Origin of the sequence: Burkholderia sp. 4M9327F10, assembly GCF_005503145.1 — a bacterium.
GTDB lineage: Bacteria > Pseudomonadota > Gammaproteobacteria > Burkholderiales > Burkholderiaceae > Paraburkholderia.
Window position 1 is genome coordinate 1 of sequence record NZ_SCNV01000008.1, and the last position, 114,028, is coordinate 114,028.

A 114,028-nucleotide genomic window follows, 5' to 3' on the forward strand; every position below is an offset into this window, starting at 1 on the left:
CCGGATCGATAGCGAGAAGAAACATATCGGGGGTCCCGCTGCTCTGGCGATTTCGTGACGCTGGAACAAAAGCGGACAATCGAGGCAGAGACTGGTGTGGCCGATGAGGGTCGTCTACGGAAATTCACCGTTCGGTGTCCCAGACCATTTGATGCCACTCGCCAATAGCCGCCAAACATTTGCGCGTTCAACGGCTGCTGAAGATGAAGTCGAGCATTCTCGATACGGCGAAATCATAAGCAGCCCTATACATGGACTCTTTTCGCTCAACCATCACCGCTCGCCTTCACTTTCTGGCAGTCAGCAAGCGGAGGCATGAAGGGCAGGAAAGCCGTTCCTTTCGATACGATCGTAAAAGAAGTGATCTGACGCTACTAATAGCGACTCCGAGGAAGATGCACGGCCATCCGGTGTCGATAGCACCAGCGGCGAACGCTGCGGCAAAGAAAACGACGACGAGTGGTATCCACGTCCAGTAGGAAAGAAACCAGGGAACTTTCCGGGAGGTGATCGCGCCCATCAATCCGCTGTACCCACATTCGAGACAGGTCATGTTTGAGTGTCGCTCGAATTTCTTCAGTTCGGCTCGGATAGCTGGTGACAAAGGCCCATGCGTGTTGGACAAGCCGTCCGCCGCGCTTTGCGTTGCCTGGGTTTGATCTTCTGCGGCGAGTTCGATTCCGCAACCGCTACAGAATTTTGAACGCGCAGCAATTGCGCACCCACATGAACTACAGAACATCTGCACTCCCCGATCTATTGTTTTCGACTTTCGGCATTAGCCCGGTCCAACGTAACGCAAGCGACGCGCCGGTCGCGGGCTATGGATCGATGCCGAGACTTCGGAGCATGTCGTCCAACGTCATCGCCTTCGACCATGAACCATGCTTTGCGGCCAAAATCGCCAGCACGGTTTTGTCGGAAAAATCCGTATCGTTCGTACCCCACATGCTATCGAGCAGCGCCCGATAGTGAGTGCGCCTTCTGTCGGCAAGCCGCTTGATCCGCGCCTCAACTCCCAACGTTACCCCCTTCATCCAGCCTCTGCATGCACACTGCAATTTTTTCTGCGGGCTGTTTATCTTGAATTCCCAAGGCATTGTTTTTTTGCTTGCCTGACGTTTCCGAGAGCCACGTACACAGAGCTCTCGATCCATTTATCCGAGGCCTCCAGTTCCCCAGCGAGCATTCGCTGTCGAGTTTCGGGATCTTGCAGAGTGCCGTAGGTTTGCACCGCTTGGTCTTGATGTTGTCGGATTTGCCGCAAAGCTGCCCGCACTGAACCGAGTGAGTAGGCCGCGAACTGTTTCGCTTCCCTGCAAGTCTCGTTATTGACCGGTGGAAAGGTCGCCCATTCCTGATCCAATTGACGTATTTCGTCGACCTCGCGCTGGCTAAATGTCTGGGCTTGACTCGATCCGCCGAGAAGCATAAGGACTACCCCGGATACCAGCATCGTGTTGATTTTCATTTTGGCTTTTTTTGCGTTGCGTTTGGTCTATCGCTGAATTCAATATCAGCAAGATATCCTTGCCGACGATCTGTGTGAGGTCGAACAGTCCTTCCCGTCAGTGCCAGGATTCACCCGGCAACCGGTCAAACCAACCGCCGACCATCCCGTCCTGCGTCACATCCCGCACGCAATGAACAACGGGCTGTTTGACGGCTACCGGTTTCGGACTGCCGTCGTCTCCTTCCAGAACTTTCTCAATAATGATGTCGCCGGTCGGGTCATCCTGTTCGTACAGAAATACTTGTACTTGACGCAGTTGAATCAGTCGAGCAGGTTTCCGGTCGATGACAATTTTGCTTTGCACGTGCAGGAAGAGACCATGCGCCTGCCCGTTATCTTGAATATCCCATTTACCCATCGTCGGCTCAGTGATCTCCGGTTTGCCATCAGAACCCGTTGAGACGGGCGACGTGAAGAATCGATGATCTGCGTTAATTGCCAATAGCTGGTAGCTGTTCCCCTTCACTCCACAGTCATAGGCGATGCTTCGAGTGGTGGTCGCGGCGTGGGCGGTGGCGGTGGCGAACGCAATCGAACCCAAGATCTGTAAGAGAAGCGTTTTCCGAAATATTTGACTTTTCATTGAAAGCTAATTTGAAGATTGGAGAGTGCACGGGCCGCCGCCGAGTCGCGCCAGCAGCCCACGACGCGTCCTGATCAATTTTCGACAAGCCGACAAGCCGAAGGGATTGTCGGGCTACCCGATGACCTTCGGCGTACCCGATACCATCCATCCCGGATGCTGGGCTACGGCTTTGCTCATCGCGCCAGCCTCCGTGTTGGCTTGGACTGTGACGGTCTTTACTTCCGACGATTTGGTAGTGCGCAGCGTGACGACGTAAACGTTCATGGAATTCCTCGTTGTTGATCGGGCAGCTTTGCCAGCGTCATACCGGCTCGGCACAAGGTGGTTCGCACTTGCTGGTAGTCCAAACATGACTATAGTCGGCTACAATACTTCCCTACCTGATGACCGACACGTATATGACGAAGCCAACGGCCTACTCGTACATCCGCTTCTCGACACCCGAGCAACGCAAGGGCCACTCTTTTCAACGCCAATACGAGTTGACCCAAAAATATGCGAAAGAGCATGGCCTTGAACTCAACGAGAAGCTGACATTTAATGATTTTGGAGTTTCAGCCTATGACAAGTCCAACCTTGATATAGATCGCGGGTTAGGGAGCTTTATCGCAGCAGTGAATCAAGGAATTATCGCTCGCGGCTCGTATCTTCTGGTCGAGTCTTTGGATCGGATTACGCGCGCAAGCATTCTCGACGCACTGACTTTGTTCCTCAGTTTGCTGAAAGCTGGAATTACCATTGTCACGATGTGCGACGGAACAACGTACAACGAAAAGGATGCAAACGACAAGCCCTTTCAGTTGATCATCTCAATCACGATATTGACCCGCGGCCACGAAGAAAGCCTGATTAAAAGCCAGCGACTAAAATCGAAATGGGAATACAAGAGAAACAATATAGACAACAAAAAACTTACAGGGATTTGCCCAGCGTGGCTTCGCCTGAACAAAGAAGAAAATAAGTATGAAATCGTAGAGGAAAAGGCCACGATAGTCAGAAGAATTATTGCGCTTACTCTCTCAGGGATTGGGCGAAGAAAAATTACCCAAACACTGAACGAGGAAGGAATACCTTCAATCGTAATTAAAAGCAAAAGCAGAACATGGTTTGATTCTTATATTGTAAAAATCATAAACAACCGCGCCCTGATTGGTGAATTTCAGGCGCACAGCAAAATTGACAAAAAATCCGTTCCGGTTGGCGAACCTGTCAAGGACTATTTCCCCCGACTTATTTCCGACGAGGAATTTTCTCTGGTTCAAGCGACACTGGAGGCAAGAGGCAGACAGCTTGGGGGACGTAGAGGGGCCAGCTTCGCGAACATCTTCACCCATCTGCTCTTCTGTGGCTATTGCGGAAGCCGTATGACTTATGTCACCAAGGGCATGAGTAGAGATAGAACTAGTCCGTGGAAATATGTGCGTTGCAGTGCGGCAGCACGCAGTACAGGATGTAAAAAGAAAATCACGTGGAATTACGACGACCTGGAAGAATTTGTACTCAAATTCGTGCGCGGCGTCGATTTTCGTCAATTTGCTCACGAACTAAATGGGCAACAATCCATACTGGAAAGCTGCCGGGCGAATGTCGAAAAAAGCAAGACATCGATAAAAATAACTGAAGAGCAGATTGATCGCCTCATCAAAGCCATAGAGGATGAGGAAACGCCGCCGAAATCAGTCATGAGCAGAATTTCGGACCTTGAAAATTCGCTGGAAATGGAAAAGAGACTGATGTCGATCAATGAAAAGAAAGCGATGGCCTTGGAGGTCTATTCCAGAAACATCGATTCTCAATCGAATGGCATGCCGGAATTGATGGAGTCCATGCGCGCAGCGACTGGTGAAGAACTTTTTAAAATACGCGCCAGAATCAACGAGCAGATTCGACGAGTAGTTGGCGAAATTGTCCTGTTTCCGGGAGGAGTCCCTGAAAGTCCGGAAGAAATTGAGGAAAAACGAAGGGACCTTATCGCGTCCGGATACTCTGAAGCCGATGTAGACGCACAGCTTCAGATTTCAACCTACTCGGATTTTGATCGAGAAAAGCGAATGCTCGTCATCAGAAATAAAGCCGGATTTTCTCAGCCGCTAATTCCGGGGAACAAAATCCCGGATATCGCCAGTCACAGGAACTTGAAATTCAGCATTGTCATGAAAAATTCACGGTTGAAAGCGCTTCAGGGGGGCGGTGATGAAAGCTCGACCGCTTGAGATTACTTTAAAGCATGTGGCACACTACCATCCTACCGGGCATCATTCAATTGTCATGTTCGGTCACATTACATCCAGCCAAGTGTAGACCGACGTGGATTTTATGTGACCGAATATCCTGATGGTCGGGCCGCCCGGCGCCGGCAAGTCGATGCTGGCCGCGCGCCTGCCCAGCCTGCTGCCGCCTATGACCGACGACGAAGCGCTCACCTCCGCAGCGCTGCTGTCGGCCAGCATGTCGGGCTTCTCGCCGGCGCAATGGCGGCAGCGGCCGTTCCGCGCGCCGCATCATTCGTCGAGCGCGGCGGCGCTGGTGGGCGGGCGCAATCCACCGCAGCCAGGCGAAATCACGCTTGCGCACCTGGGGGTGCTCTTTCTCGATGAAATTCCTGAATTCGATCGTCATGTACTGGAGACCCTGCGCGAACCGCTGGAAGCCGGCCGGATCACGATTTCCCGAGCTGCCCTGCAGGCGGATTTCCCGGCGGCCTGCCAGTTGATCGCGGCAATGAACCCCTGCCCGTGCGGCTGGCGCGGCGATCCGAACGGGCGCTGCCGCTGCACGCCGGAAGTCGCCGGGCGCTATCTGCGCAAGCTGTCAGGACCGCTGCTGGACCGTATCGATATCCAGATCGAGATCCCCGCACTCACCTCGGCCGAACTCGCCGCGCGCGCTAACGCCGCCGGCGAACCAAGCGCAGCCATCGCCGTGCGGGTCAGCGCGGCGCGGGCCCGGCAACTGGCGAGGCAGGGCAAAACCAATCGTGAGCTGAGCGGACGTGAGGTCGATGAGGTGTGCCGGCCCGACGCCGCCGGCGAAGCGCTGCTGCGCGAAGCGGGCGATCGCTTCGGCTGGTCGGCGCGCGCCTACTACCGGGTGCTCAAGGTTGCCCGGACGATTGCCGACCTGGCGGGCACCCAGGTGCCAAGCGGCAGCCAGATCGCCGAAGCGGTTCAATACCGGCGCGCGTTCGCGGTTGGATAAAGCAAAAAAATAGCTGTCAAGACTTGACTTATGCACACAACAGCATTCCTGACAAATTTATGGCTAATTGAAAGGCGGGTTCGAGGTGTTTCGTAGAGATCCTTGATTTTATTGATCTTTTTTATTTCCCCCGAGACGGAGAAAAGCGACCGGAGGCCCACCGGACGGGCATTTGCGGCGTTCCGCACAAGGTTCTCCACAAAGTTATCCACAGGCGCTGTGAGCAACGGAAAAATCCCCATAAAATCCGGCTATTAGCGCGATAACCTGCGAAGGAACTTTCACTGAGAGCAGTGATCTACGTCACCCCGCTCATGCGATCGCAACACCTCAATAAAGCTGGAAAGACCGGAAAAACTGATCCACCTGCTCCTGGGGCAGCGGCTGGCTGGCAATGATCGCCGCCTGGTAGACATGCCGGCCGTGAGCCACGAGCCGTGCGTAAACCGTGCGGTTTTCCTGTTCTTCACCGGCCTTGCCGTTCAGCGTCATTTCGAGGCCGGGCACCTCGCCGCCCGCTGCGAGCGGAATCTGTACCGCGTGCGCATCGGGCGCGACGTTGACATTGCGGGCGAGTCCGTCGCGCAGGAAGTCCAGCGCTGTGCGCTGCGTTTGCGGGTCGTCGGAAGGCAGCATCACGGTGCCGACAGCGAACACCGCCTTGCCGGCCTCGGCGGTTTGCATCGCCATTTGCATCGAGGCGCTGCCAATCTGGATCTGGCGGGCATCATTGCTCGGCTTGGCCGGCAGGTCGACGGTGTAGCCGTTGTCGCTGTTCATGACCGTGCGCCAGTCGTAGGTCGGCGAACAGGCGGCCAGCAGGCCGCCTAAAGCCATGACGCAGACGCCCATGCCGAGCACGGCGCGCGCCGTCGCCAGCCCGGAAGACAGACAGCGCAAGCCGCCAGCACGGACTACGGCAAAACTGGCAAGAAAATTCGCAGGAAAGCGCGGGGACAAAAGACGAACAGCGGCAAATACGGGTCGGAGCATGAGGACGAAGCCGGCAAAAGGCGAGCCATAAAACCCCATTATCCGCCGATCGCCCAGGCACGGACAGCGCACCGGCCACATCCTGCCTCTGCGCAGGATTGCGGCTACAATACTGACGCAACGTTGCGCGCGTGCTGCGCGAAATTTCGAGGTCCCGTTCATGAGCCCTACCCCGTCTACCCCCGTATCGAAGCGCGCCAGCCCGGTCCGCTACATTGCGATGGCGGTTGTCGCCGGTGCAATCGCGATTGCCGGTTATTTCGCCTTCAACGGCCAGCAGCACGTTCCGGACGCCACTTTCACGCTGCTGTCGGGCCAGAAAGTCTCCACGGCCGATCTGAAGGGCAAGGTCTACCTTGTCAACTTCTGGGCAACCAACTGCGACACCTGCATGAAGGAAATGCCGCAGATGGTCGACACGTATAACCGCTTCAAGGGCAAGGGTCTGGAATTCGTCGCGGTCGCGATGAATTACGACGCGCCCATGTACGTGACCAACTACAGCGAGACGCGCCGCCTGCCGTTCAAGGTAGCCATGGATGACGGCTCGGCTGCCAAGCAGTTCGGCAACGTGCAGTTGACGCCGACCACCTTTGTGGTCGACAAGGACGGCAAGATTCTCAAGCGCTATGTGGGTGAGCCTCAGTTCGCCGAGCTCGACCAGTTGCTGGAAAAGGCGCTGAACGCCGCTTGAAGTCATGCGGGGCACCAGATAAAAACGCGCCGGTAGCGGGCTTGTCCGCTACCGGCGCGTTGCTTTTGGCCTTTGGCTTTTGACGCTTGCCGATCACAGGCCCGCAGACCTCTGGGCCCCGGCGGCGATCAACGCTCTCCCTCCCCCTTCACCGCGATCCCATAGCGCTTGATCTTCTCGTAAAGCGTCGCCTTGCCCAGTTGCAGGCGGTCCGCCGCCACCGCCACCGCTCCGCCCGTCTGCTCCAGCGCCTGGGCAATCACCGCCCGTTCGAATTGCTCGACGCGCTCCTTGAGCGACTGCGCGTCCTGCGCCTCATCGACCGAAGCCGCCATCGGGTCTTCTGCCACGCCGAGCACCAGGCGGTCGGCGGCATTGCGCAGTTCCCGCACGTTGCCCGGCCAGTCGCGCTGCATCAGGCCGGCGCGCTGACGGTCGGTCAGCATTGGCGCGGGACGCTGGTAACGCACCGCCGCGTCGAGCAGGAAATGCTCGAAGAGCGGCACGATGTCTTCGCGCCGCTCCGCGAGCGGCGGCAGCGCGATCGTCACCACATTCAGCCGGTACAGCAGGTCGCGCCGGAAGGTGCCGGCCGCGACATGCTCGCTCATGTCGCCCTTGGCGGCCGCCACGACGCGGCAATTCACGCGGATCGGCTGGTTCGAGCCGAGGCGTTCCAGCACGCCGTCCTGCAGCACCCGCAGCAACTTGACCTGCAGCCCGAGCGGCATGCTCTCGATTTCATCGAGAAACAACGTGCCGCCCGACGCGTGCTCAAGCTTGCCGATGCGCCGCTTCGCCGCGCCGGTGAACGCGCCCGGCTCGTAGCCGAACATCTCCGACTCGAACATCGGTTCAGGCAACGCGCCGCAATTGACCGCGATAAACGGCTTGTCACGCCGTGGCGACAGCTCGTGCAGGCTGCGTGCAATCAGTTCCTTGCCTGCACCGGTATCGCCGTTGATCAGCACCGACGCATCGGTGGGCGCGACATTCGCTATCAGCCGCCGCACCTGTTCGATCACCGGACTGCGGCCGATGATGCGCGGCGCCACCGCGTTCTGCCCCGCCAGTTCGCGGCGCAGCGCGTGATTCTCGAGCACCAGCGTGCGGCGCTCGAGCGCGCGCCGCACCGTTTCGATCAGGCGCTCCGACGCAAACGGCTTCTCGATGAAGTCGTACGCGCCGTCGCGCATCGCCTGGACCGCCATCGAAATATCGCCATGACCGGTGACGAGAATCACCGGCACATCGGGTGCACGCTCGTGGCATTGCGCGAGCAGATCGAGGCCGCTCGCGCCCGGCAAGCGGATGTCGCTGACAATCACGCCCGCAAACTCCGCGCTGATCGCGCGCGACGCCGCTTCCACCGACGCATAGCCGGTGACATCGAACCCGGCGAGCTGCAGGCTTTGCACGCTTGCGCGACGCACCAGTTCGTCGTCCTCGATATACAGCACCGGCAAACTATTGTTGACCATTGTCTTTAACACCTTAAAGCGCCCGAGCGCATCTGGAGCCGCCTGAATTCAGGAGCCCGTAACGAGTGGATCGGCTGCCTGCACGCGCGCCCGGCGCAGCGTCAGCACGAACAGCGCACCGCCGTCCGGCGCGTTGCGCGCCACCAGCGAACCACCGGCGTCACGCGCGATCGATGACGAGATCGCGAGGCCAAGCCCCAGCCCCTGGCCCATTTCCTTTGTCGTAAAGAACGGTTCGAAGAGCCGCGGCAAGACGTCGTCCGGAATGCCGGGGCCGTTGTCGTGGACCGAGATGGATAGCGTCGCCGGAGATGTTTCTATCTCGATCTCGATGCGGGGCGCAACGGTGGTGGACTCCGGGAGGCCAGCCTCCGGATGGCCGACCCCCGGCTCCCCAACCGCGTCCAACGCGTTACCCAGCAGATTGATCAGCACCTGCTCAAGCCGCAAGTCATCGCAATTCGCGACCAGTTCCAGATGTTCATCAGACGGATCAAAACGTGCGCGCGTACCGGATTCGGCATCTACCACCGTCAGCACCACCACCACGCCTTGCAGCCGCTTTTGCAACAGCGCCAGCACATTGCGCAGCGCTTTTGCGAGCGGCGCCCGCGCGCTGCGCGGCCGAGCCCGCCCAACAAACAGCTTCAACTGATTGGTAATCTTGCCCATGCGCTCAGTAAGCGCCGCAATCGCTTCGAGGTTCTCACGCGCCGAGGCCTGATCGCCGCGCTCCAGCAATACCCGCGTGTTATCCGAGAACCCGCGCAGCGCAGCCAGCGGCTGATTCAACTCATGCGTGATACCCGCCGCCATCTGACCGAGCGCGGCCAGCTTGCTCGCCTGGATCAGTTCATCGTGCGCCGCGCGCAACCCCTGTTCGGCGCGCGTGCGCTCGCTCACTTCCTTCTTGAGCTGCTCGTTCGCCTGCGACAGATCCGCGGTCCGCTCCGCCACCCGTTGATTCAGCTCCGCATAAGCGCGCTGCAGCAGCTCACGGCTGCGCATCACCTCGCGCACGCGCGCCCGCCGGGTTCTCCAGTAGAACGCCAGCAGGCACAGCGTCACGTAGCCGAAGCCCGTGACAATGGCGGCGTTGCGCGCGTCGGTGTCGACCGGGTCGACGCTCGCCATGGTGATCAGTTGCCACTCGGGCTCGCCGATTGCCCGCCGCGACGCCAGATAGCGCGGCGCATAGCGGCCGCCGCCGATGCGCACGATCTGCGCGTCGCCTTCGAGCGTGCGCTCGATCGTCACCGGCAAGGGCGGAATCTCCTGCTGCGCATACTGTCGTGTCTGATAGATCGAGTCGGCCACCGCTCCCGACAACGGCCGCACCGTGTGGTATTTCCAGGCCGGCACCGACGACAGGAAAATCACGCCGTGGTCGTCGGTGACGATCAGCGGCTCGGACGCATCCGCGCCCTGAAACCATTCCAGATTGAGCTTGACGACCGCCACACCGACGATCTTGCCCTCGCGCCGCACCGGTTGCGAAATGTAGTAGCCCGGATCGTGCGAGATCGTGCCGATCCCGAAGAATCGGCCCACGCCGCCCTTCACTGCGTCCATGAAATACGGCCGGAACTGATATTCGACGCCGACAAAGCTCTCCGGCTCCTGCCAGTTGCTCGCTGCAACACAGAGCCCGTCGGCCTGAATAATGTAGGTGGCCGTGGCTCGCGCGTGACGGTTCAGGTCTTCCAGATAGCGATTGGCGCGCTCGACATTCGGCGCGGTAGGCGTGACCAGCACGTCCTGCACGAACGGATGCTCGGCCAGCAGGTAAGGCAGGGATTCGTAGCGCTCCAGCGTACTCTTGAGCGCATTGGTGGTGCGATCGACGCGCACCGCGGCGTTGCGCCGCAAGCTGTCGATGCCGCGCTGCCACGTGATGCTCCACGTGAGCCCGCACGCTGCCACGAGCCCGGCAACGAGCGCGAAGAGGATCAGCAGGCGGCGCGTCACGTTAGCGGATTCCGGTCAGTGGGGTGCAGTTATTGTGGCATAACCCGGTGGCATAACCCGGTGCCATAACCAGTCGGAGCGGACAGCGGGGCGGACGGCGTGACGGCCGGGCGGTGGGCACCCGGACCGTCAGCGCCCGCTCTCCGTCCAGCAAGGCAGGCGCGGCCCTCGTGGGCAGCGCCGCCACACGACGCTTGCTTACGCGCCCGCCGTTTCCTTCACCGCCACGACTTCGCCACGCAGTGCCGCGCGCAGCTTGCTGCGATCCAGTTCCTTCTCCCACGCCGACACCACCACGGTAGCCACACCATTGCCGACGATATTCGTCAGCGCACGGCACTCGCTCATGAAGCGGTCAATGCCGAGAATCAGCACCATGCCCGACAGCGGGATGGTCGGCACCACAGCCAGCGTCGCAGCGAGCGTGATGAAGCCCGCGCCCGTCACGCCGCTTGCGCCCTTCGAGGTCAGCATGGTGACGGCGAGCAGCGTGAGCTGCTGGGTGAGCGTGAGATCCGTATTGGTGGCCTGAGCAATGAACAGCACCGCCATCGTCATGTAGATATTGGTGCCGTCGAGGTTGAACGAGTAACCGGTCGGCACCACGAGGCCCACCACCGAGCGCGAGCAGCCGAGCTTTTCGAGCTTCAGCATCAGTTGCGGCAGCGCCGCTTCCGACGAACTCGTGCCGAGCACGATCAGCATTTCTTCCTTGATGTACGCCACAAAGCGCAGCACGCTGAAGCCGACCATCCGCGCAATGGCGCCGAGCACTACCACCACGAACACGATCGAAGTCAGATAGAAGGTGCCGATCAGCTTGAGCATGGGCAGCAGCGAACCGATGCCGTACTTGCCGATGGTGAAGGCCATCGCGCCGAACGCGCCGATCGGCGCGAGCTTCGTGATGATGCGCACCACGCCGAACAGCACGCTCGAAAGGCTTTCGACCAGATCCGTGACGACCTTGCCGCGCTCGCCGAGCGTCGCCAGCACGCTGCCGAACAGCATGGCGATCAGCAGGATCTGCAGGATTTCGCCTTGTGCGAAGGCATCCGTGATTGTGTTCGGAATGATGTGCATCAGGAAGTCGACCGTGCTTTGGCCGTGCGCCTTGGCGGCGTACGAAGCGACTTCCTTGCCGTCGAGCGTGGCCGGATCGACGTTGAAGCCCGCGCCCGGCTTGAGCAGATGCGTGGCGATCAGGCCGAGCACCAGCGCGAACGACGAAACGACTTCGAAGTACAGCAGCGCCTTGCCGCCGACCCGCCCAACCTTCTTCATATCCTGCATGCCGGCGATGCCGGTCACGACCGTACAGAAGATGATCGGCCCGATCACCATCTTGATCAGCTTGATGAAGGCGTCGCCGAACGGCTTCATGTCGATAGCGAGGGCCGGCGAGTAATGGCCGAGGAGAATGCCGACGATGATGGCGGCGATCACCTGGACATAGAGCACTTTATAGAAGGGTTTCTTCACGATGGTTCCTGCGATGTGGATGAGCCAATGGCCTGCCACGCTGCGCATCATGCGAACGAATAGACGTGTCGCCTGTGCACGGCATCGGGCCGCGACAAGACGACGAATTCAGAAATACCGGGAGGGAAAATCGGACATCGTTGTCTCCATGCTTTAGTTGTCGGGCCTTTGCGGCCGCGCTTCCACTTTGCAAGGTCGATGCCAGCTAGATTGCAAGTCTTTCTCTTTGATTTTTAAGGATTTTTTTGACGCGAAGCAAGCAGGCCGTCCAGCTTTCCGGAAATCCGGACGGCGGGCGTCGGAGATTCCGGACAAAAAAATGCCTTCCTCGCGGCAGGAAGGCATTTTCAATCAAATATCGGAGACTTTATTGTTCGTGGGCTTCGGTTAGGGGTACCGCTGCGAAGCTCACATCTCAATATTAGGAGCATTCTGGCGCGCTTACCGTTAAGCATTGTCAAATCGCGCGCCCTTGCGGGGATATGGCATGAAGCGCCGCCAGAAATCACACAGCGTCATGCGCCGTCGGCACGCCCACGACCGCGCCAGAACAGCAGTAACCAGGCCAGCGATATTCCCACCGCTATGCCCAGGAATTCGCATAGCACGCGTGTGCCGATACTGTCCGGATCGTGTACGCCTTCGAGTGCCGTACGCATCATCACCGGTGACTGCAGGTCGGTGTAGTTGAAATAGATCAGGTTCCACAGATCGCCGCTGGAACTGGGCAGCACAGAGAGCATATAAGCCACGCCGAGTTCGCGGCCATGGTTCCAGGGTTGCTTGCGGGTCAGCCAGTGCACCAGCAGCAGCATGAAGAATCCAATCACCGCGGCAATCGCACCCGCTTGTATGCCGCCGACGATGCCGTCACCCATCCACGATTGGTCGTAAAACATGCCTGTGTCACCCGGTCATCTATACCGAGGCATTATGCCCCAATGCAGGCCCCCCTGCGGCGGCTGGAAGGCCAGGCGCCTTACATGAACACGCCTGCCGTAACATTACCGCTAACGAGTTCAATCGAAATCGAACACATCGAAGAGCGAGCGTTTCTTCCTGTATCCCGCGTGTCCCGTGTGTCCCGACCGGCGATCGTCGTAACGATGATTTTCGTGCGGATGCTCGCGGTACCGGTCCCGATGATCTTCCCGATGGCGGCTTACGCCGCCTTGTGCGCCGATACGCTCCACGTCGTCTGCAATCAGCTTGTCGAGTTCACCGCGATCGAGCCATACGCCGCGGCAATCCGGGCAGTAGTCGATCTCGATCGAGCGGCGCTCGGTCATCAGAAGGTCAGTCGTCTTGCAAGCGGGGCATTTCATGGCGTTGCTCCTCAAAAAGGTTAGAGATGCCGTCCACGGCGTGCGTCAGTGAAGTGAGATGTACCGGACGACGCTGGCGTAGTGACATCATCGCCGCGCCATGACTTCGGATAAATCAGTGATAAGCTGAACAACGTATCGATTTTTCCGAAGTGATGCGGCCCATGCTGAACTATCGCCATCTCTACTATTTCTGGATCGTCGTCAAGGAAGGCGGTTTCGCGCGCGCAGCCGAGCGCCTCGACATGGCGGTCCAGACGATCAGCGCGCAGGTACGCGAGCTGGAAAAGTCGATCGGACGCCAGCTGCTGAAATCCGCGGGGCGCGGCGTCGCCATGACCGAAGCCGGCGAGACGGCTTTCAATCGCGCGGAGCAGATTTTTCAGATCGGCGAGGCGCTGCTCGGCGAGATCCGCGAGACGGACGGCCAGCGCACTGCGCGGCTCGCCGTGGGTCTTTCAGACGGTATTTCGAAGCTCGCCGCGCACGCGCTGCTTGCACCGGTGCTCAATACGCCGGCGCTCAGGCTGCTGTGCCACGAAGGGGAGCATGCGCAACTGTTGTCGGAGCTTGCGCTGCATCGGCTCGATCTGGTGCTGGCATGCCAGCCGGCACCGCACAATGCGGACCTGCGCGTGGTGAGCCAGCGCCTCGTCGGCTCGCCCGTCGACTGGTACGGCCCGGCGGCGCTCATCGGCAAGGCGTCTCGCGCCGGGTTCCCGCAATGCCTCGCCGATCTGCCGGTGCTCTTGCCCACCGGGCACGCCGCATTGCGTGCGCGCCTCGACCGGTGGTTCGAAGCGGTGGGAATCCGGCCGCGAATCGTTGGAGAATTCGAGGATAGTGCGCTGATGGCGGTGTTCGCCGCACGTGGGCTCGGCGTGTTTCCGCTCGCGGAACTGGGCGCCGAGGACCTCTCCTTGCTACGAGGGCTGCGCTGGCTCGGCCGCGCGGATGGCGTCATCGAAGAGATTCACGCCATCCGCTCGCGGCGCGGCCAGCATCATGCGCTCGCGTCTCAGGTGGTCGACGCCGCGCGTTCGTGACCGGGCAAGCGGCCGGGCGCGGCGCCGAGGCGGACCGGGACCGGTGCTGAGGCGGGCCCCCACGCACTAAAAATCGCTGCCAGCAGCGCGATCTCGCCATCCGCAAGGTGCTCGTCGGCGATCGCGACGGACATGCACAGGCGCATGACCTTGCGTCGCAACGGCGGGGAGTCGACCTCGCCAAGCAGCGTGGCAAGCATGGCCGCGTCTATCTGGTCGAGCGTTGGCGCAAGCGACGCGTGGGCGATGGAGTGATCCTCGCACAGCGCCTGCACGATCTGGGCAAACTGCTCCGGTACGAGACCAAGCTGGCCGGCGATATCGAGCTTGTCGAGCGCGCGCTCCTCGGAGCTGCAGACGTGGCCGTCGGAGATCAGCACCAGCGCGACAATACGTGCGGCAGCCTGAGGACTGTTACGGGGATAGCTTCGCATGACGGGGCTCCTTTTCGCGGACACTGTCCGCAGTGGTGATGGGCCTCAGTCTGCGTGAAGTTTTGAATCGGATAAATCTGTTAATTCCGGAGCGAGGGTTCGGAAAAACCGAAGGGTCAGCCAATCGAATCCGGCGCGCATCCCCTTCGGCGACCCAATACGTCAAGCAACGCCCTCTTCCAGCACCAGCAGGTTCTCATGCGAGAAACCCAGCGCCACCGGCTGGCCCCGCTCCGGCAAGCTGCGGTTCGGATCGTTGAAGACATCAAGCGAAATCACCGCATCTTTGACCCGCGTCCTGATGCGCACGATTGCGCCGAGGAAGCTCACCTCCTCCACTGTCGCCGCCAGCGTGTTACGCCCCGCCGCCGGCGCCTCCAGCACGATCGCCTCCGGGCGCAGCGCCAGCAGACGTTTCTTTCCGGCGTCATCAGGCGCCAGTTGCTGCGTGGTCACCAGCTCCTGGCCGTCCACCGCCATCTTTCCGCTCGCGGGATCCACCACGTGGCCGGAGAGAATATTGAGCGTGCCGACAAACGACGCCACGAAGCGCGTGCGCGGATAGTTGTAGATCTCCGAGGATGTGCCCACCTGCTCGACGCGCCCCTCGTTCATCACCACGATGCGGTCGGAGATCGAGAGCGCCTCTTCCTGGTCGTGGGTCACGAAGATCGAGGTGATGCCCAGATCGCGCTGCAGCGCACGAATGTCCTGGCGCAGCGAAATGCGGATCTTTGCATCCAGCGCAGAGAGCGGCTCGTCGAGCAGCAACACCTGCGGCTTGCCCGCCAGCGCGCGAGCCAGCGCCACGCGCTGCTGCTGGCCGCCTGAAAGCTGCCACGGGTAGCGCTCGCCGACGTGCGGCAGCTTGATCAGTTCCAGCATCTCGTCGACGCGCCGGCGAATCTCCTCCTGCGGACGACGCGCCACTTTCAGGCCGAAGCCGATGTTGTCGGCGACCGTCATGTTCGGAAACAGCGCATACGACTGGAACACCATGCCGACCTTGCGCTGGCGCGTGCGCAGATGCGTCACGTCGCGGCCGTCGAGGCGGATCACGCCGCGCGTCGGGTTCTCGAAGCCCGCAATCATGCGCAGCACCGTGGTCTTGCCGCAGCCCGACGGGCCGAGAAAGGTGATGAACTCGCCGCGCTCGATCTTCATGTCGAAATGATGCAGCGCCGTATTCGCCCCAAAGGACTTGTGCAGATTTTCGATCTCGAGGAATGCCATGCTTCGAAGCCTCAGTTCATCAGGGTTTGGATCCGGCCGCCGCGCTCGCCGGGCCGCCGGTCGGGCCGCTCGCCGCGTCGCGGGCTGAGCCACGGGCCGAACCGCGCGCCGAGCCGAATACCTGGATCAGCCCCATCGAGGCCCAGGTAATGACGAACGCGATGATCGCGAGCGCCGACGGTTCATAGGCGCGGTTCGCGCCGATCAGTTGCAGGTACGGTCCGAACGCCGGCCGGTCGAGCAGGCTCGCGAGCGTGAACTCGCCGATCACCACCGCAAAGGTGAGGAAGGCGCCAGAGAGAATCCCCGAGCGGATATTCGGAAAGATCACCTTGAACAGGATGGTCGGCCAGTTGGCGCCGAGGCATTCCGCGGCCTCGGTCAGCGAGCGCACGTCCACTGAAGCGAGGCCCGCATCGACCGAGCGGTACATGTACGGCAGCGACAGCGTCACGTAGCCGAACACCAGCAGCAGATCGGTGGCGCGCTCGTTGCCGGTGAGCGGCAGGATCGAGCTGCTGTTGTAGATGCGCAGATATCCGAACACGATCACAATGGCCGGAATCACCAGCGGCAGCAGCGTGATGAACTCCACCACCGGCCGCAGCTTCGGCAGGCGCAGACGGACCCAGTAGGCCGTCGGCACCACCAGCAGCACGCCCACCACAATCGTCAGGACTGCCATCAGCATCGAGTAACCGAACGAGGCCTGAAAACGCGGGTCGCCGAGCACGACACGGTAGGCGTCGAAGCTGTACGAATCGCGCCGCATGCGCAGGCTGAATTCGAAGGTGGCGGCGAGCGGAATCAGGAAATACAGCGAGCCCACGACCATCGCGGTCCATGCGCCCACACGCGACTGGCTTTTCATCGACGCCCCCTTTCGGCACGCGCACGCAACCAGATATAGCCGCCGTTCGACAGGCCGGTCACGAGGATCATGCCGAGCGCCAGTGCGTAGCCGAGGTTCTGGTTATGCAGCACGTCGCCGCGAATCTGCGCGTACAGCAGGATGGTCACGATGTTCAGCGAGCTGCCCGTCAGCGCATAAGCCGTCGCCACCGCACCGAACGAGTTCGCAAACAGCAGCAGCGTTGCGCCGAGCACGCTCGGCCACAGCACCGGCAGGGCGACATAGCGCCAGTACTGCAGCGAGGTGCCGCCCAGGCAATCGCAGGCCTCGCGCCATTCGCGCTTCAGGCCGTCGAGCGCGGGCGTGACGATCAGCACCATCAGTGGAATCTGGAAGTACAGATACGTCACCGTCAGGCCAGTAAAGCTCAGGATGCTGAAGCCCGTGGAATACAGGTTGAGGCCGACGTATTTCTTCAGCAAAACCGTGACGAGGCCGACACGCCCGAGCGTGCAGATAAAGGCGAAGGCGAGCGGCACGCCGGCGAAATTCGAGGCGACGCCGGAGAAAGTCATCAGCGTCGGGCGAATCCAGCCCGGCAGGCGTCCCTGCACGGCCGCCCAGGCAAGCAGCGAGCCGATCACGGCGCCGCCGATGGCCGAGGCCGCACTCACCTTGAAGCTGATCCAGTACGCTTCCAGCACGCCGGGCTGGAACAGGTCGCGGAAATTGGCGAGCGTGAAGTGGCCGTGGGAATCCTGAAACGCGCCCACCATCAGAAAGCCGGTCGGCAGAATCAGGAATAGCAGCGCGAACAGGAAGAACGGTGCGACGCCGAGCCAGGTCAGGAACTGGGACGACTCTTGCGGCCCCCTGACTTGGGGCGTCGGCGTGGGCACAGGCGGAACCAGCAGTTGCGGCTCCGCCGAGCCGATATCCGATGAAGCGGTCATAGGCCACCCTTGGGGCATTCAGGCTAACGCCGGGGCCGCGCGAGGCGACGCTTCAAAGCGGTCACGCGGGTTCCGGCACACAGCATGCGCGAGCAATAAAAAAATATCCAGATGGGGCGCCGCGGCCAACCTGCACGCCGCCTTGCCGCCATCCGGATTCGAGCACCTACCTACTGCTACTTTTGATTCACCTCTTTAAACCTGCATCCTGCCTGGTCTTACTTCACGTTCGCGCCGACCACTTCGTCCCAATGCTTGGTGATCGTGTCCTTATACGCGTCTTGCTGCTGCAGCGTCGGGAACACTGCGTTCTTGTAGGCCGATGCCGGCGGCAGCTTGTCGAGCAGCGTCTGCGGCACCTTCTTTGCGGCAACCAGCTGGCTATAGCGCATCGGGTGGCAATAACCGGCCAGCCAGCCGATCTGGCCTTCGTCCGAGTACAGGTATTCCATCCACAGCTTCGCGGCGTTCGGGTGCGGCGCGTAGGCGCTGATGGCCTGCACGTAGACGCCGGCTACCACGCCCGTCTTCGGCACCACCACCTGGACCTTCGGGTTGCCCTTGAGCGTGTCGCGATCGGCCAGCGCGTTGTAGTCCCAACGCACGATAATCGGCGTCGTGCCCTGTGCGAGCGAAGCGGCCTTGCCGATCACCGGCACGAAGTTGCCGTTCTTGTTCAGGTCGGCGAAGTACTTCAGACCAGCGTCGGCCGACTTGGCGGCATCGTTCTTGCTCGACGACAGGCCGGCCGCGTACACCGCCTGGATAGCCTGGTTGGCCGAGCGCGGATCGCCTGCGAGCGACACGGCGTTCTTGTAGTCGGACTTGAGCAGATCGCTCCAGTCAGCCGGCGCCTTGTCGATCATGTCGGCGTTCACCTCGAACGACAGCACGCCGTAATAGTCGCCGTACCAGTAGCCATCCGCGTCCTTGGCCGAGTCCGGAATTTCCTTCCACGTCGACACCTTGTACGGCTGCAGCAGGCCGTCGGCCTTCGCAGTCGGACCAAACGACAGACCCACGTCGATCACGTCCGGCGCTTGCGGACCCTTGTTGCCCTTGTTGGCCTTGATGGCTTCAACTTCGTCGCCGGAACCGGCATCCGGGTTCAGCTCGTTGACCTTGATGCCATATTTCTTTTCGAAAGCGGCGATCATCGGGCCATAGCCGCACCAGTCGTGCGGCAGGGCAATCACCGTCAGTTGTCCTTCCTGCTTGGCGGCGGCGACCAGCGCATCGAGCGATGCAGCGGACGCGCTGCCAGCGCCTGCTGCGGCGACGCCCGCAACCGCTGACATCGAGATAACACGGCTTAGCCACGTGCGGTTCATAGTAGTTCCCATCCTTTGCCCAAAGTTGCTACGTTAGGAAAACTGCATTTGACGGTTGTCTCCGGCACCCTCCCCGGGGCGCCTGCCATGCGCGATGTCCGACTATGTCCGGTCGCGAGGTGTGGACAGCATGTCGTGCGCGAGCATATCGATGCGATCGGTACAAATCATGTCAACGCCCCATTGCGCGAGCAACGTGGCGCGCTCGGGATCGTTCACCGTATAGACGAGCACCCGCAAACCCGCGGCGCGGATCTCGGCGACAAGCTCTGCGGTGAGATGCTTATGGCTTGCGTGCAGCGAGACACAATCGAGCTCACGCACAATGCGCAGCCAGTCGTCGGGCACGGCTTCGAACAGCATGCCGCGCGGCAGCGAGGGCGCCGCATCGCGGGCAGCAGCAAGCGCTTCGAATGAAAACGACGACAGCAGCGGCTGTGTCTGTGCCTGCCAGAGTTCGAGAGCGGCAGCAGCGGCGAGCCGGCCGGTGATCTCATCGCGGCCCGGACACGGCTTGATTTCGATGTTGGCGGCAATGCCGTCTCGCGCGCAGCGGGCAGCGGCCTCGGCGAGCGTGGGCAGGCGAGCGCCTGCGAACTCGGCGCCGCGCCACGAGCCGGCGTCGAGCTGCGCCAGTTCCTGCCAGCTATGTTCGGCGGCAGCGCCGTGGCCATTGGTGGTCCGCTCGAGCGTGTCGTCGTGCAGCAAAAAGATCTGATTGTCCGCGGAGAGCTTGGCGTCGAATTCGACCATCCCATAGCCATAGCGCTTGCAGGCGTCGAATCCCGCAAGTGTGTTTTCCGGCGCAAGCGTTCCGCCACAGCGATGCGCAACCAGCCGTGGATAAGGCCAGTCAGCGACACTACGATCAATCCCAGTTCCCACGTCTGTGCACCTTCGTAATAGACCGGATCAATGCATCCTACCCGCACACCTGCGGCCCCGGCAGGCCGCACCACCGGCGCGACTGGCCCCGCCGCGCCTTGCGCATTTCTTCGCATCAATGCGTCTGCGCTTCCGGTGCTGCTGGCACCTGCCAGCTCGGCCGGTTCAAATGGAGTTGCCGTTCGGCGATGGTCCGGTCATTGTTATGGTTTTGTCCTGCAGCGCGCTCTTCGCCCGCCTGTCATCGTCAGGATGACGAACCGAGCGGTGTTATTTTGTCAGTCAATTGTTATGTTTTAGGCACGGCATCGAAACAGGCGGCAAAATAGCCAACCAGGCCTAGTATGGGGCCCGCATGAGGCAGTCTACGTGCCAAATACGACAGCCAATTTTCGAAGCTGGACATTTCCATTCCTTTCCGAACATTCCGTGTTCGGATTGGTCACCCAGCGTCCAATGTGCGAAGGCTAAATTCAAATACACAAATTTGCAAGGGTCCAAAAAAATACAACACAAAACCGTGAAAGTCGCGCCGGTGACACGTGCGCGACACAAAATCGTGTCAGTGGTGTAATGGGCTAAAAGCGCTTCAGAACGACTCAACTTAAAAGGAAAATGCATGTGGCAGGAAGACCGTCACCAAAGAATTCGCGCGCTGCTATCGACACTGCAACGGGTGTCGACCGAACGGATCATGGCGGATCTCGGGGTATCGCGCGAAACGGTGCGGCGCGACCTGCTCGATCTGGAAGCGCTCGGTGAATTGCGGCGGGTGCACGGCGGCGCCATCAAGCCCGACGACGAAGCCCCCATCGCGGAGCGCGCCCATACCCGTGTCAAAGCCAAGACGGCCATCGCCAAGGCGGCAACCGGCGTGATCTCCAGCGGCCAGACGCTGTTTATCGATGCCGGCACCACCACCTCGGCGCTGGCCGAAGAGCTGGCGAAGCTCGCCAACCTGACCGTGGTGACCAACTCGATCGACGTGGCGCTGAAGTTGCGCGGAGCCGGCGAGCAGCAGACGGAGGCCCGCAACGAGGTCATCCTGCTGGGCGGCTCGATCAGTGACCGGGCCATGGCGACGGGCGGCAGCACGACGATCCTCGAGATTCATCGCTACCGTGCGGACGTGGCGTTGCTGTCGCCAGTCGGCATCGACTACCGGCACGGCGCCACCAACTACGATCACGAGGAGACGGAAGTGGCACGCGCCATGGTCGCCAACGCGCATCGTGTGGTGATCCTCGCCGATTACAGCAAGATCGGCCAGCGCAGCCGCATTTCCTACTGCCCGGCTGATCAGGTCGACGTGCTGATCACCAACAAAAAGGCAGCCGAGTCCGCTGAGTTTGCTCCGCTGAAGAAGAAAGTCGCGCGGATCATCCTGGCCTAGGACCATTCGAGGCGCGTCAGCGCCACCTCCCGGCGGCGCCCCATGGCGGGCGCGTGCCGCCTTTTCGTTTGCCCAGTTTGCCCAGTTTGCCCAGTTTGCCCAGTTTGCCCAGTTCGCCCAGTTCGCCCATCCCTTCCTTTGGAAATAGCCCTTGGCGGCAGCGTCGAGAGGCTAGAGACGCCATCGTCCAGCCGGGCCGGCTCGCCAGTCATTTTGCATAAATATGGCTTATTGTATTTTTGTGTATTTAACTATACGATCCGCCAGGATGCGGAAGCGTGCCTCGCCGGCAGCAAGCCGGTTTCAGAGAGTGGATGCAAGGAACCCTTAGATGAGTCGTAACCTCGCGCTGTTCGATCTGGACCACACATTGATCCCCCTCGACAGCGATCAGGCATGGGCCCACTTCATAGCGAAGCTGGGTGTGGAAGGCGCCGAGCGCCACGCAGAAGAAATCGACGCGTACTACCGCCAATACGTGGCCGGCACGCTCGACATGACCGATTACCTCAACTACACGCTGGCGCCGCTCGCTCGCCACTCACGCGAGCAACTCGACGCGTGGCACGCCGTGTTCATGCGCGAAGTGATTGTCCCGGCGATCCGCCCGGCCGCACGCGAACTGGTCCAACGGCACTTCGATGCGGGCGACCTGTGCTGCATCGTCACCGCCACGAACGTATTCGTGACGGCGCCGATCGGCAAGGCGCTTGGATTCGAGCATCTGCTCGGCATCGATCTGGGCACCGAAGGAGGCGATCCCCTCGCCCGCTTTACCGGCGCCGCGCTCGGCGTGCCGACGTTCCGCGAAGGCAAGATCGTACGCACCGAAAGCTGGCTGGCATCTTTGGGTTATGCGTTACAGGACTTTCCGAAGAGCTACTTCTATAGCGACTCGATCAACGACGTGCCTTTGCTCGAGCGTGTCACGAATCCGGTGGCGACCAATCCGGATGAGCGGCTGCGGGCGATTGCCCGCGAGCGGGGTTGGCCGGTTCTCGAGCTGTTTGCCTGAATGTTTGCCTGAGTGCTTGCCCCAGTGTTTGCCTGAATGTCTGTCAGACCGGACATTTTCCTGAGCCCACGGCGGCTGAAAAAGCCGCGCACGCCGCCTGAACCCAAGGGCAGTGCGCGGCGCCGCCCATACCGCTAAGCCCGCCCCTTCCACGGCACCAGGCGCCGCTCCAGCGCCCGCATTCCAAGGTCGAACGCCCACGCAATGAGGCCGATCAGCACGATCCCCATCACCACTACGTCGGTGCGCAGAAAGCTCGACGCGTTCAGCACCATTTGACCCAACCCAGCCGTGGCCGCAACCATCTCAGCCGCGACGAGCGTCGTCCAGCCGAAGCCGATTGCAATCCGCAGTCCCGTGAGGATCTCCGGCAAGGCCGCCGGCAACACGACATGGCGCACGATCTGCGTGAACGAGCCGCCCAGCGAATACGCCGCATGAATCTGCTCGACGGTCGCGCTGCGTGCGCCGGCACGCGCCGCCATGGCGATCGGCGCGAAGCAGGCAAGATAGATGACGACGATCTTTGCGGTCTCGTCGATGCCGAACCAGATCACCACCAGCGGCAGATAGGCAAGCGGCGGCAGCGGCCGGTAGAACTCCAGCGGCGGGTCGAGCAGGCCACGCGCCACGCGGCTCACCCCCATCAGAATGCCGACGGGCACACCCGTCACCACCGCTAGCGCAAAGGCGCCAAAGACGCGCAGCGCGCTCCAGGCGAGATGCTGCGACAAAGGCAGACCGCCCTGGATACGCCCGTGGCACGCATCGATAAAAGCAGCCCAGACGGCTTCCGGCGTCGGCAGAAAGAGCGGCGGCAGCCAGTGCAGATGCGTGGCGGCCCACCATAGCGCGGCCAGCCCAGCCACCGAGACGAAGCTCAGCGCAGCGGTCGGCCCTTCGCCCGGCATGCGCCACGCGCGCACCGCCCTCGGCCGCTTTTTGCGCGCTGGCGCCGCCGCAGCCAACGGGGCATCTACCCGGCTGGCCGCAGGCGGGGTCACCGCAGCCGGATCAAATGACTCATTGAGTGAACCACCGAGCGAATCATGCGAAACAGTCACGACAGCACCTCTTCCGGCGCACGCTGATGCAGACGCCGCACCAGCCGTTCACGCCACTCGATAAAGTCCGGCGCCGACTTCACCGCCCGTGCGTCGCGCGTCTCGAGAAAGCGCCGCGCGAACGGCAGATCGTAGCTCTCGGCAATACGCCCCGGTCCCGGTGTCATGACGACGAGGCGCGTCGCCAGAAACAGGGCTTCTTCGACGCTGTGGGTAATAAAGAACACCGTCTTGCCCGTGCGGCCCCAGACGTCGAGCACGAGCTCCTGCATCGACTCGCGCGTCATCGCATCGAGCGCGCCCATCGGCTCGTCCATCAGGAGTATTTGCGGATCGCTCGCCAATGCACGGGCAATCCCGACGCGTTGCTGCATCCCACCCGACAACGCATAGACGTGAGTATGCGCATGCGGCTCCAGGCCCACCAGGGCCAGCATTTGCAGCGCGATACGTTCGCGCTGCGCTTTCGGCACGCGCTGAAAGCGCAACCCGAGCGCGACGTTATCGAGCACGTCGAGCCACGGCATTAGCGCGTACTTCTGGAACACCACGCCACGATCCGCGCCAGGACCATTGACCGGCTCACCGTTGAGCAGGACTTCACCCCCGCTCGGCTGGATAAAACCGGCGATGCAATTGAGCAAGGTTGTCTTGCCGCAACCCGACGCGCCGAGCGCCACCACGAACTCGCCGGACTCGATGTTCAGATCGACATCGGCGAGCGCCACATGCGGGGCCGCGCCGCGCACGCCTTCATACGCGACGTGCAGCCGCCGGATCTCCAGGGCGCTCATAGCAAAGCCCGCCGGCTGCAGAAACGATGCACCACCTTATTCATGCGCCGCTTGCTGCACGAAGTGCGGATCGACGCCCGCCGAATAGTCCGGCAGCACGGTTTGAATCGTCCCTTGCGTCTTCAGGAACGCCGCCGTGGCAGCGAGCGATTTCGCCGCTCCCGATTGCGCACCGCCGCCTAGCCACGTGCTGGACGCCTGCTGGGCCAGTGACGGAAACGCATACAGCGCGAGACTGGCCGGCACATCCTCGGCATTTGCTCCGGACTCCTTGGCGACCGCCGCCACTTGCGGCGAATTCGCGGACCATGCCGCCGTGTGATCGCGATAGTTCGCATCGCTCGCGGCCAGCACCTTGACGAAGCGCGCGACGAACTCAGGATTTTGCTGGGCGAACTTGCGATCGACCACGAAGCCGTCGAAAGTCGCCTTGCCCGTCTCCTGCGCGACCTGGCCCGAGGTAATCAGCACCTTGCCGTTCTTCTTCACCTTGGCAAGGACCGGATCCCAGATGTAGGTGGCGTCGATGTCGCCGCGCTGCCATGCGGCGGCGACTTCCTGCGGCCGCAGGTTGACGATCTTCACGTCTGCCGGATTCACGCCGGCGTTTTGCAGCGCGACCAACGTATGGAAATGCGAGGTCGAAACAAACGGAACGCCGATTGTTTTACCCTTCAGGCCGGCAAGGCTCGTGACACCGGAGCCGTCGCGCGCGACGAGCGCCTCGGCATTGTTGATGTTGTCGAGAATCCAGAACAGCGAAATATCGACGCCTTGCGACAGGCCCGCAGCAATCGGACTGGAACCGGCCTCACCGAGCTGCACCGACCCCGAGGCCAGCGCCCGCACCACTTCCGCGCCGCTGGCAAGCTGGCGATACACCACCTTGTAACCGGTTTCCTTCTCGACTTCACCGGTGGCCTGCGCATAACGCCACGGCACGACCATGTCCTGATACGCGATGACGACTTCCTTGGTATCGGCATGAGCGGCGCTCGTAAAGGGAGCGGACACGGCAAGCAACGTCAGGAGCGCGGCGAGCGGGCGGAGGAATTGGTTCATCGAGAAGCCCCGTTGTAATAAGGTGTTTGGGAGGCTTTCGACTATAGGGAGTTTGTCCGCGGCCGGTTCTAACGAATTCTCGATTGCTAATCACGCTGTTTGAGCATTGCTTTTCACGCTCGGTTAGATGCGCCCGGGCACCCGCCCCGCCCTGCGGCCTCCCCTCGATGTCACCCCAGCGTCAAGTTCCGCAGCGATTATGCCGATAACCCGTCGGCGTGCCCGCATGGCGAAGGCTGTGGCTGTTGGCCCCGGCATGCTGCGCGGCAGCATCGCACATCTGAAGATGAAGTACGACGGCAATATGCGGGGTATGGGCGTTTCAGCACTGCATGACACAAGCAGGTCATGCCGCCCATGAACAACAAATGACCACATAAACGGACCAAGAAATGTCTTCATCGATTCGCACGCGGATTCTCGTCACGTGTGTCGCAATCCTCGTGACCGCGCTCGCGGTGACTGGCGGCCTGATCTACTACGTAGTGAAAACCGACAACGATCGAACCGTCGGAGAAAACCTCAAATCCATTTCCACGGGTCACGCACTAGCCATCGACGAATGGGTCGCCGGGCGCGCCGCGATCGTCCAGTCGCTCGCCGATACCTTGCCGGTCGGTGAAGGCGATCCTGTACCGGCCCTGCGCCTGCTCGCGAAGTCAGGTGGCTTCCAGGTCACGACGCTGGGTTTGCCTGATAAAACAGCGTATACCTCGGCTACGACGCCGCTCGCTCCCGGCTACGATCCCACAGGCCGTCCCTGGTACAAGCAGGCCGTTGCGGCAGGCAAACTGGTCGTGACAAAACCCTACGCCGACGTAGCGACCGGCAAACCGGTGGTTTCCTTCGCCGTACCGGTGCTGCGCGACGGCACGCTCAAGGGCGTGATCGCCGCGAGCGTGTTCCTGGACGGCGTAAGCTCGGTTGTGACCGCGGTCCACCCCACCCCCGCCAGCTTCGCCTTCCTCGTCGACCAGAGCGCGCACCTGGTGGCGGTTCCGAAGAGTGAGCTGATCCTCAAGCCGGCCACCGACCTCTCGCCCGACCTGACCAGCGACGCGCTCGGCGCCTTGCAGGACTCCGCTGAACCGATCCCGGCCAAGGTCGACGGCGCGACCAAGCTGCTGCACGCGGAGAAGATTCCGGGCACCGACTGGAGCCTCGTGATCGCGCTCGACAAGTCCGATGTGACCGCCGGTATGCGCGCCGTAGCCACGACCACGGTGATCGCGCTGATCCTCGTGGCGCTGATTGCCGGTGTGCTGGTCGGCGCGCTGACGAACACGGCGTTCCGCCGCGTGCTGGTGGTGCGCGATGCGCTGAACGACGTCAGTTCGGGCAGCGGCGATCTCTCGAAGCGGCTGCCCGCAACCGGCGACGACGAAGCGGCGCAGATTGCGCGGGCCTTCAATACGTTCACCGAAAAGATCAATGCGATCCTGATGCAGATTCGCGAGAGCAGCAAATCGGTGAACCATGCCAGCGCGGAAATCGCACAAGGCAATCTCGATCTGTCGAGCCGCACCGAACACGCCGCGTCGAGCCTGCAGGAAACGGCTGCCGCGCTCGAGGAGTTGACCGGCACCGCGCGCAACTCGGCGGACGCGGCCAGCCAGGTCAACCGTCTTGCCGAATCCGCTTCGACCGTGGCGGTGCGCGGCGGTCACGTGGTCACGGAAGTGGTGACGATGATGAACGAGATTACCCAGGCTTCGCGGGAAATCGCCAACATCATTGGCGTGATCGACGGCATTGCGTTCCAGACCAATATTCTTGCCCTCAACGCGGCGGTCGAAGCCGCGCGTGCCAACGAACACGGCCGCGGTTTCGCGGTGGTGGCCGGCGAAGTGCGCGCACTGGCGCAAAGCAGCGCGCAGGCCGCCAAGGAGATCAAGCAGTTGATCAACTCGTCGGTGGAAAAGATCGAGGCCGGCTCCGATCTCGTGCAGACCGCCGGCAAGACCATGGAGGAAATCGTCGAAGGCGTGCGCAACATCACGAGCGTGATCGGCGAGATCAGCGTCGCGACCTCCGAGCAGAGCACCGGGCTCGGTCAGGTCAATCAGGCGCTTTCGCAACTGGATAATGTGACGCAGCAGAACGCCGCGCTGGTCGAGCAATCCGCTGCGGCGGCGAATCTGCTGAAGGAAGAGGCCGCTACGCTGGCGCAAAGCGTGGGCACGTTCAGGTTGTCGGAGCAACGCGTGGCCGCATAGCAGCAGCCCGCTGCCGATTTCATCAAGCAAAAGCCCGCACAAGCGGGCTTTTGTCTTTCAGCGGAATACTGCGTTTCGAGTGGCTCAAGTGGCCACTTAAGGTGGCAACTTCAGGCAGCCACTTCAGGCAGCCCCTTAAAGCAGGCTCAAACCACACCGGCGCCGTGCGCCTGCAGATCGGCGTGATAGCTCGAGCGCACCATCGCACCCACAGCCGCGTGCGTGAAGCCCATCTTGTAGGCTTCTTCCTCGTACATCTTGAAGGTATCCGGATGCACGTACGAGCGAACCGGCAGGTGGTGCTCCGACGGTTGCAGGTACTGGCCGATCGTCAGCATGTCCACATCGTGCTCGCGCAGGTCGCGCATCACCTGCAGGATTTCTTCTTCCGTCTCGCCAAGACCGACCATCAGGCCCGACTTGGTAGCGACGTCCGGATGCAGCGCCTTGAAGTCCTTCAGCAGCTTCAGCGAATGCGCGTAGTCCGAACCCGGGCGCGCTTCCTTGTACAGACGCGGCACCGTTTCGAGGTTGTGGTTCATCACATCGGGCGGAGCGGCGTTCAGAATGCCGAGCGCGCGGTCCAGACGGCCGCGGAAATCCGGCGTCAGGATCTCGATGCGCGTTTCCGGCGACAGCTCGCGCGTCTGGCGAATGCACTCCACGAAGTGCGCGGCGCCGCCGTCGCGCAGATCGTCACGGTCCACGCTGGTGATCACCACGTACTTGAGCTTCAGCGCTGCGATCGTGCGGGCCAGATTGCCCGGCTCATCGACATCCAGCGGATCAGGACGGCCGTGGCCGACGTCGCAGAACGGGCAGCGGCGCGTGCACTTGTCGCCCATGATCATGAAAGTCGCGGTGCCCTTGCCGAAGCACTCGCCGATGTTCGGGCAGCTCGCTTCTTCACAGACGGTATGCAGGTTGTGCTCGCGCAGGATCTGCTTGATCTCGTAGAAACGCGAATTGCCAGTGGCCGCCTTCACGCGAATCCAGTCTGGCTTCTTCAGCTTTTCGATCGGGATGATCTTGATCGGAATGCGCGCGGTCTTGGCTTGCGCCTTCTGCTTGGCCGTAGCGTCATAGGCAGCGGGTGAGGCTTCAGGGGCGGCAGCGCCGGCGAGGTTCGCGGTAGCGTCAGTCATTCGTTCGATCCAGTCAGGCGGTCACGACACCGGCCTGCGGTTGGGCGACGGCCGCGGGCGTGCCGTCGATGTTTGCAGTGAGGCATGCAGCAAAGGTCCGGGCGACTTCGTCCCAGCCGGCGGCGACGCCGAGCGTCGCCATATCGACGGTTTCGAGTCCCGCGTACCCGCATGGGTTGATGGCCAGAAACGGCCGCAGATCCATCTTCACGTTCAGGCTGACACCGTGATAGCTGCAGCTGTTGCGGATTTTCAGGCCCAGTGCGCCGATCTTGGCGCCGGCATGCGGCCCCACATCCGGACCGGGCGCCACGTAGATGCCAGGGGCGCCCGCCTTGCGTTCTCCGGCGAGATTATACGCCGCGAGCGTGTCGATCACGGCCTGCTCGATCCGCGTGACCAGCTCGCGCACCATCAGCTTGCGGCGGCGCAGGTCGAGCAGCAGGTAGGCGACCACCTGTCCGGGCCCGTGGTAGGTGATCTGCCCGCCACGGTCCACCTTGACGAGCGGAATGCCGCTGTCGGCGGATAGCAGATGCGCCGGGTTGCCGGCCTGGCCAAGGGTGAAGACAGGGGGATGTTCGACCAGCCAGATTTCGTCGGCCGTATCGGCGCCGCGGGCGTCCGTGAAGACGCGCATGCCCTCGAAGCTGGTTTCGTAGGATTCGAGACCGCGCCAGCGCAACGTTAGCTGGGGGGAAGGTGAAGGCGGGGAAGCCGGCGTAGCACACATAATGCCCACAGTTTACCGAAATACCGGGATGCCCGCCCGCCCCCTTGCAACGCCGGGCATCCCGTTCCTAGCGACGGCGGCTCCGTTGCCGCTCAGTTTCAGCTCAGTTGACGCCCAACTACCGCTCAAGCAGCGCCTCAGACGGTGCGCCAGCCGTCCCGCAGGCGCAGGCCAAGCCTGTCGCCAAGCCGTACCAGCCAGTCGAGCGCGCGAACATGTGCACGTGCCGGGACGGCGAACGCCACCCGCGCCTCGGGGCCGCCTTCGACGCTCAGCCAGAGCCGCTCGCCACGCCGCAGGCGCAGCGTGTGGCCCGGCTCCAGCCAATAGTCCTCGGTGTCGTCGCTACGCGTGACCCACACGGCGCCGCAGCTCACCGTCAGCCGCGTGCTGCGCGCAATGTTCATCGGAACCGTCTCACCGGCCCTGATCTCGAAGGTAATGCTAGAGGAAATTTCTCGCATGATGACCTCGCCAAAAATCGTTTCATGGCTACAATCGTAGGCGTAGCAAGGGTTTACGCAAAACGATCAATTTTCACCGTTATGTGAGAAAAATTGCGATGGACCTTCGACAACTCCCGGCGCTCAACGCCATCAAGGCCTTCGAAGCCGCCGCCCGTCACGAAAGCTTCTCGCGGGCCGCGGACGAACTGTTTGTCACGCACGGCGCCGTCAGCCATCAGATCCGGGCGCTCGAGGCGGAATTGGGGGCAAAGCTCTTTGCCCGCGACGGCAAGCGGGTGCGCCTGACTGAGATCGGCCGCCGTTACGCCGCCCAGGTGCGCAGCGCCTTGACGGCGCTCGCGGAGGCCACCCGTGAGATCCGCGCCGGCGACCGCGAGCGGCGCCTCGTGGTGTCGATGCTGTCGTCGTTCGCGGCGCGCTGGGTGACGCCGCGTCTCGGCAGTTTTATCGAAGCCCATCCGCAATGGGATCTCGAGCTGCTGTCCACCAATTCGCTGACCGATTTCGCCCGCGACGACGTCGATGCGGCGATTCGCTTCGGCTACGGCAAATATCCGGGCCTGCACGCCGAGCTGCTGCTCGAAGAGATCTTCTTCCCGGCCTGCTCGCCCAATTTCAACGGCGGCAAGCTGCCGAAAGTCCCGGCCGACCTCGCCAAAGCGCCGCTCCTGCGCTCCGACGACGAACTGTGGCGCCCCTGGTTCGACGCCGCCGGCCTCGCCGACTGGCCCGAGCCCAAGCGCGGCGTGCTGTATCAGGATTCGTCGAACCTGCTGCAGGCGGCCATCGACGGCCAAGGGATTGCGCTGACGCGCCGCTCGCTCGCCATGCACGAGATCGCCGCCGGGCGCCTCGTGCGGCTATTCGACGTGGATGGCCCTAGCCCGTGGCAGTACTACTTCATCTGCCCGCCGCAAAGCATGCAGGCGGAAAGAGTGCGGGCGTTTCGGGATTGGGTGTTCGAGGAGGTGGGACAGTTCAAGCAGCTCTTTGACCAGGCTTGTGCGGCCGGGCCGCAGACCGCGGCGGACGCCTTGCAGGTCGCGCCGTAAACCGGTGACAGAGGAAAACTCAAACTCAAGGCAAACCGGGGCGCAAGACGCCCCGCCGCCGTTCACAGCACGACTTTCACCATCGGATGCCCGGTGAGGGCGCGATAGATGTCGTCAAGGTGCGCGCGGCTCGTCGCCCGCACCGTCACCGTCAGGCCGGTGTAATTGCCGCCGCTCGACGGCCGGGTCTCGACGCGTGAGGCGTCGACATTCGCGTCGAACTGCTTGACCACCGTCACGATGGTTTCGGCAAACTCGGGATGCGACTTGCCCATCACCTTGATCGGAAAATCGCAGGGAAACTCGAACAACGAGTCATTGTCGGGTTGCATCTTTCACTCCTTCGCAACGGCTCCCGCAACATCGCTGCCGGAGCCGTCAGCAGACGCCAGCGCACTTGCGCGCGCCCGCGCTTACTTCTTCTTGTTGAACATCAGCATCAGCGAATCCCACACGCGGCCCACCACGCCGGCCTGCGGCACGGCCTGCAGCGCGACGATCGGGAATTGCGAGATCACCTTGCCATCCGACACCAGTTTCACCGTACCGACCTGCTGGCCGTCGGCGATCGGCGCGATCAGCGGGTCGATGTGCTCGATCTGCGGCTTGGCCTTGTCGGCCACACCCTTCGGCACCGTGATGTACTGATCGGCCTTCACGCCGATCTTGACCGTGTCTTCCGCACCCTTGTAGACGCGCGGCGTCTCGATCACCTGGCCGGCCTTGTACAGGCGCACCGTGTCGTACGCGCTGTAGCCGTAGTTCAGCATCTTCAGACTGTCTTCGACACGGTCGTGCTCTTTCACTTCACCCATCATCACCGAGACGAGACGGCGCGACACGTCCGACGAGCCCGGCAGCGGGCGCTTGGCGCTCGCGATCAGGCAGTAGCCGGCCGCCTGCGTATGGCCGGTCTTCAGGCCGTCGACGGTCGGATCGATCCACAGCAGGCGGTTGCGGTTCGGCTGCTTGATCTTGTTGTAGGTGAAGTCCTTGACCGAGAAGATGTTGTAGTAGTCAGGGTAGTCGCGAATCAGGCGCGCCGACAGGATCGCGAGGTCGCCCGCGCTCGTGTAGTGCTGCGGGTCGGGCATGCCGTTCACGTCGGCAGAATGCGTATGGGTCATGCCGAGGCGCTGCGCCTCGCTGTTCATCATGTTGACGAACTGCGACTCGCTGCCGCCGACCAGTTCGGCCAGCGCGATTGCCGCGTCGTTGCCCGACTGGATGATCATGCCGTAGACGAGATCATGCACCGACACCGGCTTGTTGGCCTCGATGAACATGCGCGATTCGTCCGTCTTGACGCGGCGCACCGCTTCGCTCGGGTTGACGATCTGCTCCATCGTGATCTTCTTCGTCTGCAGCGCTTCGAAGACCAGATAGGCGGTCATCAGCTTGGTGAGCGACGCCGGTTCGACGCGCTCATCGGCGTTGCCGGAGGCGAGCACCTGATTGCTGGTCGCGTCGACCAGCACCCACGAGCGCGCGTTCACCGCCGGCGGCGGCACCTGCGCGAACGCGGCCGTGCTCGCCAGCAGCGAGGCCGGCAGCAGCACGCCGAGCGTCACCGCGCGGTTGATGGCGCGGTTGACGGTATGGGGAACGAAGGACGGGAGTGACGAAAAGCCGGTGGTGGAAAAACGCATAGGATCGATTCGGGCAGAAATATGCATGGCGCCCAAAGGCGCGCAGTTTGGAAGAGCCGGTCGGCGAGCGCTGGCCGCGTAAAAGCAGCGCGGCGCCCGTTGGACTTCCGGCCACACGATCGGTTCGCGCAACGCGTCCATCATCCGACGCTGCCTTCATGCAGCGGCGCGCAACCGTGCGCCATTCAGCCGGATGGGCCACGCTGCGCCCAAAAAAGAGCGCTCATTATACGCGCGCCGCCGAGGTAACTTTGCGGGTAGCGTGTCGATAAATTTTCATTTGACGCATACCTGTACCCCGGAAAACGCGCGCGGCCCCTTTGCTCAACGCCAGGCGTCGACGATGATGCGCTTGAGAACGTGCAGTTTGCGGTGCAGAAAATGCTCGGCGCCGGGGATCACGACCACCGGCAATTCCTGCGGCCGAGCCCAGTCGTAGACCGATTGAATGGGGACCGTATCGTCGGTTTCACCGTGAATGACAAGCGTGTTTTCCGCCACGGGCGCCACTTCCCAGCGGCTCGCCGCGGTGCCGACAAACACCATCCGCTCGATCGCCTGCCCTTCTTCGACCAGCCGCGCGGCCACGTGCGAGAGCACGAACGTGCCGAACGAAAAGCCCGCGAGTACAAGGGGCAGATCGGCCTGGCCCGGCTGCGCCCGCATGTAATCGAGCACGGCGCGCAGGTCGTCGCGCTCGCCGATACCGGCGTCGTGCTCCCCCTCGGTCTTGCCCACGCCGCGGAAATTCGACCGATAGGTCACGTAATTCAACTGCGTGAGCGTGCGGACCAAAGTCACCGCGACCTTGTTGTCCATCGTGCCGCCGAACAGCGGATGCGGGTGCGCCACCAGCGCAATGCCGCGCGGGGCCGCGCCGTTTTCGCGCATGTCGTCGGGCAGATCGAGCGCAACTTCGATCTTGCCGACCGGCCCGTCGATCAGGAACTGTTTTGTATGACTGTTCATGGCGCCGCTTACTGATCGATTTTCAGACGCTCGACCACCTTGCCGTTCGCAAGATGCGATTCGACGATCTCGTCGATGTCGCTCTCGTCGACATAGGTGTACCACGTGCCTTCCGGGTAAATGACGATGGTTGGGCCTTCCTCGCAGCGGTCGAGGCAACCCGCCTTATTGATACGCACCTGGCCCGGACCGGCGAGGCCCAGTTGCTTCACGCGCTTTTTCGCGTGCTCCTGCATGGCCTGTGCATTGCAGTTGGCGCAGCTCGGGCGCTCTGCCCCCGGATCGCGCTGATTGAGACAGAAAAAAACGTGGTACTTGTAGAAAGAGTCCATGGTGTCCGGGGCGAGACTGAAAGGGGGAGCGGGATGGGCGCCGGCGGTTTCAAGCACCGCGGCGCGCCTGTAGTGCGACGATTATAGCGATGGGGCCCCGCACCCGCTCATTGCCCCGCGACCAGCGCCTGCACGCCGAGCCATGCGGAAATCTGCGCGACCAGATCGTCGCTTGCCGCGGCAAGCGCTTGCGCGCCACCGGCCGCATCCGACGACCTGGCCGGCGCGCGGGAAATGAAGGTGCGTTGCGCGATCACCTTGCCGCCCTGCGTCAGCGTCGCGCGCGCCGTGACCGAGCCGTGGCTTTCCGTCTGGCTGTCGAAAATCTGCTCGAACTCGTTCAGATCCACCTTCAGCACCGGTGCTCTCACACCGTCCGCGCCGGTCAGCACCGTGCCGCGCTGCGACAGCGCGTTGCGCAGGCGCTGGGTCAGGAGCGCGGCCGGCGCCATGGTCCAGTGGCTGTTCGCATAGGAAGCGGTCTGCTGCGCGTCCGCGTAGCTGAGGCGGTAGATCAGCTTGTCGGAATCGAGCGTTTCGGGGGCGGTCACATCCAGCACCTTGACGGCGGGCATCGGGCCCGCGGTCGCGGTCTGCGGCGCTGGGCCCAGGTCGTAGCGGATATCGGAAAGCGCCGAGGGCGTGCCTGCGCAGCCAGTCAGCATGCCGAACGTCAGCACGACCGCGAGAGCCGCGCCGGCGCTACACAAGCCGCGAAGCGGGCTTTGCACCTGCCTTTGGAGCGGTCGATAAAGCGGGCGATCAAACAAGCGGGTCATGACAATCATCCTTTCAAATCATTTTGCCGTGCGGGCTGCGGGCCAGGTAAAGCCTGGCTCGCCCGGACCTGGCGAAGACGGCGGCACACCGAACAGGACGCTGCGCGGACTGTTGCTGAAGACGTCTGCTGCGCGGTCCACCGAACGCATGGCGGAACGCACGTCGTCGGCAAGCGAATTGACCCGCGGCAATGTGTCGTACCCCACGCGCGCCGACAACTCCTGCAGCGTGGCGTTCATCGAGGTCAGCGCGTCGCCTGCCTGCTGCGCCGCCGTGCCGACCTTGTTCAGGTTGCTCTCGAACGGACCGTCCGGCCGGTTCAGGCCGGTAATCATCTGGTTGGTCGACGCCAGTGTGCGGTCGAGCTGGTCAAGCGTCTGCGGCAGCTTGGCGACTGCCGGCGCCACCTGCTTCGTCAACGACGTGACGCCGTCGGCGGCGTGCTGCAGGCTTGCCGCAGTACCCAGCAACTGGTCGCGCATTTCCGGCGACAGCACGTCGTTCACGTCGTCCGCGATCCGCTCCAGCTTGCGCAGCAGGACGTCGCCGCGCTGCTGCAACTGATCGAGCAGGCCCGGGTGCATCGGCAGTTGGGCCACATCCTTGAGCGACGACGGCAACGGCGTCGTATCGCGCCCCGTGTCGTCGAGCTGGATGAAGGCGATGCCCGTTACGCCCTGAAAACCGAGACTGCCGAAGGTCGAATGCGTGATCGGTGCGTGCTGGTCCACCAGAATCCGGATCAGGATCTGCCCGGGGTGCTCGCGGTCGAACTTGATCGACTGCACCTTGCCCACGTCGAGGCCGCGATAGCGCACCGCGGCATCCGTATACAAGCCGGTGACATTGGTGCGGGCAATCAGGTCATACGGCACGCGCACCGACCGGTCGACGTTGAACAGGAAGGCCGCCGCCGCAATCGCCACCAGCAGCACCACCGTGAAGAGCCCAGCCCAGAAGGCATGTGATTTGTTTTCCATTGTCAGGTTCCCTGGTTCACAGCGGCAATTCCGACGACGCCGGTTCGAGCGCCGCGGGCGGCAGCTTGGCGCGGCGCTCCGGCGGCAGCGCCTGTAACGCGCGGCGGCCACGCAGGCCGAGGAAGTACTCGCGAATAAACGGGTGGTCCACGCCCGCGGCCTCCTCCACCGGAGCCGCGACCAGCACCTTGCGGTCGGCCAGCACGGCGACGCGCGTCGAAAGCGCAACCATGGTGTCGAGATCGTGCGTCACCATCACGACGGTCAGGCCCAGCGCGCGATGCAGCGTGCTCACCAGTTCGACGAACTCGTCGGACGCTTGCGGATCGAGCCCCGCGGTCGGTTCGTCGAGAAACAGCAGCTCGGGTTCAAGGGCGATGGCGCGGGCAATGCCGACCCGCTTGATCATGCCACCCGAAAGCGCCGACGGCATCTTCGATGCATGCTTGCACGGCAAGCCGACCATTTCGAGCTTCAGCATCACGATCTCGCGCAGCAGATCGGCGGGGATCTTGCCGAGCTCGCGCAACGGCTGCGCGACGTTGTCGAACACCGAGAGCGAGGAGAACAGCGCGCCGCGCTGGAACAGCATGCCGGAGCGGCTGCGCATCAGCAGTGCGGTTTCCGGCGAGATGGTCGAGAGGTCTTCGCCGAACAGCTTGATGGTGCCCGACGAGGGCCTTTCGAGACCGAGAATCTGGCGCACCAGCGTGGTCTTGCCCGAGCCGGAGCCGCCGACAATCGACACAATCTCGCCGCGCCGCACTTCGAAGTTCAGGTGCTGATGGACGATATTGCGGCCGTAGCGCTTGGTCAGGTCGCGCACTTCGATCACCGGCTCGGCGATTGAAGGCAGGGGCTGGCCGCGGACGGCTTGTGTGAGCGGCGCGATCATCCGAGCCCCACGTTCTGGAACAGGATGGCGAACACGGCGTCGGCGAGAATCACAATCGTGATCGACGACACCACCGAGGTGGTCGTGCCCTCGCCGAGGCTCTGCGAATTCGCCTTGATGCGAAAGCCGAAATGGCAGCCGACAATGGCGATCAGCATGCCGAAGGCAATGCCCTTGCCGAGACCGATCCACAGATTGGCGACCGGCACCACGCTCGGCAACGCGCGGAAGAAATAGCCCATGTCGATGCCGAGCACCAGTTTGGCGGCGAGCGCGCCGCCGGTGAGTGCGACGACGTTGGTCCACATGACGAGCAGCGGCATCGCCACGCCGAGCGCGACGACGCGCGGCAGGATCAGCCGCAGGCCGTGCGGAATGCCCATCACGCGCATTGCATCGAGTTCCTCGGTGACGCGCATCACACCGATCTGCGCGGTGATCGCCGAGCCGGAGCGGCCCGCCACGAGGATCGCCGACAGCACCGGCCCCAGCTCGCGAATCACCGAGAGGCCGAGAATGTTGACGATGTACTGGTTCGCGCCGAACAGACGCAACTGCTGCGCCGACAGATAGCTCAGCACGATGCCGATCAGGAACGCCACCAGCGCGGTGATCGGCAGCGCCTTGGTGCCGGCGTTGTAGACGTTCGCGGAGATCTCGGTCCACGGCGTGATCTTCGGATTGCGTACGATGGCAAGCAGATCGAGCACGACGCGCCCGAACATCGCGATGCCACCATAAAGATGCTCGAAGAACGAGAACAGGGAAAGGCCGAGGCGGGTGAACGGATCGAGGCGCACCACCGTCTCGGGCGCCTCGCGCACAGAATCGAGCAGGGCGATGCGCTCGAATATGTCGCGCTGCGTGGCGTTCAGCTCGACCAGTTGGGCCGGCAGCTTGTGGCCCCAGACGCGCCATAGCGCCTGGCCGCCAACGTGGTCCATCCGCTCGATGCGCGACAGATCCCACTGCATGCCCTCGGCGCCGGTCAGCGAGCGCAGACGGGGCACCACCTTGCCGGTGGCGCGGTCGCGCGCGAGCGCAAGCGCCGTCCACTGGCCGGAGAGCCGGACGATCTTGCCTTGGCTGCCTGCCGCGACTTCAAGGCCGGGCGGAGTGTCGTAGTTCAAGGATCGCTGGATTCTGGTTATCGGATCAGGGGCCATTGTAACGAACGCGGCGCGAAGCAAGCGCGCTGCTTGACGCCGGATGGCTCGGGCGCACGCCCTGTCGCTACAATAGGCGGCATGAACGCCTCCAAGACCCCACCCCAAGCCGGCCCAACGGGCGACTGGCGCATCGACCGCGAGCGCGCCGTCGCGCTGTTCGGCGCTCACGCGCACGACTGGCCGATCGAAATCGTCGAGGAAACCGGCTCCACCAACGCCGACCTGATGGCGCGCGTCAAGGCGCTGCCACGCCGCTCGAATGCGCTGCCGCGGCCGATCGTGCGCGTGGCCTATCTGCAGACCGCCGGGCGCGGGCGGCGCGGCCGTACGTGGTACGCGGAACCCGGCAACGCGCTGCTGTTTTCGGTGGCCTGCGTGCTGCCACGGCCGCTCGAAGAACTTGCCGGCCTGAGCCTCGCGGTGGGCGTGGCGCTGGTCGACGGCCTGCGCTCGCTGCCGGTCGCGGGACCCGGCCAGATTGCCTTGAAGTGGCCCAACGACGTGCTGCTGGAAGGCGACAAGCTGGCCGGCATCCTGATCGAAACGGCCTGGAGCACGGACTATGCGAGCGCGGTGGTGATCGGCATCGGCACCAACGTGAAGGGTGCGGACGAACTCGCCGCCAAAGTTGGCGCGCTGAACGCCGGGGTGCCGCCGCAGGCTCGCGGTACTGTGCCGACCGCACTGTCGGCGGCACTACCCAATGCCAATCTGACCGATACACTCGCCGCCGAACTGAACGCGCTCGAACCGGCGCTGAAACGCTTCGGCGAGGACGGCTTCGAGCCGTTCCAGGCCCGCTGGAACGCCTGTCACGCTTACGCGGGCCGCGAAGTGGTGCTGCTGGAACAAGGGGTCGAGGTCGCGCGCGGCGTGGCGGCAGGCGTGGACGAAACCGGGCAGTTGCTGCTCGACACGCCCACGGGCCGCCAGGCGATCGCCACCGGCGACGTCTCGCTGCGTCTGGCCGACGGCACGGCATGAGCGGCGCGCCTTTTCTGCTGATCGACGCCGGTAATAGCCGCATCAAATGGGCGCTGGTGCAGGCGGACGGCACGCAGAGCCATGCTGGCGCGTGTGGACACGAGGGCCTTGACGACCCCGACTGGTCCGCCTTGCCGCGCCCTGCCAGCGCGTGGATTTCCAATGTGGCCGGCGCAGCCGTTGCGCAACGCCTTGCAGGCCTGCTCGACGCCCGCTGGCCCGGTCTGCCCCGCACGACGATTCGCGCCTGCAAGCAGCAATGCGGCGTGACCAACGGCTATACGACCCCTGACGCGCTCGGCAGCGACCGTTGGGCCGGGCTGATCGGCGCGCGTGCGGCCTTTCCGGGGGAGCCGCTGCTGATCGCGACCTTCGGCACCGCGACCACGCTGGAGGCGCTGCGCGCCGACGGCATGTTTGTCGGCGGACTGATCGCGCCCGGCTGGTCGCTGATGATGCGCTCGCTCGGCGAACATACAGCGCAATTGCCCACGCTCGACGCCAACGGGGCACGCGGCCTGCTCGCATCGGAGGCGCCTGGTGCAGATGCCAATGCTGCAGGCACGGCAGGAAACGGCCAGGCATCAAACGAAGCCAAACCCCGCGGCCCGTTCTTCGCGACCGACACGCCACGCTCGCTCTCCGCAGGTTGCGCACTGGCGCAAGCCGGCCTGATCGAGCGGATGTGGGCCGATCTGCAGGAGGCGTGGGCCGTACCAGTACGGCTTGTGGTGGGCGGCGGCGCCGCGAACGAAGTGACAGGTGCACTCAAAGTGCCGCATACTCGCCACGATTCGCTCGTGCTGTCGGGTCTCGCGCTGATTGCCGCCGCCGACGCGCCGGCCGGCGGCCGCTGAGCATCGCTATTGACGCACGCCGCACCCTTTAGACGGAGACTCCAACGATGCTGCGCTGGCTGATCGCCATTCTGTTTCTTGCCAACATGCTCGCGTTCGTGACGGTACGCGGCGTGTTCGGGCCGACACCCCTCGCGGGCGCGCGCGAGCCCAATCACCTGAATCGCCAGATTCATCCGGAAACGTTGAAGGTGCAGCCGGTATCGGCGGCCGAGGCGGCCGACCTCGCGGTAGTGGGTGGGCCGGCTCCGGCGCCGGCCATTTCGGCGTCGGAACTGCCGCAGTAAGCGGCTGGCCGCGGTGGCTGAACGCGGTGACGGACCGCACGCCTTGCCGCTGACGTGCCGGGACACCAGGACACCGGGACGTTTAAGCGCTCACCCTTGAGCGCGAACCTTCTTCAGCAACGCGGTCGTCGAGCGGTCGTGCTCGAACGGGATAGCCAGCGCACGGCCGCCCCAGCCTCGCACCAGCGCCGATTCCGGCAGCTTGTCCATATCGTAGTCGCCGCCTTTGACCAGCACGTCGGGGTGCAGCGCCTCAATCAGCGACACCGGCGTCTGCTCCTCGAAGCACACCACCCAGTCGACGCTTTCCAGCGCAGCCAGCAAGGCCATGCGGTCGGCTTCGCTGTTGATTGGCCGGTCGTCGCCCTTGCCGAGCCGGCGCACCGACGCGTCGCTATTCACTCCAACAATCAGGCACGCGCCCAGGGCTTTGGCATCGGCCAGATACGTGACGTGACCGCGGTGCAGGATGTCGAACACCCCATTCGTGAATACCACCGGCCCGTCGAGCGACGGACGCAGTTGAGCAAGGGCATCGCGGGTCGTGAACTTGCGTTCAAAAATGGCTGACATGGGGAATCGAAAAAAGAAAAATGGGAAACGGCCCGGCAGGTTTACACCTGTCGGGCCGCTTTTCACATGCTATATCGCACCTGATCTGCTCAGCCAGCGCCGGTTGTGCTTTACCGCCCAGCGCATGCCGGCACCCAAAGCCGTCAGGCCGGCTGCTCAGCCGATTTCTGATCCGCCTGCAGACGCGCGACAACTTCCTTGCGATAGCGGTTCAGTTCCTGAGCCGTATTGAAGGTGCGCTCGAACAGGATGGACAGGTTGTGCAGGATACGTTCGACCACCTTCTTTTCCCAGCCGTCGTCGAAACGGATCTGCTCGTCGAGCCAGCGTTCGAGCCATTCCGGATCCGGCAGGCGCGACTGGATCGTGTCACGCGGGAACAGCGCCTGGTTCACGTGCAGGTTGGTCGGGTGCAGCGGCTTTTCCGTGCGGCGCGCCGACGCCATCAGCACGCCGATCTTGGCGAATGCGGCACGCGCCACATCGCCGCAGTTGTTCATGGCCTTCTTCATGTAGCGCAGGTACGCACCGCCATGACGCGCTTCGTCGCGCGAGATGGTTTCGTAAATGGCCTTGATGACCGGTTCCGTGTGCCATTCAGCCGCACGGCGATACCAGTGGTTCAGGCGAATTTCACCGCAGAAGTGCAGCATCAGCGTTTCAAGCGGCGGCGCCGGGTCGAATTCGAAGCGCACGGCGTGCAGCTCTTCCTCGGTCGGGCACATTTCCGGCTTGAAGCGGCGCAGATACTCCATCAGCACCAGCGAGTGCTTTTGTTCTTCGAAGAACCACACGCTCATGAAGGCGGAGAAATCGCTGTCATGATGATTGTCGCGCAGGAACATTTCCGTTGCGGGCAACGCGGACCATTCGGTGATCGCGTTCATCTTGATCGTCTTGGCCTGTTCGTCGGTCAAGAGCGATGCATCGAACTGGTCCCAGGGAATGTCTTTCTCCATGTCCCATCGAACGGATTCGAGCGATTTATAAAGTTCCGGATAAAGCATGGTGTTCATAGTCCCACCCCTGATCTGCACATTGCGACGTCTGTTTGTGTCTATTGCTACGGTTGCTACCGGCGAACGAAACACGCGCGTTCGCAGGCCAAGCATTCAATTTTACGCGGGAATCGGCCGCTCAGATGCACCTTACGGCAAAGAAGTCCTTCGGCATTCGTGAGTTCGCGACTACCGAACTTTCACACCGAGCCGCTCTAACCGGCGGCGCTGCCGACTGCAAAGGCGGCGGCAAACGCCCGCCCACCGGAGAACAACAGGCGGCGGACTGGTTGTTTTCAGGCACGCCCAAGAGCCAGATAAAGCTTTCATCATGATAGCACGCTGCCCTGACGGCCCTACCTTACATAGGGTCACAAGAGCACAGCCTGTTGATCGAACTCAACAAGATAGCGGTCCTTCATGTTTTGCCTGTGACGAATCGTTAAATGCAAGGCGCGTGCCTCCTACCGCGGGTGATGCTGCGGCCCGGCGCCGTGATTGTCCTGATTGCCGTTCCTGCCCCTGCCGCCGTCGTCATTCCCCGCCCGGCCGAGCCATGCGGCAATCTTCTCGCGCTGCGCCAGCGCGTCACGGCGGCCGAGTTCGATCAGCTCGCGCGTGAACTCGCTTTCGAACAGCAAATAGCTCGCAAACGACGCCCCGGATGCCCGGTTGCCGCCCACAGCGCCTAGCAGGCCGCGCACCGTCAGGGGCAGACGCTGCAGATGGCGGGCCGCAATCAGTTCGATGCGCTCGCTCGGCGCGATAGCCAGCACGTCGATATGGCGCCAGCCGCTCTCCGGCTCGACCGCGTGCGGCAGGTGCAGCACCATCCGGTTGACGTGCTCGATGCGCTCGATATCGGCGCCGAGCGCATCGAGAAACACACTCGCCATCACCTGCTGGCCGATCTGCGCGAGCGACGGATACGCGTTGTCGTGTCCCGCCGCCGGCACCTCCGGGCGGGGCGCGGCGGCGCCGATCACGACGATGCGCTCCGCGCCGAAATGAATCGCCGGGCTGAGGGGAGCGATCTGGCGGATCGAGCCGTCGCCGAAATACTCGTGACGGCCATCGAGTTCCAGCGGCACGGCGGGAAACACATAGGGAATCGCCGAGGACGCAAGCAGGTGCGCAGGGGTCAGCTCGACCATCCGTGCGGTGCGCTGCGCACGCCGCCACGCCTGGATCGGCTCGCTCGCCTGATAAAAAGTCAAATGCTGTCCTGACGAATAGCTGAGGGCCGTGATGGACAGCGCATGCAGCGCGCGCGTATCGAGCATCTGGTCGATGCGGTGAAAACTGAGCGATTCGCGCAGCAGCCGCGCGAGCGGCGCATTGTCGAGCAGCGCACGCGGCGAACGGCGCGCCGCCCAGCCGAAGCTCATCGCAGCCAGCCAGCGCGCGCCGGCTCCGATCATGCCGGGCCAGTCGGTACGGTAGACATGATGCGCGTGCATTGCCGACCAGATCTTCACCAGCCGCTCGGCGCCACGCAAGAAATCGTCGGAGTGGCTCGCAATGGAGGTGGCGTTGATGGCACCGGCGGAGGTGCCGCAGATCACGCTGAAGGGCGACGCGCGGGAGCCTGGCGCCGCCTCGCGGGCGATTTCGGCGAGCGCCTGCAGCGCGCCCGCCTGATACGCGGCGCGGGCGCCACCGCCCATTAGCACCAGCGCGAGCCGCATGCCCTGGATACGCGTTGCATCACACGGCTTTGCATCGCACTCGGCCGCTTCACTCGGGTTGCGAAGGCGTCTTTTTGGCCGGGCGCGGCCGGCTCGCCGAAGCGCCCGCTGATCCCCCCGGCGCAGTGTCCGGTGCAGTATCCGCGGACTTGGCCGCAGGCGCGCGCCTCGCCGCCGGCTCCTTGGCCGAAGGCTTGTCCGCGGCAGATTTACCGGCAGCAGCGCCGGCTGGTGCGGCAGCGCCCGCAGCGCCCGCAGCGCCCGCAGCGCCCGCAGCGTCGGCAGCGGCCGCTGCTGCCGCGGGTTGCGCCATGGCGAACTGCGCAATCTGGTTGAACTGCGATTGCAGCAGATTCCACCAGGCCGAGGCATCGAAACCGGGGGCGTCGGCGCTACCGCCTGCCTGCGGCTCAGCGGCGCCCGCCGCCTCCGGGCGCGGCGCAGCCGCCGGTTCGGGACGCGATTTTTCGGCTGCCGCAGTGGCCGCACTCGCTGCGGCAGCCGCAGCGGCCGGTTGCGCCATCGACTGCTGCGCGAAAGCGCCGAACGCACGCAGCGTCGCGAGCGTGGCCCGCTGCACTTCGAGCGCCTGAATGGCCGACTGCAGCATGTTCAGATTCAGCTTGAGCCATTGCTCGACCGCTCGCATATCGGTGATGCGCTTGTCGAGTTCTTCGACGTTCGTCAGCGGCGCCATCATGTCGGACATCATCGACAGCGACGGTCCGAGGCCGTGCGCCGCGCCCGTCTGGGCGGCAGGAAAAGCCGAGCCGAACGGCGTGAGACGCATCATGCTCCACATGCGGTCCATCATTTCTCCCGGCGGAAAACCCGGGAAGCCGGGAAAGGGCGGCGTGGAGCCAGGTGTATCGGTCATGTTGTTCTCCTCGCAGCAGACAGGAATGGAATGCGCGCAACGCTACGCGCGTTTCATCCGATCATACCGCGCACAAAGCGGTTCTTACGTGACGTTGTGACGTGAGGTTCCCATACGAAGCCAACGCGCATCAGGCGGAATGCCCGCCGGGTCCGCCACGGCCCGGTGGATTGCCCTTGGCCGCGTCGGCGCCGCGAAAATCCGGTGCACGCCGCTCGCGCAGCGAGGTCACGCCTTCGCGCACATCGGGGCCGGCGAAGCCCATGAACTCGAGCGCGAGCGAGGTATCGAAGGCCGGCCCTGCCGAGCGCAGCCAGTTGTTCAAGGCGTACTTGGTCCAGCGAATCGCCGTCTGCGATCCGTGCGCGAGCTTTTCGGCCACTTCGAATGCTTTGGGCAACAGATCATGTTCGTCGACGGCCAGCGACACCAGGCCGATCCGCTCGGCCTCTTCGCCGCTCACCGGCTCGCACAGCAGCAGGTAGTACTTGGCCTTCGCCATGCCGCACAAGAGCGGCCACACGATCGCCGCATGGTCGCCCGCGGCAACGCCCAGGCGCGTGTGACCGTCGATGATGCGCGCGCTTCTGGTCGCAATCGAGATGTCGGCGAGCAGCCCCGCCACCAGCCCTGCGCCCACAGCCGGTCCATGCATGGCGGAGACGATCGGCTTGCTGCAGTTGATCACGTTGTAGACCAGGTCGCGCGCCTCGCGCCAGACGCGCGTGCGGACCTCGAAGTCGGTCGCCATCTGCTCGACCAGTTGCAGATCGCCGCCCGCGGAAAAGCCCTTGCCTTCGCCGCGAATCACGGCGACCCGCGTGTCCGGATCGCGGTCGATATCGCGCCAGATTTCGGCGAGCTCGTAGTGCATGCGCTCATCGGCTGTCGCGAGTCCGCTTTTGTTCGCGCCCTCCCCGCTCATGATGACTTCGAGGATGCCGTGCGCATGCCGCCGCAGACGCAGCGAACGGTAATGCGAGTAGAAGGCGGGGTCGTTGATCGGTGATTCGTGAGACATGATGGTCAGTCCGGTAGCTCGGATCGCATGGGATCGAGGCGTCAAGGTTGAACGCGAGGCAGCGCAGGACATGCGCTTCCCCTCGTTCAGTCGGGTTGATAAAGCCACTTGCCGTTGCTGATTTCGACCATCACGCGAGCGCGCTGGTCGAGCCCGAGGTGATCGGCCGGGCTCATGTTGACGACACCGTTAGTGTCCGCCAGAGCGTGTGTCGATTCCAGCGCATCGCGCAAGGCATGACGGAATTCCGGGGTACCCGGTTGCGCGCTTTTCAGCGCGAGCGGCACGGCGTTCGAGAGCAGCATGCCCGCGTCCCAGGTGTACGAGCCGAACGCCGATACGCTGCCCGCCCCATGTACCGCCTCGAAGCGTGCAATGTAGTCGAGCGCGAGGCGCTTTGCGGGATGATCGGCCGGCAGTTGCGCCGCGACCAGCACCGGACTGGCCGGCAGGAAGGTGCCGTTGCAGTCCGCGCCGCACACGCGCAGGAAGTCGTTATTGCCGACGCCGTGGTTGTGATAGATCAAGCCCTTGTAGCCGCGCTCCTTGAGCGTGCGCGGCGGCAGAGCGGCGGGCGTGCCTGCTGCGCCCACCACGACCGCGTCGGGATGAGTCGCGAGGATCTTCAGCACTTGGCCCGTCACGCTCGGATCGGTACGGTTAAAGCGTTCGCTCGCAACCATGCTGATGTGATGCAGTTCGGCGAACTTCGCGACCTCGGCATAGAAGGTCTCGCCAAGCGCATCGGCCTGGCCGATATAGGCGATCGTCCTGACGCCGTGCGAACTGGCGTGCGCGGTGATCGCGGAGGCCATCATCGCGTCGGTTTGCGGCGTCTTGAACATCCAGTGACGCTTCGCGTCGACCGGTTCAATGATCTTCGCCGACGAGGCCAGCGAGATGGTCGGCGTCTCGCCTTGCGCGATGACGTCGATCATCGCCAGCGTATTGGGGGTGATCGAAGAACCGATGATCGCGTCGACGTGGTCCTCGGAGATCAGCTTCTTGGTGTCCTGCACGGCCTGAGTGGTGTCGGACGCATCGTCGAGCACGATGTACTCGACTTTTTGTCCGCCCATGGTCTTCGGCAGCATGGCGGCTGTGTCCCGGGCCGGAATGCCGAGCGAGGCAGCCGGGCCAGTCAGCGACAGCACCAGGCCGATCTTCACCTGCGCCAATGCGAATGCAGGAGAGGCGGTGCAAAGCGCGGCAACCAGCCGCATGACCCGTTGCGGGAGGGAGGTGGAGCGGACCGGCAGCGTCACCGCACAGGCGCGCCGGGCGGCCGGCGCAAACACAGATGCAAACGAACGCAGTCGCATGCATGTCTCCTCATCGTGGTTTTGTCGTTATGTTCCACTTCGTTGTTGCCAGCCTGCGGCGGCATCTGGCAAGCCGCCAGCAGGGGTGAGCCCTTGCCTCACCACGCCTGCGGCGACTGCGATTGTGGCTACGGCTACGGCCGCGCGCCAGCGCAGTCGGCGGCGGCCGCTGCGCGTCAGCCAGTGTAGCCGCGCGCGAGTTCACCGGTATCGGGCGAAACCCTCTCGGTTGTGTCGAACTGCGCCGAAGCCGCTTTAGCCTGCGCCGTCCAGCGGCGCAATGCCCTGCTCGATCGAACCGAATATCGACTTGCCGGCCTCGTCGAACATCTCGATCTTCACCGTATCGCCGTATTTCATGAACTCGGTCTGCGGCGCGCCATGCTCGATGGTTTCAAGGCAGCGCTTCTCAGCGATACAGCAGTAGCCGCGCTTGGCGTCCTTGTTCGACACCGTGCCCGAGCCGACAATCGACCCTGCACGCAGGTTGCGTGTCTTCGCCGCATGCGCGATCAACTGGCCGAAGTGGAACACCATGTCCGTGCCGGCGTCCGGCTGGCCGACTTTCCTGCCGTTCCAGTGGACGATCATCGGCCGGTGCACGCGGCCCTCGCGCCAATGCTCGCCGAGTTCATCCGGCGTCACGGCGACCGGTGCAAACGCGGTAGCGGGCTTGCTCTGGAAGAAACCGAAGCCCTTTGCCAGCTCGGCCGGGATCAGGTTGCGCAGCGAAACGTCGTTGACCAGCGTAATCAGGCGCACACCCTTGAGCGCCTGGTCGGGTGTCGCGCCCATCGGAACGTCGGTGGTGATCACCGCGACTTCGGCTTCGAAGTCGATGCCGAACGCCTCCGAGGCGCACACCACATCGTCCTTCGAGCCAATGAAGTCGTCGCTGCCGCCTTGATACATCAACGGATCGGTCCAGAACTCGGGCGGCATTTCGGCCCCGCGGGCGCGGCGCACCAGTTCGACGTGATTCACATACGAGGAGCCGTCCGCCCACTGGAACGCGCGCGGCAGCGGCGCCATGCACTCCCTCGCCTCGAACGCAAAGCTGTTGCGCGCCCGGCCCTGATTGAGCGAGTCGTACAGATCCTGCAGTTGCGGCGCGTAGAAGGTCCAGTCGTCGAGCACGCGCTGCAGCGTCGGCGCAATCGCGTCGGCGATAGCGGCGGTTTGCAGGTCGCGCGACACGACGATCAGTTGGCCGTCGCGCGTGCCGTCCTTCAGCGTGGCAAGTTTCATATGGGGAATGAGCCGTGTTAGTGACGATAGAGGGAATCTATTCTACGATGGTGAATCGCCGCAGCCCAGATAAGCTGGCCCAAACCGGCCGCAAACTGGCCGTAGATGGGCTGCAAACCAGGCTGCAAGCGGGCTGGTTCAGGCGCCGCCGCGGGATGTTCCGCGCTGCGCCGAGCCGCCCGCCACCGCATCCGATTCACTGTCCGCGCCCCGTGCGCCTTGCTTATGCCTCCAGCAGCCCGCTCCGGCGCGATTCCCAGCGACGCCGAAATGACCGCAGCGACCGACCCGACGGAGCCGCTCGACGCGGCCGAGGACGACAGCGCCGACGCCGGCGAGGAAAAGCTGCGCTCGGGCATCCAGTCGATCGAGGTCGGCTTTCGCCTGCTCGAAGTGCTGACCCACGAGCCGCGCGCCATGATGCTGCGCGATCTCGCGCAGCGGGCCGGCATGAGCCCGGCCAAGGCTCACCGCTACCTGGTGAGCTTCCTGCGTCTGGGCGTCGTCGCGCAGGATCCGCTCTCCGGGCGCTACGAGCTGGGCGGCTTCGCGCTGCAACTGGGACTCGCGCGGCTTGCACGCGTGGACGGCGTGAAGCTCGCGCGCGTCGCGCTCGCCGAACTGCGCGACCGCCTCGACCTGACCGTAGGCATCGCCGTATGGGGCAACCAGGGGCCAACCGTCGTGCACTGGATGGAATCGAGCCACCCCGCCAAAGCCGCGCTCAAGCTCGGCGATGTGATGCCGTTGCTCGGCTCGGCCACCGGCCTGCTGTTCGCGGCCTATCTGCCGGCGAGCAAGACCGCCGCGATGATCGAGCGCGAACTGGCCGACTCGCGCCGCTCGTCGCACACGGACGGTCCGCGTACGCCTGAAGACGTCGAGCGCGTGCTCGCGGACGTGCGCAGACATGAAGCCTCACGCGTCGAAGGCATGCTGCTGCCGACCATCCACGCGTTCTGCATGCCGGTCTTCGATTCGACCGGCGATCTCGCGCTCGGGCTGATTGCGCTCGGCCACGAAGGCGCGTTCGATATCCGCTGGGACGGCGAGATCGACACGGCACTACGCGAGTGCGCGCGCAAATTGTCATACGAACTGGGCTATAGTCCGACGCCGCGTTAGGATGTCCCGTTGGGCCCGATCTGCAAGCGCTCCGCTATCTCCCGTAAGATGGTTGCCCGGCTGCCGTGGCGCCGCAGCGGAACATCGGCTGCGGCGCCGCGGTCGAACCCGTTCGCCGCGTCCCGCGCCCACTTCAGGCTGGCTACGCGCCGCTTCATCCTTTAATCCGCCAGAACCGTTCCGTTCGATGTCGTATCCCTCCGCCGTCAGCCCTTCCGACCGCTCGCGAGCACACCCGGCGCCGCGCCGCCCGCGCGCGTGGCGTTGGGTCGTCGTGCTGGCAGTCGTGCTGGCGTTGCATTGGATCGCCGCGCAGTGGGTCGAACGCAATCGAGAGATCTTCACGTCCGAGAATACGGCTCATGTGCCCGTGCAGATTGCACTATTGACACCGGAGCGCATTGAACGCCAGCCGGCCGGCGCTGCAACGCCGCGCCCAGCAGCCGTTGCACCCGTGCACAAGCCGGCGGCCAGCAAGCCGCGTGAACATGTGTTGACTGCTACGCGCAGCGGGCCTTCGCCGGAGGCCGCGGCATCGGCCGCAGCAGCAGAGGCCGCCTCCGAGGCGGCGAGCGCGGCTGCGGCTGAGGCCGAAGCTGCCGCATCGGCGGCAAGTGCGGCAAGCGCCGCGGTCGCCGCAAGCGGTGCCGGCAACGCGCACGCTGCGGCCCCGGAAGCGGCTTCGGGTGTGAAGTTCTCGGTACCGCCGTCCGGTGACCTGCAATACGACACGTTCTACAACGGCGTGCGTAATCAGCCCGGCACGATTCACTGGTCGAGCGACGGCAAGACCTACGACATGGTCGTCTCAGTGCCGGTCCCGTTCATCGGCACCTTCAGCTATTCGAGTCACGGCCATATCGATGCCTTCGGCCTCGCACCCGATCAGTACATCGAAAAACGCGGACGCAGACCGGAAGATGTTTCGATCTTCAACCGCAACACCAGGCAGATCGTGTTCACCCGCACACCCGCGTCGCTACCGCTCACCGATGCGGCGCAAGACCGTTTCAGCATGGTGATGCAGCTCGCGAGTCTCGTGCGCGGCGACCCGAATGCCTATAAGCCAGGCGTCACGCGCCAGTTTTTCGTGGTCGACAACGATAGCGGTGAAACCTGGCCGATCGAAACCATCGGCGATGAAACGATCCGCACGGAGCAGGGCTTCGTCAGCGCGCGACATTTCATGCGCCTGCCCCGCCATGCGGGCGACCAGCGGCGTATCGACGTGTGGCTCGCTCCTTCGCTCGGCTGGCTACCCGCGCGGCTCCTGCAGACGGAGCCGAACGGCACGGAGGTCGAACTGGTGTGGCGAGGGGCGCTCAAGGAGCCGGGCAGTGCTTCAGGCAACAAGCCTGAAGGGCAATCAGGTAACGACGAAACGCAGGCTTCGCCGGGAGCCGCCAGCGGTAGTGGTAGCGGAACCGCGGCCACGGGAGCCGCCGGCAATTCGCAAGCCACTCCCGCGAGTGCGTCGAATGTAGCGCCCGCCATGCCCGCCACGCCCGCGACACCCGCCCAGCCTTCGGCGCTCGACACCGCACCGCCCGCGCCCGAGAAGCCCTGAAGTAGAGCGACTATTCAGAGCAATGCACGCAGCAACGCTGCGGCACGACGCGCGCCATACCGTGTGCCACAGCGTGCAGCACACACCTCAGCACATTGCACCCGATCATCGAAACTTCCTGAGCCGGCACGAATCGCACGAACAACGCGACAACTTTGCACAGCGGATGCACCTCACCAGGGAACACGGTTTGCTAAAAGTGCTGACAACGCGCAGCGCCTCGTATCACCATTTGTTACCGCCACGGCCGGCGCAGCAGCGCCGAGTGCGCCCTTTCACTGCTTCAACTCTGAAGGAGCCTGCATGCAAGTGAACATCAACGGTATCGACACACGCTATGTCCTCGACGACGAGGGCGGCGGCCCCTGGCTCACGTTTACCCATCAGCTGGGTGGCGACCTCTCCGTATGGGACCAGTTGGCCGGCTACTTCCGCGACGACTTCACGGTGCTGCGCTACGACGTGCGCGGTCACGGTGCAAGCGGCGTGCCGCGCAGCGGCTTCTGCATCAAGGACCTGGCCGGCGATCTGGCCGCGCTGCTCGATGCCCTGGGCGCCCCGCACACGCATCTGGTGGGTATGTCGATGGGTGGCATGATTGCGCAACAGTTCGCGCTCGATCATCCAGCGCGCATTGCCACGCTGACGCTCGCCGACACGACCGCGCTCACAGCGCCCGAGAGCCGCGCCGTGTGGGACCAGCGGGCCGCCGCCGTGCGCAGCGACGGCATGGCCGCCCTGGTGCCTGCGACCTTGAGCCGCTGGCTAACGCCCGATTTCCAGGCCGCGCACCCGGAAGCCGTCGAGCAGATTCGCGACGTGCTGCAACACACGGCGCCCGAGGGCTACGCGCTCGCCTGCGAGGCCTTGCGCGAGTTCGACGTGCACGAACGCTTAGGCGAGATTCGTCTACCTACGCTGACGGTGGCGGGCCGGCACGATACCGGCACACCGCCTTCTGCAACTCAGGCCATCGCAAATTCAATTCAGGGTGCACAATACGAACTGCTGGAGGCTGCACATCTGGCGCCTGTCGAAGAGTCTCACCGTTTTGCTGCGTTGCTTGAAACGTTTCTCGAAACACGGGTCTAACCAGAAGGTCCGGGAGTTTTCCCAGCGTCATTCCGGACCCACCCCTTGAATTCCACACCAAATGCTCCATGTATGGCGCAGGAACGGCCAGGAGCCAACGGAAATAAGGAGTGTCGCCATGCAAATGATCTACAACAGCCCCAACTATTGTGTCGTCGAGTTCCCGCCGCAGGACGGTCCCCTCGCCATGAAGTCAGGTGGTTATGAGATCGTCGACAAAAACATGCAACGCGAGATTTACATTGACGGCGCAATGGCAGCGCGCTTTCGCGAGCACGTCACAAAGCTGATCGAAGAAGAACCGTCGCTTGACGAAGTAGACGAATTCCTCGGCCAGTTCGACAGCCTGATGCACCAACCGGTGATCCTCCACTAAACACTCACGCAGCACTCACGCTTCGGCGACACGTACTAAAAACCCCGTCCGGCTTGCCGGGCGGGGTTTTTTATTGTTCATACGGCATGCGTACGGCATTTAACATTTCACCGCGAGTCGAGCAATCAGAAAGACGCACGGGGCGGCATCTTTTACCGGCCTGCCGTGAGACCGGCAGTGCACAAGGCTTTTATAAGCCTTATCAGCGCCCGGCCACGACCGGCGAGGCCGTCACGTAGCGGATACAATGACAGGTTTCCTGAAAAAACTGGCGCAAGCCCCCTTCTGCCATGAACCAGCCTGCCCCCACCGTCAGTCCAGTCCACACCGCCTACACGCGCGGTGCCGCATTACCCGCGCTGCTGCAGTCGCGCATCCTGATTCTGGACGGCGCGATGGGCACGATGATCCAGCAATACAAGCTCGACGAAGCCCGCTATCGCGGCGAGCGCTTCAAGGACTACGACCGCGACATCAAGGGCAACAACGAACTGTTGTCGATCACGCAACCGCAGGTCATCCGCGAGATTCATGAGCAGTACCTCGCGGCGGGCGCCGATATCATCGAAACCAACACGTTCGGCGCGACCACCGTTGCGCAGGCCGACTATGGCATGGAGAACCTCGCTGTCGAGATGAATCTCGAATCGGCGAAGCTGGCTCGCGAGGCCTGCGACAAGTATTCGACACCGGACAAGCCACGCTTCGTGGCCGGCGCCATCGGACCGACGCCGAAGACGGCCAGCATTTCGCCTGACGTGAATGACCCGGGCGCCCGCAACGTGACATTCGACGAACTGCGCGCGGCCTACTACGAGCAGGCCAAGGCGCTGCTCGACGGCGGCAGCGACCTGTTCCTCGTCGAAACGATTTTCGACACGCTCAACGCCAAGGCTGCGCTGTTTGCGCTCGACGAGCTGTTTGAAGACACCGGCGAGCGTTTGCCGATCATGATTTCGGGCACCGTCACCGATGCATCGGGCCGCATTCTGTCGGGGCAGACGGTGGAGGCGTTCTGGAACTCGCTGCGTCATGCAAAGCCGCTCACCTTCGGGCTCAACTGCGCGTTGGGCGCGGCGTTGATGCGCCCGTATATCGCGGAACTGGCCAAGCTGTGCGACACGTACGTATCCTGCTATCCGAACGCGGGCTTGCCGAATCCGATGAGCGACACCGGCTTTGATGAATTGCCGGCGGATACCTCGGGCCTCCTGAAGGAATTTGCGCAGGCTGGGCTTGTGAATATCGCCGGCGGATGCTGTGGGACGACGCCGGAACATATTGCAGCGATTGCCAAGGCGCTGACTGGCGTCAGGCCGCGAGTGTGGGCAAACTATCGGGAAACCGATACTAAAACGGCTTGATCGCAACGAATACCTCAACGGGAATCGATCGATGGCTGGCGTCTCCAAACTGACGATTGCAGGATTCAAATCAATACGTGAGTTGCGCGACTTCGAGTTGCGCAATCTGAATGTGTTGATTGGCGCCAATGGCGCGGGGAAGTCAAACTTTATCGGGCTGTTCCGGATGCTGGCGGAAATGTATGAAGGCCGGTTGCAGTTGTATGTGCAACAGCAAGGTGGGCCGGATGCGTTGATGCATTTTTCGCGGAAGGTGACTGAGGCGATTCGGGCCACGTTCTCCTTTACCGACGCTGACCGCTACAAGTTTGAGCTCGTCGCTACAAACGATAATCGGCTCATCTTTTCCGACGAGTCGTTCGACAGCAATGAGATAGACCCGACAGTGGGCATCATTGGTGTTTCAACCGGCGCGAAAAACGAGTCGGAACTGATGAGCGTTACCGAAACGGTTGGACTCTCCTACATTACATCCGTCCTCGAAGACATCCGCGTCTACCACTTCCACGACACGGGCGAAAAGGCCAAGGTCAAACAGCTGCACGCAACCAACGACACCTTGCGCCTCAAGGTCGACGGCGCGAATCTCGCCGCCTACCTGCACATGCTCAAAACAGAGCATTCGGACAGCTACCGCCAGATCGTCGACACAGTCCGCCTGGTCGCGCCGTTCTTCGACGACTTTGTATTCCGCGCCAACACAGCTTCGAAGATACAACTCGAATGGACCGAACGCGGCGACCCGGACACGCCCTTCACGGCCCACGCACTGTCCGACGGGACGCTGCGCTTCGTCTGCCTGAGCACGCTGCTGCTGCAGCCGTGGGATCTGATGCCCGCGACTATCCTGATCGATGAGCCTGAACTTGGCCTACACCCGTACGCCATCAACCTGCTCGCGGACCTCCTCAAGCGCGCATCTGAGCAAAAGCAGTTGATCGTGTCCACGCAGTCAGTCGAACTGCTGAATCGGATGGAGCCAGAAGACGTGATCGTGGTCGATCGCAAAGACAACGCATCTACCTTCCATCGCCTCGACGCAACCCAATTGCAGGACTGGCTCGATGACTACTCGCTTGGCGAGCTCTGGAAGCAGAACGTCCTCGGCGGGAGGCCAGCGTGATGGTTGAGTTAATCGTAGTCGGCGAGGGCCAGACCGAGGAAACGTTCGTCCGCGACGTACTGGCGCCCGCGCTCAGCGCGAACCGGATTTACGCAAGCGCACGGCTGATCAATACCTCGCATGAACAGCGCGGTGGCGCGCTCAGCCTCGAACGGGTCCGCAAGTTCATCGGCCACACCTTGCGCCAGCGCGCCGATACGTACGTCACGACCTTGATCGACCTGTACGGGCTCGACACGACGTTTCGCGGCCTGGCAGACAGCAAGGGTCAGGCGCCCGCCACCCGCGCCACACACATCGAACACCTGCTCCACGAGGATGTCGTTGCCTTCGCACAGTGCCGCCCGGAGCGTTTCATTCCCCACATACAGCCCCACGAGTTCGAGTCGCTGCTGTTTTCGGATGTGTCGAAGCTATGCGAGCTCGAACCCGGCTGGCAGCAACAGAGCCAGCCACTCGTCGCGGCGCGCTCCGCGGTCGGCGATCCTGAATGGATCAACGATTCGCCGCATACCGCGCCGTCGAAACGGCTTGAACAGTTGCATCCGCGCTACCGCAAGGTCCGTCATGGCCCGGTTGCCGCCGTGCGCATTGGCCTGGATAAGATTCGCGCACAATGCCCGCATTTCCGTCAGTGGTACGACCGCATCGCGGCGCTGACCGCCGTGCACGCGTAACGCCCTCACATCGAATACACGCTCTAACGCCATGACCGATCACACCATGCGCCTCTCCGGCCTCGAGCCGTTCAACGTCACATCCGGGACGCTCTTCATCAACGTAGGTGAACGTACCAACGTGACCGGCTCGAAGGCGTTCGCGCGAATGATCCTGAACGACCAGTTCGACGACGCCATCGCGGTCGCACGGCAGCAGGTGGAAAACGGCGCGCAGATCATCGACGTCAACATGGACGAGGCCATGCTCGATTCAAAAGCGGCGATGGTCCGCTTCATGAATCTGATCGCGTCGGAACCGGACATCGCCCGCGTGCCGATCATGATCGACTCGTCGAAGTGGGAAGTGATCGAAGCGGGCCTGAAGTGCGTGCAAGGCAAGGCGGTCGTCAACTCGATCTCGCTGAAAGAAGGCGAGGAAGCCTTCCGCCATCACGCGAACCTGATTCGCCGCTACGGCGCGGCAGCCGTCGTGATGGCCTTCGACGAAAAAGGCCAGGCCGACACCTACGAGCGCAAGACCGAAATCTGCAAGCGCTCGTATGACTTCCTCGTCAACGAAGTCGGCTTCCCGCCCGAAGACATCATCTTCGATCCGAACATCTTCGCGGTCGCCACCGGCATCGAAGAGCACAACAACTACGCCGTCGACTTCATCAACGCTACCCGCTGGATCAAGGAAAATCTTCCTCATGCGAAGATCAGCGGCGGCGTGTCGAACGTGTCGTTCTCGTTCCGCGGCAACGATCCGGTGCGCGAAGCGATCCACACCGTGTTCCTCTACTACGCGATCCAGGCGGGGATGGACATGGGCATCGTCAACGCCGGCCAGCTCGGCGTGTACGCAGACCTCGATCCCGAACTGCGCGAGCGCGTCGAAGACGTGGTGCTCAATCGCCGCGACGACGCCACCGACCGGCTCCTAGAAATCGCCGACAAGTTCAAGACCGGCGCGGCGAAGAAGGAAGAGAACCTCGAGTGGCGCAACCAGCCCGTCGAGAAACGCCTCTCGCATGCGCTGGTGCATGGCATCACCAACTTCATCGTCGAAGACACCGAAGAAGTGCGCGCGAAGATCGCCGCTGAAGGCGGCCGCCCGATCAACGTGATCGAAGGCCCACTGATGGACGGCATGAATATCGTCGGCGACCTGTTCGGCCAGGGGAAGATGTTCCTGCCGCAGGTGGTGAAGTCCGCGCGCGTGATGAAGCAGGCGGTCGCGCATCTGATCCCGTTCATCGAAGAAGAGAAAAAGCAGCTCGCGGCGGCCGGCGGCGACGTACGCGCCAAGGGCAAGATCGTCATCGCGACGGTGAAGGGCGACGTGCACGACATCGGCAAGAACATCGTGTCGGTGGTGCTTCAGTGCAATAACTTCGAAGTGGTCAACATGGGCGTGATGGTCCCGTGCAACGACATCCTCGCCAAGGCGAAGGTGGAAGGCGCGGACATCATCGGCCTGTCGGGTCTGATCACGCCGAGCCTCGAAGAAATGGCCTACGTCGCCTCGGAAATGCAGCGCGACGACTACTTCCGCATCAAGAAGATTCCGCTCCTGATCGGCGGCGCGACCACCTCGCGCGTGCATACGGCCGTGAAGATCGCGCCGCACTACGAAGGACCGGTGGTGTATGTGCCCGATGCGTCGCGCTCGGTCTCGGTGGCTTCGAGCCTGCTGTCCGACGAAGGCGCCGCGAAGTATCTGGAAGAGCTGAAATCCGACTACGATCGGATCCGCGACCAGCACGCCAACCGCAAAGCCCAGCCGATGGTCACGCTGGCCGACGCGCGCGCGAACAAGACCAAGGTGGATTGGGCCGGCTATCAGCCGGTCAAGCCGAAGTTCATCGGCCGCCGCGTGTTCAAGAACTTCGACCTCAACGAGCTGGCCAACTATATCGACTGGGGGCCGTTCTTCCAGACGTGGGACCTGGCCGGTCCGTACCCGGCGATTCTCAACGACGAGATCGTCGGCGAATCGGCGCGGCGCGTGTTTTCCGACGGCAAGTCGATGCTCGCGCGCCTGATCCAGGGCCGCTGGCTGCAGGCCAACGGCGTGATCGCGCTGATGCCGGCCAACACCGTGAACGACGACGACATTGAAATCTACACGGACGAATCGCGCTCGGAAGTCGCGCTGACGTGGCGCAATCTGCGCCAGCAAAGCGTGCGGCCCGTGGTGGACGGCGTGATGCGGCCAAACCGCTCGCTGGCCGACTTCATCGCGCCGAAGGATTCGGGCGTGGCGGACTACATCGGCATGTTCGCGGTGACGGCGGGCCTGGGCGTAGACGCGAAGGAAAAGCAGTTCGAAAAGGATCACGACGACTACAGCGCGATCATGCTGAAGGCGCTCGCCGACCGCTTCGCGGAAGCTTTTGCCGAAGCCATGCACGCCCGCGTGCGGCGCGACCTGTGGGGTTACGCTGCCGGCGAGACGCTCTCCAACGACGATCTGATTGGCGAAAAATACCGTGGCATCCGTCCCGCGCCGGGTTACCCGGCCTGCCCGGACCACCTCGTGAAGCGCGATATGTTCAATGTGCTTCATGCGGAGGAAATCGGCATGAGCGTGACCGAATCGCTCGCCATGCTCCCGGCGGCCAGCGTCTCGGGCTTCTACCTCGCGCACCCGGACAGCACCTATTTCTCGGTGGGCAAGATCGACCAGGACCAGCTGGAAGACTACGCGCAGCGGATGGCGCTCTCGAAGCAGGACGCCGAACGGGCCCTGGCGCCGCTGCTGTAAGCGGCATTGATGGCGCCCGGGCAATGCGCGAGGCGCCGCTGTGGCGGGCGTTCGAGCGCCACCCGGGTTCCTTCGCTCTGGGCGGCCCCGAGCCACCCCACTATATCGGGAACGTAAGGCTGAATATTTCCGGCAAGCGGGTTTTCGGCTTTGTAGACTGCAAGCGCCTTACCCGCCAGACGCGGCCAGAAAACGCGTCGGCTCAACTACTTGCAACCGTCACGGAGAAACTCGTATGAAGAAGCTGACGTTCGTCTTGGCCGGTCTTTCGCTTGCGCTCGGCACCTCGGTAGCATTCGCCCAGGCGTCCGCGCCGGTCGCGAGCAGCGCGGTCAGTTCGTACTCGCCGCCCACCCAGAAGCACGTCAAGAAACCCAAGAAGCAGAAGACGAAGAAGGGCGCATCGTCGGCGACAGCCGCACCGGCCGCCGCCAGCCAGTAAGCCGCCCCGGCTGGCGCAACTCCGAAAAGCCAAGAGCCCGCTGTCAGTTCAGTCAGCGGGCTCTTGGCTTTTATGGCTTGCAACGCTCAAGGGGTTTGGACATTTCGTCACACCGCGGCGCGCATCGCTCCCGCGCGCCGGCCGGCGCCGCCGCTGCGCCCGATCAGGCGCGGCAGCGCAGACGCCTGCTCAGATACCCCAAACGATATCCGCGTTCTCCTTCTGCGCCGCGCGCAGCATGTCGAGAAATGGAAACGCGCGTTGCGCGAGGCCAATCGGAATCTCGTGGTGTTCGTGGCCGTCTTCGCCTTCGTGGAAATGGCCTTCGTGCTCCGCGCGCTCCTGCTTGTCCGAACTGATCGCCGATTCCAGCTTGGTGATCGCTTCGCCCAGCTCGTCATGCATGATGACCCCGCGTTCACCAAGGCGCTTGCCGACGATACCGACCAGGTACTGCGCCAGATTCTCCAGCATCATCACATCCGGCGCCGCACGGCATTTGAAAGTAATCAACATGACTGTTCCCTTTTTGATTTTGTTGGACTTAAGCGCCGATAGCCGTACGACAACCGTCCGCGCGGGTTTCGCTGGCGCGCCGCAAACGAGTGGCGGCCACGGCCCTGGGTGGGCATCTCATTGGTGCATCTCATTGGACATATTAGCACCTGCTAAAATCCGTCTGGACGGAATAGCGCGCCGCGCGGCGCCAGGCAATGGGCCGCCGGACCTGGCGGCCTTGATCTGCCCCTCGGCTCGCACAGCGGCCGCCAGTCACGGCGCGCCCTTTCCGGGCCTTTAACCGAGCAGTTTCGCGGCCCTCTCAAGCCGCTCCCGTTTCACCGCACTGCCTCACTGGACTCGCAACAAGCATGCTGCCCGCACAAAAACAGACTCTCGAATCACTGCTCGCCGACACCGTGAAGCAGGTCGCCGAGGCGACCCAAGGCGGCACTGAAGCCTTCGCCGCCCCCACCATTACGCTGGAACGCCCGAAAGTCGCCGCGCACGGCGACGTCGCCTGCAACGTGGCCATGCAGCTCGCCAAGCCGCTGCGCGCCAATCCGCGCCAGCTCGCGCAGCAGATCGTCGATGCCGTGCTCGCCCACCCGCAGGCTCGCGGCCTCGTGGAAGCCGCCGAAGTGGCCGGCCCCGGCTTCATCAACCTGCGTCTCGCACCGGCGGCCAAGCAGGCGGTGATCGGCACGGCGTTCGCCGAGAAGGAAGCCTTCGGCCGCTCGCAGCGCGACGCCGGCAAGCACGTGCTGATCGAATTCGTCTCGGCCAACCCGACCGGCCCGCTGCACGTCGGCCACGGCCGCCAGGCGGCGCTTGGCGACGCGCTGTCGAACGTGCTCGCTTCGCAGGGCTGTGACGTGCATCGCGAGTTCTACTACAACGACGCGGGCGTGCAGATCCACACGCTCGCCGTCTCGACCCAGGCACGGGCGCGCGGCCTGAAGCCGGGCGACGCCGGCTGGCCGGAATCGGCCTACAACGGCGACTACATCGCCGACATTGCGCGCGACTACATGAACGGTGAAACGGTCGCCGCAAAGGATGTGGAGCCGGTCAAGGGCGAAGGCGACGTCGACAACCTCGACGCGATCCGCCGCTTTGCCGTCGCCTACCTGCGTCACGAGCAGGACATGGACCTGCAGGCCTTCGGCGTGAAGTTCGACCAGTACTACCTCGAATCGTCGCTGTACGCGGAAGGCCGCGTCGAGAAGACGGTGAACGCGCTGATCGCCGCCGGCAAGACCTATGAACAGGAAGGCGCGCTGTGGCTTCGCACCACCGAGGACGGTGACGACAAAGACCGCGTGATGCGCAAGACCGACGGCACCTACACATACTTCGTGCCGGACGTCGCCTACCACGTCGCCAAGTGGGAGCGCGGCTTCACCAAGGTCATCAACGTGCAGGGCTCGGATCACCACGGCACCATCGCACGGGTGCGCGCCGGTCTGCAGGGTCTGGGCATCGGCATTCCGAAGGGCTATCCCGACTACATCCTGCACAAGATGGTGACGGTGATGCGCGACGGCCAGGAAGTGAAGATTTCGAAGCGCGCGGGCAGCTACGTGACGGTGCGCGATCTGATCGAATGGTCGGGCGGCGCGACGCCGGGCCAGGAAACCTCGCCGGACCTGCTCGACGAAGCAACGATTCGCCGCGGCCGCGACGCCGTGCGCTTTTTCCTGATCTCGCGCAAGGCCGATACGGAATTCGTGTTCGATATCGACCTCGCGCTCAAGCAGAACGACGAAAATCCGGTCCACTACGTGCAGTACGCGCACGCCCGGATCTGCTCGGTCATCAACGAATGGAAGACGCGCTACAACGCCGACGAGGCAACGCTGCCGGCGGTCGACGTCGCACCGCTCACCAGCGAACGCGCAATGGCGCTGTTGCAAAAGCTCGCGGAATTCCCCGACATGCTGCAACACGCCGCCGACGAACTCGCACCGCACGCGGTCGCGTTCTATCTGCGCGACCTCGCGGGCGAATTCCACTCGTTCTACAATGACAAGGCTGAACGCGTCCTCGTCGACGACGAAGCCGCACGTAACGCGCGCGTCGCATTGCTCGCCGCCACGCGTCAGGTGCTGGCAAACGGCCTTGCGACAATCGGCGTCTCTGCTCCCGAAAAGATGTAAGTCCTCCGGCACGACACGCATGCGGCCGTCGCTATAATCGACGGCCGTTCCAGGATTCCTTTTGCAGGTGATTTATACGATGGCAAAACCACGCCGCACAACGAAGCAGTCGAAGCAAACCGGGGGCACTTTTCTCGGTATCGTACTGGGCCTGATTGTCGGCCTGGCAATCGCGGTGGTGGTGGCGCTGTATATCACCCGGGCGCCTACGCCATTTGTCGCCAAGGTGGCGCCGCCCGCGGCGTCCGACACCAGCGCGAGCGAGGCGCAATACGATCCGAACCGTCCGCTGCAAGGCAAGACACCGGGCCAGCCGGTGCCGCAGGCCGCCCAACCCGCGCCGCAGAACACCGCGCCGGGCCAGGCTAACGGCCAGGGCCAAGGCCAGTCGAACGGCATGCTGCAGGAACCGGAGATCGTCGAAGTACCGCCGGCGGCCAGCTCGGCCAATGCGAACGGCGTCGCGGTCGCACCGAATCCGGCGCAGGATAACGGCACGAGCGCCGCGGTGAAGAAGCCGCAGCAAGCCACCAGCGCGCCCACCAGCACGGCGGCGGCTCCGAATGCGGCCAAGCCCGGCTCGAACGCCGCGCCGTCCGCCGCCGACGCGAACAACGGCTACTTCCTGCAGGTTGGCGCCTACAAGACCTCGGCGGATGCCGAGCAGCAGCGCGCGCGCCTCGCCTTCCAGGGCTTCGAATCGAAGGTCACGCAGCGCGACGCCGGCGGGGTCACCTACTTCCGCGTGCGCATCGGGCCGTTCTCGAAGTTCGACGACATGAATTCGGCCCGCCAGCGCCTGTCCGACGCCGGGGTCGATACCGCCGTGATCCGCTTTACCAAGCAGTAATGTGCCGTCATGCGCCGCCGCTGAACCTCAGCGCGCGGCGCGAGTCTCAAGCACGGCAGAGGCCTGCCGCCACACTCTCGTAACGGTGACAGCCCCGCGTTTTGCCGCGCCGCCGCGCTACCGTTATTCCGCCTAATCTGGGTCCACAAGACATGAAAAAACTGCTGAGCATTCTCTTCCTTTCACTCGGCCTCGTCAGCGCGGCCGTTGAGGCATCGCCGGCTGCACCGGTCGCCGGCAAGGACTACACGGTCCTTTCGTCGCCCCAGCCGATCGACGTGCCGGCCGGCAAGATCGAAGTCACCGAATTCTTCTGGTACGGCTGCCCGCACTGCAATGAATTCAACCCGTACCTTGAAGCGTGGGTCAAGAAGCAAGGCCCGGATGTCGAGTTCAAGCGCGTACCGGTGGCCTTCCGCGACGATTTCATCCCGCATTCGAAGATGTACCACGCGCTCGACGCGCTGGGTCTCGCGCAAAAGCTCACGCCGGTCGTCTTCAACGAAATCCACGTCAACAAGGACTACCTCCTGACGCCGGAAGACCAGGCCAAGTTCCTCGCCAAAAACGGCGTGGACCCGAAGAAGTACCTGGACGCGTACAACTCGTTCTCGACGCAAAGCGAAATCCAGCGCGACAAGAAGCTGCTGGATGACTACAAGATCGACGGCGTGCCGACCCTGGCCGTGCAGGGCAAGTACGAAACCGGCCCGGCTGCGACGAACAGCCTGCCGGGCACGATCCAGGTGCTCGATTATTTGGTCGCCCAGGTCCGCGCCAAGAAGATGTAAAACGCGAGGCGCCGGGATGAATTCGACACTCAAGGTTTTCATTACCGGCGCCTCCAGTGGCATCGGACTCGCGATCGCCGCCGAATATGCGCGGCGCGGCGCGATTCTCGGCCTCGTAGCCCGCCGCGCCGACGCGCTGGCGAGCTTCCAGCAGGCTCATCCGCAGAATTCCATCTCCCTCTACCCGGCCGACGTGCGCGACGCCGACGCGCTCGCCGCCGCGGCCGAGCAGTTCATTGCGCAGCACGGCTGCCCCGACATCGTCATCGCCAATGCGGGCATCAGCCAGGGCGCCGTCACCGGCCGCGGCGACCTGCGCGCGTTCCGCGAAGTCATGGACGTCAACTACTTCGGCATGGTCGCCACCTTCGAGCCGTTCGCGGCGGCCATGATGGCCGCACGCAAAGGCACCCTGGTCGGGGTCGCGAGCGTAGCCGGCGTGCGCGGCTTGCCGGGCTCGGGCGCTTACAGCGCCTCCAAGGCCGCTGCGTTCAAGTACCTCGAAGCGCTACGCGTCGAGATGCGGCCGAAGGGGGTCAACGTCGTCACAATCGCCCCCGGCTATATCCGCACGCCGATGACGGCGCACAACCCGTATCCGATGCCGTTCCTGATGGACGCCGACCGCTTCGCCCTCAAGGTCGCGGATGCGATTGCGCGTAAGACGCGCTTCGCGATCTTCCCGTGGCAGATGCGCGTGGTGGCCATGTTGCTGCACGTGCTGCCGCGCTGGATCTACGACCGCGCCTTCGAAAAAGCCCCGCGCAAGCCGCGCGCCGCCGACTAGGCCATGACAGCGAGTGCGCTCGATGCGACCGGCATCGCGCACGAAACCTCCCACAGCGTCGCCTATTTGGCGCGGTATGCTTGCACTGGCTGCACGCGCTGAGCCGCCCTTGGTGTGTCCATATGGATATGCCGATTAGTTCGTTGTCGCCACAACCACCCTTCGATAAGCTTTCGCCCAGGCGGGATCGCGCAGCCACGCACTGCGCCTGTTAGGAGATCCAATGCGTATGCGCTTCAAACTGCCCGTCACCGTCATTGCCGCCCTGCTCGTCACAGCGCCTGCGCTGGCCCTCGCCAAGCCGCTGACCGTGTGTACGGAGGCGAGCCCGGACGGCTTCGATGTCGTCCAGTTCAATTCGCTCGTCACGACCAACGCGTCGGCCGATGTGATTTTCAACTCGCTGGTCTCGTACGACGAAGCCGAAAAGAAGGTGGTGCCGGCCCTCGCGCAAAGCTGGGACGTGAGCCCCGACGGCCTCACGTATACGTTCCATCTGCGCCCCAACGTGCAGTTCCAGACCACCGACTACTTCAAGCCCACCCGGCCGCTTAACGCCGACGATGTGGTGTTCACGTTCAGCCGGATGCTCGACGACAGCAATCCGTGGCACAAGGTGACGGGGGCGAGCGGATTCCCGCACGCACAGTCGATGGGCCTGCCGAAGCTGATCAAGTCGGTCTCGAAGGTCGACGACAACACGGTGAAGTTCGAGCTGAACCAGCCGGACGCGACCTTCGTCTCGATCCTGAGCATGGGCTTCGCGTCGATCTACTCGTCCGAATATGCTGACCAGTTGCTCAAGGCGGGCAAGCAGGTGGACCTGAACGCCAAGCCGATTGGCACTGGGCCGTTCGTGCTGAAGAGCTACACCAAGGACGCCGTGATCCGCTATGACGTGAATCCGTCGTACTGGGGGCCCAAGCCGAAGATCGACCGCCTGATCTACGCGATCACGCCGGACGCCACCGTGCGCGCGCAGAAGGTCAAGGCGGGCGAATGCCAGATCGCGCTGTCGCCGAAGCCCCAGGATGTGGCTGACGCCAAGACCGACAAGTCGCTCGCCGTGGTGCAGACACCGGCCTTCATGACCGCGTTCGTCGCGCTGAACACCGAGAAAAAGCCGTTCGACAACCAGAAGGTGCGCGCCGCGCTGAACATGGCGTTCGACCGCAGCACCTATCTGAAGACGGTGTTCGACAACACGGCGACCCCGGCGGTCAACCCGTTCCCGCCGAACACGTGGAGCTACGACAAGGCGGTCAAGGCCTGGCCGTACGATCCTGTGAAGGCGAAGAACCTGCTCGCCGAAGCGGGCTTCCCGAATGGCTTTTCGACCACCATCTGGGTGCGGCCGACCGGCAGCGTGCTCAATCCCAATCCGAAGGCCGGCGCCGAACTGCTGCAGGCCGACCTCGCGAAGATTGGCGTGAAGGCGGACGTCAAGGTGATCGAATGGGGTGAGCTGATCAAGGAAGCCAAGCAGGGTCAGCACGATACGCTGTTCATGGGCTGGGCCGGCGACAACGGCGACCCGGACAACTTCCTGTCGCCGCTCTTTAGCTGCAATGCGGTGAAGTCTGGCATCAACTTCGCGCGCTTTTGCGACGCCGATCTCGACAAGCTGATCGCCGACGGCAAGGCCACGCCGGATCAGGCCAAGCGAGCCAAGGCGTATGAGGCCGCTCAGCAGATCATTCACGATCAGGCGCTGTGGATTCCGCTCGGTTATCCGACCGCATCGGCGATCACGCGCACCGATGTGAGCGGGTATCACGTGAGTCCGTTTGGACGGCAGAATTTTGTGACGGTGGCGGTGCAGTAAGAGCCTGTGCTGCTGCGCGCAGATACAAAAGCCCGGTTGCGTTGCACCGGGCTTTTTTTGCGCACATACCGCCTCGTGACAACGCGCCATGCAGCGCGGCCTTGCCCCGCCAAACCGCCGATTGCTATACTGCGCGCACTCCTTCTTCCCCGGACATCAGCCAAAGTGAACAACTAAGCCATCCAGAATGTTTTCGCAGCAGACCGCAACAAGCGTCCCTGCGAAGGTCGCAACACATTTTTGGAGGTGCTTATGGCTCATGTTACGCCATCGTCCCCACTCGTTTCGCTGCAGCAGGTCTCGTTCCATTTCGACGACGGCGCCGCGCTGTTCGATTCCCTTAGCCTGACGTTCGACCACATCCGCACCGCAATTGCGGGCCGCAACGGCGCGGGTAAAAGCGTCCTTGCGCGGTTGATTGCAGGCGAGCTCGCACCGTCTTCAGGCGCGATCGAGCGCTACGGTTCCGTTGCGTTTGTTGCGCAGAACACCCTCGCCCAAGCGGGAGAAACCGTTGCACAAGCGACGGGGCTCGCCGGCACGCTCGACGCATTGGCGCGCCTTGCGAACGGCACGGCTCATGCCGACGACATCGATCATGTCGGCGATCGATGGGATCTTGCGACGCGCCTCGACGCAGCGCTCAAGGAGGCGGGCTTAGCCGAACTCGATGCTACGTATCCGGCCGACGAGTTAAGCGGCGGCCAACGCGCACGCGTGGCGCTGGTAGGCGCACTGCTTTCCGGCGCGGATCTGCTCGTGCTTGATGAACCGACCAATCATCTCGACGCGGCCGGTCGCGCATGGCTGCACAACGTGCTCGACACGTGGCGCGGCGGCCTGATCGTCGTGAGCCACGACCGGCAGATGCTCGGCAGCGTCGAGCGGATCGTCGAACTGGCGCCGCACGGACCGCGCCTCTACGGTGGCAACTACGATATCTTCTGCGCGCAACGCGAAGCCGAACGACAGGCTGCCCAGGCTGCGCTCGACCACGCCCGGACCGAACGCACCCGCGAACGGCGGCGGCTGCAACGCGAGCACGACACGATCCAGCGGCGGGCCGCGGGAGCACGCCGTCATGCGGAGACCGCCAACGTATCGAGCTCGGAGCGTTTCACGCTAAAGGGCAAAGCAACGGAAATCATGGGGCATGTCCGCCGCGCCCAACAGGATTTCAAAGTGGAGCTCGACATGCGTGTGCGAGATGCCGCCGCCCGTGTGCTACCCGAAAGCGCCGTTTTACTGTCGATGCCGGGCGCAGCCGTGCCTGCACGCCGCAAGGTGTTCACGCTCGAGCAAGCGCGCCTGCCGTGGCTGGACACCAACCATCCCGCAGCACGGATCACATGGGCGGCCGAAGGTCCGATGCGCATTGCGGTGATGGGTCCCAACGGTTGCGGCAAGTCCACCTTGTTACGGCTACTGGCTGGTAACCTAACGGCCGTGAGCGGTGTCTGCGCGACGCACGTCCCCAGCGCTTACCTCGACCAGGAACTCAATCTGCTCGACCCAGAGCGTTCGCTCGTCGAGCAGTTGGGGTTGCTCGATACGCCGCTCGCCGAAGGTGAACTACGCAGCCGCCTCGCGCTGCTGCAACTCGACGCGCCACGCGTCACGCAACCCACGCGGCTACTGAGCGGTGGTGAACGCCTAAAAGCAGCGCTCGCGTGCGCGCTGTGGCGTGGCACACCGGCGCAACTGCTATTGCTCGATGAACCGACCAATCACCTCGATCTTGAGTCGGTGCTGGGGTTCGAAGAGGCGCTAGCCAATTTCCCCGGCGCGATTGTGGCGGTGTCGCACGACAGTGATTTTCTGGCCGCCCTGCAACCGACGCACACCATGCGATGGACCGGTGAAGGCTGGCGCTTCGAGCCCGTCGTGGCTTGAAACGAGCACGGTTTAGGGCGCAAACCGTATCACCCCATCCGCATCCAGGGTCCGCTTAAACTCGCCCGCGAGCCATAGCAGGTGCAAGTGAGCGAGCGCCTCTCCCATCGCAAACGTCATCTGGTGAATGTCGAGTTGCCGCTTGAACATCAGCGGCACGATATCGGCCGCGCTGCGCGGCTTTTCGGCGCAAGCCTCGCGCACCTCGGCGAGCCGCGCGTCGTGATGCTCACGCAGTTGCCCGATACGGGTTCGCACACCGCGAAACGGCTTGCCATGCGACGGCAGCACCAGGGTGTCCTCGGCCATCACCTCGTAACGGCCCAAAGATTCCAGATACAGCGCGAGCGGATTGCCCTCCGGCTCCATGTCGAACACCGACACGTTGGTGGAGATGCGCGGCAACACCATGTCACCCGAAATCAGCACGCCGTCCGCCTCGTTATGCAGCGCACAGTGCTCCGGCGAATGACCGAAGCCGGTCACCACCCGCCACGTCTTGCCGCCAATCACGATGCTCTGGCCTTCACGCATGCGCCGATACTGCCCCGGCACCGCAGGCACGAGATTCGAGTAGTAGCTCGTGCGATTGCGCAGTTTATCGAGCGAGGCCTCATCGGACAGGCCATGCCGCGCGAAGTGGCGCGCGGCGCCCGCACCGCCCGCATTCGAACCGTCGCCCGCCGCCATCACCCGTGCCTGCATGTATTCGCCGAGCGTCATCCACAAACGCACGTCCCAGCGCTGCTTGTCGCCGCCCGCGCAGATCCAGTGCGCGAGACCGATGTGATCGGGATGGCAGTGCGTGACGATCACCCGCAGCACCGGCAAACCGTCGAGCAGCGTGTCGAACACCTGCTCCCAGTTCGCCTTGATCGTGTCCGAGGTGATCCCGCAATCGACCACCGTCCAACCCTGCTGACCGTCGATCTCATCGCGCAGAAGCCACAGATTGATATGGTCCAGCGCAAACGGCAGCGGCATGCGCAGCCAGAACACGCCAGGCGTCACTTCGAACGCGTGGCCGGGTTCCGGCAGGGTGTCCTTGAACGGGTAGTCGAGTTGATGTTCGAGTGCATTCATTGTGGGGTCTTCCTCCATCGCCCGGGCGGTAAGCGCCGGCGATTCTGCCGCCGGGCGCCCGGGTTGCGCTTTACTCAAGTTGACGATAACGTAAACGTCGATTCTATCGTCCAATCCGTTTTTCTGCCCGGCCACGGGACGTCCCAATGAACACGCAATACACCATCACCGAACTCGCGCGTGAATTCGACGTCACGCCACGAGCAATTCGCTTCTACGAAGACCAGGGTTTACTCTCGCCGAGTCGCGAAGGGTCGAGCGGATTGCGGCGCGTCTACTCGGGCCGCGACCGCACGCGCCTGAAGCTGACGCTGCGTGGCAAACGGCTGGGCTTCACTTTGTCGGAAATCCGCGGCCTGCTCGATCTTTACGAATCGCCAACCGACACCGTGCCGCAATTGCACGCGTTCCTGGATACCGTGACACGGCATCGCGAAGTGCTGGAGCGCCAGCTTGAAGACCTGAACGCGACGCTCGAAGACCTCGCGCAATACGAAGCCCAGGCGCGGGCGCTGCTCGAAAGCGGCACGCGCGAGCCGCATGGGCTGGCATCGGATGCGCGCTCGCCATGAATCACTTTCCCAAGCTGCTGTCGTCGCAAATCGGCTTCGACGTCGCACAGACGATGCTCGAAGGCTTCGACCGGCACTACCGGATTTTCCGCGACGCCGCGATCCACGCCAAGGCCCTGTTCGAGGCCACCGATTGGCATGGCCTGCAGCGACTCGCCCGCGAGCGCATTACTTCGTATGACGAACGGGTCGAGGAATGTGTCGAGCTGCTCGAGGACGAATACGACGCAGAAAATATCGACGACGAGGTCTGGCAGCAGATCAAGCTCCACTACATTGGGCTGCTGACCACGCACCGGCAGCCCGAGTGCGCGGAGACGTTTTTCAATTCCGTGTGCTGCAAGATCCTGCACCGCTCGTACTTCAACAACGACTTCATCTTCGTGCGCCCCGCCATCTCGACGGAATACATCGAGAACGACGAGCCTGCCGCCAAGCCGACCTACCGAGCGTACTACCCCGGCAAGGATGGTCTCGCCGCGACGCTCGAGCGCATCGTCACGAATTTCCAGCTTGAACCGGCGTTCGAGGACCTGCAGCGCGATGTCGGCTGTGTGATGCAGGCCATTCACGACGCGTTCGGCACCTTCGACGAAGCGGCCAATTTCCAGATTCATGTGCTGTCGTCGCTGTTTTACCGCAACAAGTCGGCGTATATCGTCGGCCGGATCATCAACGGCGATGCGCTGCTGCCGTTCGCAGTGCCGCTGCGCCACGTGAAGCCGGGCCTGCTCGCGCTCGATACCGTGCTGCTCAAGCGCGACCAGCTGCTGATCATCTTCAGCTTCTCGCACTCGTACTTTCTGGTGGACATGGAAGTGCCGTCCGCCTACGTCGAGTTTCTCGGCACCATCATGCAGGGCAAGCCGAAGGCGGAAATCTATACCTCGGTCGGCTTGCAGAAGCAGGGCAAGAACCTGTTCTATCGCGACCTGCTGCACCACCTGTCGCATTCGAGCGATCAGTTCATCATCGCCCCAGGCATCAAGGGGCTGGTAATGCTGGTGTTCACACTGCCGTCGTTCCCCTACGTATTCAAGCTGATCAAGGACAACTTCCCACCGCCGAAGGAAACCACCCGCGAGCTGATCCAGGGCAAGTATCAACTCGTCAAACGGCATGACCGGCTGGGGCGCATGGCCGACACACTCGAATATTCGAGCGTGGCGCTGCCGTTGTCGCGCCTCGACGAAGCGCTGCTGCGCGAACTGGAAAAGGAAGTGCCATCGATGATCGAATACGAGGGCGACAACCTCGTGATCCGCCATTTGTACATCGAGCGTCGCATGGTGCCGTTGAACCTCTACCTGCAAAACGGCAGTGACGAGGACGTCGAGCACGGCATCCGCGAATACGGTGATGCTGTGAAGGAACTGATGCAGGCGAACATCTTCCCCGGCGACATGCTGTACAAGAACTTTGGCGTCACGCGTCATGGCCGCGTCGTGTTCTACGACTACGATGAGATCGAATATCTGACCGACTGCAACGTGCGCGCCGTGCCGCCGCCGCGCAACGAGGAAGACGAACTGTCCGGCGAGCCGTGGTATTCGGTCGGCCCGCATGACATCTTTCCCGAAACGTACGGGACCTTCCTGCTTGGCGACCCGCGCGTGCGCCGCGCCTTCATGCAGCACCATGCAGACTTCTTCGAACCCGCGCTGTGGCAACGGCATAAGGACCATCTACTCAAAGGCGAATTGCCCGACTTCTTTCCCTACGACAGCAGCGTGCGCTTCTGCCTGCGCTACCCGGAACGTTTCGCTCCGGCAACCAGGGCGGATACAGTCAGCAAGCCAGGCGAAACCAAGGCAGCGCACGACCCTGCTGCGCGCGCGGCATAAACGGATATGAATCCCATGCCACGCTCGCCCCTCCCGCAACGACATCGACCGGTCCATCGGTCCAGCAACCGAGCCGACTCACCATGAACGCAAAATCCTCCTCTCCGCCCAACCCGCTCGCCCACCTGTTCGACAACAACGACAGGTGGGTCGCCCGCGAACTGGCCAAGGATCCCGAGTATTTCTCGCGCCTTGCCGACCAGCAGGCGCCCGAGTACCTGTGGATCGGCTGCTCCGATTCACGTGTGCCGGCCAACCAGATAATCGGCCTGCCGCCTGGCGAAGTGTTCGTGCATAGAAACATCGCCAACGTCGTGGTGCATACCGATCTGAACTGCCTCTCGGTAATCCAGTTCGCCGTCGACCTGCTGAAGGTCAAGCACATCATGGTGGTAGGCCACTATGGCTGCTCGGGCGTCGCCGCCGCGCTGCACGGCCGGCGCGTCGGTCTCGCGGACAACTGGCTGCATCACGTGCAGGACGTGCGCACCAAGCACGCGGCGCTGCTCGAAGAGTGGCCGCTCGGTGAAGCGCGCCACCGGCGCCTCGTCGAACTGAACACGATCGAGCAGGTCGTCAACGTATGCCGCACCACCATCGTCAACGACGCCTGGGCGCGCGGCCAGGAACTGACCGTGCATGGCTGGGCCTATGGCGTGCACGACGGCAAGGTGCGCAATCTGGGCATGATGATCGGTGCGCCCGGTGAGCTGGATGAAACGTATTTGAAGTGTGTCGCCGCGGTATCCGCGGGCGGTGCGCATAAAACAGACAACGACGTGGTCGCGGCAGATGCGGCCAGGCTCGGCGATGTGCCGGCCGTCGTCGAAGGTGTCATCAAGGAGCTAAAACATGAGTGAGACGAAGCGCGATAACCAGGCCGATCCGATTGTGATCGTTTCCGTCGCCCGTACGCCGATGGCGGCGTTCCAAGGCGACTTCGCGACGCTGAACGCGACGCAACTCGGTGCGATTGCCATCGAAGCGGCCGTCAAGCGCGCGGGCCTCGAGCCTGGGCAGATTGACGAAGTGGTGATGGGCTGCGTGCTGCCTGCGGGACTTGGCCAGGCGCCGGCCCGTCAGGCGGCGCTAGGCGCGGGCCTGCCGCTCGCCACCGGCAGCACCACCGTGAACAAGATGTGCGGCTCCGGCATGCGCGCGGCCATGTTCGCGCACGACATGCTGGCGGCCGGCTCGGTGGAGGTGATCGTCGCCGGCGGCATGGAAAGCATGACCAACGCACCGTACCTGCTGCCGAAAGCGCGCGGCGGCATGCGCATGGGTCACGGCCAGGTGATCGACCACATGTTCTACGACGGCCTCGAAGACGCCTATGACAAGGGCCGCCTGATGGGCACCTTCGCCGAGGAATGCGCGGCATCGTTCGACTTCACGCGCGAGGCGCAGGACGCCTTCGCGGTGGAATCGCTCAAGCGCGCCAAGCGCGCCAACGAGGATGGTTCGTTCGCGTGGGAAATCGCCCCGGTCAAAGTGGAAAGCCGCAAGGGCGATGTGACGATCGAGCGCGACGAACAGCCGTTCAAGGCGAACCTCGACAAGATCGCGACGCTCAAGCCCGCCTTCAGCAAGACCGGTACGGTGACGGCAGCAAACTCGTCGTCGATTTCCGACGGCGCTGCGGCGCTGGTGATGATGCGCGAGTCGACCGCCAGGCGGCTCGGCGTCACGCCGCTCGCACGCGTGGTCGGCCATTCGACTTTCGCTCAGGAACCGGCGAAGTTCACCACCGCGCCGGTCGGCGCTATCCGCAAGCTGTTCGAGAAAAACGGCTGGAGTGCGAACGAAGTCGATCTGTATGAAGTCAATGAAGCATTCGCCGTGGTCACGATGGCCGCGATGAAAGAGCACCATCTGCCGCACGAGAAGGTCAACGTGAACGGCGGCGCCTGCGCACTGGGTCATCCGATCGGCGCATCGGGCGCGCGCATTCTGGTCACGCTGATCGGCGCGCTGAGGCAGCGCGGCCTGAAGCGCGGCGTGGCGACGCTGTGCATCGGCGGCGGCGAAGCCACCGCGATGGGCATTGAACTGCTGTAAGACGTCGCGCGTGTGCCGTGCCCGCTGCGTGCTGCACGAGCGGGCACGGCGCATGCGGCAGGCGCTGTATTGAACCGTGAGGGGAACCTATGAAAACCGTGTTGATCGTCGGTGCGTCGCGCGGCATTGGCCGTGAGTTTGCGCGCCAGTACAAGAAGGCCGGCTGGCGCGTGCTGGCCACCGCGCGCGACGACGCCTCGCTTCAGGCACTCGAAGAACTCGGCGCAGAGACCTTCTCGCTCGACATCACCGTGCCTCACGAGATTGCCGCACTCGGCTGGAAGCTCGATGGCGAGCGGCTCGATGCGGCGTTGCTGGTATCGGGCGTGTACGGTCCGCGCACCGACAGCGTCGAAACCGTCACCGCCGAGGACTTCGACGAAGTCATGGTGACCAACGTACGCGGCCCGATGCAACTGATCCCGATCCTGCTGCCGCTGGTCGAAGACGCCAATGGCGTGCTCGCGGTGCTGTCGAGCAAGATGGGCAGCATTACCGAGGCGACCGGCACCACCGGCTGGCTGTATCGCGTGAGCAAGGCGGCGCTCAACGACGCGCTAAAGGTCGCCTCGCTGCAGACACGGCGCGCGTCCTGCGTCGCGCTCCACCCCGGCTGGGTACGCACCGACATGGGCGGCGCGCAGGCGGCAATCGATCCCGAACGCAGCGTGACCGGCATGCGCCAGGTGCTGGCCCAGGCGGCCGCGTCACACGAATCGTTTAACGGCCGCTTCTTCCAGTACGACGGTACGCCGCTCGAGTGGTGAGGAAACGCAAGCATGTTGCTTGACGGGAATACGATTACCTTCTGAAGAATCGATGAACGCCCAATCCTTGACTGCACAACGACCTGCCGAATGCCCATGCGGCGGCGCCACGCCGACGCAGCGCAGCGGCGCGAAAGCACCGGGCTTCGCAGCGTGCTGCGGACGCTATATCGACGGCGGCGAGGCCGCACCCAGCGCGCTGGAACTGATGCGCTCGCGCTATAGCGCCTATGTGCTCGGTGCGAACGACTATTTGCGCGCTACGTGGGCGCGCGAGACCTGCCCCGCCGATCTAGACGCAGACCCCGACGCGTCCGATGCGCCGCGCTGGCTCGGTCTGCAGATCAGGCGCTTCGCCGCACAAGACGAGCGTCATGCCGAAGTCGAATTCATCGCCCGTTACAAGGTCGGCGGGCGAGCTCACCGTTTGCACGAATTGAGCCGCTTCGTGCGCGGCGATGATGGACACTGGCGCTACGTCGACGGCGACGTCAGCGACACCTGAGACCCGCCCCATCCAGAGCCGCGCGGTAAGGATCTGTAATCATTTCGCGCGGCGCTTGCAGGTTGCTTGCGCACGGCCACTGCGCAATTAATCGCGCCTTCACATATGCCCCTCAAAATGGCGCTGCCCTGTGTGTTGGCTGGCTACCACATCGGTCATTTCTCCCGCTCTTCTCTTCCGGCCGCGTGGCCCCGTATCTTCGCGGCCTGTGCGACGTGTCGAGCACTGCGAATTTTTTCTCGCGGGTTCTCCTTAATTGCACAAGCGCAATTTGTCGTGCCAGGATCGGCCTGTAGGTTTTGTAGCGACACGTTGCGAGGGGCGGTCCAAACCTTCCCCGCAAGGATGGACAGAAGCTGCGCCGGGCCTTGATGGTTTGCGGTTTGACGGCAGTTTCATGTGACATCGTGTGTGGCTCATCCTCGACGCGTGGGGTCGCGTCGGCCAGGCTGGTGGGTTATCCCGTGCGATCTCGAACCGCGTGCGAGCGCCAAGCGCGCCACGCATGCGAGTGTCTTTTTGTCGCCGCAAACCTTGCCGAAAGGCAACTGTCAGCGGATAGCAAAAGACAGCGGGCGATGCAGGTTTTAAGGACGTACTTCAGGGCAGGTGTGGCGAATGGGTTGCAGAAAGTTTCTTACGGCGGGTGTGGTGGTGTGCGCATGGGCAGGCTGTACCGTGTCGCTCGCGCACGCCGATCCGCTGGCCGAATCGCAGCCCGGTCCTCTGACGCGCGCCGAAGTCCCGCGAATCGCCCTGGACGACGACACCTATCTGCCGCGCGCCAGCCTCAACGAACAGATCATTCGCGTCCCGGTGGACGCCGCCGGCACGATCACGCTTGAAACGACGATCTACAAGCCGGACGGTCCCGGACCGTTTCCGATGATCGTCTTCAACCACGGCAAGATGCCCGGCGACCCGCGCCAGCAATCACGCAGCGACCCGCTGCCATTTGCGCGCGAGTTTGTCCGCCGCGGCTATGTGGTGGTGGCGCCGAACCGCCAGGGTTTCGCGCAATCGGGCGGCAGCTACGAGCAGGACGGCTGCGACGTCGAGCGTAACGGCCTGGGCCAGGCGGGCGATGTCGCGGCAACGGTGGCCTTCATGTCGAAGCAGCCGTATGTGGACGCACAGCACATTGTGGTGGCGGGCACCTCGCACGGCGGACTGGCAACGATCGCCTACGGCGTCGAAGCGGCGCCGGGCGTGCGGGCGCTGATCAACTTCTCGGGCGGCTTGCGGCAGGACGCCTGTACGGGCTGGCAAGGCAATCTGACGAAAGCGTTTGGCGCTTACGGCGAGAAGACTCACGTACCTTCGCTGTGGCTGTACGGCGATAACGATTCGATCTGGTCGACACCGCTGGTGGCGGACATGTACGCGGCGTATTCGGCGCACGGCGCGAATGCGAAGATGGTGGATTTTGGCGCGTACAAGAATGACGCGCATCGGCTGGTGGGTGACCGTGATGGTGTGCGGGTGTGGTGGCCTGCTGTGGAAGCTTTCCTGGCGCGGGTTGGGATGCCGACTGGCGTGCAGTACCGCGTGGCGGATCCGGAGCCGCCCAAGGCGAGCGGCTATGCGGCGGTTGACGCCGTGAGCGCGGTGCCATTTCTTGATGATGCTGGACGCAATGGGTATCGGAATTTCTTGCATCAGTATCCTAGCCGGGCTTTTGCTGTTTCTGATTCTGGCGCGTGGTCGTGGGCTGAAGGAGGGGATGATCCGATGTCTGTGGCTGTCGCCAACTGTCAGAAGCAGAGTTCGGATCCTTGCCGGTTGTATGCTGTGAATGATGCTGTTGTCTGGAATGATGCGTCTTCGCAGACTGCGAGTTCTGGTGATGCTGGTGGTGGCTCCGCCGGGGAGAAGGGTGACGATAAGCGGGCTTTGGCTAGTCGGGAATAGGTTTTTTTTTGCTGCGCAGGCTTTTTTTTGTTGTTCTTAGGGTGTTGGCCTTTCCTTGCTTTGTTTTTGGTTTATTAGCGTTGCCCCTGTGCGGGGCGGCACCTACTTTTCTTTGCCGGCCGCAAAGAAAAGTAGGCAAAAGAAAGCGGGCTCACACCGCTAGCCCGTAGTGAGCCATCCCGGTCTGCCATCGGGAACGGCCCAAAACGAGACCCGTCTTCGCGTTTCCCCCGTTCGTGACACAGCACTCATCCGCTCCAGCGTCGCGCTACGCGCTCCGCCGCCGGGTATATCTCCTCCTCCAAACCTCATCGCAGCGCTTGCGCTACAGATATGTGTCCGCCCCGCAAGCCGATATGTTGAAGTTCGGTAATATTTCGCATAACGAACCGTTAACGTGTAACGTAGAAACGGGTGAACCCAACCGCCACGCACGTAGTGCGTAGGCGGGATGAATGAGCCCTTTGTCACTAAGGGGGAGTGTGCGAGGGCGGGTCTCGTCTTGGGCCGTTTCCGGTAGCAAACCGGGATGGCTCACTACGGGCTGGCGGTTGCAGCCCGCTTTCTTTTGCCTACTTTTCTTTGCGGCCGGCAAAGAAAAGTAGGTGCCGCCCCGCACAGGGGCAACGCTAATAGACCACTAAGAAAGCAAGGAAAGGCCAACACCGCAAAGAACAACAACCGGACACGAGGCGCCGCAGGCAACCCCACAAATTACGCAAAAACCCACCCCAAAAAAGGCGCCGCAGGCAAAAAGCCCCCCACTGAATCCAGATTTTTTTCTTATACCCCCATGACTTTGCCGTCGTCATCTCCGCGCAATTCCCCCCTTCTGGGAAGAACAGCCAAAACCTGCACACAACACCGCCAAACTCCATGCGCAGCAACAAAAAACCCCTACCCAACAGGTAGTGCACGAACAAAAAGAAAGCGCTAATCTCAACCCCGCCGCCGCAAGGCAAACAACGCAAAACCGGCCATCACCCCCGCGCACCGCCCCCAAAACCAGCAAACGCGCAGCGTAAAGAACCCAATGGCACACCGCGTAGCGAAAGAGAAAAAATCGCCCCGCCCCGTACCGGAGTAGTTTTTGGACACACGATCACCCAACGACTGGGTCACCCGCAGCCTCAATGCCGTCTGGCATCCCTGCACCCAGATGAAACACCACGAGCGCCTGCCGCTCATCCCCATCGCGCGCGGCGCCGGCCCCTGGCTCTATGACCGCGATGGGCGTCGCTATCTCGACGCCATCAGCTCCTGGTGGGTCAATCTGTTCGGCCACGCCAATCCGCGTATCAATGCCGCGCTCAAGGATCAGCTCGATACGCTGGAGCACGCCATGCTCGCCGGCTGCACCCATGAGCCCGTCGTCGAACTCTCCGAGCGTCTCGCTGCCCTCACCCAGCACACGCTCGGCCACGCTTTCTTCGCCTCGGATGGCGCGTCCGCCGTCGAAATCGCCCTGAAAATGAGCTTCCATTCATGGCGCAACCGCGGTTTCGCCGACAAGCAGGAATTCGTCTGCATTGCCAACAGTTACCACGGCGAAACCATCGGCGCCCTCGCCGTCACCGATGTCGCCCTGTTCAAGGACGCCTACGATCCGCTGATCCGGCACGCGCATGTCGTCGCTTCGCCTGACGCACGCGGCGCACAACCCGGCGAAAGCGCCGCTGACGTCGCGCGTCGTGCGCTCGAAAGCGTACGCGCCCTCTTCGAGGCGCGCAGCACGAAGATCGCCGCACTGATCGTCGAGCCGCTCGTGCAATGTGCCGCCGGCATGGCCATGCACGATCCATCGTATATCGCGGGCCTGCGGGCGCTGTGCGATCAATACGGCGTGCATCTGATCGCCGATGAAATCGCCGTCGGCTGCGGCCGCACCGGCACCTTCTTCGCCTGCGAACAGGCCGGCATCTGGCCGGACTTCATTTGTCTGTCGAAAGGCATCAGCGGCGGCTATCTGCCGCTGTCCATCGTGCTGTCGCGCGCCGAAATCTTCGCCGCGTTCTACGATGACGACACCGCCCGCGGCTTCCTGCATTCGCATTCGTACACCGGCAACCCGCTCGCGTGCCGCGCCGCGCTCGCCACGCTCGATCTGTTCGAGAGCGACAACGTGCTCACCGTTAACGCGAAGAAGTCCGCCACGCTGCACGCAGCGCTCGCGCCCTTGGCCGAGCACCCGCAGGTGCGCAACCTGCGTCAGTGCGGCACGATCTTCGCATTCGACGCTGCGCTCAGCGATCCTCAGCAAGCCAAAACGTTCTCGCGCCGCTTCTTCGAAAACGCCTTAAAGCGCGAGTTGCTGCTGCGGCCGATTTCGACCACCGTGTATCTGATGCCGCCATATATCCTCGACGACAACGAGCTCGCGCTGCTCGCCGCGCGTACCCGTGAGACCTTTGAAGCCACACTCGCGGAGGCCGCATGATGCCGTTGCTCAAAACGCTTGAACAAGGCCTGGCTGAACTCGACGCGCACGGTCTGCGCCGGCGTCGGCGCATTGCGGATACGCCGTGTGCTGCACACATGACGGTCGATGGCCGCGAGACCATCGGCTTTGCCAGCAACGACTATCTCGGTCTCGCCGCGCATCCCCTGCTGGTTGCTGCGATTGCCGAGGGCGCGCGTCGCTATGGCGCGGGTAGCGGTGGCTCGCATCTGCTGGGCGGGCATTCGCGCGCGCATGCGCAACTCGAAGACGACCTGGCGGAATTCGCCGGCGGCTTCGTCGACGCACCGCGTGCGCTGTACTTCAGCACCGGCTACATGGCGAATCTTGCGACGCTCACCGCGCTCGCCGGTCGCGGCACCACGCTCTTTTCCGATGCGCTGAATCACGCCTCGCTGATCGACGGCGCACGGCTCTCGCGCGCCGACGTGAAGGTCTACCCGCACGCCGACACCGAAGCCTTGAGCGCACTGCTCGAAGCGTCGGACGCCGCCGTGAAGCTGATCGTCACCGATACGGTGTTCAGCATGGACGGCGACGTCGCGCCGTTGCCGCGTCTGCTTGAACTCGCAGAGCGGCATGGCGCGTGGCTGGTGGTCGACGACGCGCATGGCTTTGGCGTACTCGGCCCGCAAGGCCGTGGCGCCATCGCCCATGAAGCGCTGCGCTCGCCGCATCTGATTTCGATCGGCACGCTCGGCAAGGCGGCCGGCGTGTCGGGCGCTTTTGTGGTGGCTCATGAAACCGTGATCGAATGGCTCGTGCAGCGCGCCCGTCCGTATATCTTCACCACGGCCTCGGTGCCGGCTGCGGCGCACGCGGTCTCGGCAAGCCTGCGCATTATCGGCGGCGAGGAAGGTGAGGCACGGCGCGCGCATCTGCGGCAACTGATCGCGCGGACTCGCGCCATGCTCAAGGCCACGCCGTGGTTGCCGGTCGATTCGCACACTGCGGTCCAGCCGCTCATCATTGGCGCGAACGACGCCACGCTTGAGATCGCCGCGGCGCTGGAAAGCGCGGGTCTGTGGGTGCCCGCCATCCGTCCGCCCACTGTGCCGGCAGGCACGTCGCGGCTGCGCATCTCGCTCTCGGCAGCTCATTCGCAGGCGGACCTCGACCGTCTCGAGGCCGGCTTGCAGCAACTGGGCAAGGCTGCCGCATGAACAAACCGCTCTCCCTGTTCGTCACCGGAACCGATACGGAAATCGGCAAGACGCTGGTCTCAGCCGCGCTCCTGCGCGGCTTCGCGCGCGCCGGCTTGCGTGCTACCGCCATGAAGCCGATCGCCGCCGGCGCCTTCGAGGTGGACGGCGTGTGGCACAACGAGGATGCCGACCAACTGGATGCCGCGGCCAGCGTGCTGCTGCCCCCCGAGCTTCGCACACCGTATCTGCTGAAAGCGCCGGCTGCGCCGCACATCGTCGCCGCACACGAGAACGTCACGCTCGATATCGGCCGCATCGTCGATTGTCATGCGCAGGCGTTGCAGCTTGCGGACATGGTGGTCGTCGAAGGGGTCGGCGGCTTTCGCGTGCCGCTCACCGATACCCAGGACACCGCGGATCTTGCAGTCGCGCTGAACCTGCCAGTCGTGCTCGTGGCCGGCATGCGCCTCGGTTGCATCAGCCATGCGTTGCTGACCGCCGAGGCCATCGCTGCACGCGGCCTGCATCTCGCGGGCTGGGTCGCGAACCGTGTCGATCCCGAGATGGGCTTTGCCGACGAAAACATCGCGGCGATCCGCAGCCGGCTCGATCGCCAGTACGGCGCGCCGCTGCTCGGCATCGTCCCGCATCTGAATCCGGTCTCCGCCGACACGGCGGCTGACTGCCTCAACACTGACTTGCTCTTGCAGACGCTGCGCACCGCGCGGCTCTGAACCACTTGATCTCCATCCATAAGGATTGACGATATGACCCAACTGAACCTCGACCGCCCGCAAACGGACGCGACCATTGCCAACGCAACCACGGCCGCGGCGTCCAGCGCACGCTATCGCGTCGCCGACATCATTGCGCTCTACGAGCTGCCGTTCAACGATCTGATGTTCCGCGCCCAGCAGGTGCACCGCGAGCATTTCGACGCGAACACCGTGCAACTGTCGACGCTGCTGTCCATCAAGACCGGCGGCTGCGAGGAAGACTGCGCGTACTGCCCGCAGTCGGTGCATCACGACACGGGCCTGAAGGCCGACAAGCTGATGCCGATCGACGAGGTGCTCGCCGCCGCACAGGTGGCCAAGGACAACGGCGCGACGCGCTTCTGCATGGGCGCGGCATGGCGCAATCCGAAGGATCGTCATCTCGAGCCGATCAAGGACATGATCCGCGGCGTGAAGGCGATGGGCCTCGAAACCTGCGTGACGCTCGGCATGCTGGAGACGCACCAGGCGCAAGGGCTGCGCGAAGCGGGCCTCGATTACTACAACCACAACCTCGATACGTCGCCCGAGTTCTACGGCCAGATCATCTCGACGCGCACCTACCAGGACCGTCTCGACACGCTTGAACGCGTGCGCGACGCCGGCATCAACGTGTGCTGCGGCGGCATTGTCGGCCTTGGCGAATCGCGCCGCGAACGCGCCGGCCTGATCGCGCAGCTCGCCAACATGGACCCGTATCCGGAATCGGTGCCGATCAACAATCTGGTGCAGGTCGAAGGCACGCCGCTCACCGGCACGGAAGCGCTCGACCCGTTCGAATTCGTGCGCACCATCGCCATTGCCCGTATCACGATGCCGCGTGCGATGGTGCGGCTATCGGCGGGCCGCGAGCAGATGAACGAGGCGCTGCAGGCCATGTGCTTCCTCGCCGGCGCGAACTCGATTTTCTACGGCGATCAGTTGCTGACCACCAGCAACCCGCAAGCCGAAGCGGACCGCAAACTGCTGGAACGCCTGGGCATCCGCGCCGAAGCCGCGCAACAGATGCCGCTCGACAAGAGCGGTTGCGAGCACGGCTGCGATGGGCATGCCGCGCCGAACTAAGCGGACAGGACGCGCAAGCGCCACTCTCGACGCGTGCACAGTCTCACACGCGTAACCGCGTAGAAGCGCCCAAAAGCTAAAAGGGCTGCCCGTTTGAGGCAGCCCTTTTACATATTGTGTACCTAAAACCCGCACCAGGAGAACGGCTTGCCGCGCCTCACACCCAGGCGTGACTCACGGCCTCGACCGCCTCTTCCTCGCGAAACCGCAGTGGCGCAGCGCAATGCACCAGCGTATCGACGAAGTACTTCGCCCGCGGCCACGGTCCGAAACCGGCCGCCGTGTTGATATGCCCGGCGTCGCCAAGATTCACGAACGCGCTGCCGAAGCGCTGCGCCAGCTCGCGCGCACCGGCGAGCGGCATCCACGGGTCGGTCTCGCTGCCGATCAGGATCGACGGAACGCCGAGACGGCGCGCCTCGAAGGCGCCAGCGAAAGCGAATTTTGCCGGGCTGGCCGGCGCGACGAACAGCACGCCCACGACGTCACCCACATACGAGGCCTGCTGCAGCGCATGAGCCGTCGCCAGACAGCCGAAACTGTGCGCCGCCAGCACAAAGGGACCGCGCTCGCGCGCCAGCACGTCGCGCAGCGACCGCGCCCAGCCGGCCACGTTCGGTGCATCCCAGTCAGCCTGTTCGATCCGCAATGAACGGGCGAACTGCCGTTCGAGCCAGGTCTGCCAATGCGCGCCTTCGCTGCCGTGCAGGCCCGGTACAGTCACGAGCCGCGGCGGCCATGTCGATTTGCTGCATGAAAGCATGATTCTCCTCGCTGCCGGAATCCGGGAGCCTATTGTGGAACGCCCGCCCGCAGGGACGAACCAACTTTTAGTGCTTTGCTTATTGGGGGGCTCCTGCACGGTATCGGCACAGGCCGCACGGGCCGCACCGGGCCGGCGCAGCGCGCCTGTATGCCGAATCGCACGTGATAGCCGTCGAAAAAGTAGAATGAAGCCTATTCATAAAACGGAGGAGGCCCTCATGTCGCAAGTGTCGTCAGCAATGGCTCGCGCAGCCCGCGCGTCCTGTCACGCGAGGCCGGTACTGCGCGCATGAAAGTCCTTTTTTACACGCCGCAGAGCGATGCCGCGTCCTGGCTCCACGATTTCGCCCGCGCCTTGCCTGAGGCCGAGCTGCGCGAATGGCAGCCGGACGACACCGCCCCGGCCGACTTCGCCATTGTCTGGCGTCCGCCGCGCGAGATGCTGGCCGGCCGCAGGGGGCTGCGCGCCATCTTCAATCTCGGCGCAGGCGTCGATGCGATTCTGGCGCTGGAGCGCGCCCATCCCGGCACGCTGCCGCGTGAAGCGCAGCTTGTACGGCTCGAAGACACCGGCATGGCGCGGCAGATGGCCGAATATGTGACGCACGCTGTGCTGCGCTATATGCGCCGTTTCGACGAATACCAGGCCCTGCAGGCACAACGGCGCTGGAAGGTGCTTGAACCGCATCCGCACGGCACCTTCACGATCGGCGTGCTGGGACTCGGCGTGCTCGGCACGCATGTCGCCCGCACGCTGGCCACGCTCGGCCTGCCGGTGCGCGGCTATAGCCGCAGCGCCCGCCAGATCGAGGGTGTGACCACCTATGCGGGCGAGGCGCGCTTCGAGGCGTTTCTCAGCGGCGTCAAGGTACTGGTGAACCTGCTGCCGCACACGCCGGACACGCATGACGTACTGAACCGGCGCACCTTCTCGAAGCTCGCGCAGGGCGCCTATCTGATCAACGTTGCGCGCGGCGCGCATCTGGTCGAGCAGGACCTGCTGGACGCGCTCGCGCAAGGCCAGATCGCCGCCGCGACGCTCGACGTGTTCCGCGAGGAACCACTGCCGGCCGATCATCTGTTCTGGCAGGAGCCGCGCATCACGATCACGCCGCACAGTTCGGCGGAGACCCTGCGCGAAGAGAGCGTGCCGCAGGTCGCGCACAAGATCATGGCGATGATGCGCGGCGAGCCGGTGAGCGGCGTGGTCGATATTGAACGCGGATACTGAATTCCCGATACAGCGCCGCCTCGTGCGGGCACATTGCATGGGACCGGAGTAGCGCGCCAAAGCGCAAACGCCGGTCGACACTGGAGACACATCATGGCCCTACCCCACGCCGTCAAGATCGTCGAAGTCGGTCCGCGCGACGGACTGCAGAACGAGAAAGACTTCGTTCCGACCGCCGTCAAGATCGAGCTGATCAACCGCCTCTCGGCGGCCGGCTTTCGCAATGTCGAGTCCGCCTCGTTCGTCTCGCCGAAGTGGGTGCCGCAGATGGCCGACGGCGCCGAGGTGATGGCCGGCATCGAACGCCGCTTCGGCACGGTCTACTCGGTGCTGACGCCGAACATGCGCGGCTTCGAAGGCGCGCTCGCGGCGCACGCCGATGAGATCGTGATCTTCGGCGCGGCCAGCGAAGCGTTTTCACAGCGCAACATCAATTGCAGCATTGCGGAGAGCATCGCGCGCTTCGAGCCCGTGGCCCGGGCCGCCAAGGAGCACGGCGTGCGGATTCGCGGCAGCGTCTCGTGCGCGCTCGGCTGTCCGTATCAAGGTGAGGTGCCGGTCGCGTCGGTGGTGGATGTGGTCGAGCGCTTCGCCGCGCTCGGCTGCGACGAGATCGATATCGCCGATACGATCGGCGTGGGGACGCCCAAGCGCACGCGCGAGGTGTTCGCCGCCGTCACCCAGGTGTATCCGCGCGAGCAACTGTCGGGGCACTTCCACGACACCTATGGCCAGGCGCTCGCCAACATCTATGCCGCGCTGCTCGAAGGCATCGAGATTTTTCATGCGTCGGTGGCGGGCCTGGGCGGCTGTCCGTATGCAAAGGGCGCCACCGGCAATGTCGCCACCGAAGACGTGCTGTATCTGATGAGCGGCCTCGGCATCGAGACCGGCGTCGATCTCGCCCAGGTCGTGGCGATCGGCGATTTCATTTCCAGCTCGATCGGCAAGCCGAACGTCTCGCGCGCAGGCAAGGCCTTGCTCGCGAAAGCACGCAGCGAACAAGGCTCGTGCGTCTAACCTCTCATTCACTGGAACGCGCTTTATGACGGACAACGCTTCTTCCCACGCCGACGATCTCAGCGCATTGCCAGATTCGGCCCGGCGCGTCGCGCTACTGCTGCGCGAGCGCGGCCACACCGGACGGGTCGTGATGCTGCCGGAAACCGGCAAGACTTCCGCCGAAGCCGCCGCGGGCCTCGGCTGCGAAGTCGCGCAGATTGCCAAATCGATCCTGTTTCGCCGCCGCGAAGACGACGCGCCGGTGCTGGTGGTGGCAAGCGGCGCGAACCGCGTCGACGAACAAAAGGTGGCTGCGCACGTGGGGGAGATTGCCCGCGCCGACGCCAAGTTTGTGCGCGAGAAGACCGGCTACGCGATCGGCGGTGTCTGCCCGATCGGCCACGCCACGCCGCCCGTCACGCTGATCGACGCGGATCTGCTCACGCTCGGGAGCCTGTGGGCCGCTGCGGGCCATCCCCATGCGGTGTTCAATCTCTCACCGCAGGAACTGGTTGCACTGACCGGCGCGCCGGTGGCCGACGTCGCGTTGCGAGAGAGCGCATGACGGCCGAAACGCTGAACCAGAACGACGTGATCGCGCCCGTGCCGTCGCCCTGCATCAACGTGTGCCGGATGGACCAGGCGAGCGGCTGGTGCGAAGGGTGTCTGCGCACGATCGATGAGATTCGTGGCTGGTCCTCCTACGACGACGCGACCAAACGCGCCGTCTGGGATACGCTCGACGCTCGCCACGCGCAGTGGATGGCGCAGAACCGGCAGACGGCGAAATGAATGTGGCGCCGCGAGTCGTGACGATCGGAGAGCGCTTCAGCAGTACGCTCACGCTTTCTGCAGACTCGGTCAAATCGTTCGCGACGCTCGTCAACGATCTGAATCCGCTGCATCACGACGACGCTTACGCCGCGCAGAGCCGCTTCGGCGGCCTGATCGCTTCGGGCACGCAGCCTACCGCGCATTTCATGGCGCTGCTCGCTACTCACTTCTCGCAGTACGCGCAGCCGCTTGGCCTCGAGTTCGATATCAAGCTGAAGAAGGCCGTGCATGCGCAGGACACCTTGACGATGAGCTGGCAAGTACGCGATGCGTGGTGGAAGCCGAGCCTGAACGGCGACCTCACGCAACTCGACGGCTCGGTCGTAAACCAGCGCGGTGAAACTGTGCTGCTGGGCGCAGCGACAATCCTTGTAATGCCCAGCAAGCCGAAGGCCGCTCATGAGATCGCTCACGAAACCGTGCGCCCAGCCGCTCAATCTGCTCAGGACTCCCAAAAATCATGAGCCTGCCCGAGTCGATCCAGGTATTCGAGCGCGGCTGGCTATCGTCGAACAACGTGCTGCTGGTCGACGACACGTGCGCCGCCCTTGTCGATACCGGCTACGCCACCCACGCACCACAAACGCTGGCGCTGTTGCAGGCGGCGCTCGGCAAGCGGCCGCTCGATCTGATCGTCAACACGCACCTGCACTCCGATCACTGCGGCGGCAACACGCTGCTCCAGGCGGTCTGGCCGTGCCGTACCGCGATTCCCGCAGCAGAAGCCGAAGCCGTGCGTCACTGGGACGAGGCGCGCCTGAGCTTTCGCGCCACCGGCCAGACCTGCGAGCGCTTCACCTTCACCGAGACGATTACGCCCGGCGCGCACCTCACACTCGGCGCACTGGACTGGGAAGTGCTCGGCGCGCCCGGTCACGATCCGCATTCGCTGATGCTCTATTGCGCAGAAGAACGCGTGCTGATCAGTGCCGACGCGCTGTGGGAAAACGGCTTCGGCGTGATCTTTCCGGAACTGGAAGGCGAAAGCGGTTTCGCTGAAGAACAGGCCGTGCTGGATGCGATCGCGAAGCTCGATGTACGCACCGTCATCCCAGGCCACGGCGCGCCGTTCACCCATGTTGCGCTGGCACTGGAGCGGGCATTTTCGCGCCTCGCGTGGTTGCGCGCCGATCCGGCGCGCAACGCCAAAAATGCGCTGAAAGTGCTGATCGTGTTCAAGCTGCTCGACGTGCGCGCAATGAGCTTCGAGGCGCTTGTGCAAATGCTCGACAGCGCCACGGCGATGCGTGCCGCGGCCGCCATGCTCAAGCCGCGCGACGCATGGCCGGCGCTGTTGCGTGAGCTGATCGCAGAGCTGGCCGCGACCGGCGGTCCATTGAGCGTGGATGGGGCGGACGGCTCGCGGATCGTGGCGCGCGGCGCGTGAGCGCCACCCCTTCACGAGCCTCAACGTCAACATCGACCCCACCGTCAAAAGCGGCCGCGCAAAAAAGAAAGCCGCTCGGCATAGATGGCGAGCGGCGGAATTCGGTCGACGTGATCATCGTCTGTTCAAATCATACCCGGATGGCATTTTTGGCCGCATCGGTGATTTCCCTACAAAACGATGACACATCGATGTCGGCGCGCGCCGAGGCAGATCCGCAGGGCCACGCCGACTGGCTCAGGTGGACGAGTAACGGCGTTGCGGCACGAGCCGCCAGCCGAGATTGACGCCCGCGGCGCCAAGCAGAATCAGCACCGCGCCGAGCACCTGCACCCAGGCGAGCTTCTGGCCGAACGCGACACAATCGACAATGATGGCGACCACCGGATAGATGAACGACAACGCGCCGGTCATCGCGGTCGGCAGTTTCTGGATCGCCCCGTAGAGCAGCACGTACATGATGCCGGTGTTCACCACACCAAGCGTCACGAGTTCGAGCCAATGGGCGGCGGTGGTCGGCAGCGCATCGAAGCGCACAAACGGCGCCAGCATCAGCACGCCCAGTCCCACCTGAATCAGCGCGATCAGATGCGGCGGTGTGCCCTTCAGATGCTTGGTGATGATCGACGACACCGCATACATGGCAGCCGCGCCAACCGCATAGGCGATCCCTTCGAGATACTGACCCGGCACGGCGAGCACGGCAGGCTCGACCCGCACGACGAACACGAGGCCCACGAACGCCACCAGCAACCACGCGACGGTCGATGCAGTGATGCGTTCGCGAAACACCAGTGCGCCGAGCGCGACCAGCATGAACGGCTGCGTGTTGTAGACAGCGGTAGCCATCGAGATCGACGCACGCGAATACGCCGCAAACAGCAGCACCCAGTTGGCGACAATCGCCACACCGCCGAGCGCCGCGAGTCCCAGCATGCGCCAGGAAAACAGCTTGCGCCGCAGTAGCCCCAGCGCGGCACAGACCAGCGTCAAGGTAGCGCCGCCGAACACGCAGCGGAAGAACACCACATTGAACGGGCTCTGCTGCGACGATACGACCAGCCAGCCGATGGTCCCCGACATCAGCATCGCGATGCTCATCTCGGCCGCGCCACGGCCTATGGCGCCCTCGCGCGCCGCATTGATCACCATCTTTCGCCTCCGGGATCGATCACTGTATGAGAGCAGTGTATTTAATCCAGACAGTCGAATACATGGCTAAAATTAGGTATTCAGATTTCGAAACCGAAGATTCGAAGGTGAGTATGGCAAAGCGCCTTACACCGGCCAGCCCTCCCGCGGCGCTCGACGACACCGACCGCACGCTGCTGGCCGCGCTTGCGGAAGATGCCCGCCAGCCGGTCAGCGAACTGGCGCGCCTGGTTGGCCTGTCTGCGCCCAGCACGGCGGAGCGTCTGCGCCGGCTCGAGACGCAAGGCGTGATCGAGCGCTTCACCGTGAAAATCGATCCACGCGCGCTCGGCTACACGCTACAGGCGATTGTGCGCGTGAAACCGTTGCCCGGTCAGTTGCACCTTGTGGAAGAAGTGATCCGGCGTATCCCGGAGTTCGTGGAATGCGACAAGGTAACGGGCGACGACTGCTTCGTCTGCCGTCTGTATCTGCATTCGATCGGGCAGCTCGACGAGATCCTCTCCAAGGTCACCGAGCGCGCGGAGACCAGCACCGCCATCATCAAATCGACGCCGGTCGAGCGCAGGTTGCCGCCGCTAGGCTGAACAACGCCAGGGCCGCCTACCAGGCTCTACGGCCCTACTGCTCAACGGCTTCGAAGAAAGACAACATCTCCCCCACCAGTTCCGCGGGCGACTCCTCCGGAATGTAGTGTCCGCACGGCAACGCCCGGCCGCTGACATCGCGCGCCACCCGGCGCCATTCGGCGAGCGGCTCGAAGCACTTCTCGATCACGCCCTCCTCGCCCCACAGCACGCGCAGCGGACAGCCGATCTTGTGGCCGCGCTCGATATCGGCGCGATCGTGTTCCAGATCGATACTCGCCGATGCCCGATAGTCCTCGCACATCGCATGCACCGCACCCGGTTGCCGCAACGCGCTGCGATACGCGTCGAGCGCCTCCGGTGCGAACGGCGCCAGCCCGGCGTGACGGCTGCCCATCACACGATCCACATAGACGTCCGGGTTCGCGCCGATCAGCGTCTCCGGCAACGGCTCAGGCTGGATCAGGAAGAACCAGTGGAAATACAGCGTGGCGAAAGTGCGGTCGGTGGCTTCATACATCGCCAGTGTCGGCGCGATATCGAGCAGCATCAAACGCTCGACCGCATCCGGATGATCGAGCGCCATACGGTGCGCAACTCTCGCGCCGCGGTCGTGCGCGCAGACCAGAAAGCGTTCGTAGCCGAAGTGACGCATCACCGCCACCTGATCGGCCGCCATCGCGCGCTTCGAATACGCCGCGTGCGTGGCGTCGCTCGCCGGCTTGGCGGAGGCGCCGTAGCCGCGTAAATCGGTAGCGATAACAGTGAAATGTCTGGCAAGCTGCGTCACGCACCGATGCCAGATCAGATGCGTCTGTGGATGGCCGTGCAGCAGCAGCAGAGGCGGCCCTGCCCCACCCTTGACCCCGTAGATATCGACGTCGCCCGCGGCGACCCGAAAGGGCGTGAAATCCTCGAAGGGCATAGCGAGTCTCTTGTCGTTGTTCGTCAAGGCATTGTAGGAGCGCCGTGTGTCCATCCGGGGTGGGATAGGTCACGCAGGCGTAGAACCTGAACACTCCTTCCAACCGTATCGCTCGCGCACGCGCAGCACGCGAACGGTCGTTCGCCTATAATCGAACGACCGTTCTTAAAATCACCCGCACCGACGGACGAAGCAGGCGCGGCGCCCGTCACGGCGTCACGTTGCGGTTGGTCCCGCTACACTTCATATACCTTGGGTGCGCCATGCGCACCGGTCCGCATTACAGGAGACTTGCACCATGGCATTGCCCGCTGTCCTGCAGCACCTTGCGCTGCCCGTTGTTGCCTCACCGATGTTTATCGTCAGCTACCCCGACCTGGTGCTGGCGCAGTGCAAGGCCGGCATTGTCGGCTCGTTCCCTGCGCTCAATGCACGGCCGGCGGAAATGCTCGACGAGTGGCTCACACAGATCCAGGCGTCGCTCGCCGAGCACAAGGCAGCCCATCCGGATGCAGTGATCGGGCCGATTGCCGTCAACCAGATCGTTCATCAGTCGAATGCGCGGCTCGAACATGACGTGCGCGTCTGCGTCGAACACAAGGTGCCGATTTTCATCACCAGCCTGCGCGCGCCGGCCAAGGAAATTGTCGACGCGGTGCATAGCTACGGCGGCATCGTGCTGCACGACGTGATCAATATCCGTCATGCGCAGAAGGCGCTGGAAGCGGGCGTCGACGGCCTGATCCTGGTGGCGGCCGGCGCCGGCGGCCATGCGGGCACCACCTCGCCGTTCGCACTGGTCGGCGAAGTGCGGCGCATTTTCGACGGTCCGATCATCCTCTCCGGCGCGATCGCCAACGGCGGCTCGATTCTCGCGGCACAGGCAATGGGCGCGGACCTCGCGTACATGGGCACGCGCTTTATCGCGACGAGAGAAGCGCATGCCGTGGAAAGCTACAAGCACGCCATCGTCAACTCGAGCGCGTCGGACATCATCTACACGAACCTCTTCACCGGCGTGCACGGCAACTACATCCGCGAGAGCATCGTCAACGCCGGACTCGATCCGGACGCGCTGCCGGAATCGGACAAGAGCGCCATGAATTTCGGCAACGACAAGGCGAAGGCGTGGAAAGACATCTGGGGCGCAGGCCAGGGCGTGGGGTTGATGGACGACGTGCCGAGCGTCGCCGAGCTGGTCGAGCGTCTGAAGAAGGAATATAACGACGCCCGGGCGCGGCTCGCGATTAGCCGTTGAACACACTCTCGTCGCCGGTCACGGCACGCGGCAAACGCTGGCGCATCAGCTAACGGCCAGTGCCTTGATCTGCTCGAGCGACGGCCACAGCGCCTCGTCAGCAAAGCGGGCCGCGAGGAAATCGACGAACGAGCGCACCTTCGCCGAGAGATGGCGGCGGCTCGCGTAGACGAGGTGGATCGGCAACTCGCGCGGCGGCGACTGCGTGACCAGCAGCGGCAGCAAGCGGCCGGTCGCGATGTCGTCGCCGATCACCTCTGTGCCGAGCAGCGCGACCCCGGCGCCTTGCAGCACGAGAACCCGTTGCGCTTCCAGGTGGTTGACGATCAGATTGCCGGAGAGGCGCACCCGCGCCCCGCCGTCACCCCCTGAGGAAGCGAATTCCGGCGCCGGCACGCCCGCGTACTGCAGATAATTGTGGCGCGACAGATCGGCCATACGCCTGGGCGTGCCATGCCGGCGCAAATACTCCGGCGAAGCGCACAGCACGAGATGCGCGGTGGCAATCTGGCGCGCGATCAACGAGGATGACTTTAGCCCATGCGGCGAGGCGCGGATCGCTACGTCGTAACCCTCGTCGATCAGTTCGACGACGCGGTCAGACAGTGTCATTTCCACCGTGACCTGCGGATACTGCGCGGCATAGTCGGCCACCGCGCTCATCACGTGACTCAGGCCGAACGCCGATAGCGACGAGACCCGCAGCCGCCCCTGCGGCACGACGCTCGCCGCACCCACCGCCTGTTCCGCCTCGTCGAGTTCGGTGAGCACCTGACTCAGGCGCTCGTAGTACTCGCGTCCGGCTTCGGTGGGCGCGACACGCCGCGTGGTCCGGTTCAGCAGACGCGCGCCGAGCTGCTGCTCCAGATGCATGACGTGCTTGCTGGCCATCGCCGCCGACATCTCCATGCGCTCGGCCGCGCCGACGAAGCTGCCCACTTCGACGACGTGGCGAAACACTTTCATGCTGACGAGGGTATCCATGGCAATCGCTCGTAGGAGGAATCAATCGATGCCATTTTGCCGTCTTTGTCAAAGGGGTGTTAGGAAAGAAGCGGTCGTAAGACCGATAAAAGCAGCCCAAAACAACAAAACCCCGCCCTCTTTCGAAGACGGGGTTTGCATAACAGCGCCACGCCGGGCATGGCCCCGCGCGGCAGCCAGAACGGCTTGTCAGAACTTGGTCCGGATACCGACGCCGTAGGTATCACCCGAGGACTGGCTGGTGAAGTGGTCGTACATATAAGCCGCGTAGACATCGGTGCGCTTGGACAGCGGGTAGTCGTAGCCGACCGACGCGGTCTGGCGCGTCTGATCCAGACCGCTGCCGTCGCGCGAATAGGCAAACGACGCCATGATCGAGCCCGGGCCTGCCGGCACCGTCACGCCGCCCTGTGCGGTGTTCACATGCCAGCTGCCGATGTCCTGCGCGTTATACGTGTACATGTACTGGCCGAAGAACTTGACGAACTTCAGGTCGTAGGACACGCCCAGTTGCGCGACGCTCTGGCTCTTCATGTTCGCCAGTCCGACGCTCTGCGCGAGGCTCGTCAGGTCGCCTGGGTTGTTGTTGAAGTTGACGTACTGATACACGCCGGTTGCCGCGAACGGGCCGTGGAAGTACAGGAACTGCGCGCTCCACTTCTTCGCGCCGTTCTCACCCGCCGTATTGCCGAGGGCGTACATCACGTTGCCGCTCAAGCCATTGAAGTTCGGCGTCGAATACTGCACGGCGTTGTTCCAGCCCGAGTCGCCGGCCACGCCCTGATCGGTGTTGTAAGTCGGGAACGTGCCGAGGCCCAGGTACGTATGCCAGACCATCGGCGAGAACTGGTAAGAGTCGACGAACGGGTTGAACAGAATCGTCGACACGAACAGCGGCGTCGTCAGCCGGCCGGCCGTGACTGTGCCATATGGCGATTCGATACCGACATAGGCGTTACGGGAGAACATCGTGTCGCCTGTGAAGCGGCCGTACTGGCCGTTCTGGGCGAGGAAGAAGCCTTCGATCGTGAAGATCGCCTTGTAGCCGCCACCCAGATCCTCCGCCCCCTTCATGCCCCAGTAGGACGTGGACATGCCGCCGCCCGACACTTCCGCTGCGCTCTTGCCGTCCGGAAATTTCTGCGCGCCGACCCATTCGTCGACCTGGCCATAGAGCTGCACGCTCGATTGCGCGAACGCCGACGATGCACCAGCCAGCAGGCCAGCGACAACGCTGGCCTTGAGAGTCGTGCCGAGCGCACGGCGGAAGTTTGTATTCATGGGTTCTCCTGTCTTTGTCAAAAGGGGGTATGGCTGTGCGGCGGGGAGCCGGCGTCAACGGTTTCTTGATCGTCCGTTAGATCGCCGGGCTAATCTGGGCGGGATCATCTTTGCGGACCATTTTCATGGACAAAAATATGGGTTGTTATTGCCGGTATATCGGTCTGATTAGTTTTGTCAGTTATCGGACTGATAACGCGCACTGAACCCTGACGCTCAGGGTCATGCGGCAACGGCGGCAATGGCCGAGAAGGCCCGCCAGGACTGCAACGCAAAGACGGATAACGGTTCAGGCACGCTACGGATGACGCGTGGGAGGGAAAATCAAACAATTTCACCGATCGAAGCCGGGACAAGCGTCGTGCTGTCACAAAAGTGTGGCGCGCATACGTCACTTATTGGCACAACGCGGCGGTGTCGTGTCGGGCCGGGCTCGACCACGAGGCTAAACGCGGTGGTGGATGTGGATCCGCGGGGAAGGAAGGGAAAGGCTTGAGAGGAGGAGAGGCTGGCGTTCGAGGGAGCGTCCCGCTGCCGCAAAGCCTCGCCCAGTCAGTTGCGGTACGGCGAGGGTGTCGGCGGCCGGCCCATGTAGTCGGGCGGGCGCGGCGCTTGCCGCGGAGCGCCATGTTCCTCGTTGTAGCGGGCTACATCCGCGCGGATCGAACCCGCGCGGACCAGCGTTTCATCTTCCGGAGGACGTGGTACCGAATGCGTCTCGGCGCTGACGGGCGTGATCGCCCCAGCGTACTGGAAGCCGCTGCGCGGCGGTTCGCTCCGGTTATCCGGCCGGTAAGCGCCGGCGCCCCGCTGCGGGGCGTTGTAGCCGCCGCGTGGGTTGCCCATGTTGTTTGCCACGCGCATATTGCGCTGCGCAGGCGCAGCCCTTTCAGCACGCGCGTCGTAGCCACGCGCACTGTGCCCATCGTGCTGGAAACCGGAGGAGCGTGCGAAGCCGCCGCCGGAGCCGCCGCCATGCGGCATTTCCGGCGCCTTCGCACAGGCGAGCGAGCAGAGCGCCGCGAAGGCTGCGCCCATGACCCACTGCCTTGTTTTCGCCCACCCTGCGTCCACCATGACTCACCTGCCCGAAGACCCGCCTGAAGCCCGCCGTTCGAGCTGCGGCGAGGCTTGTTTCAGGATTCGCTCTACCGTTGCGGACGATCCGCGACGGGCGTATCCCATTGGCCTTTGAGACGTAATTTATGGGGCGCTCCAAGGGGTGTCGAGGCAAAAAGTGTTAGGCCCGGCACTGCGTTGTAACACCATGTTACTGCGACGTTTTTTCGCGACAGACGCCTTGCGCAGAGGCGCAGTTAGGGCTTCTTAATTAGCGCTTTGTGGGCGTGCGGAACCCCGCCGAAAGCCTATTCCGCCGGATTATTTTCAGGATGCGGAAGCGGCCCAAAAGAAGGGTTCCTTCGACCTGAAAAAGGCATCTTCAGGCGAGCCAACAAAGATGGACCCGCGAACGCCGCTCGACAATACTGCGATCTATGCCGAATGGTTTATCGCGGTCTCGCCGCAAAAGCTCCAGCCGGACTTGAATGCGCAAGACTCATCAATCAATTCCGCAAATGAATTTGATTTTTCAATCGTTTTCCTTTACTAATGGACCCTTCCCCTACAGCAAACGCTCCGTGCCAGTGCGCACGCGTCTCTGTATTTCCGCCTTGCCCGTATTGAGACTTCCGAAATGGCTCGCCCGAAACTGCTTCCCGATAACTTCACGTTGTGCCTCGTCGGCACGGTGATCCTCGCCAGCCTGCTGCCCGTGCATGGGCAGGCCGCTGTTGGCTTCAACTGGCTGACGAACTTCGCGGTAGGCCTGCTGTTCTTCCTGCACGGCGCCAAACTGTCACGCGAAGCGATCGTGGCGGGCGCGACGCACTGGCGCCTGCATGCGGTCGTCCTGCTGAGCACGTTTGCGCTGTTTCCGCTGCTCGGGCTCGCGCTCAAACCGCTGCTTTCGCCCCTTGTCACGCCTGCGCTCTATGCCGGCATCCTCTTCCTCTGTACGCTGCCATCGACGGTCCAGTCGTCCATCGCGTTCACTTCGATTGCCAAAGGCAATGTGCCTGCCGCGGTGTGCAGTGCGTCGGCTTCGAGCCTGCTCGGCATTTTCATTACGCCAGCGCTGGTCAGCCTGGTGGTCACCAATCAGGCGGCCGGCGGCTCCTCCGCCTGGCACACGGTGTGGAACATCGTGCTGCAACTGCTGGTGCCGTTCGTGGCCGGGCAACTGTTGCGGCCGGTGATCGGCAAATGGCTCGAGCGCAATCGCGGTGTGCTGAAATTCGTCGACCAGGGCTCGATCCTGCTGGTGGTGTACGGCGCCTTCAGCGAGGCGGTCAACGAAGGCCTGTGGCGCCATACTTCGCTTGGCGCCCTGGGCGGCCTGGTGCTCATCAATATCGTGTTGCTGGCGCTCGCTCTGGCCGTGACGATGTTCGCGAGCAAGCGGCTCGGCTTTAACCGCGCGGACCAGATCACCATCATCTTCTGCGGCTCGAAGAAAAGTCTCGCCGCCGGTGTGCCGATGGCGAAGGTCATCTTCGCCTCCCATGCGGTGGGCGCGGTGGTGTTGCCGCTGATGCTGTTTCACCAGGTCCAGTTGATGGTGTGCGCGGCGCTGGCGCAGCGCTGGGGAGCGCGCGACACCAGTGGCGAAAGCCACGCAGCAGCAGCCGATAACACCGCCGCTGCGGTGGCGCGCCGTTAAGGCGCCGTGCGAGTCGAACAAGAGATTCATAAAGCGCCCTCCCTGAGCCTGTCTGAGCAAAGCCGCCCTCGCGCGGCTTTTTCGTTATTTCACGCCGAAACGCGCGCGCCGTCGCCCTGTCCGGATGGCATAGGCCAAATACCCGCCCGCCGGATGACGGCTGCATGGCGGCTGCAACCCCGCCCCAACGAAGACAACGGCGTGACGCAAACGCAGGTCTTTACGCACCACGCCGGTGCAATCTGTCACCAAAACTTCACTTAATTTGTCCGCCGCCTTGCCGATAAACCTTCGGTCCACCGATTTGGCCCATTGCCATGCCACTCCTCTCGCCCCCTCGATCTGGCGCATCCAGCATCGAGGCTCTGATCGCCCGGCGTGATTTGTCCGCTGTGTTCCAGCCCATCGTGGAGTTCGACGACGGTGCGATTCTTGGCTACGAGGGGCTGATCCGCGGGCCGGCCGGCTCGTCGCTCGAAAGCCCGTTCGCGCTGTTTGCGCAGGCGAGCGCCGAGGGCTGCGTGCTCGAACTGGAGCGCGCCGCGGCGATCACGTGCATTGAAGCGTTCGCGCGGCTCGCCTGCGAGGGCAAGCTGTTCCTCAACTTCAGCGCGGGCGCGCTGCGCCAGCTCGCCGAGGCCCGCGACGACACGCTCGCGCTGCTGCGCCAGGCCGGTGTCGACCCCGAGCGCATCGTCATCGAGCTGACCGAGCAGAACGCGATTCCCGACATCGGCAACTTCCTGCCGGCGCTTGCGACCTTGCGTACCGCCGGCGCGCAATTCGCGCTCGACGACTACGGCACCGCGAATGCCAGCATGAATCTCTGGGTGCGCCTGCAGCCGGACGTGGTGAAGATCGACCGCTTCTTCATTCACGACATCGCAAGCGATCCGCTCAAGTTCGAAGCCGTGCGCGCAATGCAGCATTTCGCCAATGCGAGCGGCGCCAGGCTGGTGGCGGAAGGCATCGAGAACGAAGCGGACCTGATCGTGGTGCGCGACATGGGCATCGGCTGCGGGCAAGGCTATTTTTTCGGCCGGCCCAATGCAAAACCCGCTCGCGCGGTGACGGACGACGCCCGCCAGGCGATCCGCGCGGGCCACATCGCCGTGTTTCCGGAGGCGACCCGCTCGGTCAGTGCCTCGCCCTCGGGCGGCATGGCCTCGGCCAAGATGATGGTGCGTGCGCCGGCCCTGCAGCGCCATGCCACCAATAACGACGTGCTCGAACTGTTCAACCGCCTGCCCGATCTGCACGCGGTTGCCGTGGTCGAAAACGACGAACCGGTGGCGCTGATCAACCGGCGCGCCTTCATGGACCGTTACGCCTTGCCTTATCACCGCGAACTGTTCGGCAAGCGGCCTTGCCTGCTGTTTGCGAACGCCTCGCCTGTCATCATCGAAAAATCGATGACGGTCGAGCAGATGGCCAAGCTGCTCGCGAGCGACGACCAGCGCTACCTCGCCGACGGCTTCGTGATCACCGACAGCGGCAAATACACGGGTCTCGGCACGGGCGAGAACCTTGTGCGTGCAGTCACCGAGGTGCGCATCGAAGCGGCGCGCTACGCGAACCCGCTGACCTTCCTGCCCGGCAACATCCCGATCAGCTCGCACATCGCGCGGCTGCTCGGCAACGACGCCGCGTTTTACGCCTGCTACGTCGACCTGAACCATTTCAAGCCCTTCAACGACCAGTACGGCTACTGGCAAGGCGACGAAGTGCTCAAGTTCGCGGCGGCCGTGCTGGCCGACGCGTGCGACCCGACCCGCGACTTCCTTGGCCACGTGGGCGGCGACGACTTCCTGATCCTGTTCCAGAGCGACGACTGGCGCGAGCGCGTGATGCGCGCGATCCAGTTGTTCAACGAAGGGGCGCAACGCTTCTACGCACCGGAAGACCGGCTCGCCGGCGGCATCCACGGTGAGGACCGGCGCGGCAATCCGACCTTCTTCGGCTTCGTGACAATGGCGATCGGCTGCGTGCACGTCGAATCCCATGGCGGCCCGACGCTCTATAGCAGCGAGGAGATTGCCTCGGTGGCGGCCGTCGCGAAACGGCGCGCCAAGCATGAGGCAAGCGGCTTCGTGCTGATCGAAGCGGACGAGAGTACCGCGCTGCTGCGCGGGCAGATCGAAGCGCACCACGGCACGCTCGACTGAACCGGCAACCAAGGGTGGCCCGGTGAAGCGGACCAGCGGACCGGTGAAGCGCGTAGGCGATTAAGCGCCGAGGCGGTGAAGCGGCGCTTGCAAGCGCGTGGCTTGCGTCACGCGGCCGCCTGTTTCTCCGCTGACCAGCGGCTCAAGCTCTCCAGATAATATTTCGGAATCCTACCCATCACCCCTAAAAACTCACCTTCCCGAGCGTGTCGAGGAGCGTGTTTAGTTGTTTTTACTAAACACCGTAAAACTGTATTTTTCCCATATATCCGGGTATTTACGCATATTGATTTGCGCTAAACGGGGCATCTTTCCGACAGTTTTACTATACAATCCGGCAAAATCAACTTGCCCAGCGGCGCGTTAAACGACTGCCGCCCACTCCGATGGCCACAACCATCCGTGATGTCGCTCGCGCCGCCAGCGTCTCGATCGGCACCGTCTCCCGCGCGCTGAAGAATCAGCCAGGCCTGTCCGACGCCACCCGCCTGCGGGTCGTCGAGGCCGCGCGCCAGCTCGGCTACGACCCCGCGCAGTTGCGCCCGCGCATCCGCCGGCTTACCTTCCTGCTACATCGCCAGCACAACAATTTCGCCGCGAGCCCGTTCTTCTCGCACGTGCTGCACGGCGTCGAAGACGCCTGCCGCGAGCGCGGCATCGTGCCGTCGGTGCTGACCGCCGGGCCCACCGAGGACGTGATCCAGCAGATGCGCCTGCACGCCCCAGACGCGGTCGCGGTGGCCGGCTTCGTCGAGCCTGAAACGCTGACCACGCTGGTCGCCATGCAGCGCCCGCTGGTGCTGATCGACCTGTGGGCGCCGGGCCTGCGCTCCGTCAACCTCGACAACGCCGCTGGCGCGGCGCTGGCGATGCAGCATCTGTTCCAGCGCGGCTATAAGCGCATTGCCTTCATCGGCGGTTCGCTCGCGCATTTCAGCATCGCCCAGCGCGCGCTCGGCTACCGGCGCGCGTTCTTCGAAGCCGGCCTGCTGTTCGATCCCTCGCTTGAAGTCACCATCGACGCCGGGCTCGATCCCGACACCGGCGCCGCGCTTGCCATGCAACGCGTGCTCGATGCGCCCGGCCCGCACCCCGACGCCGTCTTTGCTTACAACGACGCCGCCGCGCTTGCCGCGCTGCGCGTCTGCCTCGCGCGCGGCTTGCGCGTTCCGCAGGACATCGCGGTGATCGGTTTCGACGATATCCCCGCCGCCGCTCACGCCACGCCGCCGCTTTCGACGATCGTCGTCGACAAGGAGGCGCTCGGCCGGCGCGGCGTCGAACTGCTGCTTGAAGAGTCGCCTGCCGAACTCGAAGTCCATTTGCCCGTTCATCTCATTGCTCGTGCCAGTACCTCGGTGAAAACGCCATGACACCCTCCGATTCGCTTCAATCCGACCATCGCGGCCACGGTGCCCCCACGCCGGCCGCAGAGTCCGGCGTGCCTGCCGTCGCCAGTTTTCGCGAGGCCGGGTTCCTCCGCTCGCATATCCAGGACACCTTGCGCTTCTACGCGCCGAACGTGTTCGACCCGAGCGGCGGCTTCTATCATTTCTTCCGCGACGACGGTTCGATCTATGACCGCACCACGCGCCATCTGGTCAGCAGTTGCCGCTACGTCTTCAACTACGCGATGGCGTATCGCGAGTTCGGCGACCCCAAGCACCTCGAATACGCGCGCCACGGCCTGAATTTCCTGCATGACGCGCACTGGGACGCCGAACTGAAAGGCTACGACTGGGAACTCGAATGGCGCGACGGCCGCAAGCACACGCTCGACGGCACCCGTCATTGCTACGGCCTCGCCTTCGTGCTGCTCGCCTATGCGCATGCCGCGATGGCCGGCATCGAGGAAGCGCGGCCGCTGATCGGCGCCACCTTCGAGCTGATGGAGCACCGCTTCTGGGACGCGGCCGCCGGCCTCTACGCCGACGAAGCGACGCCCGACTGGCGGGTGAGCTCGTATCGCGGCCAGAACGCCAACATGCACACCACCGAGGCGCTGCTCGCGGCCTATGAGGCGACCGGCCATCTCGTGTATCTGGACCGTGCGGAGCGGGTGGCGTCGAACATCACGCTGCGTCAGGCAAAACTCTCGCAGGGTCTGGTGTGGGAGCATTTCCACGCGGACTGGTCGGTGGACTGGCACTACAACGAGGAAGACAGCTCAAACATCTTCCGCCCGTGGGGCTTCCAGCCGGGTCACCAGACCGAGTGGGCAAAGCTGCTGCTGATCCTCGAGCGGCACCGTCCGCTGCCGTGGCTGCTGCCGCGCGCCATCGAACTGTTCGACGCCGCCATGACGCACGCCTGGGACGACGATCACGGCGGCCTCTACTACGGCTTCGGCCCGGACGGCACCGTTTGCGACCACGACAAGTATTTCTGGGTTCAGGCCGAGACTTTCGCGACCGCCGCGCTGCTCGGCAAGCGCACCGGCAACGAACGCTTCTGGGACTGGTACGACGAGATCTGGCGCTATAGCTGGGCGCATTTCGTCGATCATAAATACGGCGCGTGGTATCGCATCCTGACGTGCGACAACCGCAAGTACAGCGACGAGAAGAGCCCGGCCGGCAAGACCGACTATCACACGATGGGCGCGTGCTACGAAGTGCTCACGCATGCACTGCCGCACGCGCCATCCACGACGACTGAATCCGCACGGTGAGCATCATGAGCGCGAGCACTGAATTTCCCCTCTTCGTTTCGGCCGGCGACATCCTGACCGACCTCGTGCGCACCGGCGACTCGCAATGGCTGTCGCGCCCCGGCGGCGCCGGCTGGAACGTCGCCCGCGCGGTCGCGCGCCTCGGGCTGCGCACGGCTTGCGCCGGCTCGCTCGGCACCGACAACTTTTCCGACGAACTGTGGAACGCCAGCGTCGCCGCCGGCCTCGACATGCGCTTCATGCAGCGTGTGGAACGGCCACCGCTGCTGGCGATCGTGCACCAGACGCATCCGCCCGCGTACTTCTTCATGGGCGAGAACGGCGCGGACCTCGCTTTCGATCCATCGCGCCTGCCGCAAGGCTGGATGAACCAGGTGAAGTGGGCGCACTTCGGCTGCATCAGCCTCGTGCGCCAGCCGCTTGGCGATACGCTCGCCACGCTGGCCGCGCAGTTGCGCGAACGCGGCGTGAAGATCAGCTTCGACCCGAATTACCGCAACCTGATGGCGCACGGCTACATGCCGACACTGCGCAAGATGGCCGCGCTCGCCGACCTCATCAAGGTGTCCGACGAGGACCTCGGGCTGCTGTTCAAGACCAGCGAAGCCGAAGCGCTCGCCGAACTGCGCGCCATGAATCCGCTGGCCACCGTGCTCGTCACGCGCGGCCCGGAAAAGGCCACGCTGATCGAAGGCGACACGATCATCGAGGCGCAACCGCCGCGCGTTGAAGTGGCCGATACGGTGGGAGCGGGCGACGCGTCGATCGGCGGCCTGCTGTTCAGCCTGATGGCGGCGCCGCAGCGCACGTGGCACGAACATCTCGCCTTTGCGCTGGCAGCCGGCGCGGCGGCCTGCCGCCATGCGGGCGCGCACTCGCCGTCGCTCGATGAAGTGGTCGCACTGCTGGAGAACTGAGCTAGAGAAGTGAGTTGAAGAACCAAGCTGGGAAACCAGGCTGAAAAGCCAAGCTGAAAAGCCAGGCTGCAAAACCAGGCGTCGCACGCCGGCGTTCGAGGCGCAGATTCGAGCCGCAAATTCGAGCCGCAAATTCGAGGCGCAGATAAACCGAACGCCGGCCTGTCACGCAGATGACCGGAAAGTCACAAAACGGCGTGCTAGGATGGAATCTCCCCCTTTGCTGGAGAAGCATCATGGAGGACGTCACCTACACCAAGGGACTCTACACGGCCACCGCCACGGTGCGCCCTGTAGACGCAGGAGCGTACCGCGGCGTGGTCACGCTTGCCCGCGACGAAGGCGGCGAGCTGGAAAACACGGTCTACGAAGTCGAGGCCACCTCGAGCACCGAGGAAGAAGCCCTCGAAGAAGCCAAAGCACTGGCGCACCGCATCCTCGGCGAAATCGAATTCTAGGCAGGCCCGGGGCCCCGCGCGCCCGTGCGTTCGACAGCGGGTTTGCGGTTGACTGTGCAGGTGGTCCCGCAGCTGATTTTTTACCGCGCGGTGTCTTTCTGGAAACAAACGGCTGGAGGCGAAAATGGCCGAACCGCTCTTCCTCTATGGCGTGTACGCGATCCACGTGCGTCCGCTCGAACTGCAAGGGGCGCGCTGGGACGCGGAATACGAAATCCGCCATCGCGACCACGCCGTCAAGGTGTGGACCACAGTCGGCGGCGACGCCGGTTACACGAGCGAAACCGAAGCGGTCGAGGCGGCCCACCAGCAAGCTATCGCCGATATCGAGCACGGCGCAGGAATTCCGAAACCGCGCACATTTCCTTGATGGCGTGAATTCGCGTGAGGCGAATTCGGCGAGCCTGGCGGCACATTGTCAAGCGGCAGAAAATCTGCAAAAGCGCTGCGTGCGGCGTGCTACGCTTTGCGCGTTTTCACGCTGAAGAACACGCAATGGCCACCGATACTTCAGACCGCACAAAGCACACTACGGCGGCCCCCGGCGCCGGGACGGGCAGCGGCGCCGCCTCCGCGAACGCCACTGCCGCCACACGCAAAAGCCTGCCGCGCGGCAGCCGCGAGCTGCGCCTCAACTCCCGGGTGATCGTTGCGCACGGCATGCCGGTGCGGTTCTGGCAGGACATGTACCACCGCGCCTTGACGGTCACGTGGCCGGTGTTCTTCGTCTCGCTGGCGCTGATGTTCCTGCTGCTCAATGCAGCGTTCGCCACGCTCTATTCGCTCGGCACGGCGCCGATCGCAAACCAGTTTCCGCCGGGCTTCGGCGGCGCGTTTTTCTTCAGCGTCGAAACACTCGCCACTGTCGGCTATGGCGACATGCATCCGCAGACGGTCTACGCCCACTGGATCGCCACGCTCGAAATCTTCGTCGGCATGTCGAGCATTGCGTTGGCGACCGGCCTGATCTTCGCCCGCTTCTCGCGGCCGCGCGCCAAGATCATGTTTTCCCGCTATGCGGTTGTCCGCCCGATCGACGGCCACATGACGCTGATGGCGCGCGCCGCCAACGGCCGCCAGAATGTGATCGCCGAGGCACGCGGCAAACTGCGCATGATGCGCCTCGAGACCTCGGTCGAAGGCTACACGCTGCGCAAGCTCTACGACCTGACGCTGGTTCGCGAGCAACATCCCGCGTTTCTGTTTGGCTGGACCCTGATGCACATCATCGACGAGACCAGCCCGCTATTCGGCGAAACCGCCGAGTCGATGAAAGCGCGTGACGCGTCCTTGCTGATTACGATCGAAGGAGCCGACGAACAGACCTCGCAGACCATGCAGGCGCGTTACACGTGGGAGGCAGACGATATCCGCTGGCAATACAAGTACGTCGACCTGCTGCGCGAGGTAGACGGCGTGAGCCACGTCGACTACGCTCATTTCCACGAAGTCGAGCCGCTGGAACCGATGGCGCCGCCCGCATCGCCAACCACGATCGACCCGCGGGCTGTGCCGGGCGCTTAAGGCAACTTATCGCAACTTGAAGCGGCCGGGGCAACTGAAGTAACTGAAGCAACCAGGCCACCAGAAGCAACCGGGCCACCGGCCGCGGCCCACACTCGAACCAGAGCGCCTACTTCAGCGCCGCCAGTTCGCGCTGCTCCACCGCCACCGCCCGAACATGAGCGTCGCGCGTCACGGCACGCTCGACATAGTTGCCAATCCGGCCCTTCGGCTCCAGCAGCTTCGCCATGAAGGCAATCTGCAGCGTGCTGGCCAGCAACAGGTCCGCCGCGCTAAAGCGCTCGCCCAGCAGCCACTCCCCTTCCTCCAGCGCCGCGTCGACCGCGTGCTTCACGCGCTCGAAATCGCCCCAGCCAAAGCTGAAGGTATTGCCCGGCGAGCCGACGATCTTTTCGGCCATCGCCGGTTCGAGACAGCCCGGCGTGAAAAACAGCCACTGCAGAAAGCGTCCGCGCAACGGGTCGTCGAGCGTAGCGCCAAGCTGCGCGGCAGGGAACCTGTCCGCCAGATAGAGCAGCACCGCACCCGATTCGGCCACGTGCACGCCATGGTCGTCGAGCGCGGGCAGTTTCGTCATGGGGTTGATGCTGCGAAAGCGCTGCTCGCCTTGCTCACCCGCGCGGATGTTGACCCGCACCAGCTCATACGGCACGCCGATTTCTTCCAGCATCCAGAGCGCGCGAAACGCTCTCGTCTTCGGCCAGTAATAGAGTTTCATGGGGCGCTCGCGGGGCAACGGAGAAGCGCCTAGCGTAACCCAGGCGCTCTGCCAACAAGCACGTTTATCCATGAAAATTTTTGCCGCACGCCCTGACTGATGCGCCGCACATGCAATGTCCGCAGGCCTAGAACTTGTGACGAACGCCCACCACGCTGACCTCCTGAGTGCGCGTGCTCGACGCGTTGCTGATCCCTTCGATGTCCGCCACCGCATTCGAGGACGCGCGCTCTGCGTCGCGCGTGAGGGATTGTTTTAGGACTCGTCCGATGTCACGCGTGCCAACGACAGCGATAGCTTTGTGTCTGTAGTGAGGGCTACATTTACAATCGGCGCAAGCCACTTGGCGAACAAGAACGATGATTAACAGACGCTTTTTTCTGCGCGCAAGCGCACTCTCTCTGGCCGGAATTTCCACTGACGCCGTAAAGGCAGCACCCATTAATCCGCGGCGGGAATCGGCATTGGGGCGAGGATACGTGCTATCTAACGGTGCAACAGCACTGAAACGCGAAGATGGAGCCTGGATATTCTGGGTTCGAATCGTCAACTTCAACGATCCGAAAAGCGATATTCACGCCACTTTACAGATCGCAACTGACAGGGGCTTTTCACAGATTATCGATCATATTCCACTTATTCTTTCTCAATCGAAATCCTTTATTGCACAGCCCGCCTATAAACCAAAAATTACAAATGCGCAGCTTTATTATCGATACGTGATCGACGGCGATCCGTCAACAGCACCTTCCGTAAGCTCGGCGGTGAACTCGATTGCCCCGTGGAATACTGAGTCAAAGGCTGAATAACATGGCAAAAGCGGAATTGGTGTTGCACTGGATCGATTCAGGATCGAATTCGATGGCCAGCTATCAAGCTCTGATGGGTGTGAAAGACAACCCTACAGACCCTCTGTCCATTCTCAATACCAGCGCTACTCTCGTGGCTACAGTGTCGAATATATCGCAAATGCTCCAGCCAATCCGTATCGTCACTAACGGTATGGTGGCTACTTCGGCACTAACCAAGATTGTAGTTGACTGGCAGGATCCGAACAAAAAAGTACAGCCAGGTGATGTTTTGACGTTGATAAGTGCAAGTGGAACCATCGTTGTTACGTTGCTTTTCTGGGCTGAAGCTGGTCCTGAAGCAGCGGCAGCAGTCAGCGCAATCGCCTTATCTGCAGATTTGCAATCGTCATTTCAGCCATATTTTAGCAGTGCGAAAATATGGCTAGGAAATCTGCTTGGAAATGTCATGCAAATTTCCAACCCGGCGTCTACTGCGAGTTCGTCACTCTATTGGGGAGCTACGGTGAATGGAAGTGGGTGGAATCTCTTCAGCTATGATGAACTTATGGCAGCAAATGGGCTTTTTGTTTGTATGAGCGACGAAGATGCAGTGGGAGGGATTCTGAGAATCAAGGGAAATCCGGTACCAGGCAGCATTACACCCATTAATGAATCTCAGTATCGGGCAGACTACTGCAAATATCAATATGATCAAATGGGTGGTTCAGATTGGGTTAGCTGGTCAACTAGTTGTCCAGCGATGTACAAATAACAGGGAAGGGAATGCCATATTCCATACGGATTTCGCTATTCGGCTTTGCTCTGGCTTTTGCGTTTGAAAGCGTGGTGGAAGTCGCTCTGCTCCAGCTTCACATATTGCCGCTGGAAGGTTATTTGGCAATGGTGGTGAGTTTGGCAGCTAACCCGCTGGCACTGGGGTTGGCGCTAAATCGGAAGAAGGCCGGTTATGGCCTGCTCAAGTGGATCGCGACGCTAAGTCTTGTATGGCCTGTAGCCGGGCGGCCATATTTGCACGCGCTGGGAGTATGGCCCATTGTGTTAATAACGCTTTGCGTGTGGTGTCGTGTTGGCGGCGCCGTGATGATGCGGCGCAAAACATCAAGAACCTGGATTGACACAGCTACAACCGAGGGCATTCTTTAGCACGCTCAGCTCGATTGAGCAGGTGTTTGATGAGCCATGCGCCCGCGTATGCGGGCGCCTTTCTACAAGAACGAAGCAAGCTACGCCCTGAGCGTCGCCTCTCTCATGCGGCGCGTCTTCTGCGAATTCAGGGGCGCAAAAGTCTGTAAACCCTCACGGACTTGATCCAGGATAGTAGCGACCAAACATTGATCCCTACGACCGCGAGCAGCAAGACAGCCCTGAAGCCCGTGCCTGTATTTGCGCTTACTGCCTTGAAGAAAAACATAATTCCAATCAGGACCGTGAACAGCCAGACGGCGAACGGTTGAAGGGGCGGCTCAACACCGCAAATCTGGCCGCTTGAGTGATTAAACCAGGCTATGAGCGTTTGCCAATTCTCAGGATCGCGAAGCACCGCAGTTACGACCATGCCATTTTCAAGACGGGGTTCGCCACGGAGTGACACAGCGTATTGACGCTTTCCCGACACCGTGGCATTGAAGGTTAGGCTTTGCGTTTGTATGCCATATTTGTCTTTCACGGCCGTTATGCCATTGATGTTTTCAAGCGTGACGGTAATAGCGTGATAAGTCATAGCTGATCGTGCATCGGGGAAAAGCGAAAACTGGGTAAGGCATTGAATATAACCCGTGCACCATCCCGAATTTCCTTTCTCTCGTCCGGCACAGGTAGATTGATGTCGGTAACGACCGACATGGTGCGTCCTGAGACTTCGGTCGAAGGCTACACGCTGCATAAGCTCTACGACCTGACGCTAGTTCGCGAGCAGCATCCCGCGTTTCTGTTTGGCTGGACCCTGATATACATCATCGACGAAACCCGCCCGCTATTCGGCTCCGGCAGCGTTGTCATGAAGGCGGTCTGCAGCGTGCTTGCCAACAGCAGGTCCGCTATGCTAAAAATTTTGCGCGGCGCGCCCTGCCCGATGCGCCGCACATGCAATGCCCGCAGACCTAGAACTTGTGGCGAACACCCACCACGCCGACCACCTGGGTGCGCGTGCTCGACGCGTTGCTGATCCCTTCGATGTCCGCCACCGCATTCGAGGACGCGCGCTGGTAAATCGCGTTCACATACAGATCGGTACGCTTGGACAGGAAGTACTGGAAGCCCGTGCTGGTCTGCAGGTAGTGCACGCTCGGATTCGCGCTCTGCGTCGCATGAACCTGGGTGTAGGTCTCGCCGATGGCGAAGAACAGCTCCGGGGTGAAGCGGTAGCGGAAGCTGCCTTCGTAGTTGTTGAAGCGTTCCGACGCGCCACTTTGCAGATTGAACAGCGAGGTCGTGTAGAGCAGACCGAAAGTGGCGTTCGCGTAGTCGTAGGTGCCGCCCGCGCCCCAGATCTGCTGTTTCGTGATGCCTTTCAGGAAGGTGTAGTAGTTGTCGGACGGAATGGCGCCGGTGGTGTCGAGCGCCGGGTTGTCGAGCACCACATAGGCCACGCCCAGATGCAGCGGACCCGCGCCATAGGTGCCGCCCAGGCTCCAGCTACGGTTCTGCGCGAAATTGGTCTCGTTGGAGAAGCCGTACATCGCGTTGCCCTGGAAGCCTGCCAGGGTCGGCGTCACGTACTTTACCGAGTTGTCGGTGCGAAACGTGTTGTTCAGGTCATCGGTGTCGAACGGATGCAGCGCATATTGCGTGAGCGAGATGCTCGCGCCGATCTGCAGCGGCGCCAGCGAATCCTGCGCGGCGTTGTACTGGCGGCCCATCGTGAAGGTGCCCCAACGGTCGTTCGACAAGCCCACCCACGCCTGACGCCCGAAGATCCGGCCGTTCTGGCTGGCCGTGCCGGTTTCGATGTTGAAACCGTTTTCCAGCTTGAACACCGCACTCGTGCCACCGCCCAGGTCTTCCTTGCCCAACAGTCCCCAGCGCGTGCCCTGCTCGTTGCCGCCGGTCGCCTGCCAGGTCGAGCTGCCCTTCTGGTTGCTCGTATAGGTGATGCCGGAATCGACAATGCCGTACAACGTCACGCTCGACTGCGCCACGGCGTGACCGCACAGCGCCGCGCCCATCCCCGCACCCACCAGTGCGTTCACCACGCGCTGCTTCACCAAACCTTTGCTGTCCATCTTCGTTGTCCTTGTTGTGTCGTGTTTGAGTTGCACACCGGCATCCCCGCGAAACCTCGTCTATCGACGCCGAATCACGCTGTTTTATTTGATAAAACAACGTATTGTTTATTATTCTGATCGCAGAAATTGAGCGTCAAGCGGTCGGCAAATTTCTGGTTAGCACCCATTGACAGGAATTTCGGAAGACTCAGGTTTTATCTGGCAATACGCGGCAAATCCTTGCCCAGTAAGGCGCCTGTAGCAGGAGGCCCATGTGGTGCGGGTTGCAGCGAGTGACTTGACCGGCGTTATCGTTCAGCGTTAAATATTGATACGCTGTTTTATTAAATAAAACACACGAGACACCTAGCCCAGTAGGGCAGCGCTTTAAAGCCGTTTTGCAACGCGTCGCCCACCTGAAAGGAATCTGTTTTGACGTTCGAGAACAACACTCCCACTCCTTTGGCGAAGCACGCGAACCGCCAGGATGCGCCGTTCTTCGTGACCGAGCCCACGGTTGCGCGGCTGCCGATCGTGTTCGATTCGCCGCACAGCGGCATGACCATGCCGGCCGACTTCGACACCATCGCCTCGCGCGGGGCGCTCCATACCTCGTGGGACGCGTTCGTCGATGAGTTGTGGGCGAGCGTGCCGGAGCACGGCGGCGTGCTGATCGGTGCACACTTCCCACGCGCCTATATCGACGCGAACCGCGCCGTCACCGACATCGACGCGCAGTTACTGGCCGAACCCTGGCCCACGCCGCTCGCACCGCAGCAGTACACGCTGCGCGGCATGGGTCTGATCCGCCGCGACGCGTTGCCGGGCCAGCCGATGTACGGGCGCAAGCTGTCGCTTGCCGAAGTGCGGCATCGCATTGACGCGTATTACCTGCCGTATCGCGCGGCGTTGCAGGCCGCCGCCGAACGCGCCGTCGCGCAGCATGGCGCGCTGTGGCACGTCGACTGTCATTCGATGAAATCGCGCGGCAACGAGATGAACGTCGATGCGGGCGAAGCACGTCCGGATTTCGTCATCAGCGACCGGCTCGGCAGCACCGCCGATCCGGCCTTCACGCAATGGGTCGCGCAATACTTCACCGCTGCCGGCTACACCGTGCAGGTCAACGAACCGTATCAGGGCGGCGATCTGCTGACCGCCGTCAGCGATCCGGCGCAGCGCCGCCACAGCATCCAGATCGAACTGAACCGCGGCCTCTACATGGACGAGAGCAGCTTCGCGAAGCATGCGGGCTTCACCGCGCTGAAAAACAACCTCGACGGCTTCGTCGCTGCGCTCGCCGACTACGTGCGCGGCCAGCTCGCGACGTCCGCCTGACATCCCTCCATTGAAGGAGCAAGCCGTGAACTACATCGTCGACTCCGTGGACAGCGCACTGAAGATGCTGAGCCACGTCGCCGAACATCCAGGCCTTGGGGTCACCGAACTGGCGAGCCAGCTCGGTATCAACAAATCGCGCGCCTACCGCATGCTGTGCACGCTCGAACTGCACCGCTTCGTCGTGCAGGACACCCGTTCGTCGACCTACGCGCTCGGCCCGCAGGCGTTCGTGATCGGCGTGGCCGCTGCGCAGCAGAACACGCTGGTGCGCTCGGCGCAAAAGCACATGCTCGCGCTCAACCAGGCGATCAACGAAAACGTCGTGCTGCGCGTGCGCGAAGGACTGGAAACGGTCTGCGTGGCGCGTTGCGAGACCACCCACGAGATGCGCACGATCGGCGCGGTCGGCAATCGCCGCCCGCTCAATTCGGGCGCCTCGGGCAAGGTGCTGCTCGCGTTCGCACCGGATGCCGTGAAAACCGAATACTTCGCTCGCCTGAAGAAACTGCCGCAGCCGCCCGACCTGATGAAGCTGATCGAAGAACTCGATTCGGTCGCGCGCAAGGGTTATGCGGTGAGCGTCGGCGAAGTGACGGCCGGCGCGGTGGCGATCTCGGTGCCGGTGCGCGATATGACCGGCAATACGGTTGCCGCGGTAAGCGTCTCGGGTCCGGAGATGCGCATCAGCCGGGTCGAGATTCCCGATTATCTGGAGCGCTTGCAGGCGTGCAGCCGCACGATCTCCGCCGAACTCGGCTATGCCGCGCCGCAATCCAGCACCGCTCAACCGGCCTGACAAGCCTCCCAGGAAGCCGCCCATGACCACCCTCGCCTCATCTGCCGCCACGGCCGCGCACGCCTCCGCCGCCAGCGGGCTCCACTCCGACCCGGGCAGCCAGGAAGGCGACGCAGGAGGCACAGGCAATAGCCACGGCGGCCACGACGAAAAGAAACCGCACGGCAAGATGCTGCATCCGGTGGTCATGATGATCTGGGTTGTGCTGGCCGCGGTGGCAATGACGTACCTCATCGACGCAGGCCAGTTCGAGCGGCAGGACAAGCTGGTCGTGCCAGGCACCTACCATGTGGTGCCGAAAGCGCAGAGCGTCGCCACGCTGTTCGCCCCGGCCGTCAGCAAAAGCACGCCGCAGCAAGCCGCGCCGGCGAGCCTCGTATCGGCGTTTGTGGCCGTGCCGAACGGCCTCATCAAGAACGCGCCGCTGATCTTCATGGTGATGTTCGTGGGCGGGATGTTCGGCGTGATGCGCAAGACCGGCGTGGTCGACGCCGGCATCGACCGCTTGCTGCAACTCACCGCCGGAAACGTGTACGTGCTCGCGCCGCTGTTGATGGTGCTGATCGGGCTTGGCAGCACGCTGCTCGGCTTCATCTCCGAATACCTCGTGATCATTCCGATGGTGATGGTGCTCGCTCGCCGGCTCGGGCTATCGAACCTGTTCGCGGTCGGTCTCGTGGCGATTGCGGCGAAGGTTGGGTATATCGCTTCGGTGACCAATCCGTTGTCGCTGGCGGTCGCGCAGCCTATCGTCGGCGTGCCGCTGTTTAGCGGCATTGCCATGCGGATCGGCGTGTTCGTCGTGTTCCTGACGCTCGGCATCGTCTATCTGCTGGTTCACGTGCGCCGCGGCGGCTACCGGCGCGCAGCGGCGCAAGCCAGTCTGCAGGAGCATCCGCAGGCGAAGCTGTCGGGCCGTCACAAGGCAACGCTGGTGGTGCTGGCGATTGCCGCCGCCATGCTGGTGATCGGCACGCGCGAACTGCGCTGGGGCAATGTCGAACTGTCGGCGTTTTACGTGTTCATCAGCATCGTCACCGCGGCCGTGGGCCGGCTCGATTCGCGCAGCGCCGCCGACGCGTTCGTCGACGGCATGAAGGGCATGATCCTCGCCGGCCTGCTGATCGGCCTCGCCGCTTCGGTCGAACTGATCCTGCAGAACAGCCTGGTGCTCGATACGCTGATCGATCGTTTCACGCGGCTGGCGCGCGGCCAGTCGGCAGTGTGGGTCGCCAACGGCCTGATGGCGGTGCAGATGGTGCTCGACGTGTTCATTCCATCCGTGTCGGGCAAGGCCGCGGTCAGCATGCCGATCATCGGACCGATCGCGCAACTCTCGGGCGTCAGCGGCCAGACCTCGGTGCTGGCGTTCGTGCTCGGCGGCGGCCTGACCAACATGGTCACACCTACCTCCGGCATGTTGCTCGCGTACCTGGCCACGGCGCGCGTCGGTTTCGGCCAGTGGCTCCGGTTCATCCTGCCGCTGTTCGTGGTGTTGCTGCTGCTCTCGGGTTGCGCGTTGGCGCTCGCTGTGTGGACGGGGTACTGATAAGCGCTGTAGAGCCGGCGCGGCGCTTCCGCGCCGGGCCTCCCAGAAGCGTACAAGGGTAATCCCGTACCCGTCCAACGACCGGCAGATCTATCTCAAAAGGCTGCGAATTCGCAAAACACTTCGCGCCTGAGCGCGCGCAAACCCCGAAACTAGCAAAACTTTTCTCTAATCGGCGCTAAAAAATAGAGTCTCTTTCGACGCGAAGCTTTTGTGGTCCCCATCCACTTCGCGCGAACGCATAAAAACGGAGACTCACCATGACCGCTCGCTTGCCCGTCGATGGCACGCCCGCTCTAGCCGATTACAAGCTGTCCGATAACCTCACCGCCACACGCGGCCGCATTTTCCTCACCGGCACCCAGGCGCTGGTACGTCTCGCGTTGATGCAACGCGCGCTCGACAAGGCGCGCGACATGAACACCGCCGGGTTTATCAGCGGCTATCGCGGCTCGCCGCTCGGCATGGTCGACCAGCAGTTGTGGAAGGCGAAGAAACTGCTCACAGCAAGCGACATCCGTTTCCTGCCCGCCATCAACGAGGAACTGGGCGGCACCGCCGTGCTCGGCACGCAGCGGGTCGAATCGGACCCGGAGCGCACCGTCGAAGGCGTGTTTGCAATGTGGTACGGCAAGGGTCCGGGCGTCGATCGCGCCGGCGACGCGCTCAAGCACGGCAACGCCTATGGCTCGTCGCCGCACGGCGGGGTGCTGGTGGTGGCGGGCGACGATCACGGCTGCGTGTCGTCGTCGATGCCGCATCAAAGCGACTTCGCGATGATGGCGTGGCATATGCCAGTGGTGAATCCGTCGAATGTGGCCGACATGCTGGAGTTCGGCCTGTACGGCTGGGCGCTGTCGCGCTTCTCGGGCGCGTGGGTCGGCTACAAGGCGATTTCGGAGACGGTCGAATCGGGCTCGACGGTGGATCTCGATGCGCTGCAGACACAATGGACCGTGCCGCAGGATTTCGCCGCCCCCGCCGGCGGTCTGCATAACCGCTGGCCCGATCTGCCGAGCCTCACCATCGAGGCGCGGCTCGACGCCAAGCTCAACGCCGTGCGCCATTTCGCGCGCAGCAACAGCATCGACAAATGGATCGCGCCAAGCCCGCATGCGAACGTGGGCATCGTGACGTGCGGCAAGGCGCATCTGGACCTGATGGAAGCGCTGCGCCGCCTCGACCTCACGGTCGCCGATCTCGAAGCGGCGGGCGTGCGCATCTACAAGGTCGGGCTATCGTTCCCACTGGAGATGACGCGCATCGACAGGTTCGTGGAAGGCCTCTCCGAAGTGCTGGTGATCGAGGAAAAAGGCCCGGTCATCGAGCAGCAGATCAAGGACTATCTGTACAACCGCCAGGCCGGCGCGCGCCCGGTGGTGATCGGCAAGCACGCGCAGGACGGAACGCTGTTGCTCTCCGCGCTCGGCGAGTTGCGTCCCTCGCGCATCCTGCCCGTGTTCGCCAACTGGATCGCGCGGCACAAGCCGGCGCTCGATCGCCGCGAACGCGTGGTCGATCTGGTTGCGCCGCAAATCCTCTCCAACGACGCCGATGCAGTCAAACGCACGCCGTACTTCTGCTCCGGCTGCCCGCACAACACCTCGACCAAAGTGCCTGAGGGTTCTATCGCACAGGCCGGCATCGGCTGTCACTTCATGGCCTCGTGGATGGAGCGCGATACGACCGGGCTCATCCAGATGGGCGGCGAAGGGGTCGACTGGGCCTCGCACTCCATGTTCACGAAGACGCGCCACGTATTCCAGAACCTCGGCGATGGCACGTACTTCCATTCGGGCATTCTGGCGATCCGCCAGGCGGTCGCGGCGAAAGCCACCATCACCTACAAGATTCTCTATAACGATGCGGTCGCCATGACCGGCGGCCAGCCGGTCGACGGCAGCATCTCGGTGCCGCAAATCGCGCGTCAGGTGGAGGCGGAAGGCGTGTCGCGCTTCGTCGTGGTGAGCGACGAACCGGAGAAATACGACGGCCATCACGACCTGTTCCCGAAGGGCACCACGTTTCACCACCGCAGCGAACTCGACACGGTGCAACGGCAACTCCGTGATACCGACGGCGTCACCGTGCTGATCTACGACCAGACCTGCGCGGCCGAAAAGCGCCGCCGCCGCAAGAAGGGCGAATTCCCCGATCCGGACAAGCGTCTGTTCATCAACGAAGAGGTCTGCGAAGGTTGCGGCGATTGCGGCGTGCAATCGAACTGCCTGTCGGTCGAACCGGTTGAAACCGCGCTGGGCCGCAAGCGCCGCATCGACCAGTCGTCGTGCAACAAGGACTTTTCGTGCGTGAACGGCTTTTGCCCGAGCTTCGTGACCATCGAGGGCGGCAAGCTCAAGAAGGCCGCGGGCGCGGCATTCGATGCGGCGGCGCTGGCCGCCGGCGTCGATGCATTGCCGGTGCCTGCCACCCAGCTCGACGCCGCGCCGTACGATATCCTGGTGACGGGTGTGGGCGGCACGGGCGTTGTAACGGTGGGCGCGCTGATCAGCATGGCTGCGCATCTGGAGGGCAAGAGCGCCTCGGTGCTCGACTTCATGGGCTTTGCGCAAAAGGGCGGCTCGGTGCTGTCGTTCGTGCGCTTTGCCGCCCGCGACGAATGGCTCAACCAGGTGCGCATCGATACGCAGCAGGCCGACGTGCTGCTCGCCTGCGACATGGTGGTGGGCGCGAGTTCC

The 114,028-nt window shown here is 63.2% G+C and carries 105 protein-coding genes and 4 pseudogenes (1 of these 109 cut by a window edge); 61 read left to right on the plus strand and 48 right to left on the minus strand.

Annotation, left to right across the window (positions count from 1 at the left end; all coding sequences use genetic code 11):
* Window positions 1–821 precede the first annotated feature (821 nt).
* From FFS45_RS10540 to FFS45_RS41685, 3 genes are all read right to left on the minus strand, one after another.
* Window positions 822–1,157 carry a hypothetical protein gene (locus tag FFS45_RS10540; RefSeq protein WP_137954584.1) on the minus strand — a complete coding sequence of 112 codons (336 nt, stop codon included), beginning with the start codon at window positions 1,155–1,157 and terminating at the stop codon, window positions 822–824.
* Between the two features lie 411 nt (window positions 1,158–1,568).
* The gene (locus FFS45_RS10545) at window positions 1,569–2,096 is read right to left on the minus strand and encodes a hypothetical protein (protein WP_137954585.1); all 528 of its coding nucleotides are present in this window, start codon (window positions 2,094–2,096) and stop codon (window positions 1,569–1,571) included.
* 114 nt (window positions 2,097–2,210) lie between these two features.
* Window positions 2,211–2,363, minus strand: a complete 153-nt coding sequence (locus FFS45_RS41685; protein WP_171029624.1) for a hypothetical protein — start codon at window positions 2,361–2,363, stop codon at window positions 2,211–2,213.
* 134 nt (window positions 2,364–2,497) lie between these two features.
* Between FFS45_RS41685 and FFS45_RS10550 the strand changes: the two genes are divergently transcribed.
* Both FFS45_RS10550 and FFS45_RS10555 read left to right on the plus strand, forming a co-directional pair.
* Window positions 2,498–4,312 carry a recombinase family protein gene (locus tag FFS45_RS10550; protein WP_171029625.1) on the plus strand — a complete coding sequence of 605 codons (1,815 nt, stop codon included), beginning with the start codon at window positions 2,498–2,500 and terminating at the stop codon, window positions 4,310–4,312.
* 115 nt (window positions 4,313–4,427) lie between these two features.
* Window positions 4,428–5,297, plus strand: a pseudogene (locus FFS45_RS10555) (ATP-binding protein); the annotation flags it as partial.
* A 330-nt stretch (window positions 5,298–5,627) separates the two neighbouring features.
* Here the strand turns inward: FFS45_RS10555 and FFS45_RS10560 are convergent.
* Window positions 5,628–6,149 carry a hypothetical protein gene (locus FFS45_RS10560; protein WP_137954737.1) on the minus strand — a complete coding sequence of 174 codons (522 nt, stop codon included), beginning with the start codon at window positions 6,147–6,149 and terminating at the stop codon, window positions 5,628–5,630.
* A 301-nt stretch (window positions 6,150–6,450) separates the two neighbouring features.
* Between FFS45_RS10560 and FFS45_RS10565 the strand changes: the two genes are divergently transcribed.
* Window positions 6,451–6,984, plus strand: coding sequence for a TlpA disulfide reductase family protein (locus FFS45_RS10565; RefSeq protein ID WP_137954587.1), 534 nt, complete (start codon window positions 6,451–6,453; stop codon window positions 6,982–6,984).
* A 128-nt stretch (window positions 6,985–7,112) separates the two neighbouring features.
* Here the strand turns inward: FFS45_RS10565 and FFS45_RS10570 are convergent, their stop codons facing one another.
* The 5 genes and pseudogenes from FFS45_RS10570 to FFS45_RS10590 form a co-directional block, all read right to left on the minus strand.
* Window positions 7,113–8,465: a sigma-54 dependent transcriptional regulator gene (locus FFS45_RS10570; protein ID WP_137954588.1), complete on the minus strand. Its 1,353-nt coding sequence runs from the start codon at window positions 8,463–8,465 to the stop codon at window positions 7,113–7,115.
* A 48-nt stretch (window positions 8,466–8,513) separates the two neighbouring features.
* Window positions 8,514–10,487: pseudogene (locus FFS45_RS10575) on the minus strand (ATP-binding protein).
* A 144-nt stretch (window positions 10,488–10,631) separates the two neighbouring features.
* Window positions 10,632–11,915: a dicarboxylate/amino acid:cation symporter gene (locus FFS45_RS10580; protein ID WP_171029627.1), complete on the minus strand. Its 1,284-nt coding sequence runs from the start codon at window positions 11,913–11,915 to the stop codon at window positions 10,632–10,634.
* Window positions 11,916–12,430: 515 nt separating this feature from the next.
* The gene (locus FFS45_RS10585; protein WP_137954591.1) at window positions 12,431–12,814 is read right to left on the minus strand and encodes a hypothetical protein; all 384 of its coding nucleotides are present in this window, start codon (window positions 12,812–12,814) and stop codon (window positions 12,431–12,433) included.
* Window positions 12,815–12,934: 120 nt separating this feature from the next.
* Entirely contained in the window at window positions 12,935–13,240 is a 306-nt protein-coding gene (locus tag FFS45_RS10590; protein WP_137954592.1) for a zf-TFIIB domain-containing protein, read from the minus strand.
* A gap of 164 nt (window positions 13,241–13,404) precedes the next feature.
* On the opposite strand from FFS45_RS10590, the gene FFS45_RS10595 reads away from it, so the two are divergent.
* Window positions 13,405–14,286: a LysR family transcriptional regulator gene (locus FFS45_RS10595; RefSeq protein WP_137954593.1), complete on the plus strand. Its 882-nt coding sequence runs from the start codon at window positions 13,405–13,407 to the stop codon at window positions 14,284–14,286.
* On the opposite strand, the gene FFS45_RS10600 is transcribed toward FFS45_RS10595, so the two are convergent.
* The 6 genes from FFS45_RS10600 to ugpQ all read right to left on the minus strand — a co-directional run bounded on the left by FFS45_RS10600 (window position 14,259) and on the right by ugpQ (window position 19,975).
* Window positions 14,259–14,720, minus strand: coding sequence for a TerB family tellurite resistance protein (locus FFS45_RS10600; protein ID WP_137954594.1), 462 nt, complete (start codon window positions 14,718–14,720; stop codon window positions 14,259–14,261). The two genes, FFS45_RS10595 and FFS45_RS10600, sit on opposite strands and share 28 nt — an antisense overlap.
* Before the next feature lie 162 nt (window positions 14,721–14,882).
* Window positions 14,883–15,953 carry an ABC transporter ATP-binding protein gene (locus FFS45_RS10605; protein ID WP_137954595.1) on the minus strand — a complete coding sequence of 357 codons (1,071 nt, stop codon included), beginning with the start codon at window positions 15,951–15,953 and terminating at the stop codon, window positions 14,883–14,885.
* A gap of 19 nt (window positions 15,954–15,972) precedes the next feature.
* Complete coding sequence (locus tag FFS45_RS10610; protein ID WP_249362748.1) at window positions 15,973–16,824, minus strand: ABC transporter permease; 852 nt, start codon at window positions 16,822–16,824, stop codon at window positions 15,973–15,975.
* Entirely contained in the window at window positions 16,821–17,759 is a 939-nt protein-coding gene (locus tag FFS45_RS10615) for an ABC transporter permease subunit (protein ID WP_137954596.1), read from the minus strand. Before FFS45_RS10615 ends, FFS45_RS10610 begins: the two co-directional genes overlap by 4 nt.
* A 218-nt stretch (window positions 17,760–17,977) precedes the next feature.
* Window positions 17,978–19,090: an ABC transporter substrate-binding protein gene (locus tag FFS45_RS10620; protein ID WP_137954597.1), complete on the minus strand. Its 1,113-nt coding sequence runs from the start codon at window positions 19,088–19,090 to the stop codon at window positions 17,978–17,980.
* A 102-nt stretch (window positions 19,091–19,192) separates the two neighbouring features.
* A complete protein-coding gene (gene ugpQ, locus FFS45_RS10625; protein ID WP_137954598.1) occupies window positions 19,193–19,975 on the minus strand; it encodes a glycerophosphodiester phosphodiesterase in 783 nt (260 codons plus the stop codon).
* Window positions 19,976–20,594: 619 nt separating this feature from the next.
* Here ugpQ and FFS45_RS10630 point away from each other — a divergent pair.
* Entirely contained in the window at window positions 20,595–21,368 is a 774-nt protein-coding gene (locus FFS45_RS10630) for a DeoR/GlpR family DNA-binding transcription regulator (RefSeq protein ID WP_137954599.1), read from the plus strand.
* A gap of 331 nt (window positions 21,369–21,699) precedes the next feature.
* Window positions 21,700–22,383: an HAD family hydrolase gene (locus tag FFS45_RS10640; protein ID WP_137954601.1), complete on the plus strand. Its 684-nt coding sequence runs from the start codon at window positions 21,700–21,702 to the stop codon at window positions 22,381–22,383.
* 134 nt (window positions 22,384–22,517) lie between these two features.
* Here the strand turns inward: FFS45_RS10640 and FFS45_RS10645 are convergent, their stop codons facing one another.
* The 3 genes from FFS45_RS10645 to tauA form a co-directional block, all read right to left on the minus strand.
* Window positions 22,518–23,351 carry an ABC transporter permease subunit gene (locus FFS45_RS10645; RefSeq protein ID WP_249362756.1) on the minus strand — a complete coding sequence of 278 codons (834 nt, stop codon included), beginning with the start codon at window positions 23,349–23,351 and terminating at the stop codon, window positions 22,518–22,520.
* Between the two features lie 92 nt (window positions 23,352–23,443).
* A complete protein-coding gene (locus tag FFS45_RS10650; protein WP_137954602.1) occupies window positions 23,444–24,241 on the minus strand; it encodes an ATP-binding cassette domain-containing protein in 798 nt (265 codons plus the stop codon).
* A gap of 36 nt (window positions 24,242–24,277) precedes the next feature.
* Window positions 24,278–25,303, minus strand: coding sequence for a taurine ABC transporter substrate-binding protein (gene tauA / locus FFS45_RS10655; RefSeq protein WP_137954603.1), 1,026 nt, complete (start codon window positions 25,301–25,303; stop codon window positions 24,278–24,280).
* A 392-nt stretch (window positions 25,304–25,695) separates the two neighbouring features.
* On the opposite strand from tauA, the gene FFS45_RS10660 reads away from it, so the two are divergent.
* Window positions 25,696–27,519 carry a methyl-accepting chemotaxis protein gene (locus FFS45_RS10660; protein WP_137954604.1) on the plus strand — a complete coding sequence of 608 codons (1,824 nt, stop codon included), beginning with the start codon at window positions 25,696–25,698 and terminating at the stop codon, window positions 27,517–27,519.
* A gap of 146 nt (window positions 27,520–27,665) precedes the next feature.
* Here FFS45_RS10660 and lipA read toward each other — a convergent pair whose 3' ends face one another.
* The 3 genes from lipA to FFS45_RS10675 all read right to left on the minus strand — a co-directional run bounded on the left by lipA (window position 27,666) and on the right by FFS45_RS10675 (window position 29,861).
* The gene (gene lipA, locus FFS45_RS10665; RefSeq protein ID WP_137954605.1) at window positions 27,666–28,664 is read right to left on the minus strand and encodes a lipoyl synthase; all 999 of its coding nucleotides are present in this window, start codon (window positions 28,662–28,664) and stop codon (window positions 27,666–27,668) included.
* A 13-nt stretch (window positions 28,665–28,677) separates the two neighbouring features.
* Window positions 28,678–29,397: a lipoyl(octanoyl) transferase LipB gene (gene lipB / locus FFS45_RS10670; RefSeq protein WP_137954606.1), complete on the minus strand. Its 720-nt coding sequence runs from the start codon at window positions 29,395–29,397 to the stop codon at window positions 28,678–28,680.
* Window positions 29,398–29,534: 137 nt separating this feature from the next.
* Window positions 29,535–29,861 carry a DUF2917 domain-containing protein gene (locus FFS45_RS10675; protein ID WP_137954607.1) on the minus strand — a complete coding sequence of 109 codons (327 nt, stop codon included), beginning with the start codon at window positions 29,859–29,861 and terminating at the stop codon, window positions 29,535–29,537.
* A 98-nt stretch (window positions 29,862–29,959) separates the two neighbouring features.
* On the opposite strand from FFS45_RS10675, the gene FFS45_RS10680 reads away from it, so the two are divergent.
* Window positions 29,960–30,916 (plus strand): transcriptional regulator GcvA, encoded by a 957-nt coding sequence (locus FFS45_RS10680; RefSeq protein WP_137954608.1) that lies wholly within the window; start codon window positions 29,960–29,962, stop codon window positions 30,914–30,916.
* A gap of 62 nt (window positions 30,917–30,978) precedes the next feature.
* Here FFS45_RS10680 and FFS45_RS10685 read toward each other — a convergent pair whose 3' ends face one another.
* The 8 genes from FFS45_RS10685 to FFS45_RS10720 all read right to left on the minus strand — a co-directional run bounded on the left by FFS45_RS10685 (window position 30,979) and on the right by FFS45_RS10720 (window position 37,651).
* Window positions 30,979–31,248, minus strand: coding sequence for a DUF493 family protein (locus FFS45_RS10685; RefSeq protein WP_137954609.1), 270 nt, complete (start codon window positions 31,246–31,248; stop codon window positions 30,979–30,981).
* An 81-nt stretch (window positions 31,249–31,329) separates the two neighbouring features.
* Window positions 31,330–32,565 (minus strand): D-alanyl-D-alanine carboxypeptidase family protein, encoded by a 1,236-nt coding sequence (locus FFS45_RS10690; RefSeq protein WP_137954610.1) that lies wholly within the window; start codon window positions 32,563–32,565, stop codon window positions 31,330–31,332.
* Window positions 32,566–32,889: 324 nt separating this feature from the next.
* Entirely contained in the window at window positions 32,890–33,534 is a 645-nt protein-coding gene (locus tag FFS45_RS10695) for an alpha/beta hydrolase (protein ID WP_137954611.1), read from the minus strand.
* 8 nt (window positions 33,535–33,542) lie between these two features.
* Window positions 33,543–33,866: a (2Fe-2S) ferredoxin domain-containing protein gene (locus FFS45_RS10700; RefSeq protein ID WP_137954612.1), complete on the minus strand. Its 324-nt coding sequence runs from the start codon at window positions 33,864–33,866 to the stop codon at window positions 33,543–33,545.
* 107 nt (window positions 33,867–33,973) lie between these two features.
* Window positions 33,974–34,531, minus strand: a complete 558-nt coding sequence (locus FFS45_RS10705; protein WP_249362757.1) for an ABC-type transport auxiliary lipoprotein family protein — start codon at window positions 34,529–34,531, stop codon at window positions 33,974–33,976.
* Window positions 34,532–34,663: 132 nt separating this feature from the next.
* Window positions 34,664–35,626, minus strand: coding sequence for an MlaD family protein (locus tag FFS45_RS10710; protein ID WP_137954614.1), 963 nt, complete (start codon window positions 35,624–35,626; stop codon window positions 34,664–34,666).
* A gap of 16 nt (window positions 35,627–35,642) precedes the next feature.
* Window positions 35,643–36,521: an ATP-binding cassette domain-containing protein gene (locus FFS45_RS10715; RefSeq protein WP_137954615.1), complete on the minus strand. Its 879-nt coding sequence runs from the start codon at window positions 36,519–36,521 to the stop codon at window positions 35,643–35,645.
* Complete coding sequence (locus FFS45_RS10720; protein ID WP_137954616.1) at window positions 36,518–37,651, minus strand: ABC transporter permease; 1,134 nt, start codon at window positions 37,649–37,651, stop codon at window positions 36,518–36,520. The genes FFS45_RS10715 and FFS45_RS10720 overlap by 4 nt, the downstream gene beginning before the upstream one ends.
* A gap of 117 nt (window positions 37,652–37,768) precedes the next feature.
* Between FFS45_RS10720 and FFS45_RS10725 the strand changes: the two genes are divergently transcribed.
* From FFS45_RS10725 to FFS45_RS10735, 3 genes are read left to right on the plus strand one after another with little or no spacing between them, the layout of a single operon-like run.
* Entirely contained in the window at window positions 37,769–38,674 is a 906-nt protein-coding gene (locus tag FFS45_RS10725; RefSeq protein ID WP_137954617.1) for a biotin--[acetyl-CoA-carboxylase] ligase, read from the plus strand.
* Window positions 38,671–39,531 carry a type III pantothenate kinase gene (locus tag FFS45_RS10730; RefSeq protein ID WP_137954618.1) on the plus strand — a complete coding sequence of 287 codons (861 nt, stop codon included), beginning with the start codon at window positions 38,671–38,673 and terminating at the stop codon, window positions 39,529–39,531. The genes FFS45_RS10725 and FFS45_RS10730 overlap by 4 nt, the downstream gene beginning before the upstream one ends.
* A gap of 47 nt (window positions 39,532–39,578) precedes the next feature.
* A complete protein-coding gene (locus FFS45_RS10735) occupies window positions 39,579–39,818 on the plus strand; it encodes a hypothetical protein (protein ID WP_137954619.1) in 240 nt (79 codons plus the stop codon).
* Window positions 39,819–39,908: 90 nt separating this feature from the next.
* Here FFS45_RS10735 and rfaE2 read toward each other — a convergent pair whose 3' ends face one another.
* The 7 genes from rfaE2 to FFS45_RS10770 all read right to left on the minus strand — a co-directional run bounded on the left by rfaE2 (window position 39,909) and on the right by FFS45_RS10770 (window position 47,545).
* Complete coding sequence (gene rfaE2 / locus FFS45_RS10740; protein WP_137954620.1) at window positions 39,909–40,391, minus strand: D-glycero-beta-D-manno-heptose 1-phosphate adenylyltransferase; 483 nt, start codon at window positions 40,389–40,391, stop codon at window positions 39,909–39,911.
* Window positions 40,392–40,534: 143 nt separating this feature from the next.
* Window positions 40,535–41,407: a ferritin-like domain-containing protein gene (locus FFS45_RS10745; RefSeq protein ID WP_137954621.1), complete on the minus strand. Its 873-nt coding sequence runs from the start codon at window positions 41,405–41,407 to the stop codon at window positions 40,535–40,537.
* Between the two features lie 446 nt (window positions 41,408–41,853).
* Entirely contained in the window at window positions 41,854–43,077 is a 1,224-nt protein-coding gene (locus tag FFS45_RS10750) for a patatin-like phospholipase family protein (protein WP_137954622.1), read from the minus strand.
* A 49-nt stretch (window positions 43,078–43,126) separates the two neighbouring features.
* The gene (locus FFS45_RS10755; RefSeq protein ID WP_137954623.1) at window positions 43,127–43,954 is read right to left on the minus strand and encodes a PhaM family polyhydroxyalkanoate granule multifunctional regulatory protein; all 828 of its coding nucleotides are present in this window, start codon (window positions 43,952–43,954) and stop codon (window positions 43,127–43,129) included.
* A gap of 130 nt (window positions 43,955–44,084) precedes the next feature.
* A complete protein-coding gene (locus FFS45_RS10760) occupies window positions 44,085–44,975 on the minus strand; it encodes an enoyl-CoA hydratase/isomerase family protein (RefSeq protein ID WP_137954624.1) in 891 nt (296 codons plus the stop codon).
* An 86-nt stretch (window positions 44,976–45,061) separates the two neighbouring features.
* Window positions 45,062–46,198, minus strand: coding sequence for an ABC transporter substrate-binding protein (locus FFS45_RS10765; RefSeq protein WP_249362758.1), 1,137 nt, complete (start codon window positions 46,196–46,198; stop codon window positions 45,062–45,064).
* A gap of 354 nt (window positions 46,199–46,552) precedes the next feature.
* Complete coding sequence (locus tag FFS45_RS10770) at window positions 46,553–47,545, minus strand: fumarylacetoacetate hydrolase family protein (protein WP_137954626.1); 993 nt, start codon at window positions 47,543–47,545, stop codon at window positions 46,553–46,555.
* A 225-nt stretch (window positions 47,546–47,770) separates the two neighbouring features.
* On the opposite strand from FFS45_RS10770, the gene FFS45_RS10775 reads away from it, so the two are divergent.
* From FFS45_RS10775 to FFS45_RS10815, 9 genes and pseudogenes are all read left to right on the plus strand, one after another.
* A complete protein-coding gene (locus tag FFS45_RS10775; RefSeq protein WP_137954627.1) occupies window positions 47,771–48,670 on the plus strand; it encodes an IclR family transcriptional regulator in 900 nt (299 codons plus the stop codon).
* A 187-nt stretch (window positions 48,671–48,857) separates the two neighbouring features.
* On the plus strand, window positions 48,858–50,237 hold the full coding sequence (locus tag FFS45_RS10780; protein WP_137954628.1) for a DUF3108 domain-containing protein: 1,380 nt from the start codon (window positions 48,858–48,860) through the stop codon (window positions 50,235–50,237).
* A gap of 303 nt (window positions 50,238–50,540) precedes the next feature.
* The gene (pcaD, locus tag FFS45_RS10785; RefSeq protein WP_137954629.1) at window positions 50,541–51,329 is read left to right on the plus strand and encodes a 3-oxoadipate enol-lactonase; all 789 of its coding nucleotides are present in this window, start codon (window positions 50,541–50,543) and stop codon (window positions 51,327–51,329) included.
* A 118-nt stretch (window positions 51,330–51,447) separates the two neighbouring features.
* Window positions 51,448–51,705, plus strand: coding sequence for a DUF3567 domain-containing protein (locus tag FFS45_RS10790; protein WP_074263200.1), 258 nt, complete (start codon window positions 51,448–51,450; stop codon window positions 51,703–51,705).
* Between the two features lie 290 nt (window positions 51,706–51,995).
* Entirely contained in the window at window positions 51,996–53,069 is a 1,074-nt protein-coding gene (locus FFS45_RS10795) for a homocysteine S-methyltransferase family protein (RefSeq protein WP_137954630.1), read from the plus strand.
* Window positions 53,070–53,100: 31 nt separating this feature from the next.
* A complete protein-coding gene (locus FFS45_RS10800) occupies window positions 53,101–54,192 on the plus strand; it encodes an AAA family ATPase (protein WP_137954631.1) in 1,092 nt (363 codons plus the stop codon).
* A complete protein-coding gene (locus FFS45_RS10805; RefSeq protein ID WP_137954632.1) occupies window positions 54,192–54,869 on the plus strand; it encodes a DUF4276 family protein in 678 nt (225 codons plus the stop codon). The genes FFS45_RS10800 and FFS45_RS10805 overlap by 1 nt, the downstream gene beginning before the upstream one ends.
* Window positions 54,870–54,894: 25 nt before the next feature.
* A pseudogene (metH, locus tag FFS45_RS10810) lies at window positions 54,895–57,618 on the plus strand (methionine synthase); the annotation flags it as partial.
* Window positions 57,619–57,853: 235 nt separating this feature from the next.
* Complete coding sequence (locus FFS45_RS10815; protein ID WP_137954634.1) at window positions 57,854–58,060, plus strand: acid-shock protein; 207 nt, start codon at window positions 57,854–57,856, stop codon at window positions 58,058–58,060.
* A gap of 189 nt (window positions 58,061–58,249) precedes the next feature.
* On the opposite strand, the gene FFS45_RS10820 is transcribed toward FFS45_RS10815, so the two are convergent.
* Window positions 58,250–58,576, minus strand: coding sequence for a DUF1840 domain-containing protein (locus FFS45_RS10820; protein WP_137954635.1), 327 nt, complete (start codon window positions 58,574–58,576; stop codon window positions 58,250–58,252).
* Window positions 58,577–58,929: 353 nt separating this feature from the next.
* Here FFS45_RS10820 and argS point away from each other — a divergent pair, with 353 nt between their 5' ends.
* The 6 genes from argS to FFS45_RS10850 all read left to right on the plus strand — a co-directional run bounded on the left by argS (window position 58,930) and on the right by FFS45_RS10850 (window position 66,863).
* Complete coding sequence (gene argS / locus FFS45_RS10825; RefSeq protein ID WP_137954636.1) at window positions 58,930–60,717, plus strand: arginine--tRNA ligase; 1,788 nt, start codon at window positions 58,930–58,932, stop codon at window positions 60,715–60,717.
* Window positions 60,718–60,778: 61 nt separating this feature from the next.
* Entirely contained in the window at window positions 60,779–61,567 is a 789-nt protein-coding gene (locus FFS45_RS10830; protein WP_137954637.1) for an SPOR domain-containing protein, read from the plus strand.
* A 152-nt stretch (window positions 61,568–61,719) separates the two neighbouring features.
* On the plus strand, window positions 61,720–62,358 hold the full coding sequence (locus FFS45_RS10835; RefSeq protein WP_137954638.1) for a thiol:disulfide interchange protein DsbA/DsbL: 639 nt from the start codon (window positions 61,720–61,722) through the stop codon (window positions 62,356–62,358).
* A 16-nt stretch (window positions 62,359–62,374) separates the two neighbouring features.
* Window positions 62,375–63,145: an SDR family oxidoreductase gene (locus tag FFS45_RS10840; RefSeq protein ID WP_137954639.1), complete on the plus strand. Its 771-nt coding sequence runs from the start codon at window positions 62,375–62,377 to the stop codon at window positions 63,143–63,145.
* 229 nt (window positions 63,146–63,374) lie between these two features.
* On the plus strand, window positions 63,375–64,970 hold the full coding sequence (locus tag FFS45_RS10845; RefSeq protein ID WP_137954640.1) for an ABC transporter substrate-binding protein: 1,596 nt from the start codon (window positions 63,375–63,377) through the stop codon (window positions 64,968–64,970).
* A 252-nt stretch (window positions 64,971–65,222) separates the two neighbouring features.
* Window positions 65,223–66,863, plus strand: coding sequence for an ATP-binding cassette domain-containing protein (locus tag FFS45_RS10850; protein ID WP_137954641.1), 1,641 nt, complete (start codon window positions 65,223–65,225; stop codon window positions 66,861–66,863).
* 12 nt (window positions 66,864–66,875) lie between these two features.
* Here the strand turns inward: FFS45_RS10850 and FFS45_RS10855 are convergent, their stop codons facing one another.
* Window positions 66,876–67,946, minus strand: a complete 1,071-nt coding sequence (locus tag FFS45_RS10855) for an MBL fold metallo-hydrolase (protein WP_137954642.1) — start codon at window positions 67,944–67,946, stop codon at window positions 66,876–66,878.
* 146 nt (window positions 67,947–68,092) lie between these two features.
* Here FFS45_RS10855 and FFS45_RS10860 point away from each other — a divergent pair, with 146 nt between their 5' ends.
* The 11 genes from FFS45_RS10860 to bioB all read left to right on the plus strand — a co-directional run bounded on the left by FFS45_RS10860 (window position 68,093) and on the right by bioB (window position 81,047).
* A complete protein-coding gene (locus FFS45_RS10860; protein WP_137954643.1) occupies window positions 68,093–68,518 on the plus strand; it encodes a MerR family DNA-binding transcriptional regulator in 426 nt (141 codons plus the stop codon).
* On the plus strand, window positions 68,515–70,362 hold the full coding sequence (gene aceK, locus FFS45_RS10865; protein WP_137954644.1) for a bifunctional isocitrate dehydrogenase kinase/phosphatase: 1,848 nt from the start codon (window positions 68,515–68,517) through the stop codon (window positions 70,360–70,362). The genes FFS45_RS10860 and aceK overlap by 4 nt, the downstream gene beginning before the upstream one ends.
* Before the next feature lie 83 nt (window positions 70,363–70,445).
* On the plus strand, window positions 70,446–71,222 hold the full coding sequence (gene can / locus FFS45_RS10870; protein ID WP_137954645.1) for a carbonate dehydratase: 777 nt from the start codon (window positions 70,446–70,448) through the stop codon (window positions 71,220–71,222).
* Window positions 71,215–72,420 carry an acetyl-CoA C-acetyltransferase gene (locus tag FFS45_RS10875; protein WP_137954646.1) on the plus strand — a complete coding sequence of 402 codons (1,206 nt, stop codon included), beginning with the start codon at window positions 71,215–71,217 and terminating at the stop codon, window positions 72,418–72,420. The genes can and FFS45_RS10875 overlap by 8 nt, the downstream gene beginning before the upstream one ends.
* Before the next feature lie 89 nt (window positions 72,421–72,509).
* Window positions 72,510–73,187: an SDR family oxidoreductase gene (locus FFS45_RS10880; protein ID WP_137954647.1), complete on the plus strand. Its 678-nt coding sequence runs from the start codon at window positions 72,510–72,512 to the stop codon at window positions 73,185–73,187.
* Window positions 73,188–73,239: 52 nt separating this feature from the next.
* Window positions 73,240–73,692 (plus strand): YchJ family protein, encoded by a 453-nt coding sequence (locus FFS45_RS10885; RefSeq protein ID WP_137954648.1) that lies wholly within the window; start codon window positions 73,240–73,242, stop codon window positions 73,690–73,692.
* 618 nt (window positions 73,693–74,310) lie between these two features.
* On the plus strand, window positions 74,311–75,603 hold the full coding sequence (locus FFS45_RS10890; RefSeq protein ID WP_137954649.1) for a CocE/NonD family hydrolase: 1,293 nt from the start codon (window positions 74,311–74,313) through the stop codon (window positions 75,601–75,603).
* A 1,090-nt stretch (window positions 75,604–76,693) separates the two neighbouring features.
* Window positions 76,694–78,040, plus strand: a complete 1,347-nt coding sequence (bioA, locus tag FFS45_RS10900) for an adenosylmethionine--8-amino-7-oxononanoate transaminase (protein ID WP_137954651.1) — start codon at window positions 76,694–76,696, stop codon at window positions 78,038–78,040.
* Window positions 78,040–79,224, plus strand: a complete 1,185-nt coding sequence (gene bioF, locus FFS45_RS10905; RefSeq protein WP_137954739.1) for an 8-amino-7-oxononanoate synthase — start codon at window positions 78,040–78,042, stop codon at window positions 79,222–79,224. The genes bioA and bioF overlap by 1 nt, the downstream gene beginning before the upstream one ends.
* Window positions 79,221–79,940: a dethiobiotin synthase gene (gene bioD / locus FFS45_RS10910; RefSeq protein ID WP_137954652.1), complete on the plus strand. Its 720-nt coding sequence runs from the start codon at window positions 79,221–79,223 to the stop codon at window positions 79,938–79,940. The genes bioF and bioD overlap by 4 nt, the downstream gene beginning before the upstream one ends.
* 33 nt (window positions 79,941–79,973) lie before the next feature.
* Entirely contained in the window at window positions 79,974–81,047 is a 1,074-nt protein-coding gene (gene bioB / locus FFS45_RS10915) for a biotin synthase BioB (protein ID WP_137954653.1), read from the plus strand.
* Between the two features lie 157 nt (window positions 81,048–81,204).
* Here the strand turns inward: bioB and FFS45_RS10920 are convergent, their stop codons facing one another.
* Window positions 81,205–81,810, minus strand: a complete 606-nt coding sequence (locus tag FFS45_RS10920; protein WP_137954654.1) for an alpha/beta hydrolase — start codon at window positions 81,808–81,810, stop codon at window positions 81,205–81,207.
* Window positions 81,811–82,101: 291 nt separating this feature from the next.
* Between FFS45_RS10920 and FFS45_RS10925 the strand changes: the two genes are divergently transcribed.
* From FFS45_RS10925 to FFS45_RS10950, 6 genes are all read left to right on the plus strand, one after another.
* Entirely contained in the window at window positions 82,102–83,043 is a 942-nt protein-coding gene (locus tag FFS45_RS10925; protein WP_137954655.1) for a glyoxylate/hydroxypyruvate reductase A, read from the plus strand.
* A gap of 93 nt (window positions 83,044–83,136) precedes the next feature.
* Window positions 83,137–84,063, plus strand: coding sequence for a hydroxymethylglutaryl-CoA lyase (locus FFS45_RS10930; RefSeq protein ID WP_137954656.1), 927 nt, complete (start codon window positions 83,137–83,139; stop codon window positions 84,061–84,063).
* 25 nt (window positions 84,064–84,088) lie between these two features.
* Window positions 84,089–84,610, plus strand: coding sequence for a YbaK/EbsC family protein (locus tag FFS45_RS10935; protein WP_137954657.1), 522 nt, complete (start codon window positions 84,089–84,091; stop codon window positions 84,608–84,610).
* On the plus strand, window positions 84,607–84,837 hold the full coding sequence (locus FFS45_RS10940; RefSeq protein WP_137954658.1) for a DUF1289 domain-containing protein: 231 nt from the start codon (window positions 84,607–84,609) through the stop codon (window positions 84,835–84,837). Before FFS45_RS10935 ends, FFS45_RS10940 begins: the two co-directional genes overlap by 4 nt.
* The gene (locus FFS45_RS10945) at window positions 84,834–85,343 is read left to right on the plus strand and encodes a MaoC family dehydratase (RefSeq protein ID WP_137954659.1); all 510 of its coding nucleotides are present in this window, start codon (window positions 84,834–84,836) and stop codon (window positions 85,341–85,343) included. The genes FFS45_RS10940 and FFS45_RS10945 overlap by 4 nt, the downstream gene beginning before the upstream one ends.
* A complete protein-coding gene (locus FFS45_RS10950; protein WP_137954660.1) occupies window positions 85,337–86,266 on the plus strand; it encodes an MBL fold metallo-hydrolase in 930 nt (309 codons plus the stop codon). The genes FFS45_RS10945 and FFS45_RS10950 overlap by 7 nt, the downstream gene beginning before the upstream one ends.
* 237 nt (window positions 86,267–86,503) lie before the next feature.
* On the opposite strand, the gene FFS45_RS10955 is transcribed toward FFS45_RS10950, so the two are convergent.
* A complete protein-coding gene (locus tag FFS45_RS10955; protein WP_137954661.1) occupies window positions 86,504–87,418 on the minus strand; it encodes a DMT family transporter in 915 nt (304 codons plus the stop codon).
* 113 nt (window positions 87,419–87,531) lie between these two features.
* Between FFS45_RS10955 and FFS45_RS10960 the strand changes: the two genes are divergently transcribed.
* Window positions 87,532–88,005 carry an Lrp/AsnC family transcriptional regulator gene (locus FFS45_RS10960; RefSeq protein WP_137954662.1) on the plus strand — a complete coding sequence of 158 codons (474 nt, stop codon included), beginning with the start codon at window positions 87,532–87,534 and terminating at the stop codon, window positions 88,003–88,005.
* Between the two features lie 34 nt (window positions 88,006–88,039).
* Here FFS45_RS10960 and FFS45_RS10965 read toward each other — a convergent pair whose 3' ends face one another.
* On the minus strand, window positions 88,040–88,930 hold the full coding sequence (locus tag FFS45_RS10965; protein WP_137954663.1) for an alpha/beta hydrolase: 891 nt from the start codon (window positions 88,928–88,930) through the stop codon (window positions 88,040–88,042).
* A 298-nt stretch (window positions 88,931–89,228) separates the two neighbouring features.
* Here FFS45_RS10965 and FFS45_RS10970 point away from each other — a divergent pair, with 298 nt between their 5' ends.
* Window positions 89,229–90,188 (plus strand): nitronate monooxygenase family protein, encoded by a 960-nt coding sequence (locus FFS45_RS10970; protein WP_137954664.1) that lies wholly within the window; start codon window positions 89,229–89,231, stop codon window positions 90,186–90,188.
* A gap of 45 nt (window positions 90,189–90,233) precedes the next feature.
* On the opposite strand, the gene FFS45_RS10975 is transcribed toward FFS45_RS10970, so the two are convergent.
* From FFS45_RS10975 to FFS45_RS10985, 3 genes are all read right to left on the minus strand, one after another.
* On the minus strand, window positions 90,234–91,172 hold the full coding sequence (locus tag FFS45_RS10975; RefSeq protein ID WP_137954665.1) for a LysR family transcriptional regulator: 939 nt from the start codon (window positions 91,170–91,172) through the stop codon (window positions 90,234–90,236).
* 189 nt (window positions 91,173–91,361) lie between these two features.
* Window positions 91,362–92,453 carry a porin gene (locus FFS45_RS10980; protein ID WP_137954666.1) on the minus strand — a complete coding sequence of 364 codons (1,092 nt, stop codon included), beginning with the start codon at window positions 92,451–92,453 and terminating at the stop codon, window positions 91,362–91,364.
* A gap of 552 nt (window positions 92,454–93,005) precedes the next feature.
* Window positions 93,006–93,491, minus strand: a complete 486-nt coding sequence (locus tag FFS45_RS10985) for a hypothetical protein (RefSeq protein ID WP_249362749.1) — start codon at window positions 93,489–93,491, stop codon at window positions 93,006–93,008.
* 658 nt (window positions 93,492–94,149) lie between these two features.
* Here FFS45_RS10985 and FFS45_RS10995 point away from each other — a divergent pair.
* A complete protein-coding gene (locus FFS45_RS10995; RefSeq protein ID WP_137954667.1) occupies window positions 94,150–95,175 on the plus strand; it encodes a bile acid:sodium symporter family protein in 1,026 nt (341 codons plus the stop codon).
* Window positions 95,176–95,259: 84 nt separating this feature from the next.
* On the opposite strand, the gene FFS45_RS41690 is transcribed toward FFS45_RS10995, so the two are convergent.
* On the minus strand, window positions 95,260–95,526 hold the full coding sequence (locus FFS45_RS41690) for a hypothetical protein (protein ID WP_171029623.1): 267 nt from the start codon (window positions 95,524–95,526) through the stop codon (window positions 95,260–95,262).
* On the opposite strand from FFS45_RS41690, the gene FFS45_RS11000 reads away from it, so the two are divergent.
* From FFS45_RS11000 to FFS45_RS11030, 7 genes are all read left to right on the plus strand, one after another.
* Window positions 95,493–97,340 carry a phosphodiesterase gene (locus FFS45_RS11000; protein ID WP_137954668.1) on the plus strand — a complete coding sequence of 616 codons (1,848 nt, stop codon included), beginning with the start codon at window positions 95,493–95,495 and terminating at the stop codon, window positions 97,338–97,340. The two genes, FFS45_RS41690 and FFS45_RS11000, sit on opposite strands and share 34 nt — an antisense overlap.
* A 386-nt stretch (window positions 97,341–97,726) precedes the next feature.
* Entirely contained in the window at window positions 97,727–98,713 is a 987-nt protein-coding gene (locus FFS45_RS11005; RefSeq protein WP_137954669.1) for a LacI family DNA-binding transcriptional regulator, read from the plus strand.
* Window positions 98,710–100,011 (plus strand): AGE family epimerase/isomerase, encoded by a 1,302-nt coding sequence (locus tag FFS45_RS11010; RefSeq protein WP_249362750.1) that lies wholly within the window; start codon window positions 98,710–98,712, stop codon window positions 100,009–100,011. Before FFS45_RS11005 ends, FFS45_RS11010 begins: the two co-directional genes overlap by 4 nt.
* Window positions 100,012–100,016: 5 nt before the next feature.
* Window positions 100,017–100,928, plus strand: coding sequence for a carbohydrate kinase (locus FFS45_RS11015; RefSeq protein ID WP_137954670.1), 912 nt, complete (start codon window positions 100,017–100,019; stop codon window positions 100,926–100,928).
* A 236-nt stretch (window positions 100,929–101,164) separates the two neighbouring features.
* Window positions 101,165–101,386, plus strand: a complete 222-nt coding sequence (locus FFS45_RS11020; protein WP_137954671.1) for a hypothetical protein — start codon at window positions 101,165–101,167, stop codon at window positions 101,384–101,386.
* A gap of 124 nt (window positions 101,387–101,510) precedes the next feature.
* A complete protein-coding gene (locus tag FFS45_RS11025) occupies window positions 101,511–101,756 on the plus strand; it encodes a hypothetical protein (RefSeq protein WP_137954672.1) in 246 nt (81 codons plus the stop codon).
* Window positions 101,757–101,881: 125 nt separating this feature from the next.
* Window positions 101,882–102,910 (plus strand): ion channel, encoded by a 1,029-nt coding sequence (locus tag FFS45_RS11030; protein WP_137954673.1) that lies wholly within the window; start codon window positions 101,882–101,884, stop codon window positions 102,908–102,910.
* Window positions 102,911–103,019: 109 nt separating this feature from the next.
* On the opposite strand, the gene FFS45_RS11035 is transcribed toward FFS45_RS11030, so the two are convergent.
* A complete protein-coding gene (locus tag FFS45_RS11035) occupies window positions 103,020–103,628 on the minus strand; it encodes a glutathione S-transferase (protein WP_137954674.1) in 609 nt (202 codons plus the stop codon).
* A gap of 359 nt (window positions 103,629–103,987) precedes the next feature.
* Between FFS45_RS11035 and FFS45_RS11040 the strand changes: the two genes are divergently transcribed.
* Genes FFS45_RS11040 through FFS45_RS11050 form a run of 3 tightly spaced genes read left to right on the plus strand, consistent with a single transcriptional unit; the run spans window position 103,988 to window position 105,583 of the window.
* The gene (locus tag FFS45_RS11040; RefSeq protein WP_137954675.1) at window positions 103,988–104,437 is read left to right on the plus strand and encodes a hypothetical protein; all 450 of its coding nucleotides are present in this window, start codon (window positions 103,988–103,990) and stop codon (window positions 104,435–104,437) included.
* 1 nt (window position 104,438) lies between these two features.
* Window positions 104,439–105,191: a hypothetical protein gene (locus FFS45_RS11045; protein ID WP_137954676.1), complete on the plus strand. Its 753-nt coding sequence runs from the start codon at window positions 104,439–104,441 to the stop codon at window positions 105,189–105,191.
* Between the two features lie 11 nt (window positions 105,192–105,202).
* Window positions 105,203–105,583: a hypothetical protein gene (locus FFS45_RS11050; RefSeq protein WP_137954677.1), complete on the plus strand. Its 381-nt coding sequence runs from the start codon at window positions 105,203–105,205 to the stop codon at window positions 105,581–105,583.
* A 127-nt stretch (window positions 105,584–105,710) separates the two neighbouring features.
* Here the strand turns inward: FFS45_RS11050 and FFS45_RS11055 are convergent, their stop codons facing one another.
* Window positions 105,711–106,160 (minus strand): hypothetical protein, encoded by a 450-nt coding sequence (locus FFS45_RS11055; protein WP_137954678.1) that lies wholly within the window; start codon window positions 106,158–106,160, stop codon window positions 105,711–105,713.
* Between the two features lie 120 nt (window positions 106,161–106,280).
* On the opposite strand from FFS45_RS11055, the pseudogene FFS45_RS42335 reads away from it, so the two are divergent.
* A pseudogene (locus FFS45_RS42335) lies at window positions 106,281–106,421 on the plus strand (Inward rectifier potassium channel); the annotation flags it as partial.
* A 118-nt stretch (window positions 106,422–106,539) separates the two neighbouring features.
* Here FFS45_RS42335 and FFS45_RS11065 read toward each other — a convergent pair.
* A complete protein-coding gene (locus FFS45_RS11065; protein WP_137954679.1) occupies window positions 106,540–107,661 on the minus strand; it encodes a porin in 1,122 nt (373 codons plus the stop codon).
* Window positions 107,662–108,105: 444 nt separating this feature from the next.
* Between FFS45_RS11065 and FFS45_RS11070 the strand changes: the two genes are divergently transcribed.
* The 4 genes from FFS45_RS11070 to FFS45_RS11085 all read left to right on the plus strand — a co-directional run.
* The gene (locus tag FFS45_RS11070; protein WP_249362759.1) at window positions 108,106–108,981 is read left to right on the plus strand and encodes an N-formylglutamate amidohydrolase; all 876 of its coding nucleotides are present in this window, start codon (window positions 108,106–108,108) and stop codon (window positions 108,979–108,981) included.
* Between the two features lie 25 nt (window positions 108,982–109,006).
* Window positions 109,007–109,780, plus strand: coding sequence for an IclR family transcriptional regulator (locus tag FFS45_RS11075; protein ID WP_137954680.1), 774 nt, complete (start codon window positions 109,007–109,009; stop codon window positions 109,778–109,780).
* 22 nt (window positions 109,781–109,802) lie between these two features.
* Window positions 109,803–111,329 (plus strand): YfcC family protein, encoded by a 1,527-nt coding sequence (locus FFS45_RS11080; RefSeq protein ID WP_137954681.1) that lies wholly within the window; start codon window positions 109,803–109,805, stop codon window positions 111,327–111,329.
* Between the two features lie 260 nt (window positions 111,330–111,589).
* Window positions 111,590–114,028 carry the 5' portion of an indolepyruvate ferredoxin oxidoreductase family protein gene (locus FFS45_RS11085; protein WP_137954682.1) on the plus strand. It continues 1,155 nt past the right edge of the window, so only the first 2,439 of its 3,594 coding nucleotides appear in the window; the start codon lies at window positions 111,590–111,592; the stop codon falls past the right edge of the window.

Bases quoted from the DNA above. Each gene is read 5' to 3' on its own strand.
- FFS45_RS10955 (WP_137954661.1), bottom strand. From the start codon at position 87,418: ATGGTGATCAATGCGGCGCGCGAGGGCGCCATAGGCCGTGGCGCGGCC.
- FFS45_RS10585 (WP_137954591.1), bottom strand. From the start codon at position 12,814: ATGTTTTACGACCAATCGTGGATGGGTGACGGCATCGTCGGCGGCATA.
- argS (WP_137954636.1), top strand. From the start codon at position 58,930: ATGCTGCCCGCACAAAAACAGACTCTCGAATCACTGCTCGCCGACACC.
- FFS45_RS11045 (WP_137954676.1), top strand. From the start codon at position 104,439: ATGGCAAAAGCGGAATTGGTGTTGCACTGGATCGATTCAGGATCGAAT.
- FFS45_RS10650 (WP_137954602.1), bottom strand. From the start codon at position 24,241: ATGAGCGCCCTGGAGATCCGGCGGCTGCACGTCGCGTATGAAGGCGTG.
- FFS45_RS10745 (WP_137954621.1), bottom strand. From the start codon at position 41,407: ATGAACACCATGCTTTATCCGGAACTTTATAAATCGCTCGAATCCGTT.
- FFS45_RS11010 (WP_249362750.1), top strand. From the start codon at position 98,710: ATGACACCCTCCGATTCGCTTCAATCCGACCATCGCGGCCACGGTGCC.
- FFS45_RS10800 (WP_137954631.1), top strand. From the start codon at position 53,101: ATGGCTGGCGTCTCCAAACTGACGATTGCAGGATTCAAATCAATACGT.
- FFS45_RS10565 (WP_137954587.1), top strand. From the start codon at position 6,451: ATGAGCCCTACCCCGTCTACCCCCGTATCGAAGCGCGCCAGCCCGGTC.
- FFS45_RS10760 (WP_137954624.1), bottom strand. From the start codon at position 44,975: ATGTCTCACGAATCACCGATCAACGACCCCGCCTTCTACTCGCATTAC.
- FFS45_RS10960 (WP_137954662.1), top strand. From the start codon at position 87,532: ATGGCAAAGCGCCTTACACCGGCCAGCCCTCCCGCGGCGCTCGACGAC.
- FFS45_RS10660 (WP_137954604.1), top strand. From the start codon at position 25,696: ATGTCTTCATCGATTCGCACGCGGATTCTCGTCACGTGTGTCGCAATC.
- FFS45_RS11025 (WP_137954672.1), top strand. From the start codon at position 101,511: ATGGCCGAACCGCTCTTCCTCTATGGCGTGTACGCGATCCACGTGCGT.
- FFS45_RS10880 (WP_137954647.1), top strand. From the start codon at position 72,510: ATGAAAACCGTGTTGATCGTCGGTGCGTCGCGCGGCATTGGCCGTGAG.
- aceK (WP_137954644.1), top strand. From the start codon at position 68,515: ATGAATCACTTTCCCAAGCTGCTGTCGTCGCAAATCGGCTTCGACGTC.
- FFS45_RS10610 (WP_249362748.1), bottom strand. From the start codon at position 16,824: ATGAAAAGCCAGTCGCGTGTGGGCGCATGGACCGCGATGGTCGTGGGC.
- FFS45_RS10820 (WP_137954635.1), bottom strand. From the start codon at position 58,576: ATGTTGATTACTTTCAAATGCCGTGCGGCGCCGGATGTGATGATGCTG.
- FFS45_RS41690 (WP_171029623.1), bottom strand. From the start codon at position 95,526: ATGCGCCAGATCGAGGGGGCGAGAGGAGTGGCATGGCAATGGGCCAAA.
- FFS45_RS10680 (WP_137954608.1), top strand. From the start codon at position 29,960: ATGGACCTTCGACAACTCCCGGCGCTCAACGCCATCAAGGCCTTCGAA.
- FFS45_RS10695 (WP_137954611.1), bottom strand. From the start codon at position 33,534: ATGAACAGTCATACAAAACAGTTCCTGATCGACGGGCCGGTCGGCAAG.
- FFS45_RS10805 (WP_137954632.1), top strand. From the start codon at position 54,192: ATGGTTGAGTTAATCGTAGTCGGCGAGGGCCAGACCGAGGAAACGTTC.
- FFS45_RS10540 (WP_137954584.1), bottom strand. From the start codon at position 1,157: ATGGATCGAGAGCTCTGTGTACGTGGCTCTCGGAAACGTCAGGCAAGC.
- FFS45_RS11050 (WP_137954677.1), top strand. From the start codon at position 105,203: ATGCCATATTCCATACGGATTTCGCTATTCGGCTTTGCTCTGGCTTTT.
- FFS45_RS10995 (WP_137954667.1), top strand. From the start codon at position 94,150: ATGGCTCGCCCGAAACTGCTTCCCGATAACTTCACGTTGTGCCTCGTC.
- bioB (WP_137954653.1), top strand. From the start codon at position 79,974: ATGACCCAACTGAACCTCGACCGCCCGCAAACGGACGCGACCATTGCC.
- bioF (WP_137954739.1), top strand. From the start codon at position 78,040: ATGCCGTTGCTCAAAACGCTTGAACAAGGCCTGGCTGAACTCGACGCG.
- FFS45_RS10920 (WP_137954654.1), bottom strand. From the start codon at position 81,810: ATGCTTTCATGCAGCAAATCGACATGGCCGCCGCGGCTCGTGACTGTA.
- FFS45_RS11055 (WP_137954678.1), bottom strand. From the start codon at position 106,160: ATGACTTATCACGCTATTACCGTCACGCTTGAAAACATCAATGGCATA.
- tauA (WP_137954603.1), bottom strand. From the start codon at position 25,303: ATGAACCAATTCCTCCGCCCGCTCGCCGCGCTCCTGACGTTGCTTGCC.
- FFS45_RS10945 (WP_137954659.1), top strand. From the start codon at position 84,834: ATGAATGTGGCGCCGCGAGTCGTGACGATCGGAGAGCGCTTCAGCAGT.
- FFS45_RS41685 (WP_171029624.1), bottom strand. From the start codon at position 2,363: ATGAACGTTTACGTCGTCACGCTGCGCACTACCAAATCGTCGGAAGTA.
- FFS45_RS10965 (WP_137954663.1), bottom strand. From the start codon at position 88,930: ATGCCCTTCGAGGATTTCACGCCCTTTCGGGTCGCCGCGGGCGACGTC.
- FFS45_RS10775 (WP_137954627.1), top strand. From the start codon at position 47,771: ATGCCTCCAGCAGCCCGCTCCGGCGCGATTCCCAGCGACGCCGAAATG.
- FFS45_RS10845 (WP_137954640.1), top strand. From the start codon at position 63,375: ATGCGCTTCAAACTGCCCGTCACCGTCATTGCCGCCCTGCTCGTCACA.
- FFS45_RS10710 (WP_137954614.1), bottom strand. From the start codon at position 35,626: ATGGAAAACAAATCACATGCCTTCTGGGCTGGGCTCTTCACGGTGGTG.
- FFS45_RS10980 (WP_137954666.1), bottom strand. From the start codon at position 92,453: ATGAATACAAACTTCCGCCGTGCGCTCGGCACGACTCTCAAGGCCAGC.
- rfaE2 (WP_137954620.1), bottom strand. From the start codon at position 40,391: ATGTCAGCCATTTTTGAACGCAAGTTCACGACCCGCGATGCCCTTGCT.
- FFS45_RS10765 (WP_249362758.1), bottom strand. From the start codon at position 46,198: ATGCGGCTGGTTGCCGCGCTTTGCACCGCCTCTCCTGCATTCGCATTG.
- FFS45_RS10640 (WP_137954601.1), top strand. From the start codon at position 21,700: ATGAGTCGTAACCTCGCGCTGTTCGATCTGGACCACACATTGATCCCC.
- FFS45_RS10685 (WP_137954609.1), bottom strand. From the start codon at position 31,248: ATGCAACCCGACAATGACTCGTTGTTCGAGTTTCCCTGCGATTTTCCG.
- lipB (WP_137954606.1), bottom strand. From the start codon at position 29,397: ATGTGTGCTACGCCGGCTTCCCCGCCTTCACCTTCCCCCCAGCTAACG.
- FFS45_RS10605 (WP_137954595.1), bottom strand. From the start codon at position 15,953: ATGGCATTCCTCGAGATCGAAAATCTGCACAAGTCCTTTGGGGCGAAT.
- FFS45_RS10705 (WP_249362757.1), bottom strand. From the start codon at position 34,531: ATGCTGACTGGCTGCGCAGGCACGCCCTCGGCGCTTTCCGATATCCGC.
- FFS45_RS10700 (WP_137954612.1), bottom strand. From the start codon at position 33,866: ATGGACTCTTTCTACAAGTACCACGTTTTTTTCTGTCTCAATCAGCGC.
- FFS45_RS10560 (WP_137954737.1), bottom strand. From the start codon at position 6,149: ATGGGCGTCTGCGTCATGGCTTTAGGCGGCCTGCTGGCCGCCTGTTCG.
- FFS45_RS11080 (WP_137954681.1), top strand. From the start codon at position 109,803: ATGACCACCCTCGCCTCATCTGCCGCCACGGCCGCGCACGCCTCCGCC.
- bioD (WP_137954652.1), top strand. From the start codon at position 79,221: ATGAACAAACCGCTCTCCCTGTTCGTCACCGGAACCGATACGGAAATC.
- FFS45_RS10855 (WP_137954642.1), bottom strand. From the start codon at position 67,946: ATGAATGCACTCGAACATCAACTCGACTACCCGTTCAAGGACACCCTG.
- FFS45_RS10755 (WP_137954623.1), bottom strand. From the start codon at position 43,954: ATGACCGATACACCTGGCTCCACGCCGCCCTTTCCCGGCTTCCCGGGT.
- FFS45_RS10795 (WP_137954630.1), top strand. From the start codon at position 51,996: ATGAACCAGCCTGCCCCCACCGTCAGTCCAGTCCACACCGCCTACACG.
- FFS45_RS10725 (WP_137954617.1), top strand. From the start codon at position 37,769: ATGAACGCCTCCAAGACCCCACCCCAAGCCGGCCCAACGGGCGACTGG.
- FFS45_RS10815 (WP_137954634.1), top strand. From the start codon at position 57,854: ATGAAGAAGCTGACGTTCGTCTTGGCCGGTCTTTCGCTTGCGCTCGGC.
- FFS45_RS10925 (WP_137954655.1), top strand. From the start codon at position 82,102: ATGAAAGTCCTTTTTTACACGCCGCAGAGCGATGCCGCGTCCTGGCTC.
- lipA (WP_137954605.1), bottom strand. From the start codon at position 28,664: ATGACTGACGCTACCGCGAACCTCGCCGGCGCTGCCGCCCCTGAAGCC.
- FFS45_RS11000 (WP_137954668.1), top strand. From the start codon at position 95,493: ATGCCACTCCTCTCGCCCCCTCGATCTGGCGCATCCAGCATCGAGGCT.
- FFS45_RS10770 (WP_137954626.1), bottom strand. From the start codon at position 47,545: ATGAAACTTGCCACGCTGAAGGACGGCACGCGCGACGGCCAACTGATC.
- FFS45_RS10550 (WP_171029625.1), top strand. From the start codon at position 2,498: ATGACGAAGCCAACGGCCTACTCGTACATCCGCTTCTCGACACCCGAG.
- FFS45_RS10970 (WP_137954664.1), top strand. From the start codon at position 89,229: ATGGCATTGCCCGCTGTCCTGCAGCACCTTGCGCTGCCCGTTGTTGCC.
- FFS45_RS10885 (WP_137954648.1), top strand. From the start codon at position 73,240: ATGAACGCCCAATCCTTGACTGCACAACGACCTGCCGAATGCCCATGC.
- FFS45_RS10860 (WP_137954643.1), top strand. From the start codon at position 68,093: ATGAACACGCAATACACCATCACCGAACTCGCGCGTGAATTCGACGTC.
- FFS45_RS11065 (WP_137954679.1), bottom strand. From the start codon at position 107,661: ATGGACAGCAAAGGTTTGGTGAAGCAGCGCGTGGTGAACGCACTGGTG.
- FFS45_RS10615 (WP_137954596.1), bottom strand. From the start codon at position 17,759: ATGACCGCTTCATCGGATATCGGCTCGGCGGAGCCGCAACTGCTGGTT.
- FFS45_RS11015 (WP_137954670.1), top strand. From the start codon at position 100,017: ATGAGCGCGAGCACTGAATTTCCCCTCTTCGTTTCGGCCGGCGACATC.
- FFS45_RS10730 (WP_137954618.1), top strand. From the start codon at position 38,671: ATGAGCGGCGCGCCTTTTCTGCTGATCGACGCCGGTAATAGCCGCATC.
- FFS45_RS10715 (WP_137954615.1), bottom strand. From the start codon at position 36,521: ATGATCGCGCCGCTCACACAAGCCGTCCGCGGCCAGCCCCTGCCTTCA.
- FFS45_RS10840 (WP_137954639.1), top strand. From the start codon at position 62,375: ATGAATTCGACACTCAAGGTTTTCATTACCGGCGCCTCCAGTGGCATC.
- FFS45_RS10595 (WP_137954593.1), top strand. From the start codon at position 13,405: ATGCTGAACTATCGCCATCTCTACTATTTCTGGATCGTCGTCAAGGAA.
- FFS45_RS10875 (WP_137954646.1), top strand. From the start codon at position 71,215: ATGAGTGAGACGAAGCGCGATAACCAGGCCGATCCGATTGTGATCGTT.
- FFS45_RS10940 (WP_137954658.1), top strand. From the start codon at position 84,607: ATGACGGCCGAAACGCTGAACCAGAACGACGTGATCGCGCCCGTGCCG.
- FFS45_RS11020 (WP_137954671.1), top strand. From the start codon at position 101,165: ATGGAGGACGTCACCTACACCAAGGGACTCTACACGGCCACCGCCACG.
- FFS45_RS10570 (WP_137954588.1), bottom strand. From the start codon at position 8,465: ATGGTCAACAATAGTTTGCCGGTGCTGTATATCGAGGACGACGAACTG.
- FFS45_RS10985 (WP_249362749.1), bottom strand. From the start codon at position 93,491: ATGGGCGCAGCCTTCGCGGCGCTCTGCTCGCTCGCCTGTGCGAAGGCG.
- FFS45_RS10590 (WP_137954592.1), bottom strand. From the start codon at position 13,240: ATGAAATGCCCCGCTTGCAAGACGACTGACCTTCTGATGACCGAGCGC.
- pcaD (WP_137954629.1), top strand. From the start codon at position 50,541: ATGCAAGTGAACATCAACGGTATCGACACACGCTATGTCCTCGACGAC.
- FFS45_RS10780 (WP_137954628.1), top strand. From the start codon at position 48,858: ATGTCGTATCCCTCCGCCGTCAGCCCTTCCGACCGCTCGCGAGCACAC.
- can (WP_137954645.1), top strand. From the start codon at position 70,446: ATGAACGCAAAATCCTCCTCTCCGCCCAACCCGCTCGCCCACCTGTTC.
- FFS45_RS10630 (WP_137954599.1), top strand. From the start codon at position 20,595: ATGTGGCAGGAAGACCGTCACCAAAGAATTCGCGCGCTGCTATCGACA.
- FFS45_RS10690 (WP_137954610.1), bottom strand. From the start codon at position 32,565: ATGCGTTTTTCCACCACCGGCTTTTCGTCACTCCCGTCCTTCGTTCCC.
- FFS45_RS10790 (WP_074263200.1), top strand. From the start codon at position 51,448: ATGCAAATGATCTACAACAGCCCCAACTATTGTGTCGTCGAGTTCCCG.
- FFS45_RS10545 (WP_137954585.1), bottom strand. From the start codon at position 2,096: ATGAAAAGTCAAATATTTCGGAAAACGCTTCTCTTACAGATCTTGGGT.
- FFS45_RS11040 (WP_137954675.1), top strand. From the start codon at position 103,988: ATGATTAACAGACGCTTTTTTCTGCGCGCAAGCGCACTCTCTCTGGCC.
- FFS45_RS10890 (WP_137954649.1), top strand. From the start codon at position 74,311: ATGGGTTGCAGAAAGTTTCTTACGGCGGGTGTGGTGGTGTGCGCATGG.
- FFS45_RS11030 (WP_137954673.1), top strand. From the start codon at position 101,882: ATGGCCACCGATACTTCAGACCGCACAAAGCACACTACGGCGGCCCCC.
- FFS45_RS11005 (WP_137954669.1), top strand. From the start codon at position 97,727: ATGGCCACAACCATCCGTGATGTCGCTCGCGCCGCCAGCGTCTCGATC.
- FFS45_RS10935 (WP_137954657.1), top strand. From the start codon at position 84,089: ATGACGGACAACGCTTCTTCCCACGCCGACGATCTCAGCGCATTGCCA.
- FFS45_RS10750 (WP_137954622.1), bottom strand. From the start codon at position 43,077: ATGCGGCTCGCGCTGGTGCTAATGGGCGGTGGCGCCCGCGCCGCGTAT.
- FFS45_RS10975 (WP_137954665.1), bottom strand. From the start codon at position 91,172: ATGGATACCCTCGTCAGCATGAAAGTGTTTCGCCACGTCGTCGAAGTG.
- FFS45_RS10735 (WP_137954619.1), top strand. From the start codon at position 39,579: ATGCTGCGCTGGCTGATCGCCATTCTGTTTCTTGCCAACATGCTCGCG.
- FFS45_RS10850 (WP_137954641.1), top strand. From the start codon at position 65,223: ATGGCTCATGTTACGCCATCGTCCCCACTCGTTTCGCTGCAGCAGGTC.
- FFS45_RS10620 (WP_137954597.1), bottom strand. From the start codon at position 19,090: ATGAACCGCACGTGGCTAAGCCGTGTTATCTCGATGTCAGCGGTTGCG.
- FFS45_RS11035 (WP_137954674.1), bottom strand. From the start codon at position 103,628: ATGAAACTCTATTACTGGCCGAAGACGAGAGCGTTTCGCGCGCTCTGG.
- FFS45_RS10930 (WP_137954656.1), top strand. From the start codon at position 83,137: ATGGCCCTACCCCACGCCGTCAAGATCGTCGAAGTCGGTCCGCGCGAC.
- FFS45_RS10675 (WP_137954607.1), bottom strand. From the start codon at position 29,861: ATGCGAGAAATTTCCTCTAGCATTACCTTCGAGATCAGGGCCGGTGAG.
- FFS45_RS10600 (WP_137954594.1), bottom strand. From the start codon at position 14,720: ATGCGAAGCTATCCCCGTAACAGTCCTCAGGCTGCCGCACGTATTGTC.
- FFS45_RS10835 (WP_137954638.1), top strand. From the start codon at position 61,720: ATGAAAAAACTGCTGAGCATTCTCTTCCTTTCACTCGGCCTCGTCAGC.